The organism is Anaerobacillus sp. 1_MG-2023 (assembly GCF_030547345.1).
In the GTDB taxonomy this organism is placed as follows: domain Bacteria; phylum Bacillota; class Bacilli; order Bacillales; family Guptibacillaceae; genus Guptibacillus; species Guptibacillus hwajinpoensis_B.
This window is the reverse complement of sequence record NZ_JAUORD010000014.1, coordinates 1-115343: the sequence shown is the minus strand read 5'-3', so window position 1 is coordinate 115343 and position 115343 is coordinate 1. Positions and strand designations below refer to the sequence as shown.

The following is a 115343-nucleotide window of genomic DNA, read 5'->3' as shown; positions in this document are numbered from 1 at the left end:
GACCAACAGCAAACGTTTAACGTAGCTGCCAGTCGCGCTAAAAACCAAATGAGATTGTATCACTCAGTTGAGTTAGATGACTTAAAGAAAGATTGCTACCGGTATCAATTACTAAGTTATTGCAAGAACCCTACAAGGGTAAATGATGTTGTGGAGAACCTGGAAGAGCTATGCGATTCGCCTTTTGAGGTTGAAGTACTCCGCATGATTGTAGCGAAAGGGTATAAAGTACAGCCACAAGTAAAAGTTGGTAAATATCGCATTGATTTAGTCATTGAAGGAATCAGAGATCGACTTGCAGTTGAATGTGATGGCGAGAGATGGCATGGTCCTGAAAAATGGGAAGAAGACATGCAACGTCAATATGATCTAGAACGTATTGGTTGGAAGTTTTGGAGGCTGAGAGGAAGAGAGTACTATTTCGACAAAACCAAATCCATGGAAAGTTTGTGGACGAAGTTGGAAGAGTTGGGGATTGAAAAAGCCCAATCCTATTAGATGAACATTAGATTAATAATTGTCATTATCTTAAAGACGCTTGGATATGATATATCCTGGCGTTTTTTTAATGGAATCATTAATTCTGAACTTTATAATGTTCAATTTTTCCAATTGTTAGCGATTTGAAAGGAGTTTTGCAGGCACGAATTGAAATTAACTAAGTAGGAGAGCACCTGTGGAAATGTAATTGTGAATTTAAAGGAGGATGTCGAATTGATTTCGAAACCAGGGTGTCGCTATTGGACTAATCAAGAAAAAGTTAGTGCAGAGTTTGATCCGTCAGGTACTTATCGATATCAATTAACATGTTCTTGGAACAAGGAAAAAGGTTCCGTAACTTTCATAATGCTAAATCCAAGTTATGCTGATTTAAAAGTTTGTGACCGAACACTTAATAGGTGCGTGGATTTCACAAAATCCTGGGGGTACGGAGGGATGAAAATAGTAAACTTATTTGCCTTAATCTCAACAGACCCAAATCTATTAAAAAGCCATTCCTCACCAGTTGGAGAAAATAATAATGATTATATATTAGGTGCTGTTGAGCAATCAGATCTCCTTGTTTTTGCTTGGGGAGAAAAGCATTGTACGATACAAAATAGAAGTTCAGAAACTATCGAGCTACTAAGAAATTTCAATCCTAAGTGTATTAAGAAAACCATAAGTGGAAACCATCCGAGACATCCGTTGTATCTAAAAAAGGAGTTAGAGCCAATACCCTACTTTTGAACACGTATTTTAACTAAGTAACATTAAAAACCAAAATTAAAAGTAAAACATTCAACTGTCTAAAAATCACTAGAACGGTTCTCTAGGTTCTATTCCAACAGGAGTGATAATCTTATGAGCTTTGAAAGAAAAAACAGTATCCAAGAAATAAAAAAGTATGCTCTTGAGCTTATTGAGGTATCAGTCAAGGTAAAAAGGAAAGTTAATACCCCTGAATACAGGGAGAAAAGGAATAAGATATTGCAATTAATAGATTCAGGAATGGAAAATGAGGTTTTTACATTTGCTGAACAGATAGAAGCAATCAGCATTAAAAGCTTTTTTGAATATTCTTCATCTACATTTTTAGATAGCGATCTAGAGAAGCATTACGGGGAGGAGGAATCTGTAACTCCGAAAGAATTGAAGGAGTATTTAACTAAAAAGGGGCAATTGTTTAAAATAGACGGTACGGATGTAGTTTTCAAATTAGAAAGAGGAAGAAGGATAGGTACTTCTTTTGCTGCTACAATTAATCATACAAGTGTTGATGGTAGGTATGTTGTTGGAGATTTTACGTGGCTTCATGAAGATACTATAGTCGTAAGGGTTGATCCTAACTAAAATACTTAAATTATTTTGCGATTTTTTTATAAACATTCTCCAGTTTATTATATCAAATAATTCCATTTTTAGTATTAACATCTTATTTAGAAGAGTGGTGTTTATATATTGATAGTAACTTTAGTTGAAAAAGAAATAATATCAATGCTTGAGACTTTTCTGATATTTGGTATAAAGAATCAAAAAGAAAAAATCTATGCTACAAAAAGTAAAGATTTAGTTTTAATAGTAAATCCAATAGAAAAATATGTCCAAATTCAGAACTTCGGCTTGGAAGTATTTCAGATGTATTACCAGTTAAATAACCAAACTTGGAAAGAGGTTATATTTCCATTTGTTGATGATGATATCAATGAAAGGACCATAGAGATTTTGGAAAGTATAAAGACCATTTATCGAAGAGAGAAAATGAGATTTGGCATTCGTCTAATTGATTCTAACGAGTAGGTGTATTAGTGTAATTTAAATCTTTCAATTCTACAAATATTATAAAAATCCCTTTGGAGGTCATTTTATTCTAATAGTTTCTGTAGGATTGAAGAATTAAAGGTTTTTAATCCTAGATTAAATAAGGGGATGAGTTTTTGTTTAAAAAATTCATTGGAAAATTGCATAAAAAAAATATTACTGAAAATGTTCAATATAAAGATAAGAAAAGATATTATTTAAACGTCCCTTATAAGGAAAAAGAAGTTGCTAAAAGTTATGGAGCAAGATGGCATCGAGAGAGAAGACGTTGGTATATTGAAGGAGAGATAGTAGATAATGAAGAATTTTGTAAATGGTTAAATTATGAGGAAGACTATTCTTTGTTTGCTACGAGATTTTATTTAGCTGAATCGGTTAGGCGTTGCTGGAAATGTAAAAAAAACAATAGAGTATTAGGAATGCTATATGATAACTATCAAAACTTAATGCCAGATTCATATATTATTGATTCAAAAGAAATAGAGGTTAACGTATGGCATGATGAATACGAACCTTTCTTCTCCCCATTATCCGCATTAACCGATGAAACAGTTCAAGTCTTGGAATCAATAAACCATCCTATAGCACAAGAGTGTGTTAACCTTGCAAAAAAGAAGAATGCACAGCAGTATTGTGAGCATTGTAATTCAAAGCAAGGAAACTTCTATCTATTTGAGGAGATAGATTCACCTTTTTCGTTTATGGATCTCAAACTTTTAAATAATATTAGCTTATACAAAGTTGAACATCCAGTTAAAAGTAATGCTATCCCTTTCTTTAGTTCATTAGAAAATAAAAGGGTTTTTGTGCGTAATGCTACTAAAGAGACTATTACATAATTTATGCACATAATCAAAAAGTTCAATATCGAGTTGTGCTTGTTTTTTAAAATGGGCAATCATTCACAAATTCATTTTTAATAACCTTTAACATCGCTTCAGCAACGGCTTTATCATGGATACAGTAGGGACAGGTTCCTTGCACCTCCCAATGTGTCTAAAATATATTACGTTTTTGAGTTTTACTAACGCACATTCCAACCACTATAATTCTGCTTCGTAGGAATTACACCATGAATGGTTTATCAATTCATTGTTGGGAAGGTCTACCTTTTTCTCCGTTCCTGAGTTTTATATTACTAATTATGGAAATGGGAATGATATATACTTATATATGTGAAATATTACATGCCTATGTGAGGTGAGGGAATGAAACTTTTAAATAATATTTATTCTAATCATTACAATGAAATTAAATATATTCTTTTAAATGCTGATGAGCTTCAAATAGTAAGTCCGTTCTTAATGGAATCATTTGATGATTTTTTTAGTCAATTAAAAGATTTGGATATTAAACATATTTCATTGACAACAACCCTAAAAGATAATGATCCCGATTTATTAAAAAAATCAAACTCACTCTATTCCTTTTGCATGAATTGTCAAAAAAATAGTATTGGTTACTGCGTCTCTATTGACAATAAATTGCATGGAAAAATATACATATCATTAAATTCCGGAGCACCCTTAAAAGGTATAATTACTTCTGCAAATTTTACTAATTACGGATTAGAAACTAATCATGAGTGGGGAGTTTTAATTGACGATAATAGTCAACTATTAAAGTTAATTAGTGAAATCAATAGTGTTGAAAGTAAAATTTTATCTAACAAAGAATTAGAAGAAATAATAAAAAGGATAGATGCCTTTTTACAGGCGTCTCCTAAGCCTAGAGAACCAAAAATAAGTTTAAGTGTTAGCGATATACTTAATAAACAAAAGAATACAGTTACGTCTGATAAACGATATTTTATTAAGCCTGTAGGAGTATCGGACAATCCTTTTTCTGAAGATAGAAAATTATCACCAGATATACAGGAACTTCACTTTTCTAAACGAAAACCTACTGCAGTAAGAGAGGGAGATATTTTAATCTGTTATGGTGTGGGAACCGCAAAGCTATTGGGATATTTTGAGGTTATAGAAGGTCCATATTTTTTGGAGGGAACGTCTAGTAGATGGCCGTGGGAAGTAAAAGCCAAAAACCTCTGTCCCGAATATAGCGAAAGATGGAATACGTTTAATAATACTATTTCTTCTATTCAGTCTTTATATAATGCAACACTACCAATTACAAAAAACAATCAAGGAAAAACTCTGGGGGCTTTAAATTTTGGGGCTGATAAAATTCAACTTACTAAAGAATTTGCTAGTCATGTAATCAATATTATTGAGGATTCAGTAAGGGAAACAGGTTCCTCGCCCCGCCAGATATAGTTGTAATAGTTGACGTTTTGATTATTACTACCACAAATACTAGTCGCTTTGATTTTGATTACGCAAGAAATTTTTCTGTGCATTATGGTTTATTAATTCATCGTTAGGACGGTTAATCTGCCCTCTCTGTCCCTAAGGGGGGGGTATAAAACTGTCGAAATCAACATATTAATGGTCAGATTCAGTTATTAAATTATGCAAGTGTTGTAAAAACATAGGTTGATTTTTTAATACTACCTTTCTTAATACTGGTGGTATCCATGATTGAGAGGAGTATATGAAATGTGTGATGTTAACTTCACATCTTTAAATCAAAAAGAGATAGATCTATTAGAAACTCTTACAAAGAAATACGAGGAATTCATACAGCCGAGTCCTTTGCAAACACATTTAATAAACACAAAAGATAAAGTATCTGAATACTTACCAGAAAAAGTGAAGGAAATCACATCTGATGCTATTAAAAGTGCGAGTGATTTGGTGGTAATTAAAAAGGTTATGGTAAGTGCTGGTAAGGGTTTTGGGGTCGTAAATGAAAATTCTGCAAGATACACTTTAAGTAAAAAGCAAGTAATAAAATCCTTAAGTAAGGAAGATATCCAGATTGATCAATTTGATGGAATACGTGAACTAAGAAGTTATTACATTGAAAAGAATGTAATCAACAGGAGGAAAATGTTTGATTTACCTACGGCATTTGTAGGGGGAGGGCTAACAGGATTATTTGGTTTATGGGGTGTACCATTTAACCTAGCCTATACCTTATTTATGTATTATAGAACTGTTCAAGCTGTGGGATTATACTATGGCTACGATGTTGTTGATGACCCAAGTGAGTTAGAATTTGCATCCAGTGTAACAATTGAATGTCTATCTCCCCATATAGCGTCAGAAGCACAGAACCTTGGATCAATAGTTAGTAGGATGATGTTTGCTACAAACGTTACAGCCTTAAAAGAGTCATTAACGAAATTATCATACGAAAAAATGGCTCAAAAAGGTGGGTCTGAATTACTATATGTTCAGATACGAGCTTTAGCAAATGCCCAAGCCAAAAAAGCATTGGAAAAAGCGGGTAAAGAAGGAGTAGAAGCAGGCATATTTAAAAATCTACTTGAACAGATTGGTAAAAAAATGAGCAAAGAAACTGGAAAAAAAGCGGTACCTGTCATTGGTGGATTTATTGGAGCTTTGTCAGACACATATACCATGAATAAGATAATAAAAGGAGCAAACTTAATCTATCATAAGAGATTTTTATTTGAGAAAGATATTAGAATAAATGAACTTAATTCTGATTCAGATAATAACCTTAGACCTGATATTTTGGACTACGATGAAATAATGAATAAAGTTAGAACTTGACAACGTGAGTGAAAAAGAGCTTGGAATTTAACCCAAGCTCTTTTATTTTTTTCTTTTAAATTACCCCTATCATACCTAACGTTGAATGATTGCTACAATGGCCTGGTTAATCTAGATTAACCAGGCCATTGTATAACAATCTAGAAAACTATCAGATAATAGGTAACATTAGCTTAAATTGTTAAAATAAACTTAGGTTGTCATAGGAGAATTTCACAGACATCATATACTCTCTGTTAGACCTACTAAAATCTTAAGTAAACATTCACCTTCCAACAAAAGGATGAATGAGGAAAAGGAGGAACTATCTCATGAAACAACGGAACCTAGGAAATACAGGAATAAAAGTCTCCGAAGTTGGATTTGGAGCATGGCAATTAGGTAATGAAAAAGACTGGGGAAAGATGACAGAGGATGAAGCGATACATTTAGTGAGGAACGCGATGGATTCCGGGTGTAATTTCTTTGATACTGCTCCTAACTATGGAGCTGGGAAAAGCGAAGAACTGCTTGGAAAAGCTTTTGAAGGAAAAAGAGACCAGGTGGTCATTAGCAGTAAATGTGGACATCATTCGAATGGTGAACAAAACTTCGAACCTGAAAAATTGATGAGATCAGTAGAAGATAGTTTGCGAAGGTTACATACCGATTATCTTGATAGTCTACTTCTTCATAACCCACCATTCTCAACACTTAATGGAAACAGCCCGCAGTTTGAAGTGCTGGAAAAACTAAAGAAGCAAGGGAAGATCAGAACTTATGGAGCTTCGGTAGATACTGGAGTAGAGATGGATGAACTATTAAATAAAACGGACAGTCAGGTTATTGAGGTTATGTTCAATATCTTTCATCAAGAACCAGCGGCTGCGATACAATCAGCTGAACGTCAAGGGGTTGGCGTGATTACCAAGGTTCCTCTTGATTCCGGCTGGCTGACAGGAAAGTATGATAGGAATAGTAGATTTAGCGGAATTAGAAGCAGATGGAGTGCAGAAGAAATTGAACAAAGAGGTAGGTTAGTGAAACAAGTTCGTCTTATTCTGGGAAATGATATTTCAATGGCACAAGCAGCACTGCAATTTATTCTTTCTTATCAAGAGGTGTCTACCATTATCCCTGGAGCCAAAGATAATCAACAATTCAACCAGAATGTAACTGCATCCGAAGGTAGTTTATCAATAGAAATGATCAACGAGTTAAAGGGTATTTGGGCAGAAGAAATAAAGGACTCCAAGCTACCTTGGTAAATACGATCAGTTAAAGAACCATTTGCGTGGATTGGGTGCCTGAGCCCGAAACGTTAGTTTAGTAGCGTATCAAGGCTCAGGCATCTTTTTCCATGTAGCGCTGTCTAATTGAGGATAACGTCTTCCACGTAGCAATAAAATATTCCTGAGAACTTTTTAAAGGAATAATTTTCCACAATATGAAGTTTCCCTTCCTTCACATTTTCAAAATTATAGTCTTGGAAATGGAAAGTTTGTGGACAAAGATGGTAACAATATGAGAGACATGGACGATGTATGGAAACGAATGAATCATTTATCTGTAGGATTGATTTATAACAAGTCTATTTTTAGTTGTTTTTTCATAACTGGCTTATCTAAAGAGGTGTCTATATGCTCTCGTTTATCGGAACAGTACTCATATTGTTTTTAGTAACCATTGTGGTTATAAGATCTATGGGGAAATCAGCCTTAGCTCAATTTACCCCACATGATTTAACAGCCTTATTTTTTATTGTAACCATAGCGATTAAAGCAATCAAAGTCGAAGGGATTACTCAAGCATTAATTGGGATTGCGATTGTCATTATCATACATATATCACTATCAAAATTAAGTCTTTACAAGCACCTCAATCGATTTGTAATTGGAGAACCAACGATTTTAATAAAGCATGGCAAGTTAATTAAAATGAATCTGAAAAAAAGTCGCTTTTCTTTGTCAGAACTATTATCAAGTATAAGAAGTAAAGGCTATGCTGACGTGACCAATATTCAATACGCTATTCTTGAACCAAATGGAGAAATAAGTGTACTTCCAAAGGAAGAGTCCATGCCTGTGACACCAAAAATTTTAAATTGTCATGTTGATTATAGTGGTCTTCCTATTGCAGTTGTCATTGAGGGGAAAATACAATATAGAAATTTAGAACTCATTCATAAAGATAAAGAATGGTTATTAAAAGAAATCAAAGCAGCTGGGGTTTCAAATATAAAGCATATTTTTTACGCTTCGGTAAGAGACGATGATTACTCCTTAACCGTAGACAATGGTAAAGGAAACATCGGAACATTAAAATAGTAAAGGATAAGCGACCATCACCTTAGGTTTTTAAATTAAAGTAAAAGTTATCGAGCAGAATCAGTGGAAAAGGAGCTTGGGAGTTATTTTCATATTGAAATGCTGGGTAAGTCATCAAAAAATGAATGGGCGAAGCATCACTGAAATCTCCCTCACGATTCTTTATAGCTGAATAACAGAAGGGTCTGACTCCATTTTGAGGATCGGGTCTTTTTTATATAACTTTAGTGGTTTTAGATTTAGTTAATAGATGCCGGTTATCACAGATTCTCAACACTAGCAGTCGTATTAAAACCCCCGAATTGTGCATTAAAAGTCCGGAAAATAAAAGTTATCACAATGCTAATACGGTTTCTCCTGTATAGTTAAAGCATAATGCAGGAAAAGTGTAGACGGACCTAAATATAACCAAGGGGGAAATAGAATGCGAAGGATTATCTTATCGACCGAAAGCGGCGCCGACGTACCGGGTGACTTGGCTGAAAAGTACGATATTCAAGTCGTTCCCATGCACATCATTATGGATGGTAAGGATTATTTAGACGGTTCATTGCCGGTCCAGGATATTTATGACTATTACGAACGCACGAAGAAAATCCCTTCTACTACCTCTACAAATGCTCATGAGTATCAAGCGTTTTTTTCGACTATAAGAGAAAATTCCCCAGACTGCATCATTGTACATATTGGTTATACATCAAAAGCGTCTTCTTCTTTTCAAAATGCTGTCATTGCTGCGGAAGAATTTGAAGACATTTTTCTCATTGATGCATTGAACGTTACTGGAGGATTAGCTGCGATTGTGTTGTACGCAGCTAAGTTTCTACAAAAAGAACCGGACATGGAACCGGAGCGCTTAGTTGAAAAAATAGAGGCAATCGTTCCTAAATCAAGGCTCGCTTTCATCCCAGGCAGCCTTGATTTTCTTAAAGCGGGAGGACGGGTAAGCAATATGGCTTCACTGATTGGAGCTTTGTTGAAAATAAAGCCATGCATCGAGTTGAAGGATGGAAAGCTGATGTCTACAAAGAAGTACCGCGGGAAAATGAGTGGAGCTAGTGAAAAACTTTTGAGGGATTACTTAAATGAATTCAACATCGATCAAGAGCAGCTTTATTTTATCTACTCCATCGGACTCGATGAAAGGATCAAGCAGCGGATGGATGAGGTTGCGAAAGAACATGGATTCCAAAATATAAGATGGATCCAAGCAGGCGGTATGATTTCGACTCATTCTGGAGCCGGGGGCTTCGGGATAGCAGGATTAGAGCAATAATAAAAGCTAGACTAGTATTGAGTTCAAAAAATTCGATACAGCTAATTACGATAAAAAAACCGCCTGGAAAATCTCCAGGCGGTTCCTCTATTTACCTTACTCCTCATAATAAGGATAACTAACCAAGTTAGTAAAAATACGATACCCACCAGGTACCTGATTCTGAATTTGACGGTACCAGACTAGGTTTGTATAAATGTACGTTCCTTCACCATAGTCTGCTTTCAAAATTCCGCCTTCAAATGCCTCTTCCCCTGGATCGGCGACGCTAACGTACGTTTCAAATTCATCTGACCAGTTCATTGGGAAGTAGAGGCCTCTTTCTTGAACCCAGCCATCCCAGTCTGATTGCTTAATCTTGTTTGGATAATTAAAGATTGTCGCTTCTGGCTTTAATACGTTAATTGGAGCATCTTCATCGGTGACGCGCCACTCGATCGAGGGCTGTCCGATTTCTAGTTCATATGGTGCGGTAGTGTTCGTGTCCCAGTTATCCCATGGTTTGTTGTATTGCACGACAAGGTGACCGCCATTGTTGACGTATTCGAGTAAGCGCTCGTTATGCTGTAGCAAGTCTTCTCTTGAAAGATACGCTCTGATTCCAGTGACGATCGTATCGTATTGAGAGAGATCTCCTGATGCTAAGTCCTGCTCGGTTAATTGGGTAATATCCATGCCTACATTCGACAACTGATCTGCCACCTTATCAAATCCGCTATCGACATATCCGATTTTAAGATCCTCAGGATAGTCGAGCGGGAAGGCTACGCCGTTAACCGCGGCATCTGATACATAATAGTTTGTGCCAATATGATCGTACTGAATGATTTGGACGTTTTTACTAAGTGTTTCGTTTCCAATCTGAGCTTGCGGAACGATCTGGAATTCGCCTTCTTCTACATTTTGTGGAGGCGTTAGTGTAAACGAAATGGTTTTCATTTGTTCATCAGATCCAAATGAAACTTCCTGCGATTCAGGTTCAGCTGTCCATCCTTCTGGTAACTGAAGGGAGACGTCTGTTTCAAGAGCAACTTCCGCAAATTTTTCCACTTCTACATTCATCGTAACGTTTTCTTCAATGTCTTTTGTGTTAATCACTAAGTTTTCAGGAGAAGGTTTCACAGATACCTCTGGTAGTAGGGCAACGCGTTCTTTTGGAGTGAAGGCTTTTGTAACAGTTTGTCCTTTCACCTTAAAACGAATATTTGCTTTTATCGCATCCGGTGTGTAGGCATCATAATAGTTTCTTGACGTAGCTTTTACATTATAATCAAACTTTACCTGATCTCCCGGTGTTAAAGAGGAAGAATGATGCTGTCCGTTTACGACCCAGTCTTCTGGAATGGAAAGGGTAGAGGATAGATCGTTGATTTTAGATGTGCCATTATTCGTAATCGAAACGCTTACATTTGTTGTATCATCCGGTGTTAGTTGTGGATCGGCAACCTCAACATCTACTTCCAACTGTGCAGCTGTAAACATCGTGTTTGTTAGCTGTTCTTCTTTTACTTGAAGCTTATGATTTAGAGTGTTTCTTAAATCATCAGATAGCTTGTTGTCTTTCTCCATCTGCTTCATGAGCTTTTGAAGCTTCTTGTACGCATTTTCAGCTTGAGTAAGTACGTTCTCGTGGTTTGGATAGGCACTTTTCACCTTTTCAAGATCCTTTTGGAGATGGATCAGCTTTTGTTTGTATTTATTGCCGCCTTTTGAAAGGGTGTTAGCGTAATCCGTGAAATCATAGGGAATGTTTTCGTAGATGCTTTCTTCCTGTTCCGGAATATCGCCAACTGTTGATTTAACTAGCTGTAGATTTACGGTTTCTGGGCCATCTCCAACATCTCTTCCCATTCCTTGGGATTCATGTAAGTAACGCGCTTTTTCACCAAGTTGCGGGTAAGTCATGTCATAGTGTTCGTCATAGATTCCGATTTGGATAGAAGTTGTAGTTTGTTCTTCTGTTTCAGCAGGGAGGTAGAGTTTCTTTACTTGCCAGGTGGTTAAGCCATCTTCAAGTTGTTCAGGAAAGACAGAAGAGTCGGCTGCATCTTCAAATGCTTTTTGGGTAAGCAATGTCATGGCGCGGTGATGACCATGCTGGGAGTCAACGTTGCGAAAAGAGGGCATAATGATGTCTGGTTTAAATGTTCGGATGTCGTGAATGAGTCGTTCGTAGGTTTCCGTTTCTCCCCATTTGTTCAGCGTTTCTTCAGGTGTTTTAGAGAAGCCAAAGTCTTTGATGCTGTCTTCAAAATCTTCGTTTAAGAAAAACGTTTCGATTCCAAGGACTTTCGATGAAGCTTGCAGTTCGTTTGTGCGAATGATACCTAGTCCATCGCCAAGCTCGCTGCCGATTTCATTTTGACCACCCTGGCCACGAGTGGAGAGTAGAAAGGACGTGTCCACGCCTTGCCCTCTTGATAAATAAGCGAGGAAATGACTCCGCTCGTCATCAGGATGGGCACCCGTATTCATGAAACTTGCTGTGGTTGTTAATGGAACGACAGATTCCCACAATGCTAAGTTTGCATCCTGTGTAGATGACTCTTCTGCAAAACTAATGGAGCTTGTTCCAAAGGCAGAAAGGATCAAAACCAACGATAATAAAATCTTCCCCAGGTTCTTCAAATAAATCCTCCTTCGTCTCCTGAATGAATTTAGTTAGTAACAGAATATAACTAACTTAAAACCATTATAAGCAGATAAATCCAATAAATGGAACCTACTTTTGTACTGTTTGGATAGTCATATAGTCACAATTTAACAAAATAAATAAAATTTTCTAAATTTATATTAAAAGATAGCAATTAGAAGCATTATTGAGCAAAATAACTCTCAGTTTGTAAGAAAGGGCATAAACAGTATTTTACATTTTTCTGATCAGCCTTTATAAATGAAAGTAATCGTTAGTAAGTAACCTTAACTAACTAAGGATGTTTCTGCTTGTTTTTTATCATTTATAAAGGAGTACACATTTATGCAAAAGGGCGATGCCGCATCTATCAAAAATATAAATAAACAACTTGTGTTGACGTGTATTCGCGATTTTGAACCGATTTCTCGCTCGCAGATTTCCAAAAGGATTCAAATTAGTAAACCCTCTGTTTCACTGATCGTTGAACAATTGTTACAAGAGGGGTGGATCGAGGAGAAAGGACCGGGTGAATCGACGATTAGTGGGGGACGGAAGCCTGTTCATCTCGTTTTTAATCCTAAAGCAGCTTATGTGATTGGCGTCGATATCGGCGGCACAAAAGTAGCTTCTGGGGTGACATGTTTAAACGGAGAGGTTCATGCTTATCGGGAATTTTCCACAAGTGAATACCTTGAAAAAGATTTGTTTAAGCGCTTACAAAGAGACGTAAATAGTATGCTTCATGATTTACAGTTAAGTAATGAGAAAATCCTTGGGATGGGAATTGGTGTCCCAGGTGTAACGAACGTGGAACATGGCATTGTATTGGATGCCCCTAGCTTACGTTGGAAGCGGTATCCCGTTCGGAAAATAGCGAGTGAGTACTTTCCGTTTCCAATCTATGTTGAAAATGACGTCAATACGAGCGTTCTTGGTGAGCAGTGGCTTGGTGCCGGAAAGTCGCTACAAAATCTTATTTTTATCGCGATAGGTACAGGAATAGGCAGTGGGATGATTATTAACGGAAAACTGTTTCGAGGCAGTCGTTACAGTGCGGGTGAGATGGGATATTTAGTGACAGATTTTCAAAGCGCGAAAAGCTATCATCCGACTTATGAGGGCTATGGATTTCTTGAGAGTGTCGCAAGTGGTTCATCCATCGGTCATAAACTTTCTGAAATAAAGAACACGCCGTTAACGGCAAAAGAAGCTTTTATTAGTTGGAAAAAAGGGGACAAGGTTGCGAGTGAAGTGGTTGAAAAAGCAATCGAACATTTAGGGTTTGGGATCGCTAATTATGTGTCTTTATTTGATCCAGATCTCGTCATTATAGGAGGTGGTGTAAGCGAGTCATTTGAGGATTATAAGCATTCGTTAATTGAAATTGTAGAGCATTTCACACCACAGAGCTGCAAAATTGTACCGTCAACGTTTGGAAAGGAAGCCGGAATTGTTGGGGCAGCGGCGCTATTCCTTGAAGAACATGATTCAATTATCCAATTATGAGAAGGGGGAAATGAACGTATGAAACGTCAATTTCGATGGATGATGTTAATTACCATGCTAGTGTTCGGCATCATCCTAACAGGGTGTATGGCAGGGAATGAAGAAGCGAGTAGCGATGGGGATTCTGGGTCTAAAAGTGAAGGTGATTTGGAAGATAAAGTTGTCGTCTATTCCCCGCACGGTAAAGATATTTTGAGTGAATTCGAGAAACAATTTGAAGCGGAATATGATGTAGACATGGAATTTCTCGACCTTGGTTCACAGGAAATTCTAGACAGGGTTCGCTCCGAAAAGAATAATACGCAAGCGGATATCTGGTGGGGTGCACCTCAAGTGATGTTCGATGAAGCCAAGACGGATGAGCTTTTGCAGAAGTATGAGCCAAGCTATGCCGGTTCTTTAGATGATATGTACCATGATGAAGAATGGTATTGGACAGGCACTTCTCAAACACCTGAAGTTATTCTTTACAATAATAAAGAAATTTCCGAAGAAGAGGCTCCAAAAGATTGGGATGATCTCGTAGATCCGAAATGGAAAGATGAATTAATCATTCGTTATCCACTTGCTTCAGGTACAATGCGTACGATTTATTCTTCTATCATCTATAAGGATTACAAAGAGACGGATAGCCCAGATGCTGGGTATGAGTGGCTACAGAAATTAGATGAGAATACGAAAGAGTACGCTGCCAATCCAGAGATTATGTACAATCAGGTAGCGAAAGGCGTAGGCAATCTATCGGTTTGGAATATGCCGGATACCGTTATGCTAGCGGAAGAGAAGGGGTATCCGTTTAGCTATGTGATTCCTGAGAGTGGAACGCCAGTCTTAACAGAAGGAATTGCGATTGTTGAAGGTGCGCCGCATCCAGAAGCAGCGAAAGCTTTTTATGAGTTTGTTAATTCAGAGGAAGCAGCCAAGCTACTAGCTGAGAAATATTATAGAATTCCAACGCGTGATAATATTAGTGATCTTCCGGAGTGGATTGAAGAAACAGAAATCAATGCGATGGAGATCGATTGGGAAGTTTTCCAGGAGAAGTCTGATGAGTGGATGGAATACTGGGACAACAATATTAAAAACAGTGAAAAGCAAAAAGAAGAGTAGATCTCCAGAAAGAGGAGTTGTTGGTTATGACAGCAGTAACCTTATCTAATATTACAAAACAATTTGGCGATGTCACTGCCGTGAAAGAGTTGGATATCACGATTAAAGAAGGGGAGTTTTTTACTTTCCTTGGACCAAGTGGTTGCGGAAAAACAACAACTCTTAGGATGATCGCAGGATTTTATTATCCTTCAGCTGGGAAAGTGAAATTCGATGATCGTGATATGACGACAGTGTCACCAGAAAAAAGAAACACGGGCATGGTTTTCCAAAACTATGCCCTTTTCCCTCATATGACCGTTTTTGAAAATGTAGCATTTGGGTTGAAAGTAAGAAAAGTGAATAAAGCTGAAGTGAAAAGAAGAGTAGAAGATGTGTTAGAAAAAGTGCACTTAAAGCCTTTTATTGATCGCCAGGTGAGTCAGTTAAGTGGCGGGCAGCAACAGCGGGTCGCTTTAGCGAGGGCTCTCGTCATTGAGCCGGATATTTTATTACTAGATGAGCCATTAAGTAATCTTGATGCGAGATTACGAGATGAGATGAGAAATGAAATTCTCCGTTTGCAGCGCGAATATGGCATTACCACAATTTATGTCACACATGATCAGGTTGAAGCACTTACGATGAGTGATCGCATCGCGGTGTTTAATGTGGGCAATTGCCAGCAGATTGGGACACCGACGGAAATCTACAATCAACCAGTGAATGATTTTGTTGCTGAATTTATTGGAGAAACAAACTTGTTTGAAGTCAAGCAAAGGGATGAAGGGTTTTTTTGTGAGGCATTAAACCTTCTTGTTCATACTGATACCCCTGGTGAAGAAGTATTCAGTAAGAATGACAGCTTTAAAATGTCCGTTCGACCGGAAGCCATTATTTTATCAAAAACAAATTTAGAAGCTTTGAATGTTTTAAAAGGAAAAGTAGATCTTGTTCAATTCACAGGTGAGTCTGTTCATAGCTTCATTAAAGTTAATGAAGGTCACACCACATTAAAAGTAACCGATTTAAACCGTGGACCGAGTACATATCTACAAGAAGGATCTGATATTTATGTTCAACTACCACCTGATCAGGTTCGAATCGTTCCAGTGGCAAAGGAGGGATAGAGGTTGTTAAATGCAGAGAAAAGAAAAACGATCCTTCTTCTTATCCCGATTATCCTGGTCCTCGTTGGATATGTTCTCTATCCAACAGTTGAAACGTTTATAGAAAGCTTTAAGAAAAATGGGTTATTTACTCTACAAAACTATGTGGACTTTTTTGGCCCGAAAGCACAAGCGAATTTAGAAGCACTATGGAACTCGGTTTACATATCCTTATTATCTGTTTTACTAAGTGCATGTATTGGCGTACCACTTGCGTTTATTTTTACAAGGTATAATTTTCCTGGTCGTTCCTTTTTCTCAGGAATAGCGATCATGCCAATTGTTTTACCTTCACTTGTTGGAGTAATGGCATTTATGTGGCTTTACGGAGAAGCGGGACTTATCCCGGTAGCGCTTCAAGACTTACTGAATTTAGAGGAAGTTCCATTTAGCATAGGCGGTGTGACGGGAATTCTTCTCGTTCACGCTTATACAATGTATCCGTATTTCTATATGACGGTTTCTTCAGCACTTAATAATGTCGATCCGTCGCTGGAAGAGTCAGCAGCCAATCTTGGATCAGGACGTTTAGGAGTATTTTGGAAGGTCACATTTCCATTATTAACACCCGCTTTAGTTGCAGCATCCCTGCTTGTCTTTATGGTTTCGATGGCTTCCTTTAGTGCTCCGTTTCTACTTGCTGGAGGGTATCGAGTGCTAAGTCTCCAAATCTACTTTTCTAAAATTAATGGCGATTTGGAAATGGCGGCAACGCAATCTGTTATTCTCTCAGCCGTTTCGATTACCTTCTTATTATTTATGCGTTGGTTCCAAAATCGAAAAGACTATCGAATGGGATCAAAAGGGATTGGTGCTCACAGAAGTGAGGTCAATAACCCAATCCTAAAATGGGTGATGGTGTCACTTGGAATAGTAGCGATGATTGTGCTTTTACTGCCACATGCGGTTTTAGCGATACTATCTTTTGTTCCAGAAGGCGCGTGGACGTGGCAGAAGTATCCTACTTCTTTCAATCTTGAAAACTATCGTTTACTGTTTGAGGATCCGAATATCTGGGATCCGGTTCGTAATAGTTTAATCATGGCTTTCATTGCATGCTTAGGATGTTTTGTATTCGGAATAATTACTTCTTATGCACTTGTGAAAAGAAAATTCTTCGGTAAGAATTTACTAGATATTCTTGTTATGCTTCCATGGGCATTACCAGCTACTGTTGTTGGAATGAATCTTATTTTAGCGTTTAACAGTAAGTCGATTTTCTCGTTTGGTCAAGTACTTGTCGGTACATTCTGGATCTTGCCTCTCGCATATTTTATTCGTTTTATACCACTCGTCGTGCGGTCGACGAACGCTGTACTGGAGCAAATGGATGATTCGATAGAAGAAGCCGCACAGAATTTAGGAGCGAGATGGTTGTATACATTCAGAAGAGTTGTCTTGCCGATTATTATGCCAGGAGTTCTAAGCGGAACTCTGCTAGCTTTTGTTCAGGCTGTTGGAGAGTTTCCGACGTCTGTCTTGTTGTATACGTTAGACAATCGCCCAATTTCCATTGAGATTATGAATCAACTAAGGATGTTTAATCTTGGTCAGGCTGCAGCCTATGGCATGATTCAGGTTGGTCTTATTGCGATAGTAATGATTATTTCTTATAAATTCTTCGGAGTTAAATCAGAAAATACGCTCTAGTACAATGAGGTGAAACCATGAATAAAAGAAAGGAAGATTTTGAGCTAGAAGATGGCGCTTGTTTTCCCGGGAAAACCTACGTAGACGAACTGCTTAAACCGGTTTTCAAAGATCAGCGTGACTATTTATTTGATGCAATGTTTATGATTCATCGCGCACATACGACGATGCTAAAAGAACAAAAAATAATTACTGCAGGAGAAGCAAAGAAGATTTTGGAGGGCGTCAATGAAGTAGCAAAGATAGAGAAGAAGTTACTAAACTATGTCCCAGAGCACGAAGATTTCTTTTTCCTTGTTGAAGCCGAAGTGGCGAAGTTGATTGGTCATGATTTAGCAGGCAAGATGCATATCGCGAAGAGTCGAAATGATATGGGTGAAGCGATGTATCGGATCGTGATTCGAAATCATATCCACGACCTGTTGGGAAACGTTAAAAAGCTAGGGCAATCGCTTGTTATACAAGCAGAAGACCATATTTATACGGTCATGCCAGCCCACACGCATACGCAGCCTGCACAGCCAACCACATTTGGTCACTATCTACTCGCCATATCTGATAACTTATCAAGAGACGTGGACCGTTTATGGCAAGCGTATCATACAGTCAATCGTTCTCCGATGGGGGCGGCTGCTATTACAACAACTGGATTTCCGATCAGTCGAGAACGAATGGTTGAGCTACTAGGGTTTGATGCCGTGATGGAAAATTCCTATGATGCAATTGGGACAGGAGACTATTTACTAGAAACAGCTCTTACATTAGTTAGTTTGATGACAAACATGGGCAGGTGGATTCAGGAGCTTCTCCGTATGGCTTCCAATGAAGTCGGCCTATTAAGAGTTTCTGATGCTTATGTCCAGGTGAGTAGCATTATGCCGCAGAAAAGAAATCCTGTATCATTGGAACATTCAAGAGCACTCGCTAGCAGCGCAGTTGGCGAAGGACTAAGCGTCATCCAAATGATTCACAACACGCCATATGGAGATATTGTGGATACAGAAGATGATTTGCAACCGCACCTATATAACGGGTTCCATAAAGCGAATCGTGTTACCAAGCTATTAACAGCTGTCATTACAACCATGAAATTCAATAAGGAACGAGCACTCCAGCAAGCTAAAACGAACATGATTACGATTACTGAGTTAGCTGACGTTCTTGCTAGAGATTATAATGTACCTTTTCGAAAGGCTCACCAGATTTCGAGCTATGTTAGTAAGAAAGCAAGTGATGCAAAGAAGGAATTATATGAAGTGAGCCTTTCTGAAGCAAATGAGTGGATCGGCGTGTTACAGCTTTCAGAAAAAGATTGGGAGCACATAGTTGACCCATCTAAATTTATTGAGAGAAGAAACATCACAGGTGGACCGAACCCACAAGTTGTTGAGCGGATGGTACGGGATCGTGAAGTGCGTTGGGAAGAGTTGGGTGAGAAGGTAGAAAAGTATGCTGCACAGATCGATTCCATTAAAGATGATTTAATGAAATTGTAAGTGAATGAAAGGATCTGAAGCATTTACTTCTAATCCTGAGTACATGATAAATAATAGCTAAGTAATTGTAACGAAGTCCTTGGAAACAAGGGCTTTTATAGTGCAGAGGCAGTATTCAGAATACCACTGTTTGAGAAAAGTGTAATTTCATGGCTAAGCGGGAAAAGAGAGTATATGTAATTGGCTATTTTATTCTTTTGAGAAAGAGTTCTGTAGCTGAGGAGTAACCGAAGGAGGAATCACAAATGACTAACCAAAATTCAGAAAATCAGGAAACCATTAAGAACATAAAAGATTTAATTAAAGATGAGAAGGTGGCCATGTTGACCACTATATCTTCAGGTGGCAAGCTAATGTCCCGTCCAATGCAAACGCAGGAAGTGGAATTGGATCGGGAAGAGGTCTGGTTTATTACGAAAAAAGATACAGACAAATATGAGGATATTAAGCTTAATCCTGCCGTAAACTTAGCATACGCAGGTTCATCTTATGTATCGATTAGCGGAACTGCTGAATTGGTTCAGGACAATGAGAAGAAGAATGAGTACATGAATAAAATTGTTGAAAAACTACTAAATACTTCTGCTGATGATCCGGATGTTGTACTGGTTAAAGTTACCCCTGAAATCGCCGAATATTGGGAGTCGGGAGTGAACGTTAAGACGGTCAAAGAGTTTGTAAAAAAGGTGACAAGTAGTCATTCATTAGAAGAAGGCAATGATTTAAAAGATACAGTCCACTTTAAAAATTGAACGACTGAGTATATAAAATTGACGGAAACCCTCTTGCAGAAGCAAGAGGTTTTTTCATGCAGATAATGGAAGAGGTTCCACTATTAATAGAGAAATCCAGATGATCCATTTTGTCTCTTTCGTAATATAAGGATAAAGACTGTGAGATTTTTAGTATACTTGAGTTAGTAACAAATTAGATATCATATACTCCATATAAAATGGTCTTACTGACAAAACGTAAGTTAAAGGGGGAAGAGCTGATGAATATAAAGCGGATTCATACAGGATATTTGCTTGGATTATCACTGCTTATCAGTAGCATCATCTATTTCTTCGCATCGAATTGGCAAGGAATCGAGCGGGTGGAAAAGATCGGGCTCGCGATTGGACTAATGTTGTTGTTCTTTGTCGTAGCGACAATCCTTAGTCGTCTTCAGCATTCACACCGATTTCTAGAAAGGTGGCTCTGGCTGACTGGAACAATTGCGTTTGGAGTTAGCGTGGCGCTTATTGGTCAAACGTATAATTCCCATGCCGATTCGTATCTCCTGTATCTGATCTGGCTGCTTCCAGCGCTCGTATTTGGTGCACTTACGGGATATAAAGCGTTTTATGTCTTAGGTTTTTTATTAAGTCAGCTCGCTTTTTATTTCTATGTGTTTCCATCGTCCTATTTTCCAGATTGGAAGCCGGAGACAGCGTTGATTCTAGTTTTCATCTATTTGCTATTCACTCATGCTTGGTTTTTTCTGTCGCGATCCTCATGGCTCCGATCTAATTGGATCATGTTCGGTAGCTTTTGTTTCATTCAATATGTCTTCATCGCTTCTAGTTTTGGTTATTGGGAATACAGTACGATTATGGCATGGCTTTATGTCGGCTACGGATTGATCAGCGTATTTCTTTGGAAACATCGTGAAGAAAAGGAACTGTTTATCTTATCGGGGATTGCACTAGGATTATTTCTATTCGGGAAAATGTTAGAAGGGTTAGGCGATGCGTTGGGCGATCTTCTGCCGTTTTTGTTACTAATTGTTGTTGGCTTAATTGTATTTCTGACTGTGAAGTATCTTCCTAGATTAGAACGAAGTGAACAGGGTTCCGAAACTCGGAAGCGCGTGTTTAAATCAGCCTTACTCTTTGTGGTGACTGTCGTGAGTACAGTAATGTTAATTTTCGCTTTTTCAGGAATCATATTTCTTATTTTCAGCTGGGACAATGGCCTTGCATTTATGTTTTCATCTCTTTTTTTATTGTTATTACCAGGTCTCGCATTAAAAGGGAAAATTCCGTTTTTATCAAATATTCTCCTGCTGTCTGGGTTATCAATCTTAGCATTAGCTAACTTAATAGATGCCTTTTCAAATCGTTTTCAGACTGAAACGGTCGTTGTGATGCTCATCTCTTTCGGTATGATTGGAGCCGTACTTAAACTAATTGCGAACCCCTGGATTGGTTCGTATGCCTATCTGCTCGCAAACGGAGTACTTCTTTTATTTCTCTTTAAAATGGAAGAATCACTTATTGCGTTGGATTCCTACGAACCGCTACTGTTGCTCGTTCTTATCGTTGGTAACGGATTGATTCATATTCTCGGACGTGATGGATGGTTCAATCGCAACGCTCTCGTTTATAGTATCGTGCCACTGTTTATCTTAACGTTCTTCTTTGAAGGACAGTGGTTATATTGGCTTTTAAATAGTGTGTTTCTTCTTCTATCCACGCTGCTTGTCTTTTACAAACCATGGCAGTCGAATCCATTTCGCTATTGGATAGGGCTCGTGTTATGGTATGCGTTTCTGTTCTACAAATACTATGACATCGCATGGTCGCTCGTTCATAAATCGATCACGCTACTGGTAGCTGGTCTTCTTGTATTAGTCATTACGCGAACGGTATCACGAAAGTACACACAAACGACTGATGAAGAACCAACTTTCGTCGCAAGTAGATGGAATTTAATCTGGTTGGTTGTCATTCTGATGATTTCGTTCGTCACCTATAATGGCGTCAAAAATGAGGTAGCGCTTCAATCTGGGAAAGAGATTCGTCTTGCTCTTGCGCCTGTTGATCCCCGCTCGATGTTACAAGGGGATTATGTGACGCTTCGCTACGATATCTCAACGTTGCCAGGTCCCGTTCTTCCAGCTAATAAGAAGATAAAAGTTGTTCTCGCTTCTACTGCGAATGGAAGTTATGAGTATGGAGGGTATTACAAAATCGAAGGTGATTGGAATAAACCATATGAACCTTCTGAGAACGATGTTATCTTGAATGGCACCACCTATTCTGATCATGATGTCCAATACGGTATAGAGAGTTTCTTTATTTCGGAAGGAACGGGGAGTACATTCGAAGGTAAAACGGCAGCCAGTATTAAAGTAAGCGAATCTGGAAATGCAATACTCATAGATTTAGATTAAAATGAGAAAAGCCACTTTGTTTTAAGGTGGCTTTTCTCATTGGATATTTACGTGAAATATTTTAAGTCTGCTTCTTCTACCTGGTGTGTTAAATCTACATAACTATCGAAAGAAGGGGGAATTTGGTGAGTTCTTTTTCATTGATATATCTCAATATGCTTAATTTTATAATCCCCATATTCATCTGTCACAACATAATAGTCCTTGGTTCGTTCATACATGCTCCATTCCCCAGCCGCATTCATAAAATCAAAAACTTCATAGGTGCTAACGATCGCTTGATCAGTCTGCATGTCAATATTGGTTACATCATTTAACGTGAATTTAAAGACCATTCCCTGACCGCTTATCTCGTCAAGGTAGTTAGCCATTTCATAATATGCCTGACTGTCATACAAAAGCTGGTCTTCAATATAACCAAAGTCTTCATCTCGCAATGCCGTTTCATAGTTCCCTCTAAAATTGATGATGAAGTTAGCGAGGCTTGCTTCATCATATGGAACATCGTACGTGTCTTCTTCCTCTTCTGCATATTCATCATACACTGAAGCCTCATTGTAGTAGTTAAAGGTGCTGGCGACTTCATTTTCATCCATTGGCGATTGCGACCAGTTCGTTAAGAGATCCGTCATTGTGTATATTGGGATTGAGAAGGCGATGGATTCATCGCTCGTTAACAGGGCGGAGTTAATGCCGATCACTTTTCCTGTCTTTCCATCTAACAATGGACCTCCGCTGCTTCCGGGTGAAACTTGGGCATCGATTTGATAGACGTTTTCGTATTGAAATTCGGATTCAAATGAACGGTCAAGCCCGGTGAGATATCCGATTGATGCTGTGTTTTCTAACCCTTGGGGGCTTCCAAGTGCGATTACTTCTGTTCCAACTTCTGATTCTTTCATTTCCATCTCCAAAGGAGAAGTACCTTTTAAATTCTGTACTTCAATTAGAGCGACATCATACTGATTAGAGATGCCAATCACCTTGCCATTCATTTCTCGTCCATCCTGATCACGCAAGGTGACATCAATATAGCCTGCCACCACATGAGCATTGGTTACAACTGCTCCATTATCCTGAAACAAGAAGCCAGACCCGAGACTATCCTCCGTTAAAATGGTATACACTTTTGTTTGTGCTTCACGTATGATTTCTTTCTTATCTTTTTCTGTGGATGTTTGAGGGGAAGGAACTTTCTGTTCTGTCGTGCTTTTTTTCTGAGTAACGTTTGGTGATGTGGTTGCACTTGCTTCTTTTTCATCTTCTTCTAGTTTCGTAGACTCAGCGATTTTTTCGACTGGGGTTTGAATCGTTTCTTTCGTTCGTTCTTTATCAAGAACGAAAGCGTAAATAAAGACACCGCTCATTAATAAAAAGGTAAGGATGATACCGGTCAACCACCATCGGTTTCTCTGCTGATATCTCGTATAAGAGTGGCCACACTGGCTGCAAAACCGAGCATTCTCTATGTTTTTCGTCCCGCACTTTGGACAAAACATAATCATCTCCTCCTTCATATTCTTTGTTGATTATTATACCTCAATTAAAAGTATGAGAGGGGTCAAAAATAGAATATATAGGAAGTAAGGTAGTTATAGCGAAAGAGACCGATGATCCTTTGAATTTGTACTCCCTCTGTTTAGTAGGAATTTAATCACACTTTTATCCCTCTCTTATTAGGTTATATTTCCTATTTATCCAGAAAACGAGACATCCTAATTGCGCACCAAATAGAAGAGGAGTAAAGTGTCTCGATGTTAGAAGTCTTTATAAGAAAGGGTGGATGAAATGATGAAAGATGGCTTTGTGAAAGTGAATGATGTCAACCTTCATTACGTAACAGAAGGAGAAGGCGAACTGATGCTGTTTCTCCATGGTTTCCCTTATTTCTGGTACAACTGGCATCATCAAATGGAAGAGTTTTCGAAGGATTACCGCGTCGTTGCTGTTGATATGAGAGGATACAACGTATCTGACAAACCTGAAGGGGTTTCTTCATATGATATGTCCATTCTAGTCGAGGATGTAAAACAGTTGATTGAAGTGTTTGGGGAGAAGGACTGCGTTTTAGTCGCCCATGACTGGGGCGGAGCGGTAGCTTGGACGTTAGCTTACACCTCTCCTGAATATGTGAACAAACTAATCATGTTCGATGCGCCTCACCCGTATACATTTAGACGAGAGCTAGCAGAGAACCCAGGGCAGAGAGAAGATAGTAGCTATATGGCATTTTTCCAACGACCTGATTCTCATGAAGCGCTGATAGAAAATAACGCAGAACGATTAAGAAAGATGATGACGATTCCTGGAAAGAAAAAAGGTTATTTAACCGAAGAAGATGAGGAGAAATACATAGAGGCGTGGACACAGCCGGATGCAATGAAGTCAATGCTTAACTATTACCGCGCTATTTCTTTCTATCCGTTCGAAGAGCACGTACAAAAGCCAGTGGAACTTCCGTATCAAATGTTTGATTCCCCAACGTTAATCATTTGGGGCGATGCAGATCCCGCTTTTGAAAACAGTAATCTGGACGGGTTAGAAGAGTATGTTAGTGATCTTACAATTCATCGAATGGAAGGCGTAAGCCATGCCCCGCATCACGAGAAACCGGAAGTGGTTAACCACTATATGCGCGACTTTTTAAAAAGCACGAAATGATGAAGAAGGCTGTCCCTGATAAGGGGCAGCCTTCTTTGCTTTCTTTCATAGACGTGTGAAAAAGGCTATGTTAATTTAGAATGTTTTATTTTCGCTTTTCTTAAGATGGTGAGTAACATCTTCTACTTTTACATTCAAAAATAAGTTGATAACAAACAGGATGACACTTAATACTAGCATGTTAGGGAATATCATTAGAAGGACGGTTAGGGAAGTATTCCCTACAAGGAAGAAAGATAGTCCAAGCATGAATAAGGGAAGTGATACATTATAAAGCCAGAAATGCAGTTTTGCTAAGAGCGTTTCACTAGCTTTGGGGAATAGAATATAGATAAAACCGAATAAGCCCATGGAAGCCCAACCTAACAGATTAATATGAGCGTGGGCGCCTGCCAAACTGTGATCCTCTATAATCTCCATAATTAATCCCATACTAACTCCGATTAGAAAGTAAAGAGCCGCCAACTTAAGAAACAATAATCCCATTCTCATTGCAGTACCTCTCTCCTCAAATGTTATATAAACCGTTTAAGTATATAACGCTATGAAGAAAATTATGACGAGTATAAGGGTTTTGTTAAAAAACTAGTCTAGCAATTAGAATGAGTAAAGACGTTCCCCGTCAATTATTCCTATTTTCCTTGTCCTTCTAAACTTTTCACTTCTTATCTTTGTTAAAATAAAATCAACCGAAGGAAGCTTGCTTATATTTTGCTTAAACTCTGCTAAAAAGGTAAGGTGTCAAAATGAACATGAAACAGAAATGTGCCAAAGCAGCTCTAGAATACATAACAGATGAAACCATCACCGGTCTTGGTGGCGGAAGTACAATTGGATATTTAATTGACTTTATTAAGGAAGAAAAGTTAAATGTAAAAGTCGTAACCCCATCTCTAAAAACAAAGCATCTATGCGTAAATCAGGGCCTGGAAGTGCTACCAACAATTACCGTTGAGGAAGTAGATGTTGCATTTGATGGTTGTGATGAGGTTGATGAAAAGTTACATGCACTAAAGAGCGGCGGTGGTATTCACACGCACGAAAAGCTCATTGCTCAAATGGCGAAGGACTATATCTTGCTTGTTGATGATTCTAAAGTTGTTCCGGAATTAAGTTATCAGCATCCAGTCGTACTGGAGGTTTTGCAAGATTCACTTGCATTTGTACTAAAGAAAGTAGGAGAGATGGATGGAAAGGCAGAAGTGCGTTCAAGTTCTGCGAAGGATGGATATACAGTTACCGATTATGGAAACTTTTTAATTGATGTTTGGTTTGAGAAAGGGCAGGAGAGTGTTCAACTTGAAAAACGCCTGAAAGAAATACCTGGTGTAATTGACGTCTCCCTTTTTGCGAGTGTTGTTACAAAAGCATTAGTGGCAAGTGGAGAAGGTATTTACGAGATTTCAAAATAAGGTGATCTATTGCTAGTGCCTGTCACTCCTTACTAGTTAGTAAGGAGTGACAGGCACTCTTTATTTTTGATTCTCAGTCCCCCACAAGTGCATCTGCTCTAAAATCGGCATCAACGTTTTGCCTTTTTCCGTAATCGAATATTCCACTTTTGGTGGAACGGTATTTTCTTGCTTACGATTGATGAAGCCTTCTTCTTCTAGCTCTTTTAACTGCTGACTCATTACTTTATGTGTGACGCCTGGTAGTAACTGGCGTAATTCATTGTAGCGAAAACTCCCATCCACACAAAGGTGCCACAAAATCACCGTTTTCCATTTACCGCCGATTTTCTTTAACGTGTATTCAATCGAGCATTTTAGTTTTCCGTTTTCATCCACTGGAGAAGTCATGTTGGATCGACTCCTTTCTTACCTTTTGGTTAGTATCGCACAAAAAAGTGCGTTCTTACATGATCATTTTGTTCTCAGTATAATAAACGTGTGTTGACAGAACATAATCACTAAGGAGGAGTTCAAAACTATGTTACCATATCCAAGAAGTTTTTCTCATATCGGACTATCTGTTCCAAATCTTGAAGAAGCTATTAAATTTTATAAGGAAGTATTCGGATGGTATATTTTGATGGAGCCATCTGATGTGCACAATGATGATTCTCCGATCGGACAAATGTGCCGTGACGTCTTTGGAGATAATTGGGATACGTTCCGAATTGCTCATCTCTCAACAGGAGATAAAATTGGAGTTGAAATGTTTGAGTTTCCAGAAAATGAAAAGCCCGAAAACAACTTTGAATACTGGAAGACAGGCATTTTCCATTTCTGTATTCAGGATCCTGATGTCGAAGGAATGGTTGAAAAAATCGTAGAGCACGGTGGGAAGCAACGTATGCCGATCCGCGAGTACTATCCTGGCGAAAAACCATACCGCATGGTCTATGTGGAAGATCCATTCGGCAATATTTTCGAGATCTATTCTCATAGCTATGAACTGACTTATTCTGATGGTGCTTATTAATGATTAGGCCAAAAAGAAGTGAACTGGAAGGGAGACTCCAGGTTCACTTCTTTTTGGATTATTTATGTAGTTAGAGATGAGGTGAATACTATTTACCTTCAACTTAGAAATAAATTTCCTTTCACATACTTCAAATATAAAGGAGATTTTCCGCTTAACTGTTTTCGGGTAAGGCTTGTTTTCAACTATTTAAAGAGTTCATCAATCGTTTAGCATATGAATTAACCCTAAATATTTTCGTACTCTATAGGAGTAGCCTCTTGAAAGACGTCTACTAGAATTTCCATTCCTTTCTCTATTTTATCCTGAGTGGAATGAGTGAAATTGAGACGCATTGTATTTTTCTTCGGATCTGAAACATAGAAAGGAGCTCCTGGTACATAAGCCGCACCTTTTTTTACAGCCGTATTTAATAAAAGCGTCGTATCAATGCCTTCTGGTAGTTCTACCCAAAAGAACATGCCGCCTTTAGGAACCGTATAAGAAAGTCCAGGTAGATCAGCTTGATCAAGCAATCGTTGCATGACTTTCATTCGTTCAAAATATGTACTCCTGAGGTTTTGAATGTGACCGTTCAAATCAAAGTCGGTGCAAAGGTGATAGAGTGCTTGGTGAGCAAGAGAGTTTGAATGCAAATCAGCCGCTTGCTTTGCTTGTGCCATAATGCGGATGATTTGATGAGGTCCTTTGATCCAACCTGTTCGTAACGCAGGAACAACGGTTTTAGAAAAGGTACTCGTATAGACTGTGTGCGATCCATCGTCTAACGCAGATATAGGAGTATATGTTTTTGTTCCATCGAACTTGATTTCTCCATACGGATCATCTTCAAAAATAATCACTTTCTTTTTTATTGCTGTATCAAGTAGGTGTTGTCGTCGTTCAAGTGACCAAACTTTTCCCATCGGATTTGAGAAGGTTGGGACAACGTACACGCACTTCGGCATATACTTTTTCATTTTATAATCAAGATCCTCTGGTACCATTCCATGCTCATCCGAATCAACAGGGATAATTTTCACTTCATACGATTGAAAAACCTGTACTGCTGCAAGATAAGTTGGGTTTTCTGTTAGAACAATATCTCCGGGGTTAAACATTACCCGCGCAAATAAGTCGATTGCTTGTTGTGAACCAGTGGTAAGCATAATATCATCCACGCGTGAAGCGATGCCTTTCTTGTCCATGCGATCAACAAGTACCTCTCGAAGTAGAGCATATCCCTCTGTGGCATCGTATTGAAAAGCCTTTCCTCCTGATTGAAATGTTTTCGAAAATGCATCTTGTACTGCCTCTACAGGAAAAAGTTCGTCGTCTGGTAAACCTCCCGCAAACGAAATGACATCTCCTTTATTCGTGATTTTTAAAATATCGCGCACTGCAGATGATTGAAGATGCTGCACTCTCTTAGCAAATCCGTACCTCATGACCAAAACGCCTTCCTTTGTTTTAATATTTAAAATATTGTCATTATAGCATTTTAATGCGTTGAAAGGCTAGTGTGTTTTGTTTAATGCTAGCAATATGGTTAGATTCAATAAAACAAAGGTGAAATACCAAATTAAATTAAAATAAAAAACTCAAGTTCTGACTTCAGAAATTGAGTTAGGATTTGAGCGGTATACTCTTATAGAACTTAAGCCATTTCTTTAGTAGTAACAGGTAATGAAAATAAATCAGGGAACATCCAATGAGAATACTAAAGGTAGCAAGCCACTCAACTACTCTGCCACTATCGAAAATAATAGGCAAAATAGAAGAAAGTACTATTCCTGCGAGTGTATAAGCGAGAAAATGATACCGATAAAGGCTCCGTTCCTTTCTAGTTAAATACCAATCAATAAAGATAGAGATCGGTACACCAATCAAAAGGAAAAATGGAAGCATTAGATAGGCATTAAGCATCGCATCTGAGAAATGGAATGCACTCGCACTAGTATTGTCAAATAGATACAATAAAGTGTTTATGATAAGTGACACAGTAAAGGCTGAAAGAAAGGATGATAAAATCCTAAAGATAATGGTCATAAGTGTAAGTCTCCTAAGTGTCGTTTTCAATTCCTAACGAATAACGAACGAGGTTCCATGATTACTTTTTACATGCTTATCTATTAAATTATTTCATAAGTACTAGTTACTTCACAAACTCTAACTTATTCTAATGAGTTGTGTTAAGGAACTTATTATTATAATAGTTCACTTATTGAGTACTAGTTATTGAAATTATTCTGGCAAACACAATCCCTTGTTACTATAAAAAATTTCGTACAATCGCTAAGCCCTCATGTAGAGTTGAAAGACGGGGTAAGTTATGGTTATGGCGTTTGGATAAACGCTCGGAGCTGCTGTATCGTAAAATACCATGTAATGGGACATGATCTGGGAATGAGTTTCCACTCAACCTATTACCCAGAGAGTGGATATAACATGGCGGTTAGATCTAACCATAGTAATGGAGCATTTTATGTGATGAAAGAAATTGAAGAGAGGTTACATCTAGTAGATACTTGAAATTAAAAAGCTACGGTCCAGAAAATAGACCGTAGCTTTTTTGATGAGCGATTAGCTTTTCGAAGACGACAATCGATTATAGATCACTAACACCATGATTAGAACGATGAGGCACACACCAATTAAAATACCAATCAGTAGTTGAAAAGAGGATGACGTTGTTTCTGTATCTTCTTCGTTAATCGATTTAAAAGCTGCTGTCTCCGTCTCAGAGAAAAGGTTTAAATTCTCCGCTTTATCTTTAATCGTACTATTTTCTTTACTCATAGAAAGAAATAATTCACTTAGGGTATTCTCAGGGTTAAAAACTTTTTTCCCGTTAAATGAAATCGTCTTCTGATCTTCAGAAATCTCTTCCATTTCCTTCGAGTTTGAAGAATCATGGATCAAGTCAGTGTTTTTCTTGAACTTGTTTTTTTGATATTCATTCGGTAATAACTCGTTTATGTCCGTATTTGCTTCTACTGCAACTGGAACAAGGTGACAGCAGAGAAAGATCATTGTAATAAGACAGAAAATTTTAGGCTTCATGAGCCTCATCCTCTTTAGTTTGTGTCCATGACCGTTTGTTTAAAGCATATTGAATACTAATCAGGACAATTAAAATAGCGGTTAAAATCATCGCACCTTCTGTAAAGAGCGTTTGTGTACTGTTCTGTATAGACATATACACGCGAGACATTGGATCAGTAAAGCTAAAGTTCGGTGTCGAAAGTGCAAGTAAAGGTGTCACAAACAGGGCAACGAGGCCAACTGTGACTAGCCATCCTAATAAATGATGTCCCATAAAGGCAACGCGAATTAACGCTGCACAGCTTAATAAAAGTAAGATCGTAAAGATTGTCCATTCCATTGAACGATCGTTTCCTAAAGGGTAAATCGATAAGCTGTAGAGACTTATAACGAGACCAACGATACTTGTCAGCATTAAGAATAAGATACTTTGTAACCACCACGGACCATGTTGGAAGTAGTAGCTTGCATAACCAATCAACAAGCTGCTTAAGAGAATAATGAATAAAATCACAACAGGTGGAAGATTCGTATCTTTCTTATCTGTAAAGACGCTACCGGTGACGTCAATTGGGGTAGCAAGGAAATCATAGACGTAATCATTTGATCGACCATCTACAAAGGCATTCCCCATGACGTTAAAGACATCATCACGAATCATAAGGGTTGAAGCGACATTCGTCTCCCACTTATTATTCAGTGTGTTCGCGTCTGTTTGCACTTCAGCCACTCGAGACTGGAGTTCATCTGTGTAGGTAAGAATTTCGGATTGACTATCTTCAATTGAATCCACCCAATCATACAGAGAACCCATCTGACTTTTAACTTGATCATGTTTACTTATGACTTGCGTACCCTGCGTAGTTTCATCAGGGGTTTGTTGCTGAGCTTGTTGCATCTGGTTTAGAACGTTATCTGCTTCTTCTTCAATCCCATTCAAGCTTTCGAGTAACTTCGCTTGCTGTGTGTCGAGAACGTTTTTGTAGTCCGCTAAAAAGACAGTGAAATCATCTTGTAACGTCGTCAGGGCGTCGCTCGTTTTCGGTACTTGAGTTCCAACCGCGTCCCATTGGCCTTCTTCTTTGTTGGTTAGTTCTAACATGCTATTTACTTCTTCACGAAGGTCATTGTCTTGTAGAACGGTGTCTTTCACGTTGTTTTTAGAAAGCATACTACTTAGCGTTGCTTCATATCGATCCAGGGATGCATAGTACTGAAGAACATCCGTCAAATTCGCCCCTTTAATCGGACGTTGGAAATAGACGGAAAGCGTATCTTTTCTAGCTTGTGATAGAGCAGGTGATGCTAGAATCGCATTTTCTTTTTCATTAATGCCGGATGAAATACGATAAATCTTATCAGATACCATTACTAGCAAGTCTTTTAACTCGGTATTTGATTCTTTTAATACATCAACCTGTTCCATTAACGTTTCTTTTTGAGAAGAGAGCGTTTCGTTTTCTTTTGTTAGCTTTTCAACTTTCTTTGTTAACTCTTCAATTTGTACAAGTAAACTTTTATTCTCTTCAGTTAGCGTATCGATAAGCTTCTTTAGCTCTTCCAATTCGCCGTCAAGTGGGTTGTCGCCGCCTTCTTTGGCTAGAAGTTGCTGCTCGGTTTGCTTCATCCGATCGTTGAGCGTTAATAACTTTGTCGATGCGGTTTGAAGATCTTCTACTTTTGGTTCCTCGAGCGCAATCAACGTTTCCTGTAGCGTCACAATTTCCTGTGCGATGGCTAACAACTCATTGCGTTCTGCACTTAAATCAACTGGAGTTGGACCATTTGTTTCTCCATCTTCATCGATCACAGGAGGCTTTTCATCCTGTAAGCTCTTTAGAAGTTTCGTAAGGTCTTCCATTGGATCTTCTTCTTCACCTGGCTCTTCCGGATCAACGGGTTCTTCTGGATCTTCAGGGACCTCAGGTAGTTCAGGGTCATCGGGAATGACAATCTCATCTCCATCACCGAGCTTATTACTAAGCGTGGCGATATCTCCTTCTAGTTCATTTAAAACCATGGAGTCTTTTAGCTGCTGATAGTAATTAAGAATTCGCTCTTGTAGCGTATAGAAATCGTTAACCTGGCGCTCAACCTGGTCATACCGAAGTTCTTTTAAACCAGCAAACATTTCTTGCTGCTGCATCATCTGATTTTCTACCTGAGACATGTTTTCAAGAACGCTCTCAGATTTACCTTCGAACAATTCTTTGTTGTTCATAAACATCGGTTGAGGCATTTCAGTTGCCTGTGAAATCGAATCGACTGAATCAGCTTGAATTTGTTCAAGAACTTCTTGTTGTTTCTGCTGATACTCACGATAGTCATTCGTATAAGTAACAAAGTTTGCTAGATTTTCTTGAAAATCTTCCATCGTATTTGTTTGATCTGCTGCTCGTTCCTCAGCATTTTCTGACGTTGATTGAAGATTGGCAAGCATCGACACTTGCTGCTCCATTTGCTCAGCAAGGTCTTTGGAGCTTGGTGTATAGAAGGAGAGCATTGTTTGCTGGAATGCTTTCTCTTTCTCTACAATTTGATCAAACTCTTGTTGGATGTTGACGAGATCGTTTGAAACATAGTTCCAATAAAGAGAAGACATCTTCGTATTAACGCGATTTGTTGCTTGCTCAAGTTCAAGCAACACTTTCTCTTTATTGATGGCATTTAGTTGATTCTGAACCGTGTATTCTAGTTTTGTTTGTTCAGGTTGGTTTTCATCATAAGTTAGAATCTTCTCAGAGAATGTTGACGGGATGTACACTATGGCATCATACTTTTGATTGTTTAGTCCATTTTCTCCGGCACTACGTCCAACGACTTCCCAATTGTATTGTGATTCTGATTTAAGAATAGGAGGGACGTCATTTCCGAATTTCACGACTTCCTCGTCTTCTTCTGTTCCCGTATCTTCATTAATAACAGCGATGGTTTTCGTTGCGCTCTCTTTCTTCTTCATTGGATTTTCTCCAATGGAAGTAAAGTATATGAGTGGAAGAACTAAAATGATCGCTGTTACGAGAATGAGTTTAAGGATGCTTTTCTTCTCTTTCACGCATGTACCTTCCTTTCTATTTGGACAAGTGGAACCTGGATTTTTTGCGCTTTTTCGCTTTGAACATAATAAGCAAATCCGGCTTTAATATCGGGTTCTTTCCGGTCAAAAGGTAGATTAATGAGCGTTTGATCGGATTTCTTCATTAATAGTATAATTTGACGAATTTGCTTTAATTCGACCGTAAGTGGATCGTATCCTTTCGTTAGTTCATTGCTACTGCCAGATGCGATAATACTTAAGCCGAGGTGGCTATAGTTTTTCATTAATGCGGTCATTCGATCCTGAAGGAGGTTTCCGAGAGTTTGGGAAAATCGTCCATATCCATCAATAAAGAGGAAAACTCTTGAGAATTCAGGAAGCGTTTGGCCATTATTCATACTCTCATGATAGGTGATTGCACGTGACTTGAATTCAGTTGTCACTTGTTCAATCCATTCTTCGATTTGTTCTTTTGTTTCTAAATAAGTCGTGTTTTCCTCTTCTTTTAGATGAAAAAGTCCGCGATCGATTGAATCAAATATGGCAATATGATCACCTTCTTGCTGTAACGCTTGCTGCGTAAGAAGACGCATGATATTGGTTTTACCTTTCTGGGCCTGTCCAAGTACAAGACAATGGGAAGTCTGCGCAAAGGAAAGGGAAACAGGCTTAACTGTTTCTTCATGCAATCCAATCGGATAAGTGTTCTTTGATTCCGAAGCTGGAATGTACGTATGGAACGTCTTTAACGTAAGATCAGTCGGTAGCATTGGAATAGCTTCAGGCTTGCTCACAGCACGGTATTTGTCTTGTAGCATTTGGACTTCTTCTTTCAATGAAGCTAGCTGTTCATAGTCATCTTCCCCTCTAGTTGGTAGCACTATTTGACCGAAGTGTGTTTTCTCCTTCTTCATAATGGCTCTACCCGGTACTGCTTCGGGAGCAAAGGGGATTCTTCCAAGAACGGTGTAAGCTTCTGAGTTATCTAATAAATAATGGACAATTTTTGTTTTAAGGTTATTCATCAGTGCCTGACGAACTGAGTTCAAACGCGTAGCGCTCAAGATCATATAAATACCGAGCGACTGTCCGTCTCGCACAAACTGAGTGAAGATCGGATCAAGGTCCATCAGTTCTTCTTTTACGAGATCATAGTTATCGATCGTAATAAAGAGAAGAGGAAGAGGTTTGTCATTTAGACGATTGTACATCGTAATGGAGCTCACTTCTTCACGCTGAAAGAGTCGTTTACGCTTCGTAAATTCTTCCTGAATGAACTTCAACAATTTGTTTAGTTTGCGTTCCTCATCTATTAAGAAATAATCTCCTGTATGAGGCAAGTTCTTAATGGATAATAAACCACCGTTACCGAAATCAAGTATATAAAATTGCGCTTCTTCCGGCGTGTTAGTTGATGCGATGCTCATAAGTAACGTTAAGATGGTTTGCGTCTTCCCAAAACCTGATGAGCCAAATATGCCAACATTGCCATCCTTAATTAATTCATAATCGTATGGAGATTGTGCTTGTTTTTCAGGTTCATCCAGCAGGGCAAAGGCGATTTTCTTCTTATCTGATTCAAAATCATGACGATACAATCGCTTTTCGAGTGGTGGAAGCCATGGACTCGGCAATCTACTGAGTCCAAGTTCCTGCTGGACATCTACGATTTTATCTACAATTACTTCGATTTCACTTTGCTTCTTTTTCTTACTTTCTTTTGATGATGATAGCTCTGACAGAGGAACGAGACCAAGATCAGTAACTAAGGCAACCTCATCTTCCATATCGGAAGTGTCTTCCATATATGTCGCTCGGCTATAGGCCGATTGAAATAAATCGTACACCTCATTATTCCCAACCTGTAAGTATGCCCGACCTGTCACGGTTAGTGATGCAGCATCACCGTTCTTTAAAATTTCGCGACTATCCTCTACGTTTTGTACTTTTAGAGCGACGCGGAAACGAGCGTTACTCCAGATCTGATTATCAATTACGCCACCAGGTTTTTGCGTGGCAAGAATGAGATGCACACCTAGACTTCGACCAATTCGTGCAGCACTGACAAGCTCTTTAATAAATTCTGGCTCTTCTGTTTTTAACTCAGCAAATTCATCAGAAATTAAAAAGAGATGAGGCATAGGTTCAGCCGCTACGCCATTTTTATAAAGCACCGTATAGTCATTAATATGACTCACTTCATACTGATCAAAGATGGTTTGTCGTTTCTTTAACTCACTTTTTATGGAAACGAGTGCTCGCGTACTGAAATTTTCGCTACCTTCTATATTTGTAATTGTCCCTAACAAGTGAGGGATTTGTTTAAATGGCTGTGCCATACCTCCACCTTTATAGTCAATTAACAGAAATGCCACTTCATGTGGATGGTAGTGGACGGCTAGCGAAAGAATATATGTTTGTAAAAATTCACTCTTTCCGGATCCAGTTGTACCAGCAAGTAATCCGTGGGGACCATGAGCTTTCTCATGAAGATTTAATTCCACAACATCCTGGCGCCCTTTAAGTCCCACTGGTGCTGCAAGTGATTTCGATGATTGATTCGTCACCCAATTATGTGAAACTGGTAATTCATCAATATCTTCCATATTCAACATTTGCAGGAAGGATACTTTCTCAGGAATGGAATTTGTTATGCCGCGCTGGTGATTCAGCGTGCGGAGCATTCGGGAAAACTGTTCATTATCACTTTGCTTGTGCTGATCAAGTTCGAATGAAATTTCGGCTGCTTTTTTCTCTTGAATGAGAATATCGCCTTCACTCTTGTTAATATAGCGAACCAGCGTATGGATATTGTCTGATAGGCTCTCTTTAGCCTCTGCAACGAAAATAGTTGAAAGACCAAGATGTGTATGTTCACTTTCTAAGTACTCCAAAATGACATGGTCCGAGATTAAGTTGTGATTCGAAATAATAAACACATAATGTGGTGCGAATCGTAGCTTTTCTTTATCTTCTTCTAGATCCCGTTCTCGAATCATTTCATAGATCGAAGAGAGGAGCTGATCTCGCGTTTGCTCATTATAAATAAACCCTTTTGCAAATGATCCCGGCATTTGCAAGTGCGGTAACCATTTCATCCATTCCCATTCGGCGTATTCCTCTTCATTAAAAATGAAGACAAATCGGATGTCATGATAGCTATGGAAGAAGGCCAGCTGTCCAATGATTTGATGCAGTTCATTTTTAACAACTGCTTCTTTTCCGATAAGGCCAATTGCTCCCTGGAATAAGTCTGCGGTAATAGGAAGGGAGTGCAGTTCATTGTATACTCGCTTCAGGTTCTGGGATTCTTCTAATAGTTCATCCATTTCTCGTGTCGACATGTCAGCTGAATTAACGGATATTTTATAGCTTGCTGGTACCGTTCCCGTTCCTAAGCGAAATTGAAGGAAGTCAGGACTCTCTAGGCTACGTTCCCATAAACGGTCAGAAACCTGCTCGGTTAAGTATTTCATTCGCTCAAAGCTAGGGTAGTGGAACGTAAGAACTTTTCTCTGCTTTTGAGCCAATTCATGAAGTTCGTGTCGCTTATCCTCAAGGTATCTTTTATATATCCGTTTCTTACGTGCTTTTGATTTCTTTTGATGACTTTTATCTTTAAAATATTGCACTGTCGATGTAACGAGTGTTGTCGTAAACATAACAACAGAAATAAGAATAAAAATGCCTCTTGGAATAAGAATCGCTACTAACCCCATAACGATAAGCATCATTAATGGAGGAAGGATAATAATCCAAAGGCTTCGATTATTCCGATCAGATTCTTGAGTAGGGAAGGATAGATCAATCTTATCCTCAGGTAATTCATACATCATCCTCGGCGTACGACGATAGTTTGGGTATTTCTTCTTCATTTCAGATGACGGAATCGTGGCCTCTGGGAGAGAGGTTTCAAACGTCTCTGGACTTGTTACCTCAAGCATATCCTCAGCTATTAGTGTCAATGTCATCATCGGCAGGAAAACCATGTCACCGATTTGAAGTGGTGATTTACTATGTAAGAGCGAACCATTATGATAAACGGTTGTTTGACTAGTAGCTGTAATTGTCCAATGTTTCTTCTCACGGGTTAAAACAAGGCTAACTTTTTCAGGAAGAGCCCTCATTTGAATCTCTGATGAGGACCTCGAAATGGTTACTTCCTGCTGATCATCAATGTAGTAAACGTGCTTCTTCGCTTTAGGAGTTATCATGATGGCAACTTCTTCAGAACCTAATTCAAAAGTAGAGCGCTTATTGAGAGACAATGGAATACTCACTTCATCATCTTTTTGCAAATGAAAGTTCTCGTTATGAAGCTGTACCGAGTAGACATGCTCGTCTGAATTGGACGAGGGTATAGTAAAAGTGTGATTGATACTAGTGCCAATTGTGATAGGGTTGTTTGACTGCTTATCAAGTTCAATCATTTGATACGTACCACGAAAGAATACCCATAATTGCTCCATTATTTCACCTCCGATCTATTTCTCTTCTTTTTTCTGGTCATCTTGTTGATTCTCTTCATTTGTTGTTTCCTGCTGGGCTTCTTCCTCTTCTTGCTGCTGCTCTTCTATTTCTTTTTCGTATTCTTCAAATTCTTGCTCTAACTCATTGATCATCTGCTGCTTCTTCTCGCTCTCCAGATCTGAATCAGCTTTAACCTGTTCCTTGCGCTTCAATATGCCATACATTAATAAGTCGCGATCTTCTAAATAACGTGCGATTTCAAGTGCTTGTTCCGCTTCTCCGCGTCCAATATGAATCCAATACTCATAATACCTTGGGTCAGATTGAAGGGAGATCGTATTACGCACACTTTCTTTTTGTTCATCTGTTAGAGATTCATTGATGATATAGGAGAGGGCTAGCTGATATTGCGTCACTTTTGGAATGTCGTCAATGTCATAAGATTGAAGTGAGTTCACAACCTCACTATACTCATTCGTTAAAAAGTTCTCCTGTGCCTGGACGATATTCTCCTGCTTTGGTTGGAGAAGAAATAAAGAGTAAAGAGAGTAGAGTAAAGCTGGTAGTAAGCAAATAGATACGCCAAGAAGGAAATAACGACTTGTTTTCCACTTCTTTTTATTCACTTTAATGAATTCAGATTCTTTCTTATGTATGTGTTCAATTTGTGAATGAATGATTGGCTGAAGCTCATGAAGTGTTTTGGCTTGAAGCACTTGTTTTAATTCAGATGACAGTGTGAGCGTGTCAGAATAATGTAGGTATTGTTCAAATGATTGCTCTGGATTCATCATAGCTGCAACTGTTGCTCGTGTTTCATCAAGAATACGTTCAGGATCTTCCTCATAAGGGGGAAGACTTTCCTTTACGCCGAAATGTAAAAAATGTGGCGTCAATCCCTGATCCAGCACAAGATTATCTGGACAAATAATTAAGTTAAGACGCTTGTAGCGGTGGTCCTTTACTTTTTGCACCAGTTGATAGGCACTTGTGAGGCGATCGCTTTCAGTCATTTCCTTAAGCTTCGCTGGAAGAGCGATAATGGAAGGTGAAAGTTTGTGCTGGATGCTTACCTCATCCTCATTCATATCAATTGTTTTCGGGATTCCGGTATGGATATCGCTTAGGAAATGAACTTCTGACAATTCATCGAATTTGATTTTCTCTTTCTGAAACAGAAAGGTAATGACATCTTTTTCGCTAATAATTTTTGCATCTATTTGTGTTTCAAGATAGGGTTTCACTTGATTCGACATGGTTGTGATCTCCTTCAAAGTATTTCAATTCGATCTCCAGTCATAATCCCAGCATCAATTAATCTCTCATTAGCGGCTACTACCTTATGCTTATTCACTAGCCTAACCCACCCCGTTTGATCTGGAGGAGTTTGGATTTGTTCCGTTTGGCACACTATTTCAATGAGTTTCTTGACTGAATGATAGTTTGATAGTCTGAGGTCAATAAAGCGACCTTTTTTGTAACGATGGAGATCGACCGTTACTTCAATGTACATATAGTTCACCTCATAAGGAAGGAGCGCCTAAGCGCTCCCGATCAATTCTTTATCGCTTATCCGCGAATTTGATTAGCAATTTGTGCGTCAGCATCTTCAAGAGATCTAGCTGTGCTTGCTAGTTGTGTTGAAATATCAGCGAGGAGACGCTGCATGTCTACGAAAGATGGACGTAGAGACTGATATTGATCACTAAAAGCTTGGCTTGCAGCACCTTCCCACATACCTTCTAACTCAGCAATCATTTTGTCTAAATTACCAATTTGTTCTTCTACTTTACTTTCTTCTGTTTGATAGCGTTGAGACATCGTAATAAGTTCTTCCGGTGTTACGCGAATTTGACCTGCCATTCAAAATCACTCCTCTTAAATTAGTAATGTGTGCATTATTCCTACAGAACTGCATCAGTCTTTCTTATATATAATTAGCATAATTTGTCATAACTTGATAGGTTTAATACACACATCGTCAAAAAATGTAACTTATATACTATGACATAATACCCCTAAATTTCCAGTTAATAAACATTAAAATGTAAAATATGGATGAATAATATAAGATATGGAATTTTTGAGTGTGTATCCTATGAATTTAAAAATGTAGGGAGGTGTTGTAACCCCTGATTGCTATGACTTTCACAAGTTGCTATACAGACTAAATACTCATTTTTGTATAAATTAGCAGATTGGAATTAAATTGAACCGGTAAATGGTAAGTTGTATTTAGAGTTAGACATTTATTATGAAAAAGATTTTAAATTGATGTAACTAAACAGTTAATCGAGCAGGGGGAGAATGAATGAACATAAGTAGAGGTCAAAAAGTACCTATTACAAAAGGGAGAAGCGTATCGGATCTTAATATAATGATAGAATGGCAAAACGAACATCAATCAATTGAAGTAGACGCCGCTGCATTCCTATTAAATGAAACAGGCAAATGTAGAGGCGATGAGAGTTTCATATTTTATGGGCAGCCGGTAAGTATTGACCAAAGTGTGAAGCAGTTCAAACAGGGGGATAATCAGAATGAAACACACATCTCTTTACAGAAGGTGTCGTCTGACATTCAGAAAGTTGCTTTTACACTCACGATCCACGAGGGGGAAGAAAGAGGCCAGAATTTTGGTCAAGTTTCCTCATTATCACTTCGTATTGCAGACAAATCTACTGGAGAGAACCTCGTTTCATTTACATTTGGTGAAGAATTAACGAAAGAGACGGCCATCGTTGTAGGCGAGTTATATTTACATAACGGAGATTGGAAGTTTAATGCGGTAGGTAGTGGTTTCTTCGGCGGACTCGCAGCGCTGTGTGAGAATTTTGGCATTGAGGTTGAAAGTAACAAAGATAACCATAAGCAGCCAGATCCTATTCAAAGCCAGCCCGTTCAGTTTTCACAAGAAGCGGTTGTCCCTCTAACAGTCACTTTGAAGAAAAAAGAAGCGATCTCCATTCGTAAGTCCGAGAAAGTAGTCGCTACGCTAGAATGGAAAAGTAAAAAAGATCTGGATCTTTACTGTTTTTACGTCCTTAAAGACGGAACAGAAGGAAAAGTGTATTATCGAACACCAGGACATGCTCATAAAGAACCGTATATTACATTAGATGGTGATGCACAGGGAGCAGGGAAGGAAACGGTGGTTGTACATAAACCGTCTGAGCTAAAATACGTGCTGTTTTCAGCGTATAGTGCGATATCAAATGGCATTGGAAGTTTTAAGTCTATGAAGGCAAAGGCAGTTGTTGATAATCAAATGGGGCAAACAGTGACCTCTCCTCTATTTGAAAAGAATAACTTTGCTTATTGGGTGGCTATTGCTAAGATTGATTTTACTGATCCGCTTGATATGAGCGTTAGTCATGTTGAGAAATATTCGAAAAGCGGTACGGAGCGATCACCGCTTTTGTACCAAAATGGTTCGTTTGAAATGAATGTTGGACCAATGGAGTTTAAATAGATTACTAAGCTACTATACGAAAACACCTCATCCTTTTTGGACGAGGTGTTTTTGCTATTGTTGTTCGAGTATTTTTCTGCGAGTAAGATTTATATTTTCGCTGAATAGAGTGGGCAGCGTCATTCCGATGATAATGATCACAATACCCGCTATTTGCAGGACAGATACTGTTTCACTTAATAAGATGACGGAAACCATGACAGCGATTGGCAGTTCAATTGCACTAAGAATCGAGGACTTACCTAAGCCCACCTTGGGAATGGCGATCGAAAATAGGAACACCGGGATGATCATTCCAAATAAGCCTAGTGCGATTCCGTATAGCCATAGTCCTTCTGCGAAAAGTGTACCGTTCCAAACGATTTCTGGAGATTGAAAAACTGCTGACATCAGGAATGCAAAAAACGAGACAATGACTAATCGATTTGACGTATTCATTTTGGCGTTCGCTTTCCCATTAAAATAAAGGAAGAGTGAATAACAAAGTGCAGCTCCAAGTCCCCATAACCAGCCTTGAAAAGGGATGTTAGATAAATCTGCATCAATAAGTCCCGCAGCCGGTATCGTTCCACCGATTAAAATAACAAGTGATAGCATTTCCATCCTTGTTGGAAGCTGACGTTTCGTAATGCTTGAAATCAGCATGCCGATCCATGTGAATTGAAAGAGCAGTACGACAGCCAGAGAGGCTGGTAAATAATTTAATGATTGCCCATAGAGAATATTAGTTAAGCCTGTAAAAACCCCTGCGAAAATTAGAATTTTAATTCCAGCGAAACTTAGTTTTTGTCGGTTTGTGATGAGAAAGATGAGTACTGCAATTACAAAGCCGATAAAGAATTGGCTCGTAACGGCTTCAGATGCTGTAAATCCGCTTCCCATCGCTAATTTAATAATAGTTGAAACAACTCCGTAACTGCTTGCACCGATAATGACAAGCAATGGATATAAGTACATTTTCATTGAACATTTGCCTCCAGTTAAACTCTAGCTTCATCTTATCCACCGTGGCGTGGATCTCACTTCTTTAAGTGATCTATGAAAGCGCTTTTGATTTTAAAAACACAAAATCAAATATATCGTATTTGCGATGCTTAAAGCAATGGTTAATTGAGGAAAAGAGCCTGTCACCACCCGAATAATGTTCTTTTTTGTCGAATATAAACTCTTTTCTCTTCAGTCTGTGATATCCCTCACTTTTCTTCTTCTTTCTGATTCAACTGTCGAAATTCGCACACAGGACAGACAAAAACCGTTCAAATTCATCTGCTCACTCATTTTAGCGTCTGAGGTAATCTAAGGAAGAAGTTAAAAGAGACTTTGGTCATAGGAGAATTTATCTAAATAATGATTATTTATGTATTTGTTACTTTGTGCATGTGTGAATAGTCATTAGAGAGGGTTGAGGGGAATTTAGTATGAGTGAACTATTTTTAGCAAGACTACAATTCGGATCAACAACGATTTTTCACTTTTTGTTTGTTCCGTTGTCTATTGGGCTTGTCTTTCTAGTGGCGGTCATGGAGACGTTATACGTTGTGAAAGGAGAAGAAGTGTATAAACGGATGGCAAAGTTTTGGGGACACTTGTTTCTCATTAACTTTGCTGTTGGGGTAGTGACGGGGATTATCCAGGAATTTCAGTTTGGGATGAACTGGTCTGAGTATTCTCGATTTGTTGGAGATGTGTTTGGAGCTCCCCTTGCGATTGAAGCGTTGCTGGCCTTCTTTATGGAATCAACGTTTATTGGTTTATGGATTTTTGGATGGGAGCGGTTATCGAAGAAACTTCATTTAATGTGTATTTGGCTCGTCTCACTCGGAACGTTGATGTCAGCGTTGTGGATTTTAGCAGCGAATTCATTTATGCAGGAACCAGTAGGTTTTGTGATTCGAAACGGAAGAGCAGAGATGAATGATTTCTTCGCACTCCTTACGAACCCCCAGCTATTCGTCGAATTTCCACACGTAATCTTTGGTGCACTTGCAACCGGTGCTTTTTTTATTGGAGGCGTGAGTGCGTATAAAATTCTCCGTAAACAGGAAGTCGAATTTTTTAGAAAGTCATTTAACATTGCCATGATTGTCGCATTTGTTTCAGGTATGGGTGTTGCGTTTAGTGGCCATGCACAGGCGAAGCATTTAATGGAATCACAGCCAATGAAGATGGCGGCTAGTGAAGCGCTATGGGAAGACAGTGGAGATCCAGCAGCCTGGACGGCTTTCGCGTTGGTTGACTCCAAAAATCAAGAAAATACATTTGAAATCAACATACCTTATGCACTCAGTTACCTTGCTTATGAAGAATTTAGTGGTGAAGTACCGGGTATGAAGACCTTGCAAAAAGAATATGAAGAAAAATACGGAGTGGGGAATTATATTCCTCCAGTTAAAACGACTTTCTGGAGCTTTCGCATTATGGTGGGTGCTGGAATGCTAATGATTTTCACTTCATTCCTCGGGTTGTTACTAAATTTCTACAAAAAGCTTGAGGGTAGCCAATTTTACTTAAAAGGAATGGTATGGCTCATTTCGTTTCCATTTATTGCGAACTCAGCTGGATGGATTATGACGGAAATCGGACGTCAACCGTGGACGGTATTTGGGTTGATGACGACTTCTGCGTCTGTCTCTCCAAACGTATCAAAGGCGTCATTGCTTTTCTCATTCCTATCGTTTACTGCGATTTATACGATTCTCGCTATCTTACTCGTTTACTTATTCGTTCGTGAAATTAAAAAGGGATCAGAACATACTGCTCATGAGGACAAAGAAGTGGCAGTTGATCCGTTTGATCAGGGGGCCTATTTATGATCGCACTTAATGAACTGTGGTTTATACTCGTTGCTGTTTTGTTTGTTGGGTTTTTCTTTCTCGAAGGGTTTGACTTCGGTGTGGGTATGGCCAGTCGTTTCCTCGGAAGAAATGAGCTAGAGCGGCGAATAATGGTGAACACGATTGGACCATTCTGGGATGCGAATGAAGTATGGTTATTAACAGGAGGAGGCGCCATCTTTGCGGCGTTTCCACATTGGTATGCAACGATGTTCAGCGGTTATTATATACCGTTTGTGTTTGTCCTTCTTGCGCTTATCGGCCGTGGAGTTGCCTTTGAATTTCGTGGAAAGGTGGATACCCCTAAGTGGATCAAGTCATGGGACTGGGTTGTATTCGTTGGAAGTATCATGCCGCCATTTCTGTTTGGGGTTCTTTTTACAAGTATTTTAAGGGGAATGCCAATTGATGAACAAATGAATATCCATGCGGGTTTTAGTGATTATGTCAATGTATACACGGTATTGGGTGGGATAACAGTGACCATGCTTTGTTTCTTACATGGACTTGTCTTTCTCACTCTGAAAACTATTGGGGATCTTCAGAAGCGTGCGCGAGAATTAGCGAGCAAAGTGATTTATGGTGTACTGGCTTCATTAGTTGCTTTTGTTGGACTTTCTTATTTCGAAACAGATTTATTCAGCAATCGCGGTGTTGTAAGTGTAACGCTTATTGCACTGATAGTACTCAGTTATTTTTTGGCGATCGTATTTTTGAAAAAGCAGCGTGATGGGTGGGCATTTGGAATGACTGGCGCAGGGATCGTATTAACGATTTCCACCATATTTACAGCGTTATTCCCACGCGTAATGATTAGCTCAATCGATGCCGCTTATAATTTAACCGTTTATAATGCTTCTTCTGGAAACTATTCATTAAAGGTGATGACCATCGTGGCGCTCACGCTACTTCCATTTGTCCTTGGTTATCAAATCTGGAGCTATTATGTTTTCAGGAAGCGTGTAGATGGTAAGGATATGGTTTACTAATGGGGAAAATTCTATTTCAATTAAATAACATCAAAAAGGTGTTGTTTATCCTAACACTATTAACCGTTATTCAAGGGACCATGATTATCCTGCAGGCGAAATGGCTTGCAAAAGCAGTTACAAGTCTCTTTGATGGAGAAGCACTGCAACGAATTTTATTCGTTGTGTCGCTCTTTCTCGCTGCTTTTATCATCAGGCATCTTGTTAAGGTGATTATGACCAAAGTAATCGATCGTTATGCTGCTCAAACGGCTGCTTCTTTAAAGAAAGACGCCATTGCAAAATTGTTTGCGTTAGGTCCACGCTATGCAGCGAAATGGGGAACTGGCAACCTTGTTACGTTATTAATTGACGGGGCAAAACAATTCCGTCTTTATTTAGAGTTATTTATTCCTAAATTAACGGCCATGCTTATTGTCGCTCCGCTTGTTCTTATCTATGTTTGGACTCTTGATGTGACATCAGCTATTACTTTAAGTCTCACTCTACCAATATTGATTGGCTTTCTGATCTTACTTGGATTAGCTGCGAAGAAGAAGGCGGATAAGCAGTGGAGCACACATCGTATTTTATCCAATCATTTTGTTGATTCCCTTCGTGGACTTGAAACGCTGAAGTATCTTGGATTAAGTGGAAAACACGCCAGAAGCATTCAAGAAGTGAGTGAGAAGTATCGGAAATCGACGATGAGTACGCTGCGAGTAGCTTTTCTCTCTTCGTTTGCTCTCGACTTTTTTACAATGTTAGGAATCGCTACAGTAGCTGTATTTCTTGGATTGCGCCTTGTAGAAGGAGAGATATCTTTAATGCCCGCTCTTACGATTTTAATTCTTTCTCCTGAATTTTTTCTTCCAGTTCGTGAACTAGGAAATGATTATCATGCAACGTTGGATGGACAAGAAGCAGGAAGAAGGTTATTGGATATGATGCAAACACCAGGTTTTAAAGAAGAGAATGGAGCGATTCCTTATTGGTCCGATAAAGATCTTTTAACGATTCAAAATCTTTCCGTAGATTATGGAAATGAAAGAAATGCTATTCAAAACGTCTCTTTTTCAGTAAAAGGAAAGCAGAAAATAGGGATCATTGGAGAAAGTGGTTCTGGTAAATCGACCTTGATTGACATATTGGGAGGATTTCTTGAAGGAAGTGAGGGGTCTATTGAGATAAATGGGGAGGAATTGAACCATCTAAAGCATGATGAATGGCAGAAGCAGTTATTCTATATCCCGCAGCACCCTCATCTTTTTCATGATACTTTAGCAAATAATATCCGTTTCTATAATCAAAATGCTTCATTAGAAGCGGTCGAACGCGCAGCAGAGGCAGCTGGTTTGAGGAAAGTCTTTGATCATCTTCCTAATGGTTTAAACGAAAAGATCGGGGAGGGCGGAAGAGAATTAAGTGGTGGTCAGGCACAGAGAATTGCGTTAGCTCGCGCATTTCTTGAAGATCGCTCCATTCTACTTCTAGATGAGCCAACAGCCCAGCTTGATGTTGAAACAGAATACGAGATAAAGAAAAAGATCCTTCCCTTATTAGAAGATAAACTTGTTTTCATGGCCACGCACCGTCTGCATTGGATGAGAGAGATGGATCTGATTCTTATGCTTGAAAAGGGTAAAGTGGTTGAGTTTGGTACTCATGAAGATCTCATGTCTAGAAGAGGTAGCTACTATCAAATGGTGTGTTTGCAAATAGAGGGGGCCTCATAATGGAGAAGAAAGGATGGATCCTTCCCTATTTAAAAGAGAATGCAAAGCTCTTCTCGCTTGTCATTCTGCTTGGTTTAGTCACAGCTTTCTCAGCAGCCTTTCTTATGTTTACATCCGGATTTCTCATTTCTAAAGCTGCCACTAGACCGGAAAACCTTCTATTAATCTATGTGCCAATTGTTGCGGTAAGGACATTTGGCATATTACGTGCTGTTTCAAGGTATAGTGAGAAGTTGCTAGGTCACCATATTATTCTAAAGATTCTTTCACATATGCGCTCTCGATTATACGAAACCATTGAGCCGAGAGTTTTAAAAGAAGGAGGCAGTATAAAAACAGGAGATCTCCTTGGTGTGATGGCCGAGGACATTGAATATTTACAAGATGTTTACGTAAAGACGATCTTCCCTTCTGTGATCGCTATCTTTTTATATGCAGTCGCGATAGGAATGCTTGGGACTTTCTCCTGGGTATTTGCGGGATTAATGGCCATCTATGGCTTTATTCTCGTCTTTCTCTTTCCTTTAGTGTCCTTATTAGTCACCCGTAAAAATGTAGCAATGCTAAAAAGTCGTCGTAGCTCTCAATACAGCACGCTAACAGATGGTGTGGTTGGAATTGGAGACTGGGTCTTTAGCGGTCACCAGAAAACGTTTATTGAAAATGTGGAAAAGGATGATGCGGAGATTTATAGGGAAGAGAGACGGCGGTCTGCTTTTGTTTCTTATCGAAATTTTGCTGCTCAGTGTGTGGTTGCAATCATTGTTTTATCTATGCTTGTTTGGACAGGTAATCAGAGTATGGATGGACAGATTTCCCATACGCTAATTGCCGCATTTGTTCTTATTCTCTTTCCATTAACAGAGGCCTTTCTTCCACTCTCTGATGCTGTGAGTGAACTTCCAGGATATGAAGATTCGATTAATCGATTGAAAGGATTGTCATTGGAGAAGTCTTCTGAGGAAGAATATGATGATATGAGCGTTTGGAAGAACAGTCATCTTAACTTTGATAAGGTTAGTTATCAAACAAAAGAAGGGCAATTGATACTTAAAAATATCAATCTAGAAATACCTCAGGGAACAAAGCTTGCTATTCTTGGTCCGAGTGGTTCTGGTAAAACGAGTCTTCTTAAGCTTATGAAAGGAATCTATTCTCCTTCTGAAGGTAGTGTGTCTATAAACGGTTTAGAGACAGCTCTGTCTAATGGGAATAAACAACAGTTAAGTGTACTTAATCAACAGCCTTATCTTTTTGATACATCGGTATTGAATAATCTTCGACTCGGGAAGCCATCTGCTACAGATGAAGAGGTATATGAAGCGGCGAAAAGCGTCCAACTTCATGATTTTATTGTTGCATTACCTGAAGGTTATCAAACTTCTATGGAAGAAGCGGGAACGAGATTCTCGGGAGGAGAGCGTCAAAGAATTGCGCTAGCTCGTATTTTGTTGCAAGAAGCACCGATCGTCCTCCTGGATGAACCTACTGTTGCTCTTGATCCTCGAACGGAACAGGAATTACTCTCTACTATTTTTCAAGTTCTTGAGGGAAAAACCGTTGTTTGGGTTACACACCACCTTGTTGGAATGAAAAGAATGGACCAAATTCTGTTCATGGATGAAGGTGAAATTGTAATGGAAGGAAAGCATGATGAGCTGCTCGTGTCGAGTGACCGCTACAGAAGGCTTTATGAATTAGATACGCCATTTCAAGTAAAGAAAATTAATAATGAAATGAAAATGATAGGATAAAAGACCTTGTGAAGGGAATGCAATAGCATATTTGAAAAGAATTCATTTAATTTTGTTCTTTTTGAAGAACCTAAAAAAGGGGTTTTTACTAGTTTGTTGACATAATTGTAATAATCACATTACGTAAATAGGTATTAAGTACTATATTGTGCAAAGTTTATAAAAACCGTATTAATCTGTCATATTTATGTAACCGACTTGTTATTGGACTAAAATCACTGTGTTATATTTGCCTGTTATCATGTGGAACATGGGTGATTGAGAGATAAACAAACCAACACCAATATTAAAAACTCTCAGGAGGAATGTATACATGGTAGCTCGTAAAAACATTGTAAGAAACGTGGTTACATCCACAGCACTAGCTGGAATGATGTTTGCTAGTCCAGTAGTTTCAGAAGCGGCACTAGGAGATCAAACACTTTCTTATGGTGAAAAACACGGCGACGTTGTCGAGTTACAGGATGTACTGTCTGCCAAGGGGTATTTCAACTATGATGAATCTACAGGATACTACGGATCTATTACTGAAGGTGCTGTAAAGCAATTCCAAAAAGAGCACGGTCTTTCAGTTGATGGTATCGCAGGTCCAAATACATTTTCAGCAATGCAAAGCGTAAATAATGGACAAGCTATGCGTACGCTCGTTCAAGGTGATCACGGTCACCAGGTACAAGCACTACAAGAAGAGCTTGGCGGTTATTATAACTATACAGTAGACGGAATTTATGGTCCTATCACTGAACAAGCAGTTCGTGCGTTCCAAGCTGACAATGGTCTATCAGTAGATGGTATTGCAGGTAAGAACACGTGGTCTGTACTAAACGGTGGTAGTGCTCCAGCACCGAAAGAAACAGCTAATAAAGAAGCAGTACAAACATCTACTACTTCTAATTCCACGCCTGCAAAAGAATCAAACACTGAAAGTAAGTCTTCACAGGCAAGTGGACAAGAAATTCAAATGGAAGCAACAGCTTACACTGCTTTCTGTACAGGATGCTCTGGTGTAACAGCAACTGGTATTGATTTGAGAGCTAATCCAAATCAAAAAGTGATCGCTGTTGACCCTGATGTAATCCCACTAGGTTCTAAAGTATATGTAGAAGGTTACGGAGAAGCAGTTGCTGGTGATACTGGCGGCGCAATCCAAGGTAATCGAGTTGATCTATTCATGGCCGACCAACAAGATGCACTAGACTTTGGTCGTAAAACAGTTACTGTAACGGTAATGGACTAATTAAATAAAAGATAACTGCCTGGTTAAAAAATCAGGCAGTTTTTTTATCCTTAATGAAAGATACATAAAATAGAAGATGATCTTCAACTTTATAACCTAGTTTCCCGAGTGGTTTTTATGTTTTCTTTCTTATGATATAGTTTCAAAGGTTTGAAATTGTATTGTTTGAGAGGGGCTTTTCAATGCGAAATAAAATCATTCGGTGGAGTTTCTTTTTCGTAGGTCTCGCTGTTCTTGGTCTAGGGATTGCAATGACCATTAAGGGGAAAACATTTGGAATTGGTCCCTGGGATGTTTTTCACTATGGATTATTTAAGCAGTTTGGATTAACGATCGGAAGCTGGTCTATCCTAACTGGCTTTATTATACTAAGCTTCACTTCACTTTATACAAGGTCACTTCCGAAAGTGGGAGCCTTTCTAAATATGCTGTTACTGGGATTATTTATTGATTTCTTCTTATATGTTTTACCAGATCCTGAAACATTGCTGGCACAAGCCGTCATATTCATTGTCGGTGTTGTTGTGCTAGGTTACGGTATTGGTTTATATGTAACGTCTGGTCTCGGTGCTGGACCCCGCGATGGTATTATGTTACTCATTGTTGAAAAGACAGGTTGGCGCATTGATTGGGTTAGAAATGGTATCGAAATTACTGTGTTACTCCTCGGTTGGATGCTGGGAGGACCAGTTGGTATTGGCAGTATTATCATTGCTTTTATGCTTGGTAAGATCATTCAATTTGCGCTACCTCAGTGTAAAGCGTTACTAACAGCCATATTGCATTATCAACATCCTGTGTCATCTAATGAATCTTCTTATTGAGCTGATCAATGATTCAAAAAGATCAAAGAACAATAATCATAACAAAAAAGCCTACCAATAATATTTGGTAGGCTTTTTTCTATTCATTTTTCTCTTTAAGCCATTCTTTGAAAATAGTAAAATCTTTTTTTACGCGATTCTGATAAAAAGAGGCCCAGTGGTTCACTTCATTACGAAGATTTTCCCAAGTATCGATAACATTAAGGATTTCTGTTTCGCTATGATATGTTAAGTAGTGGTGATCGATATCAGAATCAGCACGTGCATGAATTTTGGCAGAAATCTTTGCCATCGTTGTAACAGTTTGTTTAAATTCAGGATAGTTTCGAATATGATCTGGTTCAATTTCAGCTGAGTAAGGTGATTTTTCTCGTACATAGAATTCTTTATCGTTTATCGTGATATAACCAAGGTGCGGATCTTGCTTATGATGCATCGCTTTTTGGGTCTTAATTACGCGTAACCCTTCATGTTTATTTGTATCCCAGAATGCTTGATCGTATGGAAAGAAATAAGCAGGAATAGGAGTACGAGCTTCTTTTGCTTCAAGGATAAGGTCAGTCATATGATCTTCCGTGTTAACACCTTGTACCAGAATAAGATAACGTTTAAGTCCAGTAGAGCCCACTCCTGCTCCAACAATCTCTACCATATCTTTTATTTCATAATGTCTCAGATTATTGTCCACTTCATCTTTTAAAGTGGTGGTATAGGAGCTCCATGCTGTTATGATTAAATTTTTCTCCGAATCTTCAAGTTCATTTACTTTATCCTTCTTACGGATAAATTGACGATTTCCATCGTTATTAATAAATGTTTGTTTCTCAAGTGCATCAGTAGAGGAGTGGGTTTCTAATTCTACTAATGTGCCCTTGATCGGACCTTCTGTATTTTGCTGGGTAAATTGAAGTTCAACTGGATTTACGTTTGCTTCTTCGAACTGTTGAAGTTGCTTTACGTAATTTTCTATATAGACACTAACCAAATTATCTTGATCTTCTTCTGAATAACCCAGATCTTCAGCATACAAACGTATACTTACAGCCATTCTGAGTAAATCGTACAAATAAGAACCTAGGTATCCTTCATCAAAATCATCTACATCAAAGACGTTTTCACCATCTTCATTTCGAAAAGCACTAAAGTTATCGAAATGAAGATCTCCCATTAACCAGGTAGGTTTATCACTTGGGGTGTGATAATGAAATGGAATTTGTGTTACATCATAGTAGTACAAATAGGCGCTGCCACGAAAGAAACTAAAAGGATTTTCGCTCATTTTTTGATATTTCGTTTTGCGCTCTCCTTTTGTAAGGTTCATCAATGTTGAATCAAATTGCTCAATAATCATTTGCAATGTTTGTTTCCGAAGGTAGCTTCTTGTGTTTTTAATGTGCTCTGTAGAAATGGATGACATGCTGCTTCCTCCTTAGTTTTGTTATATGCCCAGTGTACTTGAAGAAAAGATACGAGCAAAATAAAAGGTATTATAGTAGGGACCAGTTAGTTTAGTTAAGAAAGAACTTTGAATGACAAAGACTATGAATTGGAGAATCAAAGGCAAAAAAATGATTTCAATGATTTATATAATATGGTTGGTATCGATAGTCTGAGAGGTATTAATGGAAAAATGAAAAAAATCCCTCTCCACCAATTTGGAGAGGGAGGACTATAGAGTTAATTTCTGATGATCTCTTCTTTCAATTCATGTTCTTTAATATAAGCAAGCGGAAGAAGAGTACTTTCGAAATCGAATGGTTTTAACTCTTTTCCGGTTGAAAGACGGTTTGGATAGTCAGGGTTTGCGAGAGCGCTAGTACCAAGACTAACAAAATCACCTTCTTTGCTTCCGATAAGGTTACTTGCTTTATCTGGATCACCTAATTGTCCATTTGCGATCACTGGAATGGAACTGAAGGCTTTCGCTGCCGCAGCTAACGTTTTCGTTCCCTCTCCAAATGCAGATAGAGTTGCATCAGGTTCTGTGACGTGGATGTAATCAAGCTCTTTTTCTAGAATGGAGAAAATGGTTTTGGCAGATTTTTCGCCTTCAGGCCATTTATAAGCCGGGTCAGCAACTTTGATTTGAGATAAACGAATGCCAACTGTAAAGTCTTCTCCTACTTCATTTCGAACATCTTCAATCACTTCAACTAGAAGTTTCAGCCTGTTTTTAAGTGATCCACCATATTCATCGTTTCGATGGTTTAAATAGTCTGTTAAGAATTGGTCAAGAAGATATCCGTTGGCTCCGTGAATTTCAACACCATCAAATCCAGCTTCTTTTGCATGACGGGCAGCACTGATAAAGGAGTGTCTCACTTCCTTAATATCGTCGATCGAAAGAGGTGTTGGTGTATCAAAGTGACCTGATTCTCCATAAAAGCCAAGCTGTTCTCCTTTGGGAGGAATATTAGAAGGAGCAACAGTTACATCATAATATGCATTCCCTTGACTTTGTCCACCTGCATGCATCAGTTGGGCAATAATTGGAGTCCCGAACTCGTGAACGGCAGAAGTGATATTTCTCCACGTCTCAATGTGGTTTTTATTTGTTAACCCAGGCTGGTTAACATATCCCTGGCTATATCTTTCATCCGTATAGATGCCTTCAGTGATGATAGCACCAAAACCTCCTTTTGCAAAACGCTTATAATAATCCCGCATTGTTGTTGTTGCGCTTCCGTCATTTGTTGCCGTTATTCGTGTCATTGGAGCGACGATAAAGCGATTTTTTAATGAAATCTTTCCTAGCATTTCTGAAGTATATAAGTTTTCATATGTCATGATTATCATCCTCTCTTCTATCGTGTGTATGGAGCTATTATAAGGGGAAGCTTAAGATTACACGAAAGTTATGCTCAGTATAGTAGAATCTTCAATGGCTACTACTTCATAGAAAAAACCACCCTTTTCTTTAAAGGGTGGTCTAGAGTACGTTTATCTGATTTGTCCAGTACCTGTCATGCAATATTTAATCGTTGTTAAAGCAGGGAGACCCATAGGTCCTCTGGCATGTAGCTTTTGGGTGGAAATACCGATTTCCGCACCAAAGCCTAGAGCAGAGCCGTCTGTAAAGCGAGTAGATGCATTGTGATAAACTGCTGCTGCATCTACAAGACTGCGGAATAGGGATGCAGATTTGGCATCTTCTGTAATAATCGCTTCAGAATGCTTCGTGCCATACTTTTCAATATGATCAATTGCCTCTCCAGTGTTTTCGACTGTTTTGATTGCAATTTCGAGACCAAGGTATTCGTTACTCCAGTCATCTTCATCAGCAAGTACAGCATCTTTAAACGTGTTTACGATATGCTCATCACCATGAACTTTAATGTTATGATCAGCTAGTGATTTTTCAAGAACGTTCAGATTTTCTTCAAGCCATTTCTTGTGAACGATTAGTGTTTCAACTGCATTACATACAGCTGGCCGATCTGTTTTGGCATTAATCAAGATGTTTATTGCCTTCTCAGCTTCAGCTGACTGATCAAAATAAATATGACAGTTACCTACGCCTGTCTCTAGTACTGGGACAGTTGCATTGTTCACGACTGTATTAATTAGAGCGCCGCCTCCACGGGGAATTAGAACATCAATGTGTTCTTTCATCGTAAAGAGTTGACTCGTTGCTTCGCGATCAGTTGTAGCGATTAGTTGAACCGCGTCTACAGGGATTTTTGTTTTTGGAAGTGCTTCATGAATCACGCGAACAATTCCTTTGTTGGAATTAAGAGCGTTAGAACCACCTTTGAGGACGATAGCGTTTCCTGATTTAAGTGCAAGACCCGTCGCATCGACGGTTACATTTGGACGTGCTTCATAAATCATACCAATAACGCCGAGCGGGACGCGGACTTGTTCGACTTGCATGCCGTTATCAAGTGACCAATCAGAAATGACTTCTCCAACCGGATCTTCTAGCTCGGCCACTTCGCGAAGACCATTAGCAAAGTCTGCTACGCGTTCTTTAGATAAGCTTAATCGATCCATAAACGCTTCTGTAAATCCTTTATCTTTACCGCGCTCAAGGTCTTTCTTGTTTTCATTTAGGATATAATCTGTTTCTTTTTCGAGCTCATCAGCAATAATCAATAGTGCCTGATTTTTTTCCTCAGTTGTAAGCAAGGAGAGGGCTTTGGAAGCCACCTGTGCTTGCTTTGCTTGTTCTTTTACATTTACTTTAATCGGATCTAGAGTAGTCATCAAACGCCTCCTATATTTTTTTCTTCTATTTTATCTCATACGTATTGGGCAGTAAAACGCTAATCTTAAAATATAGGTTCATCTAAATGACAAGATTAGAATTAACTGACCCTAAAGCTTTAATGAAGATCGATGAAGGGGAAAAACCCCTTACAATCATCGTTCTTTTTATTATGAACCGAGTGGAATAGCTAACTGATCGTGATAAACAAAATCATTAATATGAACGGCTTCTTTCACTGAAATATCGATAAGCTCAGATATTTCTTCAGTTGGAAGTCCTTTAATCATTTTCAAATGCTTGGAAGAATAGTTTGTAACACCAAGACCTATTTCTTCACCATCCATGTCCGTCAGTTTCACAACTGCCCCTGGCTTAAAGTGCCCGTGTACATAATGAACGCCTACAGGTTGAAGACTGCGTTCATGTTCAGAAATCTCAGAGCTTGCTTTATCAGTCACGATGACTTCACCTTCAGGACCTGAATTGAAGGCTATCCATTGTTTCTTGTTATCAAGCTCGGTTTGACCTTCTGGGGTAAAGTAAGTTCCAGTTGCTGTTTGATGCACAGCATTATAAATAATTCCTTTAGTTGTTGCGTTTCCAAGGAAAGAAGGTGTACCTGATGCCATAGCAATCTTAACTGCATCAATTTTCGATCTCATGCCACCAGTACCGACAGAGCTACCAGGTTCTCCGGCAGATTCTTCGATTTCTGGAGTAATTTCAGTTACGTGCTCTAACAGTTTAGCATCTGGGTTCTTTCTCGGATCTTCACTATACAGTCCATCTATATCAGAAAGAATAATAAGCTGATCGGCACTCACAAGTGCAGCGACTTTAGCTGAAAGGGTATCATTATCTCCGAATTTTAGACGTTCAACTGTTACAGTATCATTTTCATTAACAATTGGAACGATTCCACGTTCTAAAAGTACATTAATAGTGTTTCTTGCGTTGTTGTATCTTTTCCGATCAGAAAAGTCACTGCGCGTAATCAGAATTTGTGAAGCAGTGTAGCCGTGAGATATGAAACGTTCTGAGTAAGCTTCCATTAACAGTCCCTGACCGATTGATGCAGCGGCCTGTTTTTCTGAAAGTGATGTTGGACGTTCTAAGCATCCTAGTCTGCGATATCCAGCAGCTACTGCGCCAGAAGATACAAGAAGTACTTCATGTCCTTCATCTTTAAGCATTACAATGTCATCTACTAGTCGTTCAAGTTTTCTTCGGCTAATGTCTCCGAGTCTGCTCGTTAAAGAGCTGCTTCCGATTTTAATTACGATTCGTTTCTTTTCGTCGTTTAGATTCATTATTTCACTCCTATATAACTTGCCGTTAAATGTGTGATTGCTTTAATCAATTGACTCTATGAGTATAACAAACGCTTATGTGCTGACAACAAGACTTGCCCAAATAGTCCGAATAAGTGGAGAATAACTAAGAATATGGACGATGTTTGCTCTAAACTCGTTTAACATACGCTTAGAAGATGAGAGGCTTGCTCACCACTCCATATAAGAAGTGAAAAACATGAATTGTTTACAATAATATCCATTTTATTCGCGAAGCTGTATAAGTATAGTGGAGTACTTTTGCTTAATGTAAGGGTTTTCATTTGTAGAATTGTATAAAGTGACTGTTTTATACAAAGCCCCTATCTATGTCAGACGGTAAGGATTGAAGTCTGGTATACTGCTGATTAAGGTATAATAAAGGGGGAGCGCCATGAGTGTAATTGATGTATTATTCATTCTGCTTTCGGTTTTATGGGTGAGTGAATTTATCATGAAACGAGGAAAGAAAAACACAGAAACCTCTTCTTCTGAGAAGCGGTCCTTTGTTTTTATTTTGTTAGCGATCTCTGGTGTGATTATAGGAACGCTCTATTTTAGTGGGGTTGGTCTATTCACATTTCAAAACAACATATTTAATCAAGTTTTTGGGCTCTTTCTTTATGGAAGTGGGATTGTATTAAGATATTGGGGTATTCAAGAACTAGGACGCTTTTTTTCTAGAAACGTAGTGGTAGAAAGCAAAGTAGATCTTGTTAGTTCTGGTCCCTATCGTTTATTACGCCATCCACTATATACTGGACTTCTACTGATCATGATAGGATTTCCATTATACATAGGCACGTGGGGCGGCATTTTACTATCCATTCTACTCATTGTCCCGGCTCTCTTATACCGTATCCGGATTGAAGAAAGAATGCTCTACATGTCAGTTGGGGAAACTTATCACGAATGGGGGAAAGATAGATATAGGATTCTACCGTTCATTTATTAAAAGTTATGTTCATGGTTTGCGTTCATTTTGCCACCATTCGGATCATCAGAAGAGCATGAAGTATATTACAAAGCACGGCTACTCACATGGGATATTAATCCATCATTAAATATTGGGATTAGCTCAAATGAATGAGGGAACAAGAAAGAGATGACACAATAGTGAAAGAGGATTTTGCACATGAATTTTTCTAAGACATCGATTAATTTACGCAACAGCTTCTGGTTCCTTCCAGTCGTATATGGCATCATATCTATCGTAGTTGTCGCTCTTAGTACTTGGATTGACATTATGTACATTTCGCAACTGGATGGAACAATTCCAAAACTATTTCTAGCTACCGAGAAAATCGCTCAGGCACTATATGCACCGTTAATTACGGCTATATTAACGATGACAACCATTTCATTTTCATCTATTATGGTTGTGCTGACAACCTATTCTTCACAGTTCTCACCGAGGGTGTTACAAGATTTTATTTCTGACCGCTTTACACAGCACGTGCTAGGTGTTTTTGTGGCAGGATTTATCTTTGCCCTTGTGAACATGCTTCTATTAACTGGTAAGGACGGTCGGATTATCTTATCACCTCTCTTAACAGTGATCCTTGCGATTGCGTGTTTATTGTTCTTTGTATTGTTTATTCATCATTCGGCTACTTTCGTTCAGGTCAACAATCTGATTGAAAAAATCACGCGCAGATCGCTATACCTTGTAGAAAGTAAAAATGAATTACATGAAGGCGAAACTTTTGAAAAGTGGGATAGATGGGAAGAAGAAGAGCTAAAAGAAGAGGCTGGTATACCGATATACAGTAAGAAAATGGGCTACATTCAGCGAATACCTTACGCTAAACTAGTTAACTTGGCTACTAAATATGAAAGTATACTAAGACTAGATGCAGATGTAGGAAACTATGTACAAAACGGGTCTAGGATTGCCACGATTTGGGCCAAAGATGCTTCTTCGGTTTCATCAAGTGACATATTAAATATCATTGCAATTGGAACAGAGAGAATAAATGACCAAGACTTAGAATTTTCAATTCAAAAACTAGTTGATATTGCTCTTAGGGCTATTTCTCCCTCTGTTAATGATCCTCACACAGCTGTGAACTGCACGAATCGAATTGGTACAATTCTCGCCAAAATTGGCCATACGTATGAACCTAAGGAAGCGTTTTTTGATGAGAAGAGAAATTTACGTGTATTAACTACGCCTAAGCCTTTCTTTCAATATCTTTATAAGGCCTTTTATCAGATTAGACACTACGGTAAAGACGATGTATCCATGTTAAATGGTATACTGGATGCACTTATTTTAACCGCGGATGGTCAACGCAAAGAAATTAAAGCAGATGTTCAGAGATTCCATCAATACTTACTAACAAGTATTGATCTCGATGAACTTCCTGATCTTGATCGGGAGTTTCTATTAAATACTTCCCGAGTATTAGATGACACATGCAAATAGTTAATAAAGGCTCCCGTTTCAAAACGGGAGCCTTTAATTTTGCCGCTCAACATGGGCGAGTGTTTCGTCAGGTAGTTTAAATTGTTCAAGGACACTACTTTCTTGATTGCGAATTACAAAGTTTAATGGAAGACCGGTTTCTGGTTCAATCCAGATACTGAAAGTCATCTTGTCAAAATATCCTTCTGTGATTTTACCTTGAACAAGAACAGTGGAATGAGTTCCATAGGTAGCGCTATGATTGGTGATCTTCCAGTTACGCTGATTTTCTAAGTACGAATGGGCAATAGAGCGAACTTTTTCCTGATCCTTCTGTATATCAATCATTTCTGTAGAGGCAAGGACATTTTCATATAACATTTCTTTTGTAAGAGAATGTTCACTAACGCTAACAGAACTATTCTTAGGTAAAAGGCCAACTTCAGATGCTGCAAATAGTCCAGTGCTAACTACTAGGAAAAGAAGAGTAAGGTAAGTTAGTGCAATAGGAAAAAAGTTTTGTAGAGATTTTATCAGATTGAATCTAGAAATGGATGTATCCTTAATTCTTCTTCGAATATGATCTTTATGAGTATGATCGAAGGTGACAGCTTTTGTATCGATCATTCGCGAACGAAGGTCTTTCAATCGTTTGTCCATTGTCACCCTCCTTAGTACATTTCTTTAAGTAGCATCCTGGCACGCCGTAATCTTGTTTTAACCGAGTTTTCTTTAATTGATAACAAATCACTGATTTCTTGAACCTTTAAATCCTCAAAGTAATGAAGAAAAATGACTTCTCGATATTTGGCTGGAAGTTTAAGAACATTTGTAGTAAGTTCTTTATTTTCTTCTGACCCAATTAAGGCCATGTCAGGTTCAGAGCTGCTATGTTTAAATGTATTTAATAAGGATTGAGCAAACACAATATTTCGATAAGACCAGCTTTTGAGTACGTCTTTACATTTATTCGCAGTTATAGTTAATACCCAGGATTTGAGTGAGGCTTCCATATTAAAAGTATCTAATTTTGTATAGCAAGCAATAAAGACTTCTTGTGCAACATCTTCCGCTTTTTCTTTGTCTTTTAAATAACTGAAAGCAAGCCAAACAACACTTTCACCGTATTCATCCATTATCATTTCAAGGACCGCTTCCTTATTGGTAAGGTCAAGATATTCTGTTGGTTCTTTGTTCCCCAAGGTTGCGCCTTCCTCCTTCGGCCCTTCAAACAAAAGACGATCTGCATGCGCGAAGGGTTTCATATAGTAATGTTTCCATAATTTGTGTGTGTGTTTATTATAGAATAGTTTGATGTAAACTGGGTAGATTTTCCTTGAAATATATTCAAAATGTCTTATTTGAGAATAGAAATTCATGCTGGTCATCCTTCTAATATCTGATAAGAAGAGTCAAAAGAAGGAGAACGCTGTGATGATGTGGAACGATTTCTGAAAGGAAAAGAACTCAAGTAAAGGATGAATGAAATGAAGAATGCAGCCCTAAATCCTACAAGTACAAGTGATCGAATTAAATCTATTGATGCCATGCGTGGTTTTGCTTTGCTTGGTATTTTTTTTGTTAACATGGTCGATTTTCATTCTCCATGGATGTACGTTGATAAAATAAACTACTGGGGTGATCAATGGAATCAGCTTGTCATGAACCTTATTGATTTTTTTGCACAAGGCAGTTTCTACCCGTTATTTTCTTTCTTGTTTGGGTATGGTTTTATTATTCTACAAAATCGAGTAACATCACGTGGCTCTAGATTTCTTCCTATAATGCTAAGACGCTTGCTATTCCTATTTATCATTGGAATCTTTCATTTTGTTGCCATTTGGCATGGAGATATTCTATTTACGTATAGTCTATGTGGCTTGTTGCTACTCTTCTTTATTCGAATGGAAGGGAAACGACTATTGCAAATAGGTCTGGGATTATGGTTGTTTTATGCCGTCATATTCTTTCTCTTGTTGCTACCGTTTAATATGGCTGACTTAACATCGCATGACTCGGAAGCGATAAGAAATTCGATTTTGGTGTATGGTTCGGGAAGCTATATTGAGATTTTAAATGAACGAGTTAGTGATTGGTATTATGTAAATGGAGGAGTAAGTGGCGTTTTTCTTCTATTTTCTATTTTTCCTTATTTTTTAATAGGGGCAGCTTTTGCGAAAGAAGGATGGTTCAATGGGAATCGCATTCAGTTATTATTAGTGAAAAAGTTACTCATTATCGGCTCACTAGGATTCTTGGTGAAGTTAACGCCTTTTGTTTTTGAATCTTACGCCTTTACGCATCTTCAGGATAGTCTCGGTGGACCACTTGTTTCACTCTTTTATATGGCGGCAATCTCCCTAATTTATTATTCAGGAAGAAGTCTTAAACCGCTTGAATGGGTAGGGAAAATGGCTCTTACGAATTATTTAATGCAATCTATTGTTAGTACGCTTATTTTCTACAATTATGGATTAGGTTTTTATGGAGAAACAGAAGTAAGCACGGGGGTTCTTATATTAATTTGTATTTTTCTTATACAAATCGGCTTCAGTAGAGTCTGGCTATCTAAATTTAAGTATGGACCAATCGAATGGATTTGGAGAATGGTGACTTATCAAAGGCGATTCCCGTTAAAACGTGATCAGAAAGAAGGAATTGTATATGAAAATCATTGAGAAAGCAGTCGAAATAGCAGCATTGGCTCATGATGGCCAATATAGGAAAGTATCAACACTCCCTTATCTTTCCCACCCAATAACAGTTGGATTCTATTTAATGGAATCAGGAGCTTGTGAAGAAACGATTGCAGCAGGAATTCTTCACGATGTGATAGAGGATACGTCAATGACGTATGAAATGTTGAATGAAGAGTTTGGTCAAGTTGTGGCGAATTTAGTAGCGGCGTGTTCTGAAACTGATAAGCAATTAGAATGGGAAAAAAGAAAGGAACATACGATTGAAAAGATGAAGAAAGCGCCATTTTCAGTAAAACAAATCACTTGTGCTGATAAACTTCACAACTTAACGACAATCAAACAAGATTATGATCAAGTAGGAGAACAAATTTGGCAGAGGTTTAACCGTGGTCGAGAAAAGCAAAAGTGGTATTATGAGTCGATTTACAATAGTTTACTAGAAGGCCTCTCACCTCAAGAGGCTCAATTTCCTTTATTTAGTAGGCTGAAAACAACTATTGAAGAAGTGTTTTTAGTATAAAGTTATTTTACGGCTCGTTAATTTTATGATTATATTTCCTGCTCTAGGGTATTGGTAATTATATTCAAATAGAAGTAGGAGGCATCGTAATGGAAATTATTCTTTATGTAGCGGTAGCTATTATCGCAATCGTGTTCGCAGTATTAAGCGTATTTTTAATTAAAGTGTTGAAATCTACTGAAAAAACTCTTTCTAACACAGCAGAAATGATCGATTCTTTACAAGGGCAGATCAATGGATTATCGAAAGAAACCACAATGATGTTGCATAAAACAAATGTACTTGCTGATGAAGTTCAATCAAAGGTCGGTCAATTCTCACCAGTGTTTGAGTCAGTTAAAGAAACAGGAGATTCTCTTCAAAATTTATCACGCTCTTTTTCTAAGCTAAGCCACTCTGTTGAAAAAGGTGTTGAGTCGAAGCAGGGAAAAGCTGCAGAGGCGGCGAATTGGGGAAGTACTGCTCTGGCAATGTGGGAAAAGTATCGATTTAAGAAATCAAACATTCAATCTGTTAAGGAGGAAGGATAACGATGAAAGATTCAAAATCAAACCATGAGGTGAAGGTTGAACGCGAGCCAGCACCAGAAGGATATTCATCCTCAACTAGAGAAGTGATTCGTATTGATCGAACAGATCCAGTGAAGTCAGAAAGTCAGTTTAAAGGTCCGGCAATAGCTGCCATAGCAGGTAGTATGGTAGGAGCAGCAGCTGGTGTTCTGCTTGCACCAAAGGCTGGAAAAGAGCTTAGAAATGATATTAGTGATAGTGTGACAAAGGCAAAAGATAAAAGTGTAGAAGTATCAGGTAACATGAAAAATAAATCGTGCGCTTTTGCTCAATCCGTCAAAACTAAATCAAATGACATTGTGGACAAAGTGAAGAATCGCAAAGGTGAGAAAGAAACACCTGCTGCAGAGGAAGAAGCATTAGTAAGCGGTTATTCAATCAAGCGAGCAGCAGAGTTAGACGAGTCGGAAGTTCCAATGTCTACAGTCGTTAATCGCGATATCGAAAAGATAATCGTCGAAACAGAAGGTACTGAAACGTTTGATGATGTGATTGAACGTGATGTAGAAAGAACTCTTGAAAGAGATCCAGACAATCCCGAAACGTTAGACGAAGCAGCTGAAATGGAACTGAAGAGAACTTATCGCAAGCGTAAATAAAATAAATAATGAACAACCGCCAAACGGCGGTTGTTTCATTGATGTAGAAAAGCAGATAGGCGCATATGCGCCTATCTGCTTTTCTAGCTTTATAGTTAAATTATGGTCTATGAGGGATGGATTGAATTCACTTTTGTAGCTTCTCTTACAACATTTCTTGCTTCTGATGCCTCTCGATGATCTTTCATAGCTTTGTTCTCAATTTCTTTAATCGTCTGGATTGTAGGACCAGTCATGGTTAGATATACCCTCCTCAATTTGTTCTAGTAAACTCTTCCCCTGTCTCATAAAATAAAACGAAAAATCAGTAAAAAGTTGTAAAATGGTAAAAAAGAACGTCTGTCTTCTATAATGCGCTTACATTTCTTGATAATGAACGTTTGATAGGGCGAAAATGTGCGAGATTTGTAATCTCGTGACTAGTTTCGACGAAGTTATTTTCAATCGGCTTTAGATGATGCACAATAATGATAGGAAGTCACATGATCTGAGACTATATCGCAAAAAAGGTGGGCATACGATGAAGAAGATATTAATTGTGGACGACCAGTATGGCATTCGAGTGTTATTGGGTGAACTATTTAAGAAAGAAGGGTATCAAACACTTCAAGCTGCGAACGGTTTGACGGCAATTGAGCTTTTTAAGCAGGAATGTCCTGATCTCGTAATCCTCGATTTGAAAATGCCCGGTATGGATGGATTAGAAGTCTTTAAAGCGTTAAAGAAGTTTGATGAAAAAGTTCAGGTTATTTTTATGACTGCATATGGTGAATTACAGCTCGTGCAAGAATTTATGAAACTAGGAGCAATTACTCATTTTGCTAAACCATTTGATATAGAAGAAGTTTGCCGAACAGTAAAACGCGTATCCCCGCTGGATGAAAAAGAAATGGCCCGTACAAAGTAAAGAGTGAAAAGCCTGTCTCCCTGTGGAGCAGGTTTTTTACTGTAAGGAATTCGAAACCTTTCATTATGTTAGAACGTATAGCTATCACTATAATAAAAGGGAGAGCTGTGAATGAACAACCACGAAATAGATTTTAAACTATATGGGGATGATATGCAGTTTGTAGAAGTTGAACTTGATCCAGGGGAAACCGTTATTGCTGAAGCAGGGAGCCTTATGATGATGGAAGATCATATTGAAATGGAGACTATTTTTGGCGATGGAAGTGGTCAACAAAGCGGGATAATGGGGAAATTATTTAGTGCAGGTAAGCGGGTTTTAACTGGCGAGAGTTTGTTTATGACAGCTTTTACAAATGAAGGAAAAGAGAAGAAGCATGTATCTTTTGCTTCACCTTATCCTGGGAAAATTATCCCCATGGATTTAAGTGAATGGGATAAGAAGATTATTTGTCAAAAGGATGCTTTTCTAGCTGCAGCAAAAGGCGTATCAGTAGGTATCGAGCTTCAGAAGAAATTAGGCACTGGTTTCTTTGGAGGAGAAGGGTTCATCATGCAGAAGCTAGAGGGAGATGGTATGGCTTTTGTCCATGCTGGAGGAACGATCCACAAAAAGGAGCTTCAAATGGGGGAAACGCTTCGTCTTGATACGGGTTGTTTAGTGGCGATGACTGGAGAGGTGGATTACAATATCGAGTTTGTTAAAGGAGTAAAGACAGCTTTATTTGGAGGAGAAGGGCTGTTTTTTGTAACGCTTAAAGGGCCTGGAACCGTATGGGTGCAGTCACTTCCGTTTAGTCGTCTTGCAAGCAGAGTATTTGCAGCTATGCCTCAAACGCCAGGTGGAAGTAAGGGCGAGGGAAGCATGGCACGAGGTCTTTTCGATATGTTTAATGGGGATTAATAGAACCAAAAAGCGGTCTTTCATCGATAATTATCGATGAAAGACCGCTTTTTGTATTTTACTTAATGACGCTTACGAGATTTAGTAGTAGATGGTCTTGGCACGTTCTTTCTAGTGAGTTCAAGATCTAGCTTTTGGGTAATTTTCTCAAGATACTTTTCTTCACCAGGGAGCAATAGCGTGACAACTGAACCCTCTTTCCCCATGCGTCCTGTTCGTCCTGAGCGATGCAGGTATGTTCTTGCATCTTCAGATAAATCATAGTGGAAAACATGAGTAATATTATCGATGTCTAGTCCTCTTGCAGCAAGGTCAGTTGTTATAAGCAATTGGATTTGGTCATTACGGAAACGATTTAATACATTCTTTCTTTCCGTTTTATTTGTCGAACTATCTAATACATCGAATGAAATTTTCTTAGTTGCAAGAATGTCTTTCAATCGAGAGAGGTAGTTACTGTTGTTAACAAAGGCTAGCGCTTTTACACCGTCTTTACGAGCTAGCTTCCGCAGTAATTCTGGCTTCTCTCGTCGATTTGTCACATAGTAACTGTGGTCAATCGCTTTTTTGTCTTCTGCTGTAGCCTTGATGCTTAAGACGGATGGATTATCAGATAGTTTCTTTGCCTGCAATAGCACTTTATCACTGAGCGTGGCAGAGAAGAAAAGGAGCTGACAATCTCTAAGTGCAGATTGACAAATATAGGAGACATCTTCAAAGGTAGACGGATGTAGCACTTGATCAGCTTCATCGGCTACAAGGGTTCTTACTTCGTTCATTTTCAATTTCTTCATATCAATTAGCTCAGCAATCCTATTGGGTGTACCAACAATGAGCTGGGGGTGCTTCTTAAGTTTGTCTAACTGTCGTTTAATAGCAGCTCCCCCAATCATTGAAGCAGCTGTCATGTTACTGCCCTTTAGGAATTGTTGAGAAACTTCAAAAACCTGCATGGCGAGTTCTCGCGTAGGAGCAAGAATAATAGCCTGTGTATTTTTTTTATCTGGATCAAGCATTTGCATTATCGGTAAAAGATAAGCAAGTGTTTTTCCAGTGCCGGTTGGAGCTTCAACTAGTAAGTCTTCTCCGTTCAAAATCCGAGGGATGGCTTGTTCTTGAACCATTGAGAAATTACTAAAGCCGGCAGCTTGCCAGTTTTCAGAAAGAAAAGGGTGTTGATCAAACATTGTCATATCGTTACTCCTTTATTATCGTATATAGTTGGCCACAGGGGGCTTCTGTTAAATGTCGTATCAGTACTTTATGTCGTTAACACTATCATGATTGGTGCACTTTTGTAGTGTTTCATCTTATTTTAACATAGTAGCCGTAGTTCAATACTTTCTCTCTTTACCTAGCTCTATGGTTTTACCACAATAAACACCGGGGAATAAATAATGACCAGTGCAATATTTCACTATTGATCAGATTCCTTTCATGTTTTGTTGCTTATTTAGAGGGAATGATTAGGAGAGAAGGAGGTAATGAACGTGAACGGATATTTACTTAGAAAAATGTCAGTATACACATTACTAGCAGGTATTGTGGCCGCTATATTCATTGGTATTACCCTTGGAGAAAACTTACCAAATTATTCAACTATTGAAGAACCTTATCCAATGCGCTGGATTATTGCATTAGGTGCATTTGGTGTTAGTGGAATTATTTCATCCATCCTCTATACTGGAGGCGTGATTGCCGACATCATTGTTAGAAAAGATGAAGGCAACTCTCTATAAATTGATAAAGAGCGCATCGCTTAGATGCGCTCTTTATCAATTTATATAACGATCGTTATTTATTAACAGTAACTCCTTCATTGCCGCGGTAAACATACCATAGAGATCTGTTGATCTCTCAAACAACGAAAGCCCTACCTCTCTTCCATCCTTACGGCTCCGAAGCCGCGCCAGTGTGAGTGAGGAGGATCAACAGCAATTGTAGTATGGCCATTAACTTGATACAAGCCAATTAGAATCATGCTGTTCATACCTTTCCAGTTATGAATTTTAGTTCTCCTTATTTTAAAGGAGCTAGTTGTTAATATCGGGTTTTTGTTACCCCAACTACACATTATACACGCTTGAGAAGTATTGTCAACTTTTTATTTGTTAATTATTTCCTCGAGAAATAACCTATTAACCCAAGGCCAATCCCTAGCAAAGCACCACCGGCCACTTCAGCAGGCTGATGACCTAGAAGTTCATTGAGTTCAACATCTCGTCTCGCGTGAAATAAATCAGGATAGTGCCCCGATAATAGTTCGAAGTCTTCATCTAGGTCATTGACCAATCGAGCGATCTCGCCCGTATGTCGTCGAATACCCTGTGCATCATACATGACGATCACTCCAAATACGACAGCCAGTGCTGTTTCGACAGAGCTTTTTCCTGTTTTTAATGCTGTGTAAGTAGCTAAAGCAGAAACACCTGCAGAATGAGAACTTGGCATTCCTCCCGTTTGAAAGAAAGGGTGCCAATCCCAATGTCCCGATTTCGCTTTATGTGTTACTATTTTTAACCCTTGTGCTAGCAGGATCGCTGATAAAGCTGTATTCATTCCCTGATTCATTTTGTGTTCACCTCATCGTTATTCTGGCAAAAAAAGCACATGATTATGACGTCTATCGGAGAAATTATGTAAAAAGGGGAAAGGAGGACTTCATATGAACATAACGCGTAGAGAAGCAGAAATGATTCGAACAGCTCTATCAACGTTAATTGATGATAACAACAAAGAAACATATGCAGGGATATTAGAAAAATTGGTGCTCACTCCGACTCTTTATCAATTTAGTGATTGGGAAGGGTTTATGAATGATCGTCTAATTGATAACGAAGAATCAATAAATTAGTCAGGGCTACTCAGCACCTGACTAATTTTATTTGATAAGACACAAAGAAGCGAGCCAGATAAGATTTGTTTACATATGATGGATATTAGAGAGGAGGGGGGAAGAAAAGAAAGGGAGAGTGAAATAATGGCAAGTAATTCAAAATATACAATTACTAGAGACTATATCGATAAAGGCAAGTCCAGACCAAAAGAAAAAAATGATGGAATTAGCTTTATTGTCGCTCATGATACAGGTAATCCAGGTTCAACGGCATACGTAAATCGAGCCTATTTTGCTAAAAATATTATCTCAGCGTCTGCTCATACGTTTATTGATGATTCGATTATTCTTGAAATCATTCCATTAACTGAAAAAGCATGGCATGTACGTTATGTAACGGAAAAGGACAATCTTCTTTACAATGGAGATGCGAACGATAAGGCGATCGGTGTGGAACTTTGTTGGGGAGGAGGTATATCCTTTATAGAGGCCTATGACCGCTATGTTTGGTACCATGCTTATTTATGTGATAAATATAAACTCGATCCTGAATCAGATATAGTTGCCCACTCAACACTTGATCCAACACGTAGAACAGACCCTGAGAATGCATTAAATCGCTATGGAATTACATGGTCGACTTTTATTGAAGATGTAACAGGCGTTTGGAAAAACTTTAAAGAAATAAGTAGCCCTGGGAAGGTGAAATCTACTACTAGCACACTTATTGTTAGTGCAGGTGATCGTGGGAAAGAAGTTGAGAGAATTCAAGACCTTCTCATTCGTGTAGGAATGGACCTGCGTGAATTTGGGGCGGACGGTATTTTTGGAAGAGAAACACAGGAAGCAGTTGAGAAGTTTCAGCGATTAACAGGTCTAGTGGAAGATGGGATTGTTGGTCCCAAAACACTTGGTGCGTTGAAGCGAGCTCCAAAAGGTGGGTTCTCTATGAATGCTCCAGTAAGACCTTACCCTGGTCGATATGTGATGAATGGCGATCGTGGCAAAGATGTAGAAGCCGTTCAACGAGCGGTTAATGTGAACCCAGATGGTATCTTTGGACCCGCAACTGAAAAGGCTGTAAGGGCTTATCAGAAAAGAAAAGGATTATCAGTAGATGGGATTGTTGGTCCAGATACATGGAATATGCTTTTTTAAGTAACGCATTGAGAACCTCCATCGCAGCTCTTCCAGCTTACAATGCAACAGAGGCAGGTATCGTCTCACTATCGAAATCATTGGCAAGTCGTTATGCGAAGCGGAAAATACGTGTGAACGTTATTTCGCCAGGACCAATTGATACCCCTCTTGCTCGGAAGTTATATGGCACAGAGGATGGGTTTCAGAAAGCCTATAAACAACATCCTAGAGGGTCATTTGGAACGCCTCTTGAAATCGCAAAAGTGGTTTACTTTCTATCAAGTGAGGACGCAAGTTATATTAATGGTCATAATCTTGTTGTTGATGGTTGATATACCCTATCGTAGAAAAAAGCCCGTTATCGTTGACAACGGGCTTTTTTCTTATGGTTTTGGAACCTGTAAATCTGGCATCCACTGCTTCATATGAAGATTCATTTCATTTAATAAATCAGGTTTCACTTCACTTAGCAGGTGGACTTTATACTCATTATCTACATAAGTTGGTGTAAATGCTGGGGAAGTGATTGAGAGCATAGAGTTTCCTCGGAAATTCTTTTTGATGAATTGAACCTCAAGAATGCCTCCGATATCTTTGTAATCCCCTTTTTGACCTGACCAAAAATTACCTAGTGAATAGGCAACCAATACATTGCGTTTGTCCTTTGTTTCAATCCATTCTAACGGCTGGAGAACGTGGGGGTGATGACCTAAAATCAGGTTTGCTCCCGCTTCAGCTACATAAGAACTAAGTTCTAGCTGGTTATTGTTTGGATAGCGTTCATATTCATTTCCAAAGTGTAAGCTTACAACTACCCCATCCGCTACCTTTTTGGCTTTTTGAATATCTTGAGTTATGAGTTGTTTATCAATATAGTTCACGAGATAAGGTTTATTTCCAGGAGGGCGGAGGCCATTGGTTCCGTAAGTATAGGAGAGAAAAGCCAGCGTTATCCCATTATGTTCAATCGTTCTAATGATAGTGCGATCTTTTTTTGAAACATAACTTCCTGTATAAAGAACTTCGATTTTGTTCCAATGTTTAATCGCATTTTGGATGGCTTTTTCTCCTCGGTCTAAAGTATGGTTGTTCGCCATCGATACAATATCTACTCCGGAATTTTTAAGTGTGTCCCCAACTTCTGTTGGACTATTAAAAGAAGGATAAGATGAAAGGCCGATTGATGTCCCGCCGATGACGGTTTCTTGATTGGCGATCGTAATATCAGATTTCTTTAATTGGTTTTGAACATCTTCAAGCATTGGATTAAAGTTAAATCCATTGCCTACTACTGCCTTTTCATAAACTCGGTCGTGAATGAGTATATCTCCCACCGCCGAAAGCGTTAAGGAAGCATTCTTAATAGCTGTATTCTCCTCAGTTTGTTGAGAGATGTTCCGATAGGTCGTGAGCAGCTCAGACGGCTGCTGAGGTTCAGTTTCATTTTGTGTAGAAAGCACAACTATGAGACCAGCCACAATAAAGAAAAGTATTCCAACAATAACGGATGTTTTTTTCATTAAGTTCACCCATATCCATATGTATATGATTAATATGACATTAGTTTGCATCACCGTTATATTATCACCTTTTGATGAGAAAAGCATGTTCCTATCAAAAGGATAGACATGGTGAATTCACCATGTCTATTGGGGCGTATGATGTGATCGGATTTTATAGTCTGAATTAGAGCTCACTGAAACGGTCTGAATGTTTTCTAGAAAAGTAGACAGAGTGGTATCTTCTTGTTGAAGTAACTTCGTTAAGGTTGCTTTTGTACTTGTCCTATAGACGCCCTGTAGAGGTTTAAGTGTCCCATCCACAAATGGAATTGCGCCATCTACATGATAGCGCAATACGTTTTTAATTAGTTTACTTGTCATAGATGCTGAAATGGAAAGTGTGTCTACTTCAATAACCCACGCTATTTCTGTTCTAGCGAGAGATAGTCCGGCATGCAATCCTCCTATAGGTCCCCTATTTGGATAAAAGTCCGTAATGATGCGAATATTTGTTGGCACGTGTGGTAGTAACTCTCTAGGATTATTTGTAACGATAATGATCTCATCTGCAATTTGACTCATTTTTTTGATCTGACATAAGATCCTTAGCTCATTATGATGTAGTAGAAGGGATCTATGGTGACCTTTTACATAATCATTAGGTCCTCCGGCTAAAATGATTCCTGTTAGCATGCTCATCACCTTCCAATTTTTTTGTTAACTTAAATGTAATATGGTTTAGGAAAATAAGGCTGTAAACAATGTCACATTTTTAAGAGAAAAATGATTAAGGTGTGATGTATATCACACTTAGAAGGAAGTGTAACTCTTATAATGATGTTAAGAGAAACATTATAGGAGGCGAAAATCATGAAAGTTACTTGTCCCATCTCCACTATGAATAAAGGGGGATACAATACACAGTCATTTTCAAAGGATAATTTTATTAAATTAGAGGAATTAATGTATGACCAGCAAGTTAAGCGTGGCGAAACGATTTATTGGGAAGGCAATGAATCGAATCATATATACTACTTGAAAAGCGGAGCAGTGAAACTTACGAAGAGTTCTGATGAGGGTAAAGATCTTGTACTTTATCATTTTCAAGCAGGAGATCTGTTTGGAGAATTCTATGATGATAGTCATGCGCAGAATAGCTTTAGTGCAGAAGCCATGACGGATTGTAGTCTAGGTATCATTCAGCAGAAAGATCTTGAAACAATTTTATGGCAAAATGGGGATCTTGCCATTGAATTTATGAAATGGATGGGCTATATGCAGCGTTTTACCCAAACAAAATTACGCGATTTGATGTTTTTTGGAAAGCATGGAGCACTCGCTTCAACTTTGATTAGAATCGCCAATACTTATGGGGTTGAAGAAGGACCAAGTATTCGTATGACTACGAAGTTTACAAATACGGAGCTTGCAGACTTGATTGGAGCAACTCGAGAAACGGTTAATCGAATGCTCAACCAGCTAAAGAAGGATGAGATTATAGCCTATGATGGGGGAGCAATCCTGATTGAAGATCTCGATAAATTGAAAGCCATTTGTCATTGCGAAGGCTGTCCAAAAAACATATGCAGGTTATAAGGCGTGAGAGTTCAGGGGGTTTAATCCTGGACTCTTTTTTTGACTTGATCGTGATGGCGTGCGGAGATTAGGGAAGAGGATATTGGCTAACTGGTGAATGTTCTCTCATTTAGTGAGTTTAGTCACAGATTAGGGATCTGTATTCTCATACAATAAACCTATAGTGAAGGATAAAGGGGGATGAGTGATGAGGGCTCTTGAGGAGAAGAAAGAAACAGCGAGAAAAGTTGTAATTAATAAGGGAGGACCAAACCTGAAAGGGACGATGGTCGCAGTAATGTTACTTGGTGGCTTTATTCTATTATCCTGGATTGGGGTTTACTGGCTATATATGATTCGTCTTTAGAAAGGGGGAAAAGAGATGCACATGCACAAATTAGAAAGGCTTTGGCTTATGATTGGAAGCGGGACACTTATTCTTTTTCTTTTAGTCATTGGTGTGAACGCTTTCGCAATGGGGCATACGCCACCGAGTGAAGACGATATTCTTGATCCAACAAAAGTAGATGTAACCGCGCCCTTTGATCAACCTGGTTTAAAGAAAATAGGTGAGAATGAATATGAAGCGGTTTTAGTTGCTCAAGCCTTCACTTTTCAATCAAATGATGAGCTGAAAATACCTGAAGGGGCTACCGTTCATTTTAAAGTTACTAGTAAAGACGTTGTTCATGGATTTCAAATCCCAAAGACGAATGTGAATATGATGATTACACCTGGGCACGTGAATACCATTACACATACATTTGATGAGGCAGGACAATTCCTGATTTTATGTAATGAATATTGCGGTGTAGGACATCAGGCAATGGGTGTACCTCTGGAGGTGACAAAATGAGTCATTCTATAGTAGATCGAAATGATGCAAAACTCAGTATGGCTCATTTGTTAATTGCCTTTGTAGCTGTTTTATTAGGTGGTATTGCAGGATTACTACAAACGTTAGTAAGAAGTGGAACAATTCAGTTACCAGCAGGAATAGGATATTATCAGCTTTTAACTGCACACGGGATCTTACTCGCACTTATTTTTACAACATATTTTATTATTGGGTTCTTTTATGCCGGCATGAGCAGAACAATGGGGAAGTTCTATGACCAACCATACCGTATGGCGTGGCTGGGATATATCATAATGACGATTGGAACGGTTCTTACAACTGTTATGGTTTTATTAAATGAGGGAACGGTTCTGTATACTTTCTATGCCCCGTTAAAAGCGTCTCCATGGTTTTATATTGGATTAACGTTGTTTATTATCGGAACATGGTTAGCGGGCGGTGCGATGTGTCATCAGTACTACATTTGGAAAAAAGTTTCTCATGAGAAGCTATCTCCATTATTTAGCTTCATGGCTGTGATGACGATGGTGCTGTGGTTTGTCGCTACGATTGGTGTTGCTGTTTCAGTTATCTTTCAGTTTATTCCCTGGTCATTCGGTTGGGTGGATGAAATAAATATTCTTCTAAGTCGTACGCTTTTCTGGTATTTTGGTCATCCGCTCGTTTATTTTTGGTTATTACCTGCCTACGTCTGTTGGTACGTTATTATACCCGAAATTATAGGTGGTAAAATTTTCAGTGATTCTTTAGCACGTTTGTCTTTCGTCCTTTTCTTGCTATTTTCGATACCGGTAGGATTTCATCATCAGTTACTCGAATCTGGCATTTCTCCTTTTTGGAAATTTCTACAGGTTGTGTTAACGTTTATGGTTATTGTTCCTTCACTCATGACGGCCTTCTCACTATTCGCTTCTTTTGAAATCGCTGGTCGTCGCAAAGGGGCAAAGGGCCTCTTTGGATGGTTCAGAGTCTTACCATGGAGAGATGCGCGGTTCTTTGCGCCCATGGTCGGAATGTTGATTTTCATTCCAGCTGGTGCTGGTGGGATCATTAATGCAAGTAACCAAATGAACCAGATTGTGCATAACACGCTTTGGGTAACTGGGCATTTCCACCTTACCGTTGCCTCAAGTGTGGCTCTTACTTTCTTTGGCATTGCTTACTGGCTAATTCCTCATCTTACTGGAAGAGTATTGACGGGGAAAATGCACAGCATTGCGAATTTCCAAACAATTTTATGGGCAATTGGCATGTTTTTTATGTCAGGAGCCATGCATACAGTGGGTTTACTTGGTGCACCGAGGAGAACAGCTTATACGACTTATCAGGATAATCCTGATGCATTAGGGTGGATTCCATATGAAGTGACGATGGCCGTTGGTGGATCAATCCTGTTTCTTGCCATATTGCTGTTAGTTTACATTATTGTGAACCTCACGTTTTTGGCACCAAAAGGAAAAGAAGATTTTCCGATTGGAGAAGTGGCAGAAGATGCAGAGAAAACGCCTGCTATTTTGGAAAACTGGCGACTATGGCTTAGCGTTGCGATAATACTCATACTTGTGGCTTATACAGTCCCAGTCGTTCATATGATTGAACATGCACCACCCGGGTCTCCTGGGTTTAAATTTTGGTAATCAAAGCGCCGGTTATAATCCGGCGTTTTTCTATTGTACATCAGTTTGGTATAGTTAAGTTGGAAAAGAGGAGGGGTATCATTGAAAAAGTCTAATATCTTGTTTATTGGTGCTGGGCGCATGGCTGAGGCTATTTTCTCAGGACTTAAACAGTCTGGAAATATGGGGACAATTACGGTAACGAATCAATCTGATCAGAAGAAATTGGATGATTTGAGAAAAACGTATGAGGTTGAAACAGGAGTATGGCAGGATGTCATTTCCGAGCATGATATTGTCATTCTAGCAATGCCCCCAGCAGCACATCCAACTGTTCTTAAAGAGCTAGCTGATCGAGTAACAAATCAATTTATCATTACAGTTGCTGCAGGCATTGGTCCTTCTATTTTAGAAGCATCACTTCCAGGACGTCCAACAGCCTGGATCATGCCGAATACAGCGGCTGATATCGGTGAGTCTATTTCATTATTCACGTGTGGAAATCACGTTACAGAGGATCATCGTGAAGCACTTCAGGTCATTCTGGATGCTATCGGAGAGTCTGAAGAGTTGTCTGAGAAGCAAATTCATGATCTTACTGCAATTACGGGAAGTGCCCCAGCATTTGTTTATCACTTAGCAGAGTCACTTGAAAAAACGGCTGCGTCTTATGGATTAACTGCTGATGTAGCTAGGAAGCTTGTTGTGCAAATGATCTATGGATCTGCTTCAATGCTTAAAGATGGGCGAGACGCAGGAGAATTGCGTGATCAAGTGACAACACCAGGTGGGGCTACTGCTGCAGGACTAGATGTTCTGAGGAAGGGAGATTTCAGTCAGCTTCTGCATGAGGCGATTCTCGCTGTAAACGACAAAGCGGCTGAACAGGCGAAATAAAAAGAGGATGCCCATTATAGCGGGCATCCTCTTTTTGATTATTATAAAATATAAGGTCCTAACAAAAAAATGAGAATTCCAAGATTTAATCCTAGCTGATAAGAAGTACGTTGAAGAATGGTCCATTCTTGGTCCTGTCCTATTCGACTGATGATGAAAGAGACAAGGAAGATAATCACTGGCCAGACGTATGGAGCTCCTTCAAACGTAAGATAGGTAGGGGCAAGGTTTTGAAAGGGGCCGTCAAGAATCGAAGGTAAGAAAATCATCTGGGACCCAACGCAAAGTAGGACAATTGTCCATTCTACCCAGCTCTTATCCTGCTCAACTGCAGTTGTATTTGCAAAATATAAGTACATTAAAGCAACTGCCGGTAGAATCAGAAAACCAAAGGAAAAAGCTAGCATTGCGAACATACCTACAATTGCTGTGAATGTATAATAAAGAGCGAATTTCAGATCATCTTTTGACGTTTCAATACTGCTCTCAATTACGGTTGAATCAGTAGATGCCCCATGTAAAACCAGGCCATTGTCTTCTTGGTCCATCCAAACTAGTGATTGATCTGTAATCGAAACAGGCCGTATTGAAAGTTCCTCACTTGTACTTCTTCTAGAAGCCAACCATTCTCCATCTTGGCGCGATGCTTCATAAATACTTATAACTGAACGCTTCGGAGATATTTCGCCCTCAGCACTAAACAACAGATGAGGTTTTCCATCTACTTTAGTTAATGAGAAATAGTTAGGCCTTGGGAAGCTATCTCCTGTTTCAACATTAGTGATTTTCAATAGGTTAACTGTAGCCTCTTCTCCACCAATACTTTCGCCGAAGTAAGTGTTAATCACTCTTGTTCCCTGTCTTGTTGCACTAACTGTATATGTAAACGTCACGGTTTCATCTACTTGGATCATCTGGAGATTGCTGTATAATTCTCCGGACGAGAGAGGGGTTTCGTGAATAATAACTGGTTCTTTGCCTGGATCAAGTGTTAAAAATTGATTTGTATCTTCTGATTGAACATAAAGAAATAACTGCCCATTTTCTGCAAAGGTTCCACCTTTTATGTATTGAGGTAACTCCGTTTCTGAATCAATTGTTCCTTCTGGAGAAATGGAGTAAACCGTGTGGCGTGACCAGGCTATAACCCCATCATTTGATGCATTTATACCTTCAATCTTATTCAGGATGGATTGCTCTTCTCCATTTCGAGCATAGATAATTTTATCCTTTTTTTTGTAAATGGCTTGTTTATCATCAACATAGAAAGAGTACCCTTCAGGAATAGCATACTCGAGATTTTCTGAGGATGTTTCAAGCTGTTCGTTAACGACGATTTTTCGCACAGGATCGCCGCTGAAATATAACGTACTTTTTTCTTCTTCATGTTCCACAAACATTTCACTATCCTCAGCCGCTACGTCTAAATCAATTGTTCTACTCCATTCTTCGTCGGGTTTTTCTTGAAGAATTGACAGCTGATGGAGAAAAATTAATAACAAAATAACGAGGCCAGTTAGTATGGGAAGCCCAAATTTTTTCATTCAATCACTCCTTATTCCTTACATACGTTTGAATTTTACACAAGTTTCAAAAAATTTACAATAGTTTTTGGTTTGAATCGCCAAAAGATTTCGTGAATACAATACGGTAGCTAAATTCAGGAGGTACCGTTATGGATATGAAGAGGGTGAATGAGAGAATAGATGAATTAGTAAAAGAAGCAGTAAGTCACCAGGAGAAGAATGGCTCATTTCATTACTGTTTTGAGAATAGCCTTCTAACTGATGCAGTTATGATTGTGCTCATAAGAACACTTGGATTGAAAGAAGAAACATTAGTGGATCAACTTGTTCATCGTTTGCTGATGAATCAGTCAAGGGGCGGGTATTGGAAGTTATTTGAAGATGATGAAGGGAATCTTTCGGCTACAGTTCAGGCGTATCATAGCCTCCTTTATTCGGGGAAAATAGAGCGGGAGCATACTCAGATGAAGAAAGCTGAGTTGTATATCCGAAAGTGGGGAGGGATAGAGAAAACGGATTCAATGACTAAAGTTTTTCTAGCATTAAATGGTCATCTGGAATGGCCACAGCTTTTCCATTTTCCGATGTTATTTATGCTTATACCTGGTTCCTTCCCGGTTTCTTTCTTTGATTTAAGCTCCTATGCCCGCCTTCATTTTGCGCCGATCATCTTATGTCAGGATCTACGCTATTCGATTAAGACGAGCTGGACACCTGATCTCGCTCATTTATTAAATGAAGAACGCGTTTTTTCAGACGCTATCAAATCATTTTGGGATTCCATAGTTCAATTTCCAGATAATCAGTTGTTCAAAGCAAGAAAGAGAGCTGAACAATATATGTTACAGCGAATTGAAAGTGATGGAACGTTATTAAATTATGCTACTGCCACATTTTTCATGATTTATGCCATGCTCGCCCTTGGTTATGAAAAACAGTCTCCGGTTATTCTACGTGCTATAGATGGTTTGAAGGGGATGTTGTGTTTGTCAGAGAATCATATTCAAAACTCTCCCTCTACGATTTGGGATACTGCTCTAATAACGCATACGCTCCAAGAAGCAGGACTTTCAAGTGTTGATCCTATCATTATGAAGGCAAGTGAATATTTAGGAAGAAATCAACACACAAAGTTTGGAGACTGGGCGATGGCAAAACAGAATATTATACCTGGGGGATGGGGATTTAGTGAAGGAAACAGTATTCATCCAGATGTAGATGATACGACAGCTGCCCTGAGAGCAATGAAACATGCTTCTTCCTCATACAGCTGGCAGCGAGGAGTGAACTGGATACTTGCGATGCAAAATAAGGATGGGGGATGGCCCGCATTTGAAACAGACCGTAAAGCTCTTCTATTGAAAGAGCTACCGATCGATGGAGCGCAATCTTCTTTTCCTGATGATTCGTCAGCTGATCTTACCGGAAGAACTGTCGAATTTCTATGTAACTTCGCTGGGTTACAACATAATCATCCATCAGTAGTAAGAGGAGTAAAGTGGCTTGTTAGCAACCAGGAGAGTGATGGTTCATGGTGCGGAAGGTGGGGGATTTGCTATGTTTACGGTACATGGGCAGCTGTAACTGGACTGAAGGCAGCGGGGTATAGTTCGTCTTTTCCTGCAATCAGTAAGGGTTTAGAATTTCTTAAAAAGATTCAGCAGGAAGATGGTGGATGGGGAGAATCATGTAAAAGTGATGAACAAAAAAAGTATATTTCTCTTAGCTATAGTACACCTTCCCAAACCGCTTGGGCAGTTGATGCTTTAACAATTTGTGGAGATAAATGTGATGCACTTCATAAAGGAGTAGAGTATCTTACGAAAGGTGCTTTTGAAAATAAAGAACTCACTTATCCAACAGGAGCAGGATTACCAGGTGGCTTTTACGTTCACTATCACAGTTATAAAATGATCTGGCCGCTCCTTGCCCTTGCCCATTACAGACAATTGTTGAATCAGGAGTGAAAGACAGAGCGGATGCACGATATGCATCCGCTTTGATCGTTCTACTTTGCTTCAACGCCGCTTTTTTCAACTTCATTCACAGTGATTTCTCCAGTTCCACGAGGAATTTTTACTGTGTGTATCTTCTTCGCTTCAAGTGCTCTTGCAATAGCATTGGTTGCGTCTGAAGGGTCAATTTTGTCCCCGCAAGTATAGACATCTACTGAAGCATATCCGTGTTCAGGAAAACTATGAATGGTAAGGTGAGATTCAGCAATAATAACGGCGCCACTAATTCCCTGGGGCTCGAACGGGTGGAAGACTACGTCTCTAATTTCGGCTCCAGCTTCAAGTGCTGCACTAGCAAAGGTTTCTTCTATATAGACTAAATCGTTTAATTTCTCTTTGTTACAGTTCCACATTTCAGCGATAATATGGTGACCTAATGTTTCGATGGTAATAGCCTCCTTATTGGTTGCATCCTATAGTTTTGATTTTAGTAAATCGTTTTATACAGTTTTCTCCCCTATGAATGAGATATTTAAACATTAGGAGTGTCTTGATTTGACACCTTATGTTCAAAAGTTTAAACTTAAGAACAATAAAGCGACTTGCCTGAGGAGATGATACGATGGAAGTGATAGAAGAAATAGTAAGAACACAAAGAGAGTATTATTATAATGGGGAAACGAAATCGTATGCTTTCAGAAAACAAAAGCTAGAGACATTAAGAAAAGTCATTAAAGAATATGAACCTGAAGTATTAAAAGCACTTAAGGAAGATCTTCATAAATCAGAGTGGGAAGCTTATACAACTGAAATTGGTTTTCTGCTTGAAGAAATAAAGTTTACGCTAAAGCATTTAAAGGAGTGGATGAGTCCTGAGAGAGCGAAGTCGCCTGTCACTCATCTTGGTTCTAAAAGTTATGTTCATCGAGAGCCGTATGGCGTTACATTAATTATTGCTCCTTGGAATTATCCATTCCAGCTGCAGATTGCCCCTCTTGTTGGTGCCATTGCAGCGGGTAACTGTGCCGTTTTAAAGCCATCGGAACTAACCCCCGCAGTGTCTGCTGTGATTGCCAAAATGATTCGAGAAGTCTTTCCGCGAAAGTATATTGCTGTCGTTGAAGGTGGCGTAGATACGAGTACGGAGTTATTAAAGCAATCGTTTGATCATATTTTCTTCACAGGAAGTGTTCCAGTCGGAAAAGTTGTGATGGAGGCTGCGGCTAAACAACTTATACCGGTAACGCTTGAACTTGGCGGAAAGAGTCCGGCCATAGTAAATAAAGATGCTAATTTAAACTTGGCTGCTAAACGAATCATGTGGGGTAAATTCACAAATGCTGGACAAACGTGTATCGCTCCAGACTATTTATACGTTCATCGTGATGTAAAGAAAGCATTGTTAGAACAAATGGCTCAAGTTTTGGTTGAATTCTACGGAGAAGATCCATTGTCTGATGAGAAATACGGTCACATCGTAAGTGATCGTCATTTCCAAAGATTAAAAGAATTCCTAAATGATGGTGACGTATTAATAGGTGGGCAACATAAAGAAAAGGACCGTGTCATTGCTCCAACAATTATGGATAATGTGTCTTGGGAAGATCCTGTCATGCAAGAAGAAATCTTTGGTCCGATCCTTCCTGTTCTTGAATTCACAGATATTTATACTGTTATTGATGATGTACGCAGACGTCCAAAGCCACTTGCTCTTTATTTTTTCTCAGAATCTGAAAAAATGCAAGATTTGATCACTTCTTCTATTTCTTTTGGAGGCGGATGTATGAACGACACGTTAATGCATATCGTCTCACCTTATCTACCATTTGGTGGTGTTGGTTCAAGCGGTACTGGAAGCTATCATGGTCAAGCGAGCTTTGAAGCATTTTCTCATCAGAAAAGCATTGTGAAACAAACAACGAAATTCGATTTTGCATTTCGTTATCCCTCTGCTAAAAACGGACTAAAAATGATAAAAAGGATCATGGGATAACAAGTTTTTTTCTTTAGTGATCTACCGTGTCGTGATATGATTACGAAAAGCAGTACTTGAATGATTCTGAGCACTGCTCTATTCTCGATTAACTTAGGGGGAAGTAGATATGAGTAAAGGTGTTATTAGTCTTGGTGAAGCATTAATTGACTTTATTCCTCTCGACAAGGACAATCTCACGTATCAAAAAAGTCCTGGTGGTGCTCCTGCGAACGTATCCGTTGGACTTGCACGTCTCGGTGTTAACTCCACGTTTCTAGGGAAAGTTGGGGATGATGTTCTCGGACGATTTCTCCAAGAAACGCTAAAAAATTATGGTGTTGATGTATCAACGATGATCTTAACTGAGTCAGCCCGAACCGGAGTTGTCTTTGTTACAAATGCAGAAAACGGAGAGCGTAGTTTTGACTTTTACATAAACCCAAGTGCCGATCGCTTTTTGCATGCAGAAGAAATAAGTGACGAATTATTCGAGCGTCATCGTATCCTTCATTTTGGATCAATTTCAATGATTAGTGAACCTTCTAGAAGTGCAACTAAGGTAGCGGTTGAAAAAGCAAAAGAAAATGGATTACTCATTTCTTATGACCCGAACTTACGACTAGGCCTTTGGGAAAGTGAAGAAAGAGCTAAAGAAACGATCGTCTCAATGTTATCAGAGGCAGATATACTAAAACTTTCTGAAGAAGAGCTCACATTCATTACAGGTGAAGAAGCGATCGAAGATGGAATTAAGAAGCTCGCTCATTATCGTATTCCAGTGATCTTTATTACTATGGGTGGTGAAGGTAGTCTCGTTTACACACCAGACTACTCACTTAGAGTACCTGCTATGAAAGTTAAAGCCGTTGATACAACAGGCGCAGGAGATGCATTTGTTTCGGGCATTTTACACGGCTTCAATGAATATGAAGGCTCTCTTAGTGATCTATCGCGTGAGAAGCTTGAACGTATGACGCAATTTGCTAGCGTGTCTGGTGCTTTAGCAGCTGCAACGAAGGGCGCAATGACCGCTCTTCCAACGAAAACAGAAGTGGATGAAATCTTATTAAAAGAGTCGAAATAATGAAGCACCCCCGCTAATGTGCGGGGTGTTTTTGTGTATAAGATCGCCATTACACAAAACTAGAATGAAGTCTTGCTGTAAGATACAATGAAAAAGGAACTTATAAACTATTCGGAGGTGCATCGTATGAACCGTGATTTTTTATTAGAATTGTTATCAACCGCTTCTCCATCAGGAGCTGAAATGGAAATCCAGCATAAATGGATGGACTATGTAAGAGAGTTTGCAGATGACATTAAAACGGATAACGCAGGTAATGCGATCGGAATTCTTAATCCAGAAGCAGAATTTAAAGTGCTTCTTGCAGGACACTGTGACGAAATTGGATTTATGGTGAAGCAAATTGATCAAAATGGATTTATTCGCGTAGAGAAATTAGGTGGAATTAGTCATAAGCCTGCTATTGGCATGAAAGTAACAATTCTAGGCACACATGGAAAGTTAACAGGTGTATTTGGTGTCAATGCAGAACATCACGGAGGGGCGAAAGAGTTTCATTTCGAAGACCTCTATATCGACTGTGGTGCAACTACAAAAGAAGAGATCGAAAAGTACGTCCAAATTGGGGACCTCGCAGTCTATAAAAGAGAAGTTGAGCATCTCTTAAATGACCGAATTAGTGGAAGAGGCTTAGACAACCGGACTGGTGCATTTATCGTAGCAGAAGTTCTTCGTGAAGTAGCCAAGCGTAACCCTAAAGTAGGTGTTTATGCTGTTAGCACAGTGAATGAAGAAACAAACATGGGTGGTGCTTATTTCGCTGGTGCAGGAATTCAACCAACAATGGCCATTGCTTGTGATGTTACATTTTCTTCAGACTACCCTGGAATTGATGCAAGAAAGCACACAGAGGTTGATCTTGGAGGTGGACCTGTTCTTGCGAAAGGCGCTCCAATCAATATAAAAATCAATCAGCTCCTTGAAAAGGCTGCTAAAAAGCTTGATTTGAAACTTCAGTATGAGTTAACACCAAGAATGACAGGGACGGATGCAGATAAGCTTCGTTTAACAGGATACGGTGTTCCTGTATCACTTGTTTCCCTTCCGCTTCGCTATATGCATGCGCCGGTAGAAACAGTAAGTTTAAAAGATATGCAGGAAGAAATTGATTTGCTCGTGGAAATGATAGCGGATTTAACAGGCGAAGAAAGTGTGAATCCACTAATTAAATAATAATATTGACAAAATTGTGACAATAGTGCTAAGATAACAGAGTGAAAAATAACGGTAAAGGAGAGTGTGTGTGATGAGACATATTTTGAAAGATATCCAACAACTAACTTCATGTACTCATAGACGCACTTTGCCAGGGATGTAACCCCTTTGTCACAGTAAAGGAATCGGCACGCGTCTTAGACGTGTGCCCTTTTCTATGTCTTAAGAAGTCATTAGACATAACCGCATGCGGTTATGTCTTTTTTGGTTTCTGAGAAAAGTGACAGTGGGGAAATGAAGTGATCCATGGAGGATGGTGAAATAGTCAATCAGAAAGAATAACTGTAGGAAAAAGTTAGGAGGGATTAAGTTGTTCTCTATTTTACGGAAATTGAGCTGGTTTTTTAAACAGCATTGGAAACGGTATAGCATTGCTATTGCTTTATTAATTTTTGGGGGTATTCTCGAGGTCATTCCACCAAAATTAATCGGAATGGCCATTGATGAAATAAACGTAGGAAGCTTAACCTGGGAAAGCTTACGAAATTATTTATTTTTTTATGGAGGGTTATTGCTCGTCGTCTATATCGTCACATATATTTGGATGTACCAATTATTTGGTGGTGCCTTTCTAGTTGAGAGGGCGCTCAGATCTAAATTGATGAAGCACCTCCTTAAAATGACGCCATCCTTTTACGAGAAAAACCGAACTGGAGACCTGATGGCAAGGGCCACAAATGATCTAAAAGCTGTCTCCCTTACCGCAGGATTTGGTATTTTAACATTAGTAGATTCAACGATCTTTATGTTTCTTATTTTGATTACAATGGGCGTTCTTATTAGCTGGAAATTAACGCTTGCGGCTATTCTTCCTCTACCCCTTATGGCTCTTGCCATGAACCGTTACGGAAAAATCATTCATAAGCGCTTTACAGCTGCCCAAGATTCATTCGGAGATATGAATGATCAAGTACTAGAATCGATTGCAGGAGTTCGAGTAACGCGTGCTTATGTACAAGAAAGGGCAGATCAGCAGAAGTTTCAGAACTTAACGGAAGATGTATATAAGAAAAACATTGAAGTAGCAAAAGTAGATGTTTTATTTGAGCCAACTATTAAAGTTCTTGTCGGGATTAGCTATTTAATTGGGTTAGGGTATGGAGCGTATCTCGTTTTTCATAAAGTCCTAACACTCGGAGAACTGGTGTCATTCAATGTGTACCTGGGGATGCTCATATGGCCGATGATAGCGGTTGGAGAGTTGATCAACGTCATGCAGCGAGGAAATGCATCGTTGAACCGTGTCTTAGAGACGCTGTCTCATGAAGAGGATGTGAAAGAACACCATTCTCCTCAATATCTGGATACACCTGGTACGATCGTTTTTGAAGCTGTTACTTTTACGTATCCCTCTTCATCTGTTACGAATTTACAAAATGTTTCATTTACTCTGAAGAAAGGCCAAACATTAGGCGTTGTAGGGAGAACAGGTAGTGGGAAAACGACATTACTGAAGCAACTTTTAAGAGAATATCCGGTCGGTAAAGGGAAAATCAAAATTTCTGATGTGCCGATCGAAGAAATTTCTCTCGAAACTCTGCAAAGCTGGATTGGTTATGTTCCTCAGGATCAGATGCTTTTCTCAAGGTCGGTGAGAGAAAATCTTCTGTTTGGTAAAAATAATGGAACAGATCAAGACATTGATCGAGTGCTGCGGCTATCCGACTTTAAAAAAGATATACATGTGCTCCCTGAAGGACTTGAGACGCTTGTTGGAGAAAAAGGCGTCGCTTTATCAGGTGGACAGAAACAAAGGGTATCCATTGCGCGAGCTCTAATGATTGATCCTGAAATATTAATTTTAGACGATGCAATGTCTGCCGTTGATGGAAAAACTGAAGCACAAATTATATCCAATATTCGCAATGAACGTTCTGGGAAAACGACGTTTATAGCCACGCATCGTTTGTCGGGTGTTCAGCATGCTGATTGGATTATCGTTCTTGATGAAGGCAAGGTGATTGAGGAAGGAACTCATAAAGAGCTTCTTTCTAAAAAGGGATGGTATCGTGACCAATTTGACAGACAGCAGCTTGAGGATTCATTAAAGGAGGTGCTGTAAATGAATCGACAGGTAGGAAAGCGATTAGTTAAGTATGCACTGGGTTTTAAGAAAAATATTCTTATTGCTTTACTCTTATTAATGGTAGCTGTTACAGCAGAGCTCTCTGGCCCTTTCATTGCGAAACGTATGATTGATGTCCATATTATGGGGATTGAGTACCCCTGGTATGAAGCAGATCAGGGAGAAGACGCTGTTAAATATGATGGGGACTGGTATAAACGAAGTGATCATTTTGGGAACGATGAATTTAAAGGAGAGGAAGTAAGGATTCTTCAGGTAGGTCGCGACTACTATTTCGTTGATGAAGCAATTGCATTCGATGGAGAACGGTCGGTTGACGACGACCTTATTACGATTCAAAAGGATGGGGAACAACAATCCTATCAAGCTAAAGAAATAAGCAATGAAGAACTGCTTGCCTTTTATCAACCGCAGATAGAACCAATGGTCTGGTTAATAGCCCTTTACTTTGGGCTTCTATTGTTTGCATCCTTTTTTGAATATGGGCAGGGACTTCTATTGCAAACCTCTGCTAACCGTATTATTCAAAAAATGAGAACGGATGTTTACTCCCAGATTCAGCGTTTGCATATCAACTATTTTGATAATTTACCAGCCGGTAAAGTTGTGGCAAGAATTACGAATGATACGGAGGCAATAAGAGAGCTTTATGTGACGGTGCTCGCAACGTTCTTCACAAGCATCTTTTATATGACAGGGATATTTATTGCCTTATTCTTGCTTGATGTAAAGCTTGCGTTAATTACATTAACGATTGTGCCACTCCTTCTGATTTGGATTTTCGTTTATCGTAAATATGCGTCGAAATTCAATAAGGTCATTCGAACAAGGATTAGTGATATTAACGGAATGATCAATGAATCCATTCAGGGCATGTCGATAATAAGAGCTTTCAAACGTCAAGAGAAGACTGAAGCGGAATTTGAAGAGCTGAATGACAGCCATTTTACTTATCAAAATAAGCTATTGAATTTGAATTCCTTAATGTCACATAACCTTGTAAACATTCTACGGAATATTTCATTTGTAGTATTGATTTGGTACTTTGGGGGAGCTTCATTAACGGCTGGGTCTATTGTGAGCCTCGGTGTTCTTTATGCTTTTGTGGATTATTTGAATCGCTTATTTCAACCGGTTACAAATATGGTGAACCAGCTAGCTAATTTAGAACAGGCTTTAGTAGCGGCGGACAGAGTTTTTGAGCTTCTTGATGAAAAGGGGGAAGATGTATCAGATGGTGAATTCCCTCGTTATGATGGGAATGTCACTTTTGATCATGTTTCGTTCGCATATAAAGCAGAAGAATATGTGTTAAAGGAACTATCATTTGAAGCGAAAAAAGGTCAGACGGTTGCCCTAGTGGGGCATACTGGTTCAGGGAAAAGTTCAATTATGAATTTATTATTCCGATTTTACGATAACCAAAAAGGAACGATCTCTATCGATGGTCAAAATATTCAAGATGTTCCAAAGCAGCAGTTAAGACAGCATATGGCGATCGTGCTCCAAGATCCATTCTTGTTCACTGGAACGATTGCTTCGAATGTAAGTCTTAATGACTCCTCGATCTCAAGAGAAAAAGTTGAAAAGGCTTTAAAAGATGTGGGAGCAGAGCAGCTGCTTCGGTCTCTTCCAAACGGGTATGATGAGGCAGTGATCGAAAAAGGAAGCACGCTTTCTTCGGGGCAAAGACAGCTGATCTCTTTTGCAAGGGCACTAGCGTTTGACCCTGCTGTCTTAATTCTTGATGAGGCGACTTCGAATGTTGATACCGAAACAGAAATGATTATTCAAAATGCGCTGGATATTTTAAAAAAGGGTCGTACCACATTTATCATTGCTCACAGACTCTCAACAATTCGAGAGGCTGACCAAATCCTTGTTCTTCACCAAGGTGAAATCGTTGAACGAGGCGATCATGATCAATTGATGAAGCAAAAGGGAAGGTACTTCCAAATGTATCAGCTTCAACAAGGGAAAAAGGTTGAGCAGGCAGTTTAGTAGATATCAGTAGATGAAATGAATCAAAGCCGTAGCTTAAGCTACGGCTTTGATGTTGGAGGGAGCAAACCCCATTCTAGTTGATCCTTTGCAAACTGGGAGGCGTCAGGTCCATAGGGTTGTACAGGTTTACTCGGATGCTTAGTTTTCGGAGTGTCAACGAGAAGGAGTCTAATTGTTTCTTCTCGATCTTCAAGAGTTACTTTCAATGTATCGGCATCAACAACTCGATCCACTGTTGCCGGAATTGTGTTTTCTTTTATTTCTGTATCAGATGTGAGTGTAGCGCATGCAGATAAGAATACGATGATAAAAAGAAAAGGCAGTCTTATTCGTATCATTTGTTACTCTCCTTTCCGTTCCATTTAGGTCTTAGACGCCCATATTAGGCATAATCTAAAAGGGGGGTGATCCAATTGAATCACGGATGTATTTACTGTGAGAAAGAATTGCTCTTCCCGTGGGAAAGACGAAGGTTGGTTTGCGATGAATGTCATTATGCAATATCAGACACCTATCATGAAGATTATAGAGAAATTGGTGAAAGAAAAATAGAACAGAAAGCCCGTCATTAATGACGGGCTTTTCTTTGAGTGTTTTTTTTGTTCAAGCGTTCCAATATCTCCGTTTCTAAACGCTCGTCTTCGCTTTTCATGTCTAGCTGCGCGGGCCAAATCCTTCGGCTGTTTCGCCCAATCGAATGAGACAAAAAGCGTCTCAATCTCATGGGCTCCAACATCCTGCGGATTTAGGCAGGACCGCTCCGCTTTTCGTGTCTAGCTGCAGCGCCCAGACACTCGGTCACTTCACCTTTTCATCCGAACACAAAGACCGTGTTCAAATGAAAAGGCTCCAGTGCCTGCCGTGTCTAAACGGTCGCTTCCGCTTTTCTTGATCTAGCTACGACTCGCAGAAACTGCGATATTTCACTCTTTCACCAGAACACAAAGAGCGTGTTCTAGTTCAAGCGTTCCAATATCTCCGTTTCTAAACGCTCGTCTTCGCTTTTCTTAATACCTTTTAACGGCTAGGGTGCAGCGGGATATGCAGATTAGTTCTTCTTGTTCGTCTACGATGTTGATTTCCCAGACCATTGTTCTTCTGCCGATGTGGATTGGTTCGGCGATGGCTCGGACGACGCCGTCTTTTTTGCTTCGAAGGTGATTAGCGTTGATCTCCATCCCAAAAGTTGCTTCGTTTTCTGAATCTAGATTAAGCGTGCCGCCTATGCTGGCTGCTGATTCTGCTAGGGCTACTGATGCGCCACCGTGAAGAAAGCCAAGTGGTTGATGAGTGCTTGGTCCAACTGGCATTTCGAGAACAACTTTTTCAGGTGTTAATGTAATGGCTTTAATGCCGAGTGCCTCTAACATTGTATTTGCAAATTCCATCGTATTACCCCCATTTTTATGTACTTATTTACAGTATACACGAGGCTAACGTGAGAAAAAGAGAAAAGTTAGCGATCGATAGGCTGTAGCATTTCTAAATAAACTCCTTTACTCTTTCATTCCGAGAATAGAGGAGTATTTTCATGAATTTATGTAAAAGTGAGGGAGTGGTTCATAAATATAAAAAAGTCAGAGATCAAATGGATCTCTGACTTTTTCACCGTGTTAAATGAAATAGGCTAATAATAAACCAATGGCCATTAACAGTCCGAATTGTGTATGCATTTGAGCAGTTGCTTGCATAGCAGGCATCATGTGAGCTGCTTTTGTTTTTCCTTCAAATAAGCGGATGGCTTTAAATGCTTTAGGGATGCTCAATATTATCAACAAAAGCCATAAAGATGAATCAATTGTAATAATAAGTCCAACCACCCAGAGGTAGGATACGATAAACATACCTTCTAAAAATGTTACAGCCTTATCATGTCCGAGAAGAATCGCAAGTGTTTTGCGTCCTTTTTCCTTGTCGCCTTCTAAGTCACGAATATTATTCGCCATGAGGATGCCGCCAACTAGAATGGATATAGGAATTGAAACGAGAATGCTTTCAAACGTAATCACACCTGTTTGAATAAAGAAAGAAAGTAATACAAGTATTAGTCCCATAAATACACCAGCAGCAATTTCACCAAATGGTGTGTAGGCGATTGGATACGGACCGCCAGTGTAAAAGTACCCTGCTGCCATACAGATTGTTCCAATAACCGCAATCCACCATGTTGTAAGGATACAGATATAAACACCTAAAAGAATCGCAATGCCGAAGAAAATAAAAGCAAGGTTTAATACTGTTCTTGCACTAACACCATCTCGTACGATAGCGCCCCCAATTCCTACACTCCCAGCGTGATCGAGCCCCCTTTTGAAATCATAGTATTCATTAAACATGTTTGTTGCAGATTGAATAAGAATAGATGCGATCATCATCGCCATAAACAATCCAAAATGTAATGTATGACTTTGAAGGGCAAGCATTGTGCCCAGAAAAACCGGGACGAAGGAAGCGGTTAATGTATGCGGCCTGAGTAAACGCCACCATACCTGCCATGTTGGTTTTGAAGGCGTGACTTTGTTCAGCTTATCGTTGCTGTTATTCATACGCTCTTCCATATAATTGTGTCTCTCCCTTTAGTAGTAAACTTCTTATAAATTCCCCTTGTAACCATTATAGTTTAAAAAAATGGATAAGGGGTGTCAATCCTTTTGTCAATATCAAGAAGTCTCTGTCAATAGAGAAAAATAGCGAATTTCCCTTCAAACGAAAGAGAAATGAAGGTTATTCTATGTTTGAGGTGGATAAAAGTAGTTATTCTTCCATTCAAAAACGATCCTTCGTTTGAAGGATCGTTTTTGAATGATTAATAATATGGGTAAGGATATGGGTATGGTCTGAAGAACGCAATACTTCCTAGTCCTACTCCTAAAAGACCGCCAAGAAAACCTCCTGCAAGTGCTCCGAAGAAAAACATGCCTGGTCCTTCGGGATGTTGCGGTCCGTCACAATTGCGATTTAAAGGGCGGATATAAACAAATTCATTATCAACTTCTTCAACGTAACCTCTATGCAATTGACCGTCATGACACTTGATTTCAACACATTGTCCTATGTGTTGACGACAAACCCCATGGTAATAGTGTCTGGACAATATAGACCCTCCCTTATGCATTAGTTTATAAACGACTGCAAAGCAGCGTCTACTTTTATCAGTGTATGCTCATTATTATTTTTGCTAAGGGCACTTGCGGAACATTAAAATGGTTTTTTTCTATGAGATGGGGAATCTATACATAAGAAGCATTCATACGGTTAAACAGCTTCGTTGACAGTCTTAGCCAGACAGGTGTATCCTTTAATTAACTGTGGCCGAGGCTAACTCGGTCTGCTTTTGCATGGACAGAAAGTTGGGGGGAGAAGACGGTGTCTACAATACAACATCAAGAATTATTTAGCCTGCTTCATCAAGGTGTAAGTAAGGCAGAAAAGCGGGGAGCGTCCGTGCTTGTTAGTCAGGTGCTATCAGTAGCTGCTGTCGATCCCCTCTCCTTTTATGCTGCAGGTTCGGTTACTAACGAGAATGATCGAACATTCTGGTCCGACCCTGAGAATGACACGACAATAGTGGGCCAGGGTTGTGTGAAACAATTTGAGGCTCAAATCGATCGTTTTCGTTCAATTGAAAGTGATTGGCAAACTTTTTTAGAACAAGCGATCATAGAGGGGGCTCCATCAAGACCAGGTGTTGGACCGGTCCTGTTAGGTGGGTTTTCCTTCGATCCTACTGCCCCAGATAGCGGTGAATGGGATTCCTTTCCTAAAGGCGGGATGGTTCTTCCAGAATTAATGTTAACTTCAGCTGGAAACCATGCTTGGCTCACACTCAACGCAATTGTTAGCGCAGGAGATAATGTGGAAGTTATATCTGAAGCGCTTTTAGATAAGCATGATCGTCTTTTTGAGAAGCTTACGTCTCATGCCTATGCAGATGTCGATGCTATTTCAATAGAAGAAATACGACCTCAGGAATGGAAAGAAACGGTCAGAAGTGCTGCTTCTAATATTAGAAATGGCCATCTTGATAAAGTCGTTTTAGCGAGAGAAATTAAGCTCAAATCGACTCAAAACTTTTCATCAACAAAAACACTTACAAATTTAAAAAAACAACAAAGTGATAGCTATGTTTTCGCGTTCGAATATGGGGACAAATGCTTTCTTGGAGCTTCACCTGAACGGTTAGTCAAAAGAGATGGACAACAAGTGTATTCGACTTGTCTTGCGGGCTCTATTCAACGAGGTGAATCGAAGGAAATGGATGATGAACTTGGACAAGCACTTCTTCATGATCAAAAGAATCGAATTGAGCATGACCTTGTCGTTCAAATGATTCGATCAGCTATGGAAGAGGAGTGTGAATTTGTTCAGGTACCGTCAAGGCCGGAAATTCTTAAAACGCCTCATATTCAACATTTATTTACTCCTGTTGTAGCAAGGGCTGGTAGAGAGACAAGCCTTTTTCGTATGGTTGAACGGCTTCATCCTACCCCTGCGCTTGGCGGTTATCCTCAAAAGGAAGCCGTAAATGAAATTAAGCGAATAGAGAAGCTTGATCGAGGTTGGTATGCAGGACCTGTTGGTTGGGTTGATTATCAGGGAAATGGAGAATTTGCTGTAGCTATACGCTCTGGTCTACTTAAAGGAGAAGAAGCAACTCTATACGCTGGATGCGGTATAGTTGGAGATTCTGACCCTGATAGTGAATATGACGAAACCAAAATGAAGTTTAAACCAATGCTAACAGCTCTTGGAGGTAAGAAATATGACTGACCAGGAAATACTAGCAAGTTACGTAGGATCATTTGTTGATGAGCTTGTGCGTTCAGGTGTTAAACATGCTGTTATTAGTCCAGGATCGCGTTCTACTCCGCTCGCAATGGTCATGGCTGAACACCCGTTACTAAACGTCTGGGTGCACATCGATGAGCGATCTGCTGGTTTTTTTGCGCTTGGCATGGCCAAATCGCATAAGGAACCTGTCGCACTTCTATGTTCTTCAGGTACGGCTGGCGCTAATTACTATCCTGCTGTTATTGAGGCTGCTCAATCCAATTTACCGTTGATTGTTTTGACTGGCGATCGCCCGCATGAGCTTCGTGATAATGGAGCTCCACAGGCGATTGATCAAATCAAACTATATGGGGACTATGTGAAGTGGTTTATGGAAATGGCGATGCCTTCTTCCTCTCCAGATTTAAATCGGTATATCAGAACTGCGGCTTCTAGAGCGACAGCCGTTTCTTCCGGTCTCCCTGCTGGACCTGTGCATCTTAATTTCCCATTTAGAGATCCCCTGATACCAGATCTATCCTATTCAGGTCTTTTTTCAGATGGTAGGGAGAATTATGAGCCGTGGGTAAATGCGGCAGATCACATAAGTGTTTTAAACGAAGATGCAGTCACTGATTATGCAAACAAATTAGCTGACAAGAAAGGTATTATTGTGGTCGGACCTCAGGATAATGACGAATTAGCTGAACCGCTATTTGCTCTTGCTGAGGAATTAGGTTATCCAGTTTTAGCAGATCCACTTTCAAAATGTCGGCATATTGATTCTCCTAATCTTGTAGAAGGGTATGACGCCTTTCTTAGGGGTGAGGTGGATTCAGAGCTATACCCTGAAGTAGTGATTAGATTTGGGGCGATGCCAGTTTCTAAAGCTTATATGCTCTTTATGAAGAGAGTAGCAAGTCCTATTCATATAGTTGTGGATGAGAGAGGATGGAGAGACCCTACTCTTTATAGTTCTGACATGCTTACAGTTTCCTCTGTATCGTTTGTGAATAGTCTTCTTCCTGCTGTGCGAAGCATCAACTCTATTGAGAAGCGGTGGTTACATAAATGGAAGGCCATTAACCAAAGGACTCTCACCTTACTTCATGAAGATTTAGGAACTGACGAGCTATTCGAGGGCCATGTGTTTAGAGAATTAGGGAAACTGATGAGTGCGAATGATCTCCTGTTTGTAGGGAATAGCATGCCTATTCGCGATATGGAGAACTTTTTCTTGCCAGAGAATCCTCGACCTACTGTAATGGGGAATCGAGGAGCGAATGGTATTGATGGTATTATTTCAACAGCTCTTGGAGCAAGTACAGCCTATTCTTCTAGCGTGCTGGTGATTGGTGACCTTTCTTTCTACCATGATATGAATGGTCTGCTTCTAGCTAAGCTATATGAGATCAATATGACGGTTATTGTGGTTAACAATGATGGCGGAGGGATTTTCTCATTTCTACCTCAGCGTGAGCAGGAGAAGCACTTTGAGAAACTCTTTGGTACACCACATGGACTAAATTATGAACACACTGCCGCATTATATGAGGCAAGTTTTGAACGAGTATGGAATTGGGAAGAGTTTAGTTATGCGTATGAGAAAAGTCAGAATCACCATGGGCTAAGCATTATTGAAGTGCCAACTGATCGTGATGCCAATCTTAGGCTTCATCGAGAGATGTTCGCGAAGGTTTCGAAGGAAACAGCAATAGTCCTGCAGGAGAGTCTTAAATCATGATTTATACCGTTGGTGGACAACCTTTTTATGTCGAAATCGTGGGAGAAGGAGAACCTCTTCTATTATTGCATGGATTCACAGGATCGAGTGAGAACTGGTCTTCTTTTATGAAAAGGTGGTCCAGGCTATATAAAGTGATTGCAATCGATTTTATCGGTCACGGCGAAAGCGCGAAACCGAACGATGCTTCTCAATATACTATGGAATCTATGGGCAGTTACTTGAAACAACTATTAAATTTACTCGGGATCGATCAACTCCATTTGCTTGGCTATTCCATGGGTGGACGTTTTGCTTTGTCATTTGCTGTCCAGTACCCTTCGCTCATTAAAACGCTTATTCTGGAAAGCAGTTCACCTGGGCTCTTTACGGAAGATCAAAGAAGAGAGCGAGTGCAGAAAGACCATGCACTTGCCAGGCGAATTCAGAAGGAAGGTATTGAAGATTTCGTAACTTTCTGGGAATCTCTTCCGTTATTTTCTTCGCAGAAGAAACTTTCGCCAAGTATTCAAAGCGAAATAAGAAAGCAGCGTTTGAGCAATACTGAAATAGGACTTGCAAATAGTCTAATTGGAATGGGAACGGGGGCACAAGCTTCTTATTGGAGTGTGTTAGAAGAGATAACCGTTCCAGTCCTTCTAATAGTTGGGGAGTACGATCAGAAGTTCATTTCAATTGGGAAACAGATGGAAAAAAAGCTTCCTCAGGCTGATTTTGTGCAAATTATTGGCGCAGGGCATACAATTCATGTAGAAGAACCTGAAATCTTTGATAAAATGGTAGTAGCTTTTCTAAAAAAGCATGCAGATTCTAATCTGTAAATTTTGTTACATAAGGAAGGAGAATTTCTAAATGATTCAATGGAAGACTGAACGAGAATTTGAAGATATTCTTTACGAAACGTATGATGGTATTGCTAAGATTACAATCAACCGTCCAGAGGTGCGCAATGCATTTACGCCAAGAACGGTTAACGAATTAATTACCGCTTTTTCATTTGCGAGAGACAATTCAGATATTGGAGTTATTGTTCTAGCAGGAGCTGGAGACAAAGCTTTCTGTTCTGGCGGTGACCAAAGTGTTCGTGGTCATGGTGGTTATGTAGGTGAGGATGAGGTTCCACGTCTAAATGTCTTGGATCTTCAACGCCTCATTCGTGTTATCCCTAAGCCGGTTGTTGCAATGGTATCGGGTTATGCGATTGGAGGGGGACATGTCCTTCACGTGGTATGTGACCTGACAATTGCTGCAGATAATGCTATTTTTGGTCAGACTGGCCCTAAAGTTGGTAGCTTTGATGCTGGATACGGTGCAGGATACCTTGCTCGTATCGTAGGTCATAAGAAAGCTCGTGAAATCTGGTACCTTTGTCGTCAATACAATGCACAAGAAGCACTTGATATGGGACTTGTTAATACGGTTGTTCCTCTTGATCAGCTTGAAGCTGAAACAGTACAGTGGGCACAGGAAATGCTTGATAAGTCACCAACAGCCCTACGCTTCCTTAAAGCTTCTCTTAACGCCGATACAGACGGTCTTGCAGGACTCCAGCAAATGGGTGGAGACGCAACGCTTCTTTATTACACAACTGACGAAGCAAAAGAAGGACGCGATTCATTTAAAGAAAAACGCAAACCTGACTTTAAACAGTTCCCGCGTTTTCCTTAAATCGATTGTTAGAAACAGCTTGATGGATTCCCATCAAGCTGTTTTTTTCAAATAGTCTATGGTAATGAAAGAAAGGATGTTAAAGAGATGGATACGATGCCAAATTGGCTACATAAACGTGCTTCTATGACGCCTGAGCGAGTGGCGCTTATCGATAATGGCAAACAGTTAACTTATAAACAGTTACAAGAAAAGGCAGTTAAGATGGCAAATGCTCTAAAAGCAAAAGGAATCGAAAAAGGAAAGCATGTTGGTTTTTATATGGAGAATGGATTAGAGGCTGCCGTTTGTTTACATACTCTGATGTACATTGGGGCTGTCATTGTTCCATTGAATCATCGATTAACAGGACCAGAGCTATCTTTCCAAATGAACGATGCTGAGATTTCCTATGTGATCACTGACAATTTACTTGAGAAGAAAGCTAGTGATGCAATACAAAGTCCGGTAAATATAATCATCTGGGAAGATGTTCACCCAGGTGCTTATCAGTTAGAAGAGTTACAAACAACTATTGAGTTACATCAGCTTCATACAATTATGTACACTTCTGGCACAACTGGAAAACCTAAGGGTGTTATGCTTTCGTATGGTAATCATTGGTGGAGTGCGATCGGTTCTAGTCTTAATCTTGGTTTAGATATGAATGATCGCTGGCTGTGTGCGGTTCCAATGTTTCATATGAGTGGACTTTCTATTCTATTGCGAAGTGTTATTTACGGAATCACAATGGTTATTCAACAACGGTTTGAACCGCGTGTCGTTAATCAATCGATTCAAAAAGAACGAATTACAATTGTATCGGTAGTAAGCGCTATGCTGAAAAAAATGCTCGATGACCTTGGAACCGATCATTATCCCGAAACATTTCGCTGCATGCTTCTTGGAGGTGGTCCAGCTCCATACCCGCTTCTCTCTACTTGCGAGGAGAAGCATATTCCTGTCTTCCAGACATTTGGTATGACGGAAACTGCCTCTCAAATTGTGACGCTTTCACCTGAATATATGCTAGATAAACAGGGGTCAGCTGGAAAGGCGCTTTTCCCATCAGAGATTATGATTAGTCTTGATCATAAATCCCTTTCTGCTTTAGAGCATGGAGAGATTCTCGTGAAAGGACCTACGATTACAAAGGGGTATTGGCGAAGGGATGATGCAACAAGAGCTGCATTTGAAGACGGGTGGCTTCATACAGGCGATATTGGTTATCTGGATGAAGATGGCTTTCTCTTTGTATTGGATCGAAGGAAAGACCTCATTATATCTGGTGGTGAAAATGTGTATCCCGCAGAAATTGAAGCGGCGATCCTTGAGCATGTAGATGTGGAGGATGCAGGCGTAACTGGGGTTAAAGATGAGCAATGGGGAGAAGTACCTGCAGCATTTGTTGTTAGTAAGAATCGCTCTTTGACGGAACAGCAGCTGCTCGATTATCTTTCAGAACGTCTTGCGCGTTACAAGCTACCTAGAACGATTACTTATGTGGATAGCCTTCCTAGGAATGGGGCAAATAAGCTACAGCGAAATTTATTAGTAGATATGAGTGATACGATATGATGCAACTGGAGAGTGTTACTCTACGTCATATTCGAATGAACCTAAAATCCCCTTTTAGTAACAGTTTGGAAACAGTCACTGCTCGAGATTTAATTATCGTCGAAGTAAGAGATTCTGAAGGGGAAGTAGGTTTTGGAGAAGGAGTTGCCTTTACGTCGCCCTGGTATACAGAAGAGACGCTTCAAACTTCCTGGCATATGCTAAGAGACTTCATCATTCCTAAACTCAAAAACCAACAGATTGCTCATCCGTCCGATGTGGAAGGAATACTAGCGGGCATTCGAAGAAATCCAATGGCTAAATCTGCGATTGAGGGTGCGATCTGGGACTTATATGCTAAAAGAGAAGGAATTAGCCTCTCAAGAGCATTAGGTGGTTCTTTACAGAAGATTAAGGCAGGAGTTGCCGTAGGCGCTTCGGATCCCTCAGTTATGCTAGAAGAAATTCATAGAAGAATTGAAGAGGGATATGAACGAATTAAAGTGAAGATCAAACCTTCGCAGGATATATCGATTCTAGAAGCGATACGTCATTCTTATCCAAACTTATCGCTAATGGCAGATGCGAACTCAGCTTATTCTCTGCAAGACATCGATCGTTTAAAAGCACTTGATCCATTTCATTTGCTGATGATTGAACAACCTCTAGCAGCTGACGATATCGTAGATCATGCGATTTTACAAAAAGAGATTGAAACACCGGTCTGTTTGGATGAAAGTATACATTCTTATGATGATGCCCGTCGAGCACTCGATTTAAATAGCTGTAAGATTATTAATATTAAACCCGGACGTGTTGGAGGGTTATCCGTTAGTAAGAGGATCCATGATTTATGTAGCGAAAGGGGGATACCTGTTTGGTGTGGTGGCATGCTAGAGTCCGGAATAGGAAGGGCGCATAATATCGCGCTTTCTAGTTTGGCTAATTTCACAATACCGGGAGATGTCTCTGCATCAGCACGGTACTGGGAAAAAGACATTATTGAACCTGAAGTGGAAGTGGAGAACGGTTTGATTACTGTTTCTAAAGAGAATGGGATCGGATACGAAATAAACTGGAAAGAACTTGAGAGAGTGACGGTTTCTAAAGAAGTTTATTAACAAAGCTAGGGAAAAGATAGCAAAAGGCAGAACCTTCTTAAGGTCCTGCCTTGTCTTTATACTTCAGAATTTTTTGCGATTCGCGCATCGAATATAAACGGTCCGAATGGGATAACGGAGGAGACAATTGCGAGCGCGGCTTTAATGAAAGACCAGCGCTTAACGATTGTGACATATAGAATTACGGCAAGATAGAGAACAAACAGTCCGCCATGTAACGCTCCAACAATCGTTACGGCCATAGGAATATCCATCATGTATTTAAGAGGCATCGCAATTCCTAGTAATAATAAAAATGATATTCCTTCTGCAAAGCCGACGCCTCGGAATAGTTTCAATGGTTGCTTAAACAATGTATTTCACTCCTTTATCATTAGTTGATGTGATCTGTTTCACATAAACAGTTACAGGTAGTTTACAAATAGTATATCAATACTAGTCCTACAATAGAAGTTGAAGTTTTATCGATTTCTTGACAGTTTGAATGCAAATACTCATAATCAATTTTTTATTCACAGAAAATTTAGTACTAAGGCATTGTTTTCAAATGTTTTGTAAGTGATGATTGCTTATACGTGCCTTTATCGAGTAGAATGAATGAGGGTAACAATAAATCAACTCTGAAGGAGATTTGTATGAATAATAACAAAAAGGCAATCTTTATATACATTCCAAAGTCCAAAGTTGATGAAGCCAAAAAAAACATGAAGAAGAATGATTAATAGACGATAAAAAAACAGTCGAACCGTAGTGGCTCGACTGTTTTATTTATGATAAATTAATAAATTTCAATTGCTCAATTTTACAATATTAAATAAATGAAATGATAGCTGCAATCACAGCAACTGCGCCAATGATCATAAGAATTGTACGTACCATTGCTATTCCTCCTTGATAAAGTCAATTTAGTTCATACATAACTATATTTTTGCTGCCTTCTAGAATAATGCGCTGACAACAAATGCTACTACAACAACAATACCGATAATAACGAGAACTTGTTTTAACATAATGACTTCCTCCTCTAATATAGCAATGTCCTTTGCTACTATTGATATACCCTATTCATTTTTTATATCAAACCTTTTTTTGAAATAAATAGTTATAAATGACTACTTGCAGAAGAAAATACTTCAAGTTACAAAGCGATTTATGAATAGCGTTCCAGTTATCTGGGTTTTTATGCTTGGAAAATAAAAAGAAGCCTTCCTTTATTTGGAGGCTTCTTCGTTTATTTAAACATTTTTTGTGAATGGGTAACTATTGTTTAGGATGTACCTTCATCCGCTCTTGCTGGAAAAATTCTTTTAGCTCCGGGTTAAGTAAGTCCGGCTCCTCATCATTTAAGTTCAGTCTGATCAGCTTGCCTTCAAGGTAATCCATAATACCGATAATCGTACCGTTTCCAAGCTGCTTCTGAAAGATGGTTTCGTAACGAATGCTGCTCATCGGAGCCCTCCTGTTGCGCGTTTTTTTCTACTATAGCACGTTTGGAGAAAGAATTATTGAAGTTAAACTTCTCTTAAATGATTTGTAATCAAAGCGCAACAAAGCTTAACACAGTGACATAGTTCAGTCTTTTTGAACAGGCTTTTGCGAAATGATCATTGGCTTATCACATAAGGGGCATTGCTTTTGATCAGGTTGTTTCTTATCCTCTATTTTCATCCATCCTTTGCAAAATTCACTACTGCAAACCCATGCTTTCACCGTTTTACCTTCTTGTTGAATCTTCTTCTTGAAGGCATCCGTTAAGAAACGAGAAACGGGTGTTTGTTTACCAAGGTGTTTTTCAGGGGAGCAAATATAGAGCTCTTCCTTTGCACGTGTAATGGCAACGTAACAAAGGCGACGTTCTTCCTCAAGGTCAGCAGTCGGATTTTTCATATAGAGCTGCTTATGAGAGGCTTCTTTGTCTTTCATCGTATTGAGCGCAGAAACGTGGGGTAGAATCGTTTCTGAAGCACCAATGACGTAAACAACAGGGAATTCAAGCCCTTTTGCCTGATGAATGGACAGTAGTGAAAGTGCGTTAGAGGCGCTTGCTTTTTGTTTATGCTCATTGAATCGTTGAATGATTCGATCGACGTAGGCAAGGAACTCTGGGATGGTTTCAAATCGTGAGCTTGAGAACTCGAGCTCGTCCATCATTTCTTTAAGAGTAGTCTTATGAACAGTTAATGCCTCGTCATTTGCGCTGTCCAGATGTTTCATATAGTCATCTCGTAACAATTGAATGGCTTTCTGGGGTCGATGACGTTTAGCTTCTTGAACAAGACGGACACGTCGATCTATTGATTTTTTTTGAAAATCACGTAGTGTTTTCCAAGATTTTAAATGTAACAAAGGAAATTCAACTGGATCAACAAAATTTTCCATTTCAATGTGACGCATACCTGATTCTTGATTAATAAAAAGGGATGGGAGTATGGCGGCTGTCGCATCAAGATTTTGGTGCTCGTATGCAAGTCGAAGGTGTTCCATCATTCCTTTAATAATCGACTGCTCGTAAAAGACCTGTTTCATTCCCTGTGCGTTGAAAGGAATGTCCTGTTCAATCAACTGCTCGAAAATGGCTCTAGCATTCGTATAAGTTCTTGTAAGAATGGCAATGTCTTTCCACTCTCGCTTTTTTTCTCGAATATGACGGAGGACATAACCTGCTTCGTCTTCTGTTGTAGCAGGACGAAGATAGTATGGTTGCTTTCCGTCTTTGTCTGTAGCGTTCATCGTTTTCATTCTTCGGTAAGTATTGTGCTTAATTACATGGTTTCCGAGTCCAACAATGGGAGGAGCTGATCTATAGTTTGTATCCAGCGTAACGACGGCTGCATCCGGATAAGCACGATCGAACTCTAAAATGATTGAGCTATTTGCGCCATTAAAAGAATAGATAACTTGATCATCGTCACCCACTACAAATAAGTTGTTTTGAGGAGCTGCAATTTGTTTAATTAATTCGTATTGAATTGGATTCGTATCCTGGAATTCATCTACTAAAATATATTGAAATCGATTTTGCATTTTTTTAAGTAGAGCGGGATTTTGATTGAATTCTCGATACATATAGACAAGAATGTCATCAAAGTCAATATAGCCATTAGCCGTTTTCCACTCTTCATATTCAGAGTAGGCTTTCTTTAATTCTTCTGTTTCTTTACTGTCAGGGATATCTGCAGGCTCCATCATTTTAACTTTGCAAGCAGATATTGATGAAAGCATAATCTCTGGTAAAGATGCTTCAGGACTCTTCATTTTTTTTAGAATATTCTTCATTATAATTTGTTTGTGACGATCACTATTCAATATTTTTTGGTTATAACCGAGACTCCTTAATAATCTCAAGAAGATAGAATGAAATGTTCCTGCTGTTAATCTTCCGGAGTCTTGAGAAGAGACACCTGGTAAGTGACTGATACGCTGTCGCATTTCTTCAGATGCCTTTCGAGTGAAAGTAATGAGTAGAATACTAGAAGGATCTTTTTCCTTTACTGTCATTAGAAAAGCTGTTCGTGCTGTTAAAACAGATGTTTTTCCACTTCCGGCTCCGGCAATTGTCAAAAGAGGGCCTTCAGTATGCTTTACTGCTTTTGTTTGAGGTTCATTCAGACGTATACCTTTTTCCTCTAAAGCATGAAAAAAAGCCTGCTCTGCTTTATCTTCCAATGGTCTGAGAGACGAGTGGGGTGTTAAAGGAGCAGATAGGTCCAATTCAGTCACTGCTTGATGCGGTGTTGTAGTAAAATTCATGATCATCACCTGAACTATTCTTATGGATTCATCCCTTCATTTTAACATAAATTTATGTATTTTCGTTTTTAAGGAAAAGATTAATATTTATCCGAAAAGGGTAAAGTGACAAGCAGGATAGGATAAAGAGGAGGAAAAATCAATGGAAAAATTTATTCAAGTTGTAGTTGATCATGATAAGAAACAATTTCATGTGGAGTCAGAAGCAACCGAAGAAACCAACTATGATGCCCGAGTTGAAGAAGCGAAGAAACAGGGACGTGATGTTGGATCATTTCGCTCTAGGCTTGATACTGTTGAGAAAACCATTGATGCTGCTCAACATGAATACAAAGGGTATCGTCATTTAGAAGAAAGTCCTGTTTAAATTTTCATGGAGGTGAGAAGCAATGGTACGTGAGACGTATTTTGTAACACCTAAAGGTGAGCTTCATGAGACAAATGTTGGCACTCAAATGAATGCCTTCGAAATTAGAGCAAGTCAAGAAGAGAAAATGGAAATGGAACGTGTAATTGAGAAGTTGCGCTCTCAGAAATATGTGCAACAAAATGATTTCTTTTCACTGAATCATTATGATGAAAGTGAAGTAGACCGTCATCGAGATTGGACGGATGAAGCGATTTATGAGTTATATAAGATGATCTATCGACTAGGCACATCTCATACAAAGCAACAAATTGATCAGATGGGCGTATTATCAGCTCTAAACCACAATACAAGAAATTGAGGATGAACAACTAGTTTTTCTTCATGAACTCCGCTCATGCCCTTCCTAAATGGAATCAACTACATAAAGTAATAGTGTAGTGAATGAATTCTAACGAGGGGGATAAAGATGAGTGGAGGATATGGTAAAGGTTTTGCGTTAATTGTTGTTCTGTTTATTTTACTAATTATTGTTGGAGCTGGCGCAATGGGCGGCGGTTGTGGTCCTGGACCAGGTTATGTAGGCGGAGCAAACTACAATCCTTATTGTTGCTAAATCATAAAGAGAAGCTGGCTAATATTAGCCAGCTTCTCTTTATGATTTTCTCTGTTTTTTGTTTTCTAAAAAAAATGAAATCAAAAGCCCTTCTACTAGGGTACAAAAACTATGCTGTAAAGAAGGAAGCTGAACAATACTAAATAATATGGATTGTATAACTAATAACGATAAAATCATGTTTCTCAGTGAATAATCGTTACGGAGAATAACAAGAAACGAGTCTCTCATTTGTTCTTTTTTGATTGCTAAGAGCTGTTTATGAGTGATCCATAAAAGAAGGGGAACAATCAAGTACGATGTGTACTCTTCTCTTAGGTAGTAGAGAATATATGCCCCAATTCCAACTAATCGGATAAAGACCCAAATGTAGCTTCCTTTACGGAAGAAAATTCTAATGAATAGAAAGGTCTGTGGGTGAGACACCGGTATCAATTGAATAATCCAACTTAAATACTTTCTTGCCTTCACTTTATTCTGTAAAGAAGGCACATCGACGAATTGGTTTGCGAATTGCTCAAACCGAGCAGTTTGTGATGACTCAAGTTCAATTAATCTCTCCCACTGAAGCATCGAGTTTTGACGAAATAGTAAGTAAAGGTATGTAATGGGAAACATAAGGAATAAGACACCAATAAAAACATATCCTTTCATGGTGAAGTAAAGAATAGTGAAATTGTTAATGAAAAGGAAGAGGCGTAGCCATTTTATCTTCGAGAAGTAAGACCGTATGATCGTAAGAAAAGACAATAAAAAGAGCAAGAGTATCATGACATAAATCCATGTTAGTAATTCCAAAGGAATTTCTAAATGAATGAGGACAGGAGCGCTTACTAAACTAACGATCAAAATGGTCGGCAGGGAACGAATCAAAGAATAGAAGAAAGTATACTTAATGTATTGTCTCATACGATCTTCACATGCGATTAAAAAGACGCGATCCGCTTGAAAGAGAAAAAACTTTCCTTCAAGAACACTTAGTACTACGCTCATGATGAGTGCAATCGCAAATAGGAGTGGAAATGGCTCGGATATAACATCGAGTAAACGTTGATAATAAATAATTCCTATTGCTCCGATTAGCAATAAAGCGATCAAAAATCCGCCTTGCATGATGTAAGACAAATACTTAAGTCGATGCCGCAGATAATTATAAAATCGAATCTTCCATAATTCCTCCAATAAATCACCTCTCTCACGAACTGAATTAAGAAAAATCGAAACATTCTGCTATATCTATTCGTATAAGTAGTGTATACAAAAGAAAATAGCTAAAATTCTTTTCATTACTATGGTAAAAAAGACTTAATATATCACTAGTTTGTTTGACACCTAATAGGATGAGGTATGAAATCAATATAAAGAAATTCTACTATATTTAAAGGATGAGTGACATGAAAAAATACATAAGTTTATTAATGTTTGTAGGTGCGTTAACTTTCACTTCGGGTTGTGGTGGAGAAATTTCAAAAATTGCTGCTGATCATTCAGAAATCGTGATTTCTTCTCTTGAGAATAAAGCAGAAGCAAAGACGGATTCAATCGAAAAACCAGACGTTGAGAATTTATCTAATGAACTTATCAATCATATTATTCAGGATACAGATGAAGAGGGTAAAGTTAAACAGTTTCAGACAATAGCAGGGGTTGAGAAGGACTTACAACAGATAACCTCTAAAGAACTCGCTTCTGAAATTGCGGATGTTTATTTTGCAGAGCGAGAAGGTGATCTTTACTTAGTGCCAACAGAGTTATTTCCATGGGTGAATACTGATGAGTCATATGAACTGGAGAAACTTAATGAATATGAATATGAACTGACTCAATCGAATGAGTCTGACCTTTATGGCTCTTATACAATTAAAATTCATTTTCTTTATGAAAATAACCATTGGATCATTAAAAATTTTGAGATTAAATAATTCAAACGCACGGAACTTTTGGTCCGTGCGTTTTATTTTTTGTACAGGTAGATTGGACAAGGACAGGCTACTCTTTTACAATAAAGTAAGAAACTAAAGGACGAGGTTATCAAATGAGCGAATTTATGTTTACAGATTACTATCATAATCAGGTAACATTTTCTTTCGAGGATCATCCTTACTCTCCCGCACCAAAACATGTTTGGGTTATTTGTCGCCTTGAAAATCAGTGGCTGTTAACCGAGCACTCTCGAAGAGGCATAGAATTTCCAGGTGGGAAAGTGGAAGAAGGAGAGAATGCCGAAGAAGCCGCGGTGCGTGAGGTATATGAAGAAACAGGTGGAGTTGTTAAGCACCTTCAATATGTAGGTCAGTATCGTGTTGAAGGAAAAGGCGGAACTATTATTAAGAATGTCTATTATGCTGACATTGATCGTCTCGTAGACAAAGAAGATTATATGGAAACAAAGGGACCGGTTAAGCTAACAACACTTCCGAAAGATATTCATTTAAATGAGCGCTATAGCTTTATGATGAAGGATCAAGTACTTACTTATAGTCTAAAACACCTTAATTATTTGTAATGAGAAAAAAGTCCAGTTCATTGTCCTGGACTTTTTTGCTCGAATTTATACACAATCTAATAGGTGACAGCCTTCAAACAAATAACGGATGGAGAAGCCATTATTCATTGACAGAGCCTCTTTCAGTAATTTCCCTGCCAGGTTCAACATGAATGGTGGCATTTCGAACGTCATGATCCTTCTCTAACTGGGCTTCTATTTTGTCCGTAATCGTATGCCCTTCTTTAATATTTAAATGCGGTGCTACCTCTACAACGGCATCGACAATAATATCATTTCCGGCCATTCGTGCTTTAATATCCACTATTGTTTCTACCCCTTCAATGTTTTGGATCGTCGCCTCTATATCATTCAATTTCTCTTTATCAAATCCATCCGTTAACATGAGTGATGAATCTTTAAAGATATCATAAGCCGTTTTGCATATGATAAGACCTACAATAAAGCCTGTAAGAGGATCTAGCCAATGCATGTTAAAGTGAGCACCAATAATTCCAATAAAAGCACCAAGACTAACGAGAGCATCTGATAAATTGTCTTTGGCTGCAGCCATTAGCCCGAGGCTATTCGTTTTTTTAGCGAGGCGGTAGTTGAAAAGATAAACGCCTCCCATAACGATCATTCCAAAAAAGGCTACCCAGGCAGAGCTAAGTGGAGGAGAAGAGACTTTGCCACTGAGTAAAACAGTAGCTGTATGGAAGAGGACTTGAATCCCAATCGCAAACATAACAAATGAGGCGAATAGAGAAGAAACGGTTTCTGCTCGAGAATGGCCATATGGATGGTTCAAGTCTGGTGGTTTAAGAGAAATTTTCATGCCAATTAAAACAGCAATGGATGCCACGATATCTGATGCGTTATTCCATCCGTCTGCTAAGAGGGCTTCTGAACCAAAGAGATACCCTGCGCCTAATTTGATCATTGAAAGTAGTAAGTAAGCTGTTATGCTAAGCCATACACCTCTTAGTGCGCTCATTGTTTTCACCTGTCTTATATAAGAATATGTTCTTCTATATGCTAGCAGATGGTATTTGGGTGGGTCTATAGCAATCATTTTGCAAGTGGTAAGACGTGTAGGGACCCATCATATTTGTGAGTGGTGGCTAACTAGTTTGCCCAATCACAACAAAATAAGCCCCTCTTAAGAGGAGCTAGTGTTTAATTAATTTACGTTCTAACCATTCGACCCCTAAATACATGATTGATGAGAGAATCGCAATCATAAATAAGCTTAGTAAAACCAATGTGAAATTAAATACTTGGAAGCCATAAATAATCATATAACCAAGACCTTGTTTTGAAACAAGAAATTCCCCAACAATTACGCCGACCCACGATAAACCAACATTTACTTTCAAGGTCGAGATAATCGCTGGAAAGGAAGATGGCAGAATAACTTCAAAGAAGATCTGGCGCTTATTACCACCAAATGAGCGAATCACTTTGATGAAGTTAGGTTCAACAGTATGAAATGCGTGGTAGATCACAAGAGTAGTAATAATAACGGAAATAGAAGCGCCCATCGTAATAATGGAGATGTAACCTGGACCTAGCGCAACTATGATGATCGGACCAAGAGCTACTTTAGGCATGGAATTCAATACAACAAGATACGGATCTGAAATTCTAGAAGCTTTGCGTGACCACCATAGAATTGCCGCGAACACGGTTCCAAGTACTGTTCCAAGAAGAAATCCAGCAATTGTTTCAAGTAACGTTACACCAGTGTGTAACAGTAATGAACCATCTGTTACTTTTGTTATAAAGAGTGAAGCAATTTTAGAGGGGTAGCTAAATAATAACGGATCGATCCATGTGAACCGTCCTGCTAATTCCCATAAAGTGAGAAATGCAAAGAGAATACACACCTGAAAACCCAATATTTCATTTCTTTCCCTTTTCAACTCTCTTAGATAATGTTGATGCTTATGTTTAAGTTGGAGATGGTTCAAGAGAATCAAGCTCCTTCCATATCAGCTGGAAATTCTCAGGGAAAGCAGAATCATTCCTAGCTTCAAAAGGAAGTAATTCTTTAAGGGAAGATGGGACTTGAAAAGTTCTCGCGATTTTCCCGGGACGAGGCGATAAGAGGATGATGCGGTCTGACATCGCAATCGCTTCTCCAATATCATGAGTCACCAGCAGGGCGGTTTTTCGATGCTTCTTTAATGTTTTAAACACGAGGTCTTCGAGTTTTAATTTTGTTTGATAATCAAGTGCAGAGAAAGGCTCATCTAATAACAGTAGATCAGGATCTGTTGCAAGTGTGCGAACGAGAGCTACGCGTTGACGCATTCCACCCGAAAGCTGATCAGGATAGGCCGAGCGGACATCGCTTAACCCCATGCTATCCAATAATTCCAATGTTTGTTCTTTTTTATCCGCTGTCAACTTGTTTAGAAGCTTTAACCCTATAAAACAATTTTCTTCAATTGTTTTCCAGGGAAACAAGTAATCTTGTTGAAGCATATAGCCCATTCGTTCGCCGGGTGAGTTTATAATTTTATTTTGTAGAGAAACGCTCCCTTCAGTAGGTTTTACTAATCCTGAAATGATCGACAACAGAGTAGATTTCCCGCATCCACTAGGCCCAAGAAGGGAAACGAATTCTCCTTCTTCAATAGCGAAAGAGAGGTTGGAAATCGCTTCTTTGGCAGCGCTTTTCATTAAATACACATGTGAAATAGCGTTGAGTTGAAGGAAAGACATTATTTTCCCTCCTATTTTTGCGCTTTTTCGGCATAGCTATTATCTACTAATTTGCTATGATCAACGCGTTTTGGGAGTTCGCCTGCTTCATCCATAATATTTTGTAAGTTATCCCATTCTTCTTGATCCAGGGATGGGTTTGTAGCGAATGAATGCTGACTTTTGTAACGATCGACTACAGTTGTAATGAGTTCAAGATCGGTATCCTGAAAGAAAGGTTCAATTGACTTTGCAATTTCTGCAGAAGAATGAGTATCTACCCACAGTTGAGCCTCATAAAGTGCTTTTGTAAAACGCTCAGCTACATCAGCATTTTTACTCAAATAACTTTCTTTCGCCATAAATCCTGTATATGGAATTTTTCCTGATTCTTTTCCAAATGAAGCTACAATGTGTCCAACCCCTTGTTCTTCAAAGACACTTGCTGTTGGCTCGAATAACTGAACGTAATCGCCAGTTCCAGAAGCAAATGCGCTTGAAATGTTTGCGAAATCAATATTTTGAATGAGGTCCAAATCGTTTTGTGGATCAATTCCTTTCTGTTTCAGTACGTATTCACCAGCCATTTGTGGCATACCACCTTTACGTTGGCCAAGGAATGTACTTCCCTTCAAATCTTCCCATTCAAAATGCTCGATTTTTTCTCTTGATACAAGGAACGTACCGTCTGTTTGTGTAAGTTGAGCAAAGTTTATAACAGGGTCATCAGTGCCCTGTGCATAAACATAAATGGACGTCTCTGATCCTACAAGGGCGACATCAGCTCCGTTAGATAGAAGAGTGGTCATTGTTTTATCTCCGCCCCAAGTGGTCGTTAATTCGACATCAATGCCATGCTTCTCAAAAATACCCTCTGAGAGTGCCACGTATTGTGGTGCATAGAAAATCGAGCGTGTAACCTCAGCTACTCTTACCTGATCGTTTCCACTATTAGTACCACACGCCGAAAGAATAAGAAGAAATACACTTGTGTATATACAAAACGTTATAAACCAGCTTCTTTTCATTATCTATCCTCCACATTCGTCACATGAGGTAGGCTCATGTTTTAGATACTATAGCCTATGTATTTTAAAACGATTGGTGTTTTGAATAAGTAAATTAATGGAGGTAGATAGAAAGAGGGGGATGTGCGAAGTGAAGGGGAATGAGTCTTCAAATAAAAAAAAGCACCAGTTAAGGTGCTTTTTGCAATGAGACTAAACATTTGGGCCTGCTTGTTTGATTTCGTCGGCTACATTTGAGAATTTTTCGAAGTTCTTTACAAACTTAGTAGCGAGATCTTTTGCTTTCTCATCATATTTCTCTTGATCTTCCCATGTTTGTTTTGGCTGCAATACTTCTGCTGGAACACCTGGACAATGAGAAGGAATATGCAATCCGAAAATAGGGTCTGTTACTGTTTCGATACGATCAAGTTCTCCATTTAAAGCCGCCTGGATCATCGCTCTAGTATATGAAAGCTTCATGCGCTCTCCGACACCATAACCGCCCCCAGACCATCCGGTATTTACGAGGAAGACTTGAACATCATGCTCCATAATTTTCTCGCCGAGCATTTCTGCATAGCGATGGGCAGGTAATGGCAAGAACGGTGCACCAAAGCATGTAGAGAAAGTGGCTTCCGGTGAAGTGACTCCTCTTTCTGTTCCGGCTAACTTGCTTGTGTAACCTGATAGGAAATGAAACATGGCTTGTTCTTTGGTCAGTTTGCTAATTGGAGGAAGGACGCCAAATGCATCTGCCGTTAAGAAAATAATCGTGTTGGGATGTCCGGCAACGCTAGGAATTGCAATATTAGGTATGGCGTCAATCGGATAGGCAGCGCGAGTATTTTCAGTTAGACTAGTGTTATCGTAGTCAGGTTCACGCGAGCCGTTATCCATCATAACGTTCTCAAGAACCGTTCCAAAGCGAATTGCATCCCAGATTTCAGGTTCTTTTTCTTTTGATAAGTTGATGCATTTAGCGTAGCATCCACCTTCAATATTAAAGACACCATTCATAGACCATCCGTGTTCATCATCACCGATAAGAGATCGATGAGCATCTGCTGAGAGCGTTGTCTTTCCAGTTCCAGATAAACCGAAAAATAGAGCAACATCCCCCTCTTTACCTACGTTAGCAGAGCAGTGCATTGAAAGAATATTTCGCTCTGGTAATAAGTAGTTCATAACGGTGAAAATAGACTTTTTAATTTCTCCAGCATATTCTGTTCCACCAATTAAGACGGTTCGTTTCTCAAAGGAGATAATAATAAATGTTTCTGAATTTGTGCCATCCACTTCTGGATCAGCTTGAAAACCAGGTGCAGAAATGACAGTGAATTCAGCGTCATGTTCTTTTAACTCTGATTCATTCGGACGGATGAACAGCTGGTGGGCGAAAAGGTTATGCCAGGCATATTCATTAATAACCTGAATGGGTAGTCTTGATGCCTGGTCAGCACCAGCAAATCCTTTAAACACATAAAGTCCCTTTTTCTCACCGAGGTAGTTCAACACCTTTGTGTAAAGGTTTTCAAAACTTTTTTCGGAAATAGGCTGGTTTGTTTCCCAGTTCACTTTGTTCTTTACGGAATCTTCCTTTACAATGAACTTGTCCCCAGGAGAACGTCCTGTATATTTTCCGGTTTCTACGCGAAGAGCTCCTGTAGCTGATAGTTGCCCTTCGTTTTTAAATAGTGAATGTTCAACCAGTTCAGACACTGATAAATTCACATGTGGATTATTCTTATTTAATATCGCATCCAATAACGGTGAGGAGAAGGAAGCTGTTTTCATACGTTAAACCCATCCTTTTTTAAAGATTTCGTTGATTGACTTGTTTAACTCAAAAATAGTATAACACATTCATTCAATTATTCTATACTAATCTATGTATTTTTTGCATAAAAAGTGAAAAATGGGTGAATGACTATTTCTTTAGGTTGAAATCCTGTCGCCATTATATAGGAAGTGATTATTTTATGGGTAAAGGATTAAGGTGGTGGATCGATCGCTTCGCCCTTGAATTCGAACATAAAGCCCGTGTTCTTTTTGTAGGGCTCCAGCGCTTGTCGAGGCTAAACGGGCGCTTCCGCTTTTCTTCATTGACACATCCTTTCATGTGCGTTATTATATGTCGAGAATGGATACTCTTATCCCGAGCAGGCGGAGGGACAGGCCCGATGAAGCTCAGCAACCAACTCCTATACAACAGGATTAAGGTGCTAACCTGCAAGACGATAGTCTTGGAAGATAAGAGGCGAAAGGCATGAGATATCAGCTCCTTTTCCCTCTGATTGTAGGGAAGGGCTTTTTTAATGTCGTTGAGATTGATGACGCTATAAAAAAAGGTAAGACGATAAGAAATTGAATTCGTTCTCTCGTTTCGGCACAGGGTAATAGGGAAATGAGTACCGTATCCATTACAACATAATTAGATAGGATCCAATCCTTAAGGAGGTACTTGAGTGAGTAATCGTCGTTTGTTTACTTCTGAGTCAGTAACAGAGGGGCATCCTGATAAAATTTCAGATCAGATTTCCGATGCCATTCTGGATGATATTCTTGCGCATGATCCAAATGCGCGCGTTGCCTGTGAAACTACAGTAACAACTGGTCTTGTACTAGTTTCCGGTGAAATTACAACATCACACTATGTGGATATTCCGAAAGTGGTTCGTGAGACGATTCAAACGATCGGCTATACACGTGCGAAATACGGATTTGATGCTGAAACATGTGCTGTTCTTTCATCTATTGATGAACAGTCTGCAGACATTGCTGCAGGTGTAAATGTTGCTCTTGAAGCACGTGAAGGTACGATGTCAGATGACGAAATCGATGCAATTGGTGCAGGTGACCAGGGGCTTATGTTTGGTTACGCTTGTAATGAAACAGCGGAATTAATGCCGCTTCCGATTTCTCTTGCGCATAAACTAGCGCGACGTTTGAGCGAAGTAAGAAAAGAAGAAATTCTTCCTTATCTTCGTCCTGATGGTAAAACACAAGTAACAGTGGAATACGATGAAGCTGGTAAGCCGGTACGCGTTGATACCATTGTTGTTTCTACACAGCATCATCCTGAAATTTCACTTGAACAAATCCAACGTAACATCAAAGAACACGTTGTGAAGCCGGTTGTTCCTGCTGAATTAATTGATGAAGAAACAAAATACTTCATCAACCCAACAGGACGCTTTGTTATCGGTGGACCGCAGGGTGACGCAGGTTTAACAGGAAGAAAAATCATTGTTGATACTTACGGCGGTTATGCGCGTCACGGTGGCGGTGCTTTCTCAGGTAAGGATGCTACGAAAGTAGACCGTTCTGCTGCATATGCTGCTCGTTATGTTGCTAAGAACCTTGTGGCAGCGGGTCTAACAGATCGTTGTGAAGTTCAACTTGCTTACGCTATTGGGGTTGCTCAGCCAGTATCAATTGCTATTGATACATTTGGCACAGGAAAAGTGTCTGAGGAAAGTCTTGTAGAGCTAGTAAGAGAGAACTTCGATCTTCGTCCAGCAGGCATTATAAAGATGCTTGATCTTAGACGTCCCATTTATAAGCAAACAGCTGCGTATGGACATTTTGGACGTACTGATATTGACCTTCCATGGGAACAAACAGATCGTGCAGAATCCCTTAAACAGGGTGCCGGAATTTAATTAATTTCTAAGAAGCCAAAAATATTTTGGCTTCTTTTTTTGCTCTATCATCCTTTTTGACATCCATTATATTGTATTGAATTATCATAAAACAGATGGGTGTGGTGATAAAATGGAAGGAAAAATGGAGGAGTGTAATGTGTGAAAACTAGTATATTCGGAGAAACCGTGACCGATGTGAATGAACTAAAAGACATGGCAGGAATACCGAGTAAATTGGCTGCAAATAAAGTCATCTCTTTTCTTGATAAACACTGTAAAGAGTTCATATGCCGTACACCATTTATTACGATTGCCACCCAATCAAGTACGGGTGGTGATGTTTCGCCAAGAGGGGATGCACCGGGGTTTATTCATGTTCTGGATGATCATCATTTATTGATACCGGAAAGACCGGGAAATAAACGAATGGACTCATTGATCAATCTATTAGAAAACCCAAATATCGGTTTGCTGCTGATGATTCCCGGCCGAGAAGAAGCGTTGCGTATTAATGGAAAGGCCTCGATTGTAAAAGATAAAACGCTGCTAGAGCAGTGTGAATATAAGGGGAAAACGCCTTTGTTAGGTATTGGAGTAGAAGTAAAGGAATGCTACATTCATTGTGCCAAAGCCTTTAAACGATCATCTCTTTTTGAACCTGAACGATGGCCGAATACTGAGGGGCTCGCGTCAGCTGCCAGAATGCTATCTGATCATGCAAAAATAGGCGAAGAAAAAGTGATTGAATCGTTGAAAGAAAGTTACACTAAACGTCTTTATTGAACAGAAATCAAGCCCAAACCTTTGTGTATGTTTGGTTGAACAATGGAGCAGTAAATGAGATCATACGTATTTGCTATTTTCTGTCTTTCGTCTAGCGCGTACAAGTTGTGGCTATGTGTTGCGAAGATAGAAGGTGCAGTTAAGCAGATTTCATTAATCCCCAATACAGTAAGATTCATTTTTTTCTCCTTTCTAAGCATATCGAGCTAATTTTTTAATTCCAATTGTTTTCTCATAATCCTCTACTAATCGTCCGAAGATCGCATCCCATGATTGAGTAAGTGCATAACGACGTCCTTCATAACCCATCATTCTCCGTTCGGTATTATCTGATAAGAGTCGACTGATAGCGTGGATATATTCCTCTTCTTTATACGGAGAGCAGAAAAGACCATTTCTTTCTCCAGTGACAACATCGGTTAATCCTCCGGCATTTGCAGCGATAACAGGGGTCCCTGAGGCAAGTGACTCCTTTGCGACATTTCCAAATGTTTCAGTAGCTGATGGAAAGATGAAAAGATCTGAAGTAGCGTATAGCTCTGCTAATTCTTTCCCTTCTTTATAACCAGTGAAAGTGACGTTGTTAGGAACGTTTTTTTGAATATGAGGGAGGGCTGGTCCATCACCAACAATCAGCCATCTTGTTTGTTGTTTCAGCTGTTCTGGTAACTTCCACATGATTTTTTGTAACGTTTCAAGATTTTTTTCTGGAGCGAGTCGACTAACAAATAAAAGAATATACTTCTCCTGAATGTTATATCGTTCACGTAGCGAGTGATTTGTTCTAATCGGAGAATATTGTTCGCAATCGACGCCTCTTCTCCAAAGCTTGAGGTTCTTAAAACCTCTTTCTTTTAATCGATTGCGCGTTTCATTGGAAGGAATAAAGGTAGTGGAAAATGGTTGATGAAACCAGGTTAAGTATTTCCACATAAAAGGAGAGAACCATTCAAGGTGGTAATGCTTTAAATAGTCATCAAAATTAGTGTGGTATGAAGCAACCATAGGTATGTTATTTTTCTTTCCGTAATGTAGCCCGCACATGCCGATATTAAAAGGTGTAGCGACATGAAGAAGGTCTGGTTGAAAATTTTGAAGTTGGTGGCGGATAAGACTCACGTTAGGAAGGGCAATGCGACATTCGGGATAAAGGAAAAACTTCATACTGGTAAAGCGGTGAATATTACTTGAGAAAAGGTCATCATCTTTCTGACAGTTAGGAGCAAAAAGCATATAATCTACATGCTGACGGTCCATATACCTGGTTAATTTACCCAAAGTGCGAGATACTCCGTTAACTTGTGGATAGTAAGTGTCAGTAAAAAGTGCAATTTTCATGAAAGCCCTCCCTTTTTTAGCCTAGGATTAAAGTTGAAAGAATACCAGATCCACCACCAAGTATAAAACCAACAAGAACGTCAGAAGGATAATGATGACCTAAGTAAATTCGCGAAAGGGCAACTAGACTCCCGAGAGTAATTAAGGGAATAGCTAGCGAAGGAATATGAAAGATAAACGGTGTAAGTACAGAAAAAATAGCAGTTGTATGCCCTGATGGAAAAGAATGATCTTTTAGAGGATATACGAATATCTTTGTTTCAGGGAGAGCGAGATATGGCCTGTGTCTTGGATAATGCTTTTTAATAAAATGAACAGGTATATGACTTACAGCAAGCGCAAACGCAGATTGAAACGCCCATATCTTTAAAGGAGCAGGTAACAGGAACATCAACAAAAGTGTGCTTAAAATCGTTGCCCGAGCACCACCCGCATGCGTAACTAATCCAAAAATAGAAGTAAGGTACCTTGAATGACACGTTAAATTCACAAACCGAAACATCGTACACTCACGCTCATAAAGCCACCCAACCACTTTACTCAAAAAGAATCCCCCTTCATCCTATGTGTTACTTCTATCCTATACGAGAAATTTAATGCTACTATTAAAGAAATCTTAAAGAATTGTTAAGAGTATAATGAAAAGCGTAGCCGAGCGTTTAGAAACGGAGATATTGGAGCTCATGAACTAGAACACGTCCTTTGTGTTCTGGTGAA

104 protein-coding genes, 2 pseudogenes and 1 riboswitch (1 of these 107 running past the window's edge) are annotated in these 115343 nt (G+C 39.2%); of the genes and pseudogenes, 64 read left to right on the top strand and 42 right to left on the bottom strand.

What is annotated here, in order from left to right; all coding sequences use genetic code 11:
- The 10 genes from Q4550_RS19705 to Q4550_RS19660 all read left to right on the top strand — a co-directional run.
- A protein-coding gene (locus Q4550_RS19705; RefSeq protein WP_303535418.1) for an AAA domain-containing protein crosses the window boundary here: on the top strand, positions 1–498 show its 3' end. Its footprint begins 3804 nt before the window's first position; the window shows 498 of its 4302 coding nt (coding positions 3805–4302); the start codon falls outside the window, past its left edge; it ends in the stop codon at positions 496–498.
- A 216-nt stretch (positions 499–714) separates the two neighbouring features.
- Positions 715–1230, top strand: a complete 516-nt coding sequence (locus Q4550_RS19700) for a DUF1643 domain-containing protein (RefSeq protein ID WP_303535416.1) — start codon at positions 715–717, stop codon at positions 1228–1230.
- Between the two features lie 114 nt (positions 1231–1344).
- Positions 1345–1833, top strand: coding sequence for a hypothetical protein (locus Q4550_RS19695; protein WP_303535415.1), 489 nt, complete (start codon positions 1345–1347; stop codon positions 1831–1833).
- Between the two features lie 108 nt (positions 1834–1941).
- Positions 1942–2280, top strand: coding sequence for a hypothetical protein (locus Q4550_RS19690; protein ID WP_303535414.1), 339 nt, complete (start codon positions 1942–1944; stop codon positions 2278–2280).
- A 137-nt stretch (positions 2281–2417) separates the two neighbouring features.
- Positions 2418–3140, top strand: coding sequence for a DUF5710 domain-containing protein (locus Q4550_RS19685; protein WP_303535413.1), 723 nt, complete (start codon positions 2418–2420; stop codon positions 3138–3140).
- Between the two features lie 369 nt (positions 3141–3509).
- Positions 3510–4577: a restriction endonuclease PLD domain-containing protein gene (locus tag Q4550_RS19680; RefSeq protein WP_303535411.1), complete on the top strand. Its 1068-nt coding sequence runs from the start codon at positions 3510–3512 to the stop codon at positions 4575–4577.
- Positions 4578–4859: 282 nt separating this feature from the next.
- A complete protein-coding gene (locus Q4550_RS19675; protein ID WP_303535410.1) occupies positions 4860–5942 on the top strand; it encodes an EcsC family protein in 1083 nt (360 codons plus the stop codon).
- A gap of 311 nt (positions 5943–6253) precedes the next feature.
- Complete coding sequence (locus Q4550_RS19670) at positions 6254–7189, top strand: aldo/keto reductase (RefSeq protein WP_303535408.1); 936 nt, start codon at positions 6254–6256, stop codon at positions 7187–7189.
- 372 nt (positions 7190–7561) lie between these two features.
- On the top strand, positions 7562–8248 hold the full coding sequence (locus Q4550_RS19665) for a DUF421 domain-containing protein (RefSeq protein ID WP_303535407.1): 687 nt from the start codon (positions 7562–7564) through the stop codon (positions 8246–8248).
- A 424-nt stretch (positions 8249–8672) separates the two neighbouring features.
- Positions 8673–9524, top strand: a complete 852-nt coding sequence (locus Q4550_RS19660; RefSeq protein ID WP_303535406.1) for a DegV family protein — start codon at positions 8673–8675, stop codon at positions 9522–9524.
- A 96-nt stretch (positions 9525–9620) separates the two neighbouring features.
- Here Q4550_RS19660 and Q4550_RS19655 read toward each other — a convergent pair whose 3' ends face one another.
- Complete coding sequence (locus Q4550_RS19655; RefSeq protein WP_303535405.1) at positions 9621–12152, bottom strand: PIG-L family deacetylase; 2532 nt, start codon at positions 12150–12152, stop codon at positions 9621–9623.
- Between the two features lie 349 nt (positions 12153–12501).
- Here Q4550_RS19655 and Q4550_RS19650 point away from each other — a divergent pair, with 349 nt between their 5' ends.
- The 7 genes from Q4550_RS19650 (at position 12502) to Q4550_RS19620 (ending at position 22226) form a co-directional block, all read left to right on the top strand.
- Entirely contained in the window at positions 12502–13665 is a 1164-nt protein-coding gene (locus Q4550_RS19650; RefSeq protein ID WP_303535403.1) for an ROK family transcriptional regulator, read from the top strand.
- A gap of 18 nt (positions 13666–13683) precedes the next feature.
- The gene (locus Q4550_RS19645) at positions 13684–14775 is read left to right on the top strand and encodes an extracellular solute-binding protein (RefSeq protein ID WP_303535402.1); all 1092 of its coding nucleotides are present in this window, start codon (positions 13684–13686) and stop codon (positions 14773–14775) included.
- A gap of 26 nt (positions 14776–14801) precedes the next feature.
- Positions 14802–15884, top strand: coding sequence for an ABC transporter ATP-binding protein (locus Q4550_RS19640; RefSeq protein ID WP_303535401.1), 1083 nt, complete (start codon positions 14802–14804; stop codon positions 15882–15884).
- A 3-nt stretch (positions 15885–15887) separates the two neighbouring features.
- Positions 15888–17573 (top strand): ABC transporter permease, encoded by a 1686-nt coding sequence (locus Q4550_RS19635; protein WP_303535400.1) that lies wholly within the window; start codon positions 15888–15890, stop codon positions 17571–17573.
- Between the two features lie 17 nt (positions 17574–17590).
- A complete protein-coding gene (gene argH / locus Q4550_RS19630) occupies positions 17591–19069 on the top strand; it encodes an argininosuccinate lyase (protein ID WP_303535399.1) in 1479 nt (492 codons plus the stop codon).
- 245 nt (positions 19070–19314) lie between these two features.
- Positions 19315–19821, top strand: a complete 507-nt coding sequence (locus Q4550_RS19625) for a pyridoxamine 5'-phosphate oxidase family protein (RefSeq protein WP_303535398.1) — start codon at positions 19315–19317, stop codon at positions 19819–19821.
- A gap of 242 nt (positions 19822–20063) precedes the next feature.
- Positions 20064–22226 carry a GDYXXLXY domain-containing protein gene (locus Q4550_RS19620; RefSeq protein ID WP_303535397.1) on the top strand — a complete coding sequence of 721 codons (2163 nt, stop codon included), beginning with the start codon at positions 20064–20066 and terminating at the stop codon, positions 22224–22226.
- A 137-nt stretch (positions 22227–22363) separates the two neighbouring features.
- Here the strand turns inward: Q4550_RS19620 and Q4550_RS19615 are convergent, their stop codons facing one another.
- Complete coding sequence (locus tag Q4550_RS19615; protein WP_303535396.1) at positions 22364–23725, bottom strand: trypsin-like peptidase domain-containing protein; 1362 nt, start codon at positions 23723–23725, stop codon at positions 22364–22366.
- A gap of 292 nt (positions 23726–24017) precedes the next feature.
- Here Q4550_RS19615 and Q4550_RS19610 point away from each other — a divergent pair, with 292 nt between their 5' ends.
- Entirely contained in the window at positions 24018–24887 is an 870-nt protein-coding gene (locus tag Q4550_RS19610) for an alpha/beta fold hydrolase (protein ID WP_303535395.1), read from the top strand.
- 75 nt (positions 24888–24962) lie between these two features.
- On the opposite strand, the gene Q4550_RS19605 is transcribed toward Q4550_RS19610, so the two are convergent.
- Positions 24963–25379, bottom strand: coding sequence for a cytochrome-c oxidase (locus Q4550_RS19605; protein ID WP_303535394.1), 417 nt, complete (start codon positions 25377–25379; stop codon positions 24963–24965).
- A 260-nt stretch (positions 25380–25639) separates the two neighbouring features.
- Here Q4550_RS19605 and rpiA point away from each other — a divergent pair, with 260 nt between their 5' ends.
- Positions 25640–26299 carry a ribose 5-phosphate isomerase A gene (rpiA, locus tag Q4550_RS19600; RefSeq protein WP_303535393.1) on the top strand — a complete coding sequence of 220 codons (660 nt, stop codon included), beginning with the start codon at positions 25640–25642 and terminating at the stop codon, positions 26297–26299.
- Positions 26300–26359: 60 nt separating this feature from the next.
- Here rpiA and Q4550_RS19595 read toward each other — a convergent pair whose 3' ends face one another.
- Positions 26360–26689, bottom strand: coding sequence for a winged helix-turn-helix transcriptional regulator (locus Q4550_RS19595; protein WP_303535392.1), 330 nt, complete (start codon positions 26687–26689; stop codon positions 26360–26362).
- Positions 26690–26819: 130 nt separating this feature from the next.
- Here Q4550_RS19595 and Q4550_RS19590 point away from each other — a divergent pair, with 130 nt between their 5' ends.
- On the top strand, positions 26820–27314 hold the full coding sequence (locus Q4550_RS19590; RefSeq protein WP_303535391.1) for a lactoylglutathione lyase family protein: 495 nt from the start codon (positions 26820–26822) through the stop codon (positions 27312–27314).
- A 227-nt stretch (positions 27315–27541) separates the two neighbouring features.
- On the opposite strand, the gene Q4550_RS19585 is transcribed toward Q4550_RS19590, so the two are convergent.
- The 8 genes from Q4550_RS19585 to Q4550_RS19550 all read right to left on the bottom strand — a co-directional run bounded on the left by Q4550_RS19585 (position 27542) and on the right by Q4550_RS19550 (position 39708).
- A complete protein-coding gene (locus Q4550_RS19585; protein WP_303535390.1) occupies positions 27542–28741 on the bottom strand; it encodes an aminotransferase-like domain-containing protein in 1200 nt (399 codons plus the stop codon).
- 178 nt (positions 28742–28919) lie between these two features.
- On the bottom strand, positions 28920–29342 hold the full coding sequence (locus tag Q4550_RS19580) for a hypothetical protein (RefSeq protein ID WP_303535389.1): 423 nt from the start codon (positions 29340–29342) through the stop codon (positions 28920–28922).
- A gap of 534 nt (positions 29343–29876) precedes the next feature.
- Positions 29877–30356: a type VII secretion protein EssA gene (gene essA, locus Q4550_RS19575; RefSeq protein ID WP_303535388.1), complete on the bottom strand. Its 480-nt coding sequence runs from the start codon at positions 30354–30356 to the stop codon at positions 29877–29879.
- Complete coding sequence (gene esaA, locus Q4550_RS19570) at positions 30346–33393, bottom strand: type VII secretion protein EsaA (RefSeq protein WP_303535387.1); 3048 nt, start codon at positions 33391–33393, stop codon at positions 30346–30348. Before esaA ends, essA begins: the two co-directional genes overlap by 11 nt.
- On the bottom strand, positions 33390–37844 hold the full coding sequence (essC, locus tag Q4550_RS19565; protein ID WP_303535386.1) for a type VII secretion protein EssC: 4455 nt from the start codon (positions 37842–37844) through the stop codon (positions 33390–33392). The genes esaA and essC overlap by 4 nt, the downstream gene beginning before the upstream one ends.
- A 15-nt stretch (positions 37845–37859) precedes the next feature.
- Positions 37860–39101 carry a type VII secretion protein EssB gene (gene essB / locus Q4550_RS19560; RefSeq protein ID WP_303535385.1) on the bottom strand — a complete coding sequence of 414 codons (1242 nt, stop codon included), beginning with the start codon at positions 39099–39101 and terminating at the stop codon, positions 37860–37862.
- Positions 39102–39115: 14 nt separating this feature from the next.
- Positions 39116–39358, bottom strand: coding sequence for an ESX secretion system protein YukD (gene yukD / locus Q4550_RS19555; protein ID WP_303535384.1), 243 nt, complete (start codon positions 39356–39358; stop codon positions 39116–39118).
- A 56-nt stretch (positions 39359–39414) separates the two neighbouring features.
- Positions 39415–39708 (bottom strand): WXG100 family type VII secretion target, encoded by a 294-nt coding sequence (locus Q4550_RS19550; RefSeq protein WP_159784093.1) that lies wholly within the window; start codon positions 39706–39708, stop codon positions 39415–39417.
- Positions 39709–40156: 448 nt separating this feature from the next.
- Between Q4550_RS19550 and Q4550_RS19545 the strand changes: the two genes are divergently transcribed.
- Positions 40157–41317, top strand: coding sequence for a TerD family protein (locus tag Q4550_RS19545; RefSeq protein WP_303535383.1), 1161 nt, complete (start codon positions 40157–40159; stop codon positions 41315–41317).
- A gap of 54 nt (positions 41318–41371) precedes the next feature.
- Here Q4550_RS19545 and Q4550_RS19540 read toward each other — a convergent pair whose 3' ends face one another.
- On the bottom strand, positions 41372–42274 hold the full coding sequence (locus tag Q4550_RS19540) for an EamA family transporter (protein ID WP_303535433.1): 903 nt from the start codon (positions 42272–42274) through the stop codon (positions 41372–41374).
- A gap of 461 nt (positions 42275–42735) precedes the next feature.
- Here Q4550_RS19540 and Q4550_RS19535 point away from each other — a divergent pair, with 461 nt between their 5' ends.
- The 6 genes from Q4550_RS19535 (at position 42736) to Q4550_RS19510 (ending at position 50670) form a co-directional block, all read left to right on the top strand.
- Positions 42736–44130: a cytochrome ubiquinol oxidase subunit I gene (locus tag Q4550_RS19535; protein ID WP_303535382.1), complete on the top strand. Its 1395-nt coding sequence runs from the start codon at positions 42736–42738 to the stop codon at positions 44128–44130.
- Positions 44127–45140 (top strand): cytochrome d ubiquinol oxidase subunit II, encoded by a 1014-nt coding sequence (gene cydB / locus Q4550_RS19530; RefSeq protein WP_303535381.1) that lies wholly within the window; start codon positions 44127–44129, stop codon positions 45138–45140. The genes Q4550_RS19535 and cydB overlap by 4 nt, the downstream gene beginning before the upstream one ends.
- Positions 45140–46855, top strand: a complete 1716-nt coding sequence (gene cydD, locus Q4550_RS19525) for a thiol reductant ABC exporter subunit CydD (protein ID WP_303535380.1) — start codon at positions 45140–45142, stop codon at positions 46853–46855. The genes cydB and cydD overlap by 1 nt, the downstream gene beginning before the upstream one ends.
- Positions 46855–48609 (top strand): thiol reductant ABC exporter subunit CydC, encoded by a 1755-nt coding sequence (gene cydC, locus Q4550_RS19520; RefSeq protein ID WP_303535379.1) that lies wholly within the window; start codon positions 46855–46857, stop codon positions 48607–48609. The genes cydD and cydC overlap by 1 nt, the downstream gene beginning before the upstream one ends.
- A gap of 313 nt (positions 48610–48922) precedes the next feature.
- Positions 48923–49846, top strand: a complete 924-nt coding sequence (locus tag Q4550_RS19515) for a peptidoglycan-binding protein (protein WP_303535378.1) — start codon at positions 48923–48925, stop codon at positions 49844–49846.
- Positions 49847–50028: 182 nt separating this feature from the next.
- Positions 50029–50670, top strand: coding sequence for a YczE/YyaS/YitT family protein (locus Q4550_RS19510; RefSeq protein ID WP_303535377.1), 642 nt, complete (start codon positions 50029–50031; stop codon positions 50668–50670).
- A 79-nt stretch (positions 50671–50749) separates the two neighbouring features.
- Here Q4550_RS19510 and Q4550_RS19505 read toward each other — a convergent pair whose 3' ends face one another.
- From Q4550_RS19505 to proB, 4 genes are all read right to left on the bottom strand, one after another.
- Positions 50750–52087 (bottom strand): DUF2252 domain-containing protein, encoded by a 1338-nt coding sequence (locus Q4550_RS19505; protein WP_303535376.1) that lies wholly within the window; start codon positions 52085–52087, stop codon positions 50750–50752.
- Positions 52088–52347: 260 nt separating this feature from the next.
- Positions 52348–53457, bottom strand: coding sequence for an oxidoreductase (locus Q4550_RS19500; RefSeq protein WP_303535375.1), 1110 nt, complete (start codon positions 53455–53457; stop codon positions 52348–52350).
- Positions 53458–53610: 153 nt separating this feature from the next.
- Positions 53611–54876 (bottom strand): glutamate-5-semialdehyde dehydrogenase, encoded by a 1266-nt coding sequence (locus tag Q4550_RS19495; protein ID WP_303535374.1) that lies wholly within the window; start codon positions 54874–54876, stop codon positions 53611–53613.
- A gap of 171 nt (positions 54877–55047) precedes the next feature.
- Positions 55048–56190, bottom strand: a complete 1143-nt coding sequence (proB, locus tag Q4550_RS19490) for a glutamate 5-kinase (RefSeq protein ID WP_194219151.1) — start codon at positions 56188–56190, stop codon at positions 55048–55050.
- 415 nt (positions 56191–56605) lie between these two features.
- On the opposite strand from proB, the gene Q4550_RS19485 reads away from it, so the two are divergent.
- Together Q4550_RS19485 and Q4550_RS19480 are read left to right on the top strand one after the other, a co-directional pair.
- Positions 56606–57166 carry a methyltransferase family protein gene (locus tag Q4550_RS19485; RefSeq protein WP_303535373.1) on the top strand — a complete coding sequence of 187 codons (561 nt, stop codon included), beginning with the start codon at positions 56606–56608 and terminating at the stop codon, positions 57164–57166.
- A gap of 180 nt (positions 57167–57346) precedes the next feature.
- Positions 57347–58639, top strand: coding sequence for a DUF2254 domain-containing protein (locus Q4550_RS19480; RefSeq protein ID WP_303535372.1), 1293 nt, complete (start codon positions 57347–57349; stop codon positions 58637–58639).
- A gap of 33 nt (positions 58640–58672) precedes the next feature.
- Here the strand turns inward: Q4550_RS19480 and Q4550_RS19475 are convergent, their stop codons facing one another.
- Positions 58673–59278, bottom strand: a complete 606-nt coding sequence (locus Q4550_RS19475; protein ID WP_303535371.1) for a hypothetical protein — start codon at positions 59276–59278, stop codon at positions 58673–58675.
- Between the two features lie 11 nt (positions 59279–59289).
- Complete coding sequence (locus Q4550_RS19470; RefSeq protein ID WP_303535370.1) at positions 59290–59820, bottom strand: sigma-70 family RNA polymerase sigma factor; 531 nt, start codon at positions 59818–59820, stop codon at positions 59290–59292.
- Between the two features lie 285 nt (positions 59821–60105).
- Here Q4550_RS19470 and Q4550_RS19465 point away from each other — a divergent pair, with 285 nt between their 5' ends.
- The 4 genes from Q4550_RS19465 to Q4550_RS19450 all read left to right on the top strand — a co-directional run bounded on the left by Q4550_RS19465 (position 60106) and on the right by Q4550_RS19450 (position 63005).
- On the top strand, positions 60106–61296 hold the full coding sequence (locus Q4550_RS19465; RefSeq protein WP_303535369.1) for a DUF418 domain-containing protein: 1191 nt from the start codon (positions 60106–60108) through the stop codon (positions 61294–61296).
- Positions 61283–61837, top strand: a complete 555-nt coding sequence (locus Q4550_RS19460; protein WP_303535368.1) for an HD domain-containing protein — start codon at positions 61283–61285, stop codon at positions 61835–61837. The genes Q4550_RS19465 and Q4550_RS19460 overlap by 14 nt, the downstream gene beginning before the upstream one ends.
- An 89-nt stretch (positions 61838–61926) precedes the next feature.
- Positions 61927–62367 (top strand): DUF948 domain-containing protein, encoded by a 441-nt coding sequence (locus Q4550_RS19455; RefSeq protein ID WP_303535367.1) that lies wholly within the window; start codon positions 61927–61929, stop codon positions 62365–62367.
- A gap of 2 nt (positions 62368–62369) precedes the next feature.
- A complete protein-coding gene (locus Q4550_RS19450; RefSeq protein ID WP_303535366.1) occupies positions 62370–63005 on the top strand; it encodes a YtxH domain-containing protein in 636 nt (211 codons plus the stop codon).
- A gap of 107 nt (positions 63006–63112) precedes the next feature.
- Here the strand turns inward: Q4550_RS19450 and Q4550_RS19445 are convergent, their stop codons facing one another.
- A complete protein-coding gene (locus tag Q4550_RS19445) occupies positions 63113–63241 on the bottom strand; it encodes a hypothetical protein (protein ID WP_255622845.1) in 129 nt (42 codons plus the stop codon).
- A gap of 284 nt (positions 63242–63525) precedes the next feature.
- On the opposite strand from Q4550_RS19445, the gene Q4550_RS19440 reads away from it, so the two are divergent.
- Together Q4550_RS19440 and Q4550_RS19435 are read left to right on the top strand one after the other, a co-directional pair.
- Positions 63526–63912, top strand: a complete 387-nt coding sequence (locus tag Q4550_RS19440; RefSeq protein WP_194219160.1) for a response regulator — start codon at positions 63526–63528, stop codon at positions 63910–63912.
- A gap of 111 nt (positions 63913–64023) precedes the next feature.
- On the top strand, positions 64024–64815 hold the full coding sequence (locus Q4550_RS19435; RefSeq protein ID WP_194219161.1) for a TIGR00266 family protein: 792 nt from the start codon (positions 64024–64026) through the stop codon (positions 64813–64815).
- A gap of 62 nt (positions 64816–64877) precedes the next feature.
- Here the strand turns inward: Q4550_RS19435 and Q4550_RS19430 are convergent, their stop codons facing one another.
- Positions 64878–66008 (bottom strand): DEAD/DEAH box helicase, encoded by a 1131-nt coding sequence (locus Q4550_RS19430; protein WP_303535365.1) that lies wholly within the window; start codon positions 66006–66008, stop codon positions 64878–64880.
- A 297-nt stretch (positions 66009–66305) separates the two neighbouring features.
- On the opposite strand from Q4550_RS19430, the gene Q4550_RS19425 reads away from it, so the two are divergent.
- Positions 66306–66554 carry a hypothetical protein gene (locus Q4550_RS19425; RefSeq protein ID WP_226614886.1) on the top strand — a complete coding sequence of 83 codons (249 nt, stop codon included), beginning with the start codon at positions 66306–66308 and terminating at the stop codon, positions 66552–66554.
- Between the two features lie 376 nt (positions 66555–66930).
- Here the strand turns inward: Q4550_RS19425 and Q4550_RS19420 are convergent, their stop codons facing one another.
- The gene (locus tag Q4550_RS19420; protein WP_303535363.1) at positions 66931–67386 is read right to left on the bottom strand and encodes a divergent PAP2 family protein; all 456 of its coding nucleotides are present in this window, start codon (positions 67384–67386) and stop codon (positions 66931–66933) included.
- Between the two features lie 94 nt (positions 67387–67480).
- Here Q4550_RS19420 and Q4550_RS19415 point away from each other — a divergent pair, with 94 nt between their 5' ends.
- The 4 genes and pseudogenes from Q4550_RS19415 to Q4550_RS19400 all read left to right on the top strand — a co-directional run bounded on the left by Q4550_RS19415 (position 67481) and on the right by Q4550_RS19400 (position 69123).
- The gene (locus Q4550_RS19415) at positions 67481–67669 is read left to right on the top strand and encodes a hypothetical protein (protein ID WP_194219165.1); all 189 of its coding nucleotides are present in this window, start codon (positions 67481–67483) and stop codon (positions 67667–67669) included.
- A 126-nt stretch (positions 67670–67795) separates the two neighbouring features.
- Positions 67796–68332 (top strand): annotated as a pseudogene (locus Q4550_RS19410) (peptidoglycan recognition protein family protein); the annotation flags it as partial.
- A gap of 21 nt (positions 68333–68353) precedes the next feature.
- Positions 68354–68809 carry a peptidoglycan-binding domain-containing protein gene (locus Q4550_RS24600; protein ID WP_303535432.1) on the top strand — a complete coding sequence of 152 codons (456 nt, stop codon included), beginning with the start codon at positions 68354–68356 and terminating at the stop codon, positions 68807–68809.
- Positions 68791–69123 carry an SDR family NAD(P)-dependent oxidoreductase gene (locus Q4550_RS19400; RefSeq protein ID WP_303535361.1) on the top strand — a complete coding sequence of 111 codons (333 nt, stop codon included), beginning with the start codon at positions 68791–68793 and terminating at the stop codon, positions 69121–69123. The genes Q4550_RS24600 and Q4550_RS19400 overlap by 19 nt, the downstream gene beginning before the upstream one ends.
- 51 nt (positions 69124–69174) lie before the next feature.
- Here Q4550_RS19400 and Q4550_RS19395 read toward each other — a convergent pair whose 3' ends face one another.
- Both Q4550_RS19395 and Q4550_RS19390 read right to left on the bottom strand, forming a co-directional pair.
- Positions 69175–70311 carry a CapA family protein gene (locus tag Q4550_RS19395; RefSeq protein WP_303535360.1) on the bottom strand — a complete coding sequence of 379 codons (1137 nt, stop codon included), beginning with the start codon at positions 70309–70311 and terminating at the stop codon, positions 69175–69177.
- 126 nt (positions 70312–70437) lie between these two features.
- Positions 70438–70986: an NTP transferase domain-containing protein gene (locus Q4550_RS19390; protein ID WP_303535359.1), complete on the bottom strand. Its 549-nt coding sequence runs from the start codon at positions 70984–70986 to the stop codon at positions 70438–70440.
- A gap of 177 nt (positions 70987–71163) precedes the next feature.
- Between Q4550_RS19390 and Q4550_RS19385 the strand changes: the two genes are divergently transcribed.
- The 5 genes from Q4550_RS19385 to proC all read left to right on the top strand — a co-directional run bounded on the left by Q4550_RS19385 (position 71164) and on the right by proC (position 75240).
- Positions 71164–71889, top strand: a complete 726-nt coding sequence (locus Q4550_RS19385) for a Crp/Fnr family transcriptional regulator (RefSeq protein WP_303535358.1) — start codon at positions 71164–71166, stop codon at positions 71887–71889.
- Between the two features lie 187 nt (positions 71890–72076).
- Positions 72077–72235 carry a cytochrome c oxidase subunit 2A gene (locus Q4550_RS19380; RefSeq protein WP_303535357.1) on the top strand — a complete coding sequence of 53 codons (159 nt, stop codon included), beginning with the start codon at positions 72077–72079 and terminating at the stop codon, positions 72233–72235.
- A 15-nt stretch (positions 72236–72250) separates the two neighbouring features.
- Positions 72251–72724: a cytochrome c oxidase subunit II gene (locus Q4550_RS19375; protein WP_303535356.1), complete on the top strand. Its 474-nt coding sequence runs from the start codon at positions 72251–72253 to the stop codon at positions 72722–72724.
- Entirely contained in the window at positions 72721–74364 is a 1644-nt protein-coding gene (locus Q4550_RS19370; protein WP_303535355.1) for a b(o/a)3-type cytochrome-c oxidase subunit 1, read from the top strand. The genes Q4550_RS19375 and Q4550_RS19370 overlap by 4 nt, the downstream gene beginning before the upstream one ends.
- Before the next feature lie 81 nt (positions 74365–74445).
- Complete coding sequence (gene proC, locus Q4550_RS19365) at positions 74446–75240, top strand: pyrroline-5-carboxylate reductase (protein ID WP_283153827.1); 795 nt, start codon at positions 74446–74448, stop codon at positions 75238–75240.
- Positions 75241–75281: 41 nt separating this feature from the next.
- Here proC and Q4550_RS19360 read toward each other — a convergent pair whose 3' ends face one another.
- Positions 75282–76784: a hypothetical protein gene (locus Q4550_RS19360; protein ID WP_303535354.1), complete on the bottom strand. Its 1503-nt coding sequence runs from the start codon at positions 76782–76784 to the stop codon at positions 75282–75284.
- 131 nt (positions 76785–76915) lie between these two features.
- Here Q4550_RS19360 and Q4550_RS19355 point away from each other — a divergent pair, with 131 nt between their 5' ends.
- A complete protein-coding gene (locus tag Q4550_RS19355) occupies positions 76916–78733 on the top strand; it encodes a terpene cyclase/mutase family protein (RefSeq protein WP_303535353.1) in 1818 nt (605 codons plus the stop codon).
- A 41-nt stretch (positions 78734–78774) separates the two neighbouring features.
- Here Q4550_RS19355 and speD read toward each other — a convergent pair whose 3' ends face one another.
- Positions 78775–79167 (bottom strand): adenosylmethionine decarboxylase, encoded by a 393-nt coding sequence (gene speD / locus Q4550_RS19350; RefSeq protein WP_194219625.1) that lies wholly within the window; start codon positions 79165–79167, stop codon positions 78775–78777.
- Between the two features lie 176 nt (positions 79168–79343).
- On the opposite strand from speD, the gene Q4550_RS19345 reads away from it, so the two are divergent.
- From Q4550_RS19345 to Q4550_RS19325, 5 genes are all read left to right on the top strand, one after another.
- A complete protein-coding gene (locus Q4550_RS19345) occupies positions 79344–80714 on the top strand; it encodes an aldehyde dehydrogenase (RefSeq protein ID WP_303535352.1) in 1371 nt (456 codons plus the stop codon).
- Positions 80715–80823: 109 nt separating this feature from the next.
- On the top strand, positions 80824–81780 hold the full coding sequence (locus Q4550_RS19340) for an aminoimidazole riboside kinase (RefSeq protein WP_303535351.1): 957 nt from the start codon (positions 80824–80826) through the stop codon (positions 81778–81780).
- A gap of 126 nt (positions 81781–81906) precedes the next feature.
- Positions 81907–82953 (top strand): M20/M25/M40 family metallo-hydrolase, encoded by a 1047-nt coding sequence (locus tag Q4550_RS19335; protein WP_306558521.1) that lies wholly within the window; start codon positions 81907–81909, stop codon positions 82951–82953.
- A gap of 352 nt (positions 82954–83305) precedes the next feature.
- The gene (locus Q4550_RS19330; protein WP_303535350.1) at positions 83306–85057 is read left to right on the top strand and encodes an ABC transporter ATP-binding protein; all 1752 of its coding nucleotides are present in this window, start codon (positions 83306–83308) and stop codon (positions 85055–85057) included.
- Positions 85058–87082: an ABC transporter ATP-binding protein gene (locus Q4550_RS19325; RefSeq protein ID WP_303535348.1), complete on the top strand. Its 2025-nt coding sequence runs from the start codon at positions 85058–85060 to the stop codon at positions 87080–87082.
- 41 nt (positions 87083–87123) lie between these two features.
- On the opposite strand, the gene Q4550_RS24505 is transcribed toward Q4550_RS19325, so the two are convergent.
- The 4 genes from Q4550_RS24505 to Q4550_RS19305 form a co-directional block, all read right to left on the bottom strand.
- On the bottom strand, positions 87124–87423 hold the full coding sequence (locus tag Q4550_RS24505) for a thermonuclease family protein (protein WP_306558520.1): 300 nt from the start codon (positions 87421–87423) through the stop codon (positions 87124–87126).
- 669 nt (positions 87424–88092) lie between these two features.
- On the bottom strand, positions 88093–88473 hold the full coding sequence (locus Q4550_RS19315) for a hotdog fold thioesterase (RefSeq protein WP_194219182.1): 381 nt from the start codon (positions 88471–88473) through the stop codon (positions 88093–88095).
- A gap of 225 nt (positions 88474–88698) precedes the next feature.
- A complete protein-coding gene (locus tag Q4550_RS19310; protein WP_303535428.1) occupies positions 88699–89631 on the bottom strand; it encodes a 1,4-dihydroxy-2-naphthoate polyprenyltransferase in 933 nt (310 codons plus the stop codon).
- Positions 89632–89891: 260 nt separating this feature from the next.
- Positions 89892–90179 (bottom strand): hypothetical protein, encoded by a 288-nt coding sequence (locus tag Q4550_RS19305; protein ID WP_226614867.1) that lies wholly within the window; start codon positions 90177–90179, stop codon positions 89892–89894.
- Between the two features lie 272 nt (positions 90180–90451).
- On the opposite strand from Q4550_RS19305, the gene Q4550_RS19300 reads away from it, so the two are divergent.
- The 6 genes from Q4550_RS19300 to menC all read left to right on the top strand — a co-directional run bounded on the left by Q4550_RS19300 (position 90452) and on the right by menC (position 97924).
- Complete coding sequence (locus tag Q4550_RS19300; RefSeq protein WP_303535345.1) at positions 90452–91855, top strand: isochorismate synthase; 1404 nt, start codon at positions 90452–90454, stop codon at positions 91853–91855.
- A complete protein-coding gene (menD, locus tag Q4550_RS19295; RefSeq protein WP_303535344.1) occupies positions 91848–93599 on the top strand; it encodes a 2-succinyl-5-enolpyruvyl-6-hydroxy-3-cyclohexene-1-carboxylic-acid synthase in 1752 nt (583 codons plus the stop codon). The genes Q4550_RS19300 and menD overlap by 8 nt, the downstream gene beginning before the upstream one ends.
- Entirely contained in the window at positions 93596–94420 is an 825-nt protein-coding gene (gene menH / locus Q4550_RS19290) for a 2-succinyl-6-hydroxy-2,4-cyclohexadiene-1-carboxylate synthase (RefSeq protein ID WP_303535342.1), read from the top strand. The genes menD and menH overlap by 4 nt, the downstream gene beginning before the upstream one ends.
- A gap of 31 nt (positions 94421–94451) precedes the next feature.
- Entirely contained in the window at positions 94452–95267 is an 816-nt protein-coding gene (gene menB, locus Q4550_RS19285; protein WP_303535341.1) for a 1,4-dihydroxy-2-naphthoyl-CoA synthase, read from the top strand.
- Positions 95268–95354: 87 nt separating this feature from the next.
- Positions 95355–96824, top strand: coding sequence for an o-succinylbenzoate--CoA ligase (locus Q4550_RS19280; protein ID WP_303535339.1), 1470 nt, complete (start codon positions 95355–95357; stop codon positions 96822–96824).
- Positions 96824–97924, top strand: coding sequence for an o-succinylbenzoate synthase (menC, locus tag Q4550_RS19275; protein ID WP_303535427.1), 1101 nt, complete (start codon positions 96824–96826; stop codon positions 97922–97924). Before Q4550_RS19280 ends, menC begins: the two co-directional genes overlap by 1 nt.
- 56 nt (positions 97925–97980) lie before the next feature.
- Here the strand turns inward: menC and Q4550_RS19270 are convergent, their stop codons facing one another.
- The 3 genes from Q4550_RS19270 to Q4550_RS19260 form a co-directional block, all read right to left on the bottom strand.
- Positions 97981–98277: a DUF3817 domain-containing protein gene (locus tag Q4550_RS19270; protein WP_303535337.1), complete on the bottom strand. Its 297-nt coding sequence runs from the start codon at positions 98275–98277 to the stop codon at positions 97981–97983.
- A gap of 907 nt (positions 98278–99184) precedes the next feature.
- The gene (locus Q4550_RS19265) at positions 99185–99373 is read right to left on the bottom strand and encodes a hypothetical protein (protein WP_194219190.1); all 189 of its coding nucleotides are present in this window, start codon (positions 99371–99373) and stop codon (positions 99185–99187) included.
- 123 nt (positions 99374–99496) lie between these two features.
- A complete protein-coding gene (locus tag Q4550_RS19260) occupies positions 99497–101674 on the bottom strand; it encodes a UvrD-helicase domain-containing protein (RefSeq protein ID WP_303535334.1) in 2178 nt (725 codons plus the stop codon).
- A 142-nt stretch (positions 101675–101816) separates the two neighbouring features.
- Here Q4550_RS19260 and Q4550_RS19255 point away from each other — a divergent pair, with 142 nt between their 5' ends.
- From Q4550_RS19255 to Q4550_RS19245, 3 genes and pseudogenes are all read left to right on the top strand, one after another.
- Positions 101817–102041 carry a hypothetical protein gene (locus Q4550_RS19255; protein ID WP_194219192.1) on the top strand — a complete coding sequence of 75 codons (225 nt, stop codon included), beginning with the start codon at positions 101817–101819 and terminating at the stop codon, positions 102039–102041.
- A 22-nt stretch (positions 102042–102063) separates the two neighbouring features.
- Entirely contained in the window at positions 102064–102402 is a 339-nt protein-coding gene (locus Q4550_RS19250) for a hypothetical protein (protein ID WP_303535331.1), read from the top strand.
- Positions 102403–102510: 108 nt separating this feature from the next.
- Positions 102511–102582 (top strand): annotated as a pseudogene (locus Q4550_RS19245) (YjcZ family sporulation protein); the annotation flags it as partial.
- A gap of 114 nt (positions 102583–102696) precedes the next feature.
- Here the strand turns inward: Q4550_RS19245 and Q4550_RS19240 are convergent.
- Positions 102697–103839 (bottom strand): ABC transporter permease, encoded by a 1143-nt coding sequence (locus tag Q4550_RS19240; RefSeq protein WP_303535329.1) that lies wholly within the window; start codon positions 103837–103839, stop codon positions 102697–102699.
- Between the two features lie 212 nt (positions 103840–104051).
- Here Q4550_RS19240 and Q4550_RS19235 point away from each other — a divergent pair, with 212 nt between their 5' ends.
- Together Q4550_RS19235 and ytkD are read left to right on the top strand one after the other, a co-directional pair.
- Positions 104052–104579, top strand: a complete 528-nt coding sequence (locus Q4550_RS19235; protein WP_303535327.1) for a hypothetical protein — start codon at positions 104052–104054, stop codon at positions 104577–104579.
- Positions 104580–104692: 113 nt separating this feature from the next.
- On the top strand, positions 104693–105163 hold the full coding sequence (ytkD, locus tag Q4550_RS19230) for an RNA deprotection pyrophosphohydrolase (protein WP_194219197.1): 471 nt from the start codon (positions 104693–104695) through the stop codon (positions 105161–105163).
- 100 nt (positions 105164–105263) lie between these two features.
- Here the strand turns inward: ytkD and Q4550_RS19225 are convergent, their stop codons facing one another.
- The 5 genes from Q4550_RS19225 to pckA all read right to left on the bottom strand — a co-directional run bounded on the left by Q4550_RS19225 (position 105264) and on the right by pckA (position 110655).
- Positions 105264–106139 (bottom strand): cation diffusion facilitator family transporter, encoded by an 876-nt coding sequence (locus Q4550_RS19225; RefSeq protein ID WP_303535325.1) that lies wholly within the window; start codon positions 106137–106139, stop codon positions 105264–105266.
- A 175-nt stretch (positions 106140–106314) separates the two neighbouring features.
- Positions 106315–107115 carry an ABC transporter permease gene (locus tag Q4550_RS19220; protein ID WP_194219199.1) on the bottom strand — a complete coding sequence of 267 codons (801 nt, stop codon included), beginning with the start codon at positions 107113–107115 and terminating at the stop codon, positions 106315–106317.
- The gene (locus Q4550_RS19215) at positions 107096–107872 is read right to left on the bottom strand and encodes an ABC transporter ATP-binding protein (RefSeq protein WP_303535322.1); all 777 of its coding nucleotides are present in this window, start codon (positions 107870–107872) and stop codon (positions 107096–107098) included. Before Q4550_RS19215 ends, Q4550_RS19220 begins: the two co-directional genes overlap by 20 nt.
- Positions 107873–107883: 11 nt before the next feature.
- Positions 107884–108879, bottom strand: coding sequence for an ABC transporter substrate-binding protein (locus Q4550_RS19210; protein ID WP_303535321.1), 996 nt, complete (start codon positions 108877–108879; stop codon positions 107884–107886).
- A gap of 192 nt (positions 108880–109071) precedes the next feature.
- Positions 109072–110655: a phosphoenolpyruvate carboxykinase (ATP) gene (pckA, locus tag Q4550_RS19205; protein ID WP_303535320.1), complete on the bottom strand. Its 1584-nt coding sequence runs from the start codon at positions 110653–110655 to the stop codon at positions 109072–109074.
- A gap of 353 nt (positions 110656–111008) precedes the next feature.
- Positions 111009–111118: riboswitch (SAM riboswitch) on the top strand.
- A 208-nt stretch (positions 111119–111326) separates the two neighbouring features.
- Here pckA and metK point away from each other — a divergent pair.
- Both metK and Q4550_RS19195 read left to right on the top strand, forming a co-directional pair.
- Positions 111327–112523, top strand: a complete 1197-nt coding sequence (metK, locus tag Q4550_RS19200) for a methionine adenosyltransferase (RefSeq protein WP_194219203.1) — start codon at positions 111327–111329, stop codon at positions 112521–112523.
- A 141-nt stretch (positions 112524–112664) separates the two neighbouring features.
- The gene (locus Q4550_RS19195) at positions 112665–113288 is read left to right on the top strand and encodes an MSMEG_1061 family FMN-dependent PPOX-type flavoprotein (protein WP_308809532.1); all 624 of its coding nucleotides are present in this window, start codon (positions 112665–112667) and stop codon (positions 113286–113288) included.
- Here Q4550_RS19195 and Q4550_RS19190 read toward each other — a convergent pair.
- Genes Q4550_RS19190 through Q4550_RS19180 form a run of 3 tightly spaced genes read right to left on the bottom strand, consistent with a single transcriptional unit; the run spans position 113282 to position 115161 of the window.
- Entirely contained in the window at positions 113282–113467 is a 186-nt protein-coding gene (locus Q4550_RS19190; RefSeq protein ID WP_303535319.1) for a hypothetical protein, read from the bottom strand. The two genes, Q4550_RS19195 and Q4550_RS19190, sit on opposite strands and share 7 nt — an antisense overlap.
- Before the next feature lie 13 nt (positions 113468–113480).
- The gene (locus Q4550_RS19185; RefSeq protein WP_303535317.1) at positions 113481–114626 is read right to left on the bottom strand and encodes a glycosyltransferase family 4 protein; all 1146 of its coding nucleotides are present in this window, start codon (positions 114624–114626) and stop codon (positions 113481–113483) included.
- A gap of 16 nt (positions 114627–114642) precedes the next feature.
- Positions 114643–115161: a phosphatase PAP2 family protein gene (locus Q4550_RS19180; protein ID WP_308809533.1), complete on the bottom strand. Its 519-nt coding sequence runs from the start codon at positions 115159–115161 to the stop codon at positions 114643–114645.
- Between the last annotated feature and the right edge of the window lie 182 nt (positions 115162–115343).

Coding starts and splice junctions, on each gene's coding strand:
- Q4550_RS19695 (WP_303535415.1), top strand. CDS start 1,345: ATGAGCTTTGAAAGAAAAAACAGTATCCAAGAAATAAAAAAGTATGCT.
- Q4550_RS19680 (WP_303535411.1), top strand. CDS start 3,510: ATGAAACTTTTAAATAATATTTATTCTAATCATTACAATGAAATTAAA.
- Q4550_RS19675 (WP_303535410.1), top strand. CDS start 4,860: ATGTGTGATGTTAACTTCACATCTTTAAATCAAAAAGAGATAGATCTA.
- Q4550_RS19670 (WP_303535408.1), top strand. CDS start 6,254: ATGAAACAACGGAACCTAGGAAATACAGGAATAAAAGTCTCCGAAGTT.
- Q4550_RS19665 (WP_303535407.1), top strand. CDS start 7,562: ATGCTCTCGTTTATCGGAACAGTACTCATATTGTTTTTAGTAACCATT.
- Q4550_RS19660 (WP_303535406.1), top strand. CDS start 8,673: ATGCGAAGGATTATCTTATCGACCGAAAGCGGCGCCGACGTACCGGGT.
- Q4550_RS19650 (WP_303535403.1), top strand. CDS start 12,502: ATGCAAAAGGGCGATGCCGCATCTATCAAAAATATAAATAAACAACTT.
- Q4550_RS19645 (WP_303535402.1), top strand. CDS start 13,684: ATGAAACGTCAATTTCGATGGATGATGTTAATTACCATGCTAGTGTTC.
- Q4550_RS19640 (WP_303535401.1), top strand. CDS start 14,802: ATGACAGCAGTAACCTTATCTAATATTACAAAACAATTTGGCGATGTC.
- argH (WP_303535399.1), top strand. CDS start 17,591: ATGAATAAAAGAAAGGAAGATTTTGAGCTAGAAGATGGCGCTTGTTTT.
- Q4550_RS19625 (WP_303535398.1), top strand. CDS start 19,315: ATGACTAACCAAAATTCAGAAAATCAGGAAACCATTAAGAACATAAAA.
- Q4550_RS19620 (WP_303535397.1), top strand. CDS start 20,064: ATGAATATAAAGCGGATTCATACAGGATATTTGCTTGGATTATCACTG.
- Q4550_RS19615 (WP_303535396.1), bottom strand. CDS start 23,725: ATGTTTTGTCCAAAGTGCGGGACGAAAAACATAGAGAATGCTCGGTTT.
- Q4550_RS19610 (WP_303535395.1), top strand. CDS start 24,018: ATGAAAGATGGCTTTGTGAAAGTGAATGATGTCAACCTTCATTACGTA.
- Q4550_RS19605 (WP_303535394.1), bottom strand. CDS start 25,379: ATGAGAATGGGATTATTGTTTCTTAAGTTGGCGGCTCTTTACTTTCTA.
- rpiA (WP_303535393.1), top strand. CDS start 25,640: ATGAAACAGAAATGTGCCAAAGCAGCTCTAGAATACATAACAGATGAA.
- Q4550_RS19595 (WP_303535392.1), bottom strand. CDS start 26,689: ATGACTTCTCCAGTGGATGAAAACGGAAAACTAAAATGCTCGATTGAA.
- Q4550_RS19590 (WP_303535391.1), top strand. CDS start 26,820: ATGTTACCATATCCAAGAAGTTTTTCTCATATCGGACTATCTGTTCCA.
- Q4550_RS19585 (WP_303535390.1), bottom strand. CDS start 28,741: ATGAGGTACGGATTTGCTAAGAGAGTGCAGCATCTTCAATCATCTGCA.
- Q4550_RS19580 (WP_303535389.1), bottom strand. CDS start 29,342: ATGACCATTATCTTTAGGATTTTATCATCCTTTCTTTCAGCCTTTACT.
- essA (WP_303535388.1), bottom strand. CDS start 30,356: ATGAAGCCTAAAATTTTCTGTCTTATTACAATGATCTTTCTCTGCTGT.
- essC (WP_303535386.1), bottom strand. CDS start 37,844: ATGGAGCAATTATGGGTATTCTTTCGTGGTACGTATCAAATGATTGAA.
- essB (WP_303535385.1), bottom strand. CDS start 39,101: ATGTCGAATCAAGTGAAACCCTATCTTGAAACACAAATAGATGCAAAA.
- yukD (WP_303535384.1), bottom strand. CDS start 39,358: ATGTACATTGAAGTAACGGTCGATCTCCATCGTTACAAAAAAGGTCGC.
- Q4550_RS19550 (WP_159784093.1), bottom strand. CDS start 39,708: ATGGCAGGTCAAATTCGCGTAACACCGGAAGAACTTATTACGATGTCT.
- Q4550_RS19545 (WP_303535383.1), top strand. CDS start 40,157: ATGAACATAAGTAGAGGTCAAAAAGTACCTATTACAAAAGGGAGAAGC.
- Q4550_RS19540 (WP_303535433.1), bottom strand. CDS start 42,274: ATGTACTTATATCCATTGCTTGTCATTATCGGTGCAAGCAGTTACGGA.
- Q4550_RS19535 (WP_303535382.1), top strand. CDS start 42,736: ATGAGTGAACTATTTTTAGCAAGACTACAATTCGGATCAACAACGATT.
- cydB (WP_303535381.1), top strand. CDS start 44,127: ATGATCGCACTTAATGAACTGTGGTTTATACTCGTTGCTGTTTTGTTT.
- cydD (WP_303535380.1), top strand. CDS start 45,140: ATGGGGAAAATTCTATTTCAATTAAATAACATCAAAAAGGTGTTGTTT.
- cydC (WP_303535379.1), top strand. CDS start 46,855: ATGGAGAAGAAAGGATGGATCCTTCCCTATTTAAAAGAGAATGCAAAG.
- Q4550_RS19515 (WP_303535378.1), top strand. CDS start 48,923: ATGGTAGCTCGTAAAAACATTGTAAGAAACGTGGTTACATCCACAGCA.
- Q4550_RS19510 (WP_303535377.1), top strand. CDS start 50,029: ATGCGAAATAAAATCATTCGGTGGAGTTTCTTTTTCGTAGGTCTCGCT.
- Q4550_RS19505 (WP_303535376.1), bottom strand. CDS start 52,087: ATGTCATCCATTTCTACAGAGCACATTAAAAACACAAGAAGCTACCTT.
- Q4550_RS19500 (WP_303535375.1), bottom strand. CDS start 53,457: ATGACATATGAAAACTTATATACTTCAGAAATGCTAGGAAAGATTTCA.
- Q4550_RS19495 (WP_303535374.1), bottom strand. CDS start 54,876: ATGACTACTCTAGATCCGATTAAAGTAAATGTAAAAGAACAAGCAAAG.
- proB (WP_194219151.1), bottom strand. CDS start 56,190: ATGAATCTAAACGACGAAAAGAAACGAATCGTAATTAAAATCGGAAGC.
- Q4550_RS19485 (WP_303535373.1), top strand. CDS start 56,606: ATGAGTGTAATTGATGTATTATTCATTCTGCTTTCGGTTTTATGGGTG.
- Q4550_RS19480 (WP_303535372.1), top strand. CDS start 57,347: ATGAATTTTTCTAAGACATCGATTAATTTACGCAACAGCTTCTGGTTC.
- Q4550_RS19475 (WP_303535371.1), bottom strand. CDS start 59,278: ATGGACAAACGATTGAAAGACCTTCGTTCGCGAATGATCGATACAAAA.
- Q4550_RS19465 (WP_303535369.1), top strand. CDS start 60,106: ATGAAGAATGCAGCCCTAAATCCTACAAGTACAAGTGATCGAATTAAA.
- Q4550_RS19460 (WP_303535368.1), top strand. CDS start 61,283: ATGAAAATCATTGAGAAAGCAGTCGAAATAGCAGCATTGGCTCATGAT.
- Q4550_RS19455 (WP_303535367.1), top strand. CDS start 61,927: ATGGAAATTATTCTTTATGTAGCGGTAGCTATTATCGCAATCGTGTTC.
- Q4550_RS19450 (WP_303535366.1), top strand. CDS start 62,370: ATGAAAGATTCAAAATCAAACCATGAGGTGAAGGTTGAACGCGAGCCA.
- Q4550_RS19445 (WP_255622845.1), bottom strand. CDS start 63,241: ATGACTGGTCCTACAATCCAGACGATTAAAGAAATTGAGAACAAAGCT.
- Q4550_RS19440 (WP_194219160.1), top strand. CDS start 63,526: ATGAAGAAGATATTAATTGTGGACGACCAGTATGGCATTCGAGTGTTA.
- Q4550_RS19435 (WP_194219161.1), top strand. CDS start 64,024: ATGAACAACCACGAAATAGATTTTAAACTATATGGGGATGATATGCAG.
- Q4550_RS19430 (WP_303535365.1), bottom strand. CDS start 66,008: ATGACAATGTTTGATCAACACCCTTTTCTTTCTGAAAACTGGCAAGCT.
- Q4550_RS19420 (WP_303535363.1), bottom strand. CDS start 67,386: ATGAATCAGGGAATGAATACAGCTTTATCAGCGATCCTGCTAGCACAA.
- Q4550_RS19415 (WP_194219165.1), top strand. CDS start 67,481: ATGAACATAACGCGTAGAGAAGCAGAAATGATTCGAACAGCTCTATCA.
- Q4550_RS19400 (WP_303535361.1), top strand. CDS start 68,791: ATGGAATATGCTTTTTTAAGTAACGCATTGAGAACCTCCATCGCAGCT.
- Q4550_RS19395 (WP_303535360.1), bottom strand. CDS start 70,311: ATGAAAAAAACATCCGTTATTGTTGGAATACTTTTCTTTATTGTGGCT.
- Q4550_RS19390 (WP_303535359.1), bottom strand. CDS start 70,986: ATGCTAACAGGAATCATTTTAGCCGGAGGACCTAATGATTATGTAAAA.
- Q4550_RS19385 (WP_303535358.1), top strand. CDS start 71,164: ATGAAAGTTACTTGTCCCATCTCCACTATGAATAAAGGGGGATACAAT.
- Q4550_RS19380 (WP_303535357.1), top strand. CDS start 72,077: ATGAGGGCTCTTGAGGAGAAGAAAGAAACAGCGAGAAAAGTTGTAATT.
- Q4550_RS19375 (WP_303535356.1), top strand. CDS start 72,251: ATGCACATGCACAAATTAGAAAGGCTTTGGCTTATGATTGGAAGCGGG.
- Q4550_RS19370 (WP_303535355.1), top strand. CDS start 72,721: ATGAGTCATTCTATAGTAGATCGAAATGATGCAAAACTCAGTATGGCT.
- Q4550_RS19360 (WP_303535354.1), bottom strand. CDS start 76,784: ATGAAAAAATTTGGGCTTCCCATACTAACTGGCCTCGTTATTTTGTTA.
- Q4550_RS19355 (WP_303535353.1), top strand. CDS start 76,916: ATGGATATGAAGAGGGTGAATGAGAGAATAGATGAATTAGTAAAAGAA.
- Q4550_RS19345 (WP_303535352.1), top strand. CDS start 79,344: ATGGAAGTGATAGAAGAAATAGTAAGAACACAAAGAGAGTATTATTAT.
- Q4550_RS19340 (WP_303535351.1), top strand. CDS start 80,824: ATGAGTAAAGGTGTTATTAGTCTTGGTGAAGCATTAATTGACTTTATT.
- Q4550_RS19335 (WP_306558521.1), top strand. CDS start 81,907: ATGAACCGTGATTTTTTATTAGAATTGTTATCAACCGCTTCTCCATCA.
- Q4550_RS19325 (WP_303535348.1), top strand. CDS start 85,058: ATGAATCGACAGGTAGGAAAGCGATTAGTTAAGTATGCACTGGGTTTT.
- Q4550_RS24505 (WP_306558520.1), bottom strand. CDS start 87,423: ATGATACGAATAAGACTGCCTTTTCTTTTTATCATCGTATTCTTATCT.
- Q4550_RS19315 (WP_194219182.1), bottom strand. CDS start 88,473: ATGGAATTTGCAAATACAATGTTAGAGGCACTCGGCATTAAAGCCATT.
- Q4550_RS19310 (WP_303535428.1), bottom strand. CDS start 89,631: ATGAATAACAGCAACGATAAGCTGAACAAAGTCACGCCTTCAAAACCA.
- menD (WP_303535344.1), top strand. CDS start 91,848: ATGACTGACCAGGAAATACTAGCAAGTTACGTAGGATCATTTGTTGAT.
- menH (WP_303535342.1), top strand. CDS start 93,596: ATGATTTATACCGTTGGTGGACAACCTTTTTATGTCGAAATCGTGGGA.
- menB (WP_303535341.1), top strand. CDS start 94,452: ATGATTCAATGGAAGACTGAACGAGAATTTGAAGATATTCTTTACGAA.
- Q4550_RS19280 (WP_303535339.1), top strand. CDS start 95,355: ATGGATACGATGCCAAATTGGCTACATAAACGTGCTTCTATGACGCCT.
- menC (WP_303535427.1), top strand. CDS start 96,824: ATGCAACTGGAGAGTGTTACTCTACGTCATATTCGAATGAACCTAAAA.
- Q4550_RS19265 (WP_194219190.1), bottom strand. CDS start 99,373: ATGAGCAGCATTCGTTACGAAACCATCTTTCAGAAGCAGCTTGGAAAC.
- Q4550_RS19260 (WP_303535334.1), bottom strand. CDS start 101,674: ATGAATTTTACTACAACACCGCATCAAGCAGTGACTGAATTGGACCTA.
- Q4550_RS19255 (WP_194219192.1), top strand. CDS start 101,817: ATGGAAAAATTTATTCAAGTTGTAGTTGATCATGATAAGAAACAATTT.
- Q4550_RS19250 (WP_303535331.1), top strand. CDS start 102,064: ATGGTACGTGAGACGTATTTTGTAACACCTAAAGGTGAGCTTCATGAG.
- Q4550_RS19235 (WP_303535327.1), top strand. CDS start 104,052: ATGAAAAAATACATAAGTTTATTAATGTTTGTAGGTGCGTTAACTTTC.
- ytkD (WP_194219197.1), top strand. CDS start 104,693: ATGAGCGAATTTATGTTTACAGATTACTATCATAATCAGGTAACATTT.
- Q4550_RS19225 (WP_303535325.1), bottom strand. CDS start 106,139: ATGAGCGCACTAAGAGGTGTATGGCTTAGCATAACAGCTTACTTACTA.
- Q4550_RS19215 (WP_303535322.1), bottom strand. CDS start 107,872: ATGTCTTTCCTTCAACTCAACGCTATTTCACATGTGTATTTAATGAAA.
- Q4550_RS19210 (WP_303535321.1), bottom strand. CDS start 108,879: ATGAAAAGAAGCTGGTTTATAACGTTTTGTATATACACAAGTGTATTT.
- pckA (WP_303535320.1), bottom strand. CDS start 110,655: ATGAAAACAGCTTCCTTCTCCTCACCGTTATTGGATGCGATATTAAAT.
- Q4550_RS19190 (WP_303535319.1), bottom strand. CDS start 113,467: ATGAATCTTACTGTATTGGGGATTAATGAAATCTGCTTAACTGCACCT.
- Q4550_RS19185 (WP_303535317.1), bottom strand. CDS start 114,626: ATGAAAATTGCACTTTTTACTGACACTTACTATCCACAAGTTAACGGA.